Here is a 115,343-nt window from a genome sequence, read left to right as displayed (position 1 = left end):
AATAAGGTATACATCGTTATTCTCCTCGCTTCTTCTTGCGTCATAAGGAAGGGTTAATATCGTTTCGGCGAATTGGCCCTGAATACTATTGATTTGTAATGGATAATTCTCACCGTAGAATAATTTCAATCGTTCATTAATATTGCCTAGACCGATGCTTTCTCGGTCTTTGTTACCTTTGGTGATATAAACGGAAGTGCGGAATTGTTCGTTGATTTCTTCCAGCCGAGCTGCTTCTATGCCACTGCCATTATCTTTTACAGATAAACGGATGGATAAGTCACTCTCTTGGCTCGCATAAATATCAATATCCAGTGTGTCCTGCTTAGCGAAACCATGCTTCACGCTATTCTCGACAATGGGCTGTAGGATGAATTTTAATACCTGAATGCTTAGAAGCTCGTTGGGAACATGAACGCGGAAATGAATGCTGTCTCCGTATTTCACCTTCTGAAGCGTCATATACTGCCCTAGATAACGAATCTCATCTTGAAGCGTTGCGAATTTAGCGTGACCGTCCATATTATAGCGCATCATTTTGCCGAAATCGGCCATGGCATCTGACACATCATACTGGCCAGCGATTTCCATTTTGGAACTAAATATATCCAGCGTGTTATAGATAAAATGCGGATTAATCTGCGATTGAAGTGCAATGAGCTGTGCATCCTTGTGCAGGGTCTCTTTTTTAATCATATCGGCTAACAGCAGAGTAATTTTATTCAGCAGAATGTTGAATTTTTCGGTGATGACACCGAACTCGTCCTTCCGTACAATAGGAATCGGCTGAAACCCAGTTTCAATAGCAAGATCCATCTGTTTAATGCTCGTTTTCATTTTACTTAGCGTCATCTTGAGCACGAAGTAGAAAGCGAACAATAGAACAATCAGGGTAATAATAAAAGCGAGGTTAGCCACAACCTGCAAGGAACTGAGTAGAGGTGGGAGCGGAATCGCCATGACGATGACGTGCTGGACATCTTTTAACGTGTCATCGACGTATAAAAAGCCGGGTTCCTTGGTGTAGCCTTGATTTTCAGCCACGATATAAACGGGTTGATTGACAACATTCGGGCCCTCAGCGGGTTCAAGTAGATCAACTGAGCGGACGTCAACTATCGTAATTCCTAGATAATACCCTTCAATAGAGATCATTTTCTGCATATAGCGAAAAATATCACTACCGTCTTCCTGCTTCGTATCCAGCACCCAAAGAGATTTCTGATCTGAAGACATAAAGGCATCGTACCACGCCTCTTTTTTAATTTTCAGATCGGAGAAAAAGGAACCAAAACCTTCTGGAATCGAAGCATTGGTTGTATAGATGGAAATTTTCTGAATGTTGATTTTCTGGAATAGCATGGCATAGTTAACAAGTGGAGCAGCGAAGTTGAAATACGTATCTAAAGAATTGGAGTCGGACGAATACGGTTCTCCAAGAAATTGTTGCAATCGGTAGTTAAACGTAATGTTATTGCTAACGCTTTCAATAAGATCAATTTTATTCTCGATTGTATATTTAATCTGTTTGACGGTGGTCTGTGAATTGGCAAGTAATTGGTCTTGCATGTAGCGCTGTGATTGATTGTACGTGTAGAGTCCAAGCACACTGAAAGGGATTAGTATGAAAAAAATAAAAGCTAGCGTCACTTTAGTTTTGATACTCATGGCATTAAAGGTACGTTGCAACGTCACTCCTTCTTTCTCCAAAGATGTTTGTAGGGACGTATTCGACAAAAGGCATCCTATACCTTTCGCTAATGAAGCATAGCCCAAATGAAGGTATCAAAACTAAAATAGTGATATTTTTATAAGCGCTTTCAAAATGTATAGTGAGAATATGCTTCCGGAGTTGCTTTGCTATAGCAGAAGTAGAGTTAGCATAATAGAGAACGCTGTCATGGGGTTATTACGACTTGGGGGCAGTAAATCGGGGAGGTCAGTTAAGTGGATGGAGCCGTAAATGCAAAACAACGTGTTCGGTCGCCACGATTATCAGTGATGGGCAGATGGCTGCGTTTCAAGAGTCAGTTCGCGCTGCAAAGCATGGTATGGCCGGGGATTTTGTTTCTGCTTGTGTTCTCGTACATTCCGATGTATGGCATTCTGATTGCATTTAAGGAGTACGATCTTTTCTTGGGTGTGATGAATTCGCCGTGGATAGGGTTTTCACATTTTCAAGAATTTCTAAATGATCCTAATTTCTTGAATGTTCTACGCAACACGCTAGCGATGAATCTTATGGGATTGGCTCTTGGGTTTCCTGCACCCATCGTGTTTGCACTCTTTCTTAATGAGTTGAATAAGAAGCGTTTCAAGAGCTTTGTACAAACGATTTCATATCTGCCTCATTTCGTTTCGTGGGTCATTTTTGGAGGATTAGTTCTGACGGTATTATCGCCTTCGAACGGGATTCTCAATCTCTTGCTTACGAGTATGGGTATCATCGATGAACCGATTAATTTCATTGCTAAGCCGCATCTTTTCTGGATCATTATGGTTTGCGCTGAAATATTAAAAGGGATTGGCTGGGGAGCGATTATCTATATCGCTGCGATAGCCGGTGTGGACCAGGAAATGTATGATGCAGCAAAAATTGATGGAGCTGGCCGATTTCAGCGCATGTGGTACGTGACGCTGCCTGCTATTATGGGGACTGTTGTGATTATGCTTATATTTGCGATAAGCTCTATCTTGAACACAGGTTTCGAGCAAATTATGGTCATGCAGAATCCGCTGAATTTGGATGTGAGTGAAACGATCGATACGTATGTCTATAAGGTAGGCCTTAGGCAAATGAGGTATTCCTATTCGACTGCGGTAGGCTTAGCGAAATCAGTCGTAGCCCTAATCCTGTTATTTGCTGCTAATTATGTATCTCGTAAAGTGACAGACAATAGCTTGTTCTAAGCGTATGCCTGCGTGTAAGGAGGAACACACAAATGAATATCCGTTCCACTAGGGACAAATGGTTTGACATCGGTAACATCATCTTTATGTCGACAGTTGTATTCGTAACGTTGGCGCCATTCTGGTTTGCTTTGGTTGGTTCTTTTAATGACGGGTTGGATTACTTGCGAGGAAACGTGTATCTATGGCCAAGGGAGTTTACGATTGCGAATTATAAGGCTGTATTCTCAGATACGACCATTTATCATGCATTTTTCATTACCATTAGTAGAACGCTGCTCGGTATGTCCACGCATATCGCTTTTACAGCTCTCGTTGCCTACGGCATGTCTCGCAAGGGACTAAGTGGACGCAACATTTATCTCGTAATCATGCTCACGACCATGTTCTTCTATGGTGGACTGATTCCAACTTACTTGCTTTACAAAGAAATTGGCCTGTTAAACAATTTTATGGTGTATATTATTCCCTCTTTGTTCAGTGTTTGGGATATGATTATTATTATGTCCTTCTTTCGAACGATTCCTGAACAAATCATCGAATCGGCGAAGATGGATGGGGCGGGGGAATATCGGATCCTGCTGCAATTGGTGTTGCCGTTGACGAAGCCCGTCTTAGCCGCTATTGCTTTGTTTAATGGGGTATATCATTGGAACTCTTATATGGATGCGTTGATGTTTACGACGAAATCATCCTTAGAGCCTGTTCAACTCGTACTCATGCGGATGGTGACAGATGCTTCGTATGGAGAATCATTTAGCCAGCAAGCCATGAGCTTTATGCCAGAAGAAGCGAAGCGTGTGAGTTCAGCTACGTTGAAGCTAGCCATGATGGTCGCAACTACAGCGCCAATCATCGCGATCTATCCATTCTTGCAGAAATATTTTGTAAAAGGTGTGCTTATTGGTTCTGTGAAAGGTTAGTTCACGCATATCAAAGGGGGCAAAGCAAATGAAAAAAAGTTTAGTTAGTATAGGGCTTGTCACAACGTTAGTTGGAACTTTACTTGTTGGGTGTTCTACGGATAAGGGAGCTGAGGTGACGGCTTTGCCTAAGTCATCCGAAGCAGCAGCGTCAGCTTCAGCAAAACCTGATGATAAATCTCCAATCAAGATTACTTGGTTCGTCGATCAAGAATCCTACAAGAAGAACTGGGATCCAGTGAATAACTTGCTCGATAAGAAGATTACAGAGGAAACGGGCGTTTCGATCGAATTTACATCAGGCAATGATGATAAATTAAGCGCACTTATCGCATCTGGAGACATTCCAGATATGATTACCGTGGATAAAAGTGTACCCCAGCGCGGTGTGCTTGAGAAATCAGGCTTGGTCGCTCCGCTGGATGAGTTGATCAAGAAGTATGATCCATCGTTTAATGTGGCAAAATCAATGCAGGACTGGTTCCGTAATGCGGATGGCCATTTCTACGGGTATGCCAACTATTTCTGGGCCAAGGAAACCTTTAAACCAGGGGATACCATTTACAGCAATCAAGGCTTATATGCACGTAAAGATATTATGGATCAGCTTGGTATCAAGCCTGAGGACTTCAGTACGAAGGAAGGCTTAGTTACTGCTCTAAAGAAAGTAAAAGATTCGAAGACGAAATATAATGGTTTCGATGTAACTCCCGCTTACTTCGAGAGCTGGGTCATCTCAAGTTTCTTCGGCGCTCCACGTGAAGATGCGCAAGGCAATCTTCTTGATCGTGAAAGAACCCCAGAGTCATTGGAAGCGTATCAATTCCTCAACCGTTTATATCGGGAAGGTTTATTGCCGGAAGATAGTCAAACGTTGAACACGTCACAGCTTACCGAGAAAGTGAATAACGGTGCTGTGTTCGCACTTACCAACAAAGCTATTAAATGGGATGCCTTATATGCCAAGGACCCGAAGGCGATCTTCGTTTCAGTCGGCCCCGTACTCGGAGATAAAGGTAAACAGCCAGTGATTGATCCAGTCGCTGCGTCTGGATGGACACTGACGATGGTTAGCAGCAAAGCAAAGAATCAGGATCGCATTATTAAGCTTATGCATTATCTCTCCTCCGATGAAATGAGCTTGAACGTGACTTATGGTCCTAAAGGCATTACCTGGGATTATGATGCGAATGGTAAGGTTAAATTATCTGATGAGTTTATTAAGGCTAGAAGCGAAGATGCAGCAAAAACGAAATTGAAATACGGAAATGGCACGTTAGATTGGCTGATTAACTATGTCCCTGTTCAACGCACATTGCCAGTGAACGGTGTACAAGAAACAGAAAGAACCAAATCGAATATTTATTTTAGTAAATACACCTATGATGCGCTTGCTTTCGAATCCATCTCACCGCTTGGCGGCACAGAAGAAGCGGGCATCAATGCGAAACGTGAAGAAGTACGTGTTAAAACAAGAGCGAAGATGATTTTGGCTAAAGCACCAGAGGATGTAGAGAAACTCTACAAAGAAGGCATTGAACAAGAAGAAAAGCTTGGCTCACAAAAGTTGGTAGACTATCAAAACAAAAAATTCCAAGAAGCCAAGAAAGCCTTAGGTGTACAATTCGTTTGGCCGACGAATATCAAGAAATAAACTTTGATGTTATAAGCTAGCACAATGGCATATGCAACGTTCGTGAGTGGATAGCTGTCTTCACACGCTTGCATATGCCTTTTTGTGGACTTTAATGGGAGGGGGGATATGGAAGTTTAATCTGAAATAAAGCACAGACGACTTAACGTCAGTACTGTGCCAGCGGATATCTGGAGAGATCAACTGAATCGGAAACAAAGGAGCAGAATGATAATGTACACATGGATCCGTAAACGAATAACCACTTTGCTTGTTTTTACCATGGTGCTCTCTGTTATTGGCAGCACTGGTATATTAGGCAATGCACCGATAGCTCAGGGGGCTGATGTATGGAAGCCTATGGATACAGAGCCGATGACGGTTCCTGGCAGCGCCGTGGATTTATCTGGATTGAATGATGCGCCGGCGGGTAAATATGGTTTCATCCAACAAGGCATTGACGGCGACTATACGTTTGAGCAAGCACCGCAAAAAAAGGTGAAGCTATACGGAGCCAATATAACATGGAATATGTTCTATGGCTCGCATGATGATGCGGATCAAACTGTGAATCGCCTGGCACGTTTAGGCTATAACGCAGTTAGAATACATGCACAGGATGCAATGGCCGATTGGGTACAAGGCATTTTCATCCAGAATGGATCAACAACGCCACAACTAAATGTGGATCGATTGGATCGATTAGAGTACTTTATTGCCAAGTTGAAGTCGAAGGGGATTTACGTAACAATTGACATTTTTCACCTGTATGATTTCAAAAATATACCGGGGCTTGGCGAATACGCAGATGGGACGAAATCCCCTTATTTGCTTCCCCTTCTCCCCCAAGCACTCGATATGTGGAAAGCGATTGCAGATATGTGGCTATCCCATGTTAACCCATATACGGGTCTCCCTTTGAAGCATGATCCTGTTCTAATCGGGGTTAGCCCATGGAATGAGTCCTTGCTCCTTAATATGAGTCTAAGTGGAATGACGGTGCCATTGCGCAATTATATGCTTCAGGATTTCAATCAGTATTTAGCCACGTTAGGTAAGCCGGCCATCGCTAGTTTCCCGAACAGCTATTGGGATGCAGCTGGGGAAATCAAAGATCAGCTTAGTGCTTATTATTCGAATAAAACAATTCAAGTTTCGAATGCCATGCGAACTTATTTAAAAGAGAATCTTGGCGTAAAAGCGCCCATTGGCGGATTAAATTACATTTATAGCCCGAATGTGAACTATTGGCGCGATCAAGCGTCGGATGTGTTTGAAACACATGCCTATTACCAATTTTCAAACAATAGATTTACGGACAGTAATGGAAGTGGCTATAAGTACAATCCGCTCAAGGAGCCTCGCCTAAGTATGGCGTTCAATAGCACTACAATTGCCAATTATCCGAAGGATTGGCCGACGGATACGAATTTTGGATCTTACTATCCTGCACTGGCATTAAGGCAGCCATATGCCAAACCATTTGTGCTTACGGAGTTTCAGGATACGCAACCCGTTAAAGGACGTGAAGACATCGGTATCTTCAATGGCGCTGTTGGGGCTTACCAAGGCTGGGACATGATGAACCGCTACTCCTTCGGGGTCAATATAGGGGATGCTTATAAAAATATAAAGTTAGGTGCTCCTGAAGAGTTTTCTATCGTAGGCGATCCGCTTGCTATTATGTCGGAAATAGAAGCTACTCTCTTGTTCCGTAATGAGGCAATTAAGGCAGCAAGTCCGAAATTCGTATTCGTATGGGATCGCACATGGACGCGTGATAAGGCAGGAGCCTCTGAAGGCGATGCGTATCTGACGAACATGATGTACATGCCACACTTGTTTAAGACTGTGTCTGTGTATGCGGATAAACCGAATGTGCCATTAACTGTGTACAAAATAACGTCTGATATCACTCCTGAACAGATTGCTAGCGGCAATCTGCCAGAAGCGAACAAACTTCCGATTTCATCTTCGATGTCGAACAGGCAGATGGCCGAATTGTTCATTCAATCGTTGGATGATGCGAGCAAGAAGGCCGAAATGTTAGCTGCATTGAATCAGAATAAGCTGCTATCAGATACCGGTGAGCTAACGTTTGATCTCAATCTGGATACCTATTTCGTAAATACGCCGAAAGTCATTGCGGCAGCGGGAACAATGAATAATCATACCTTCGCACTGGGGCAAGCGACAGTGACTGGCGATGTCGACAAAGGTACTTTCTTCGCATCCTCCTTGGACGGAAATGCGCTGAAGGATAGCGACCGCTTGTTGCTTGTCTATACAACGGATGTAGCAGCTACAGGGGAACAATATGTTACACAGCCTTCAGGTGAAATCAAGTATTATAAAGGCACATTGCCTACACTGGTGAAGCAGCAAACGGCCCAGTTCACGTTATCAACGAATAAACCTGCTGGCGGATTTAAAGCGTATAAACTTGCGCTGAACGGTGCGCGTCTTCAGGAGATACCTGTGACCGTGAACGGTCAAGTGCTGTCTGTAGCGCTGAATACCGATAAAGGATTTGCCTTTGAGCTCGTGTACGATACCTTGTACGGCACAGATTTCGAGTCGGGTGCAGCGGATTGGACCGCGATTCGAGGGAACTTTGCAATTCAAACGGAGAGCAATGGCAATCATGTGTATCAGGCTTCAACGCCATCGACATCAGTCGTTGCGCAAACGTATGGAACGGACTATTTCGTTGAATCTGATGTTCGCTTGACAAGTTTTAAGGACACAGTCGGACTCCTTGCGAGATACGTGAATCCAGGCAAGTATTACAGCTTCACTTACGATGCACTTCTCGGCAAGGCATCCATCGAGAGAAAGAACAATGATCAAACGATCGTTCTCCAAACAACATCGGGATTGGCAATGCCGCTTAATGTCATGAACAAACTAAGGTTTGAAGTGTCGGGGAACAGCCTATATGGCTATATCAACGGTCAATTGGCAGTGACAGCAACGGACAGCTCTATTGCAAGTGGTTCAGCAGGTATACTTACCAAGGATCTCGCGCTGCCCGCTGGATTCCCTCTGGGTACGGCTAGTCAACAATGGATAGCAGCGCTAGGAAGCGGGATTAAGGGAGTTATTAATGAAGGGATCTCAAATTCAAACGGCACTTTTATAACAAAATTACTAGAAGTTTTAAAGCGGGTTATGGGACCGGTTTCTTACGATAATTTCCTCGTTGCATACAGGGATGTAACGGCACCTTCTGTGCCTTCTAATGTGACGGCGATCCCACTCTCTTCCTATGAAGTATCCCTATCTTGGACACCGTCCACAGATAATGACTCTGTAGCTGGCTACATCATTGATCGGGATGGGCAAGAAATTGCAACAGTGAGTGGAGCGAGCACGAGTTATACAGATACTGGATTAAGTCTTGGTACTACCTACGCATACACAGTAAAGGCATTTGACCCAGCTAATCATCATTCTGCCCTAAGTAGTCCTGCGATTGTGACGACGAAGAGCTCACTGCTGGAAGATAATTTCGAGTCAGGTAGCGCGAGTGGGTGGTCTGTCGTATCTTCATGGGGAACGTTCGCCGTGGTGACTGATGGCAGTACGAAAGCCTACTTATCCGACAATTCGGATAAAGGGGCTACGAAATCTGTTGCAGGTCAATCCTCGTGGACCGACTATCACATAGAAGCCAAGGGTAAAATGGATCAGACCAAAGGCAGAATAGGGCTTGTCGCGAGATACGTTGATTATAACAATTATTACAGCATGTCATATGACAACTTCACCAAGAAAGTCTACATTAGTAAGTTGCAAAACGGCGTTCAAACAGACCTGGTTATTTCAGCAGCAATAACGCCGCTTATAGCAGGCACTTACTATACGCTACGATTTACCGTGAACGGGAATCAGTTGGATGCCTATGTGAATGGGCAACATGTTTCAGCGACAGACAGCACATTTTCAGCGGGGAAGATTGGCGTATACACACATTTACTCAAAGCTTATTTTGATGATATTGTGGTAAACATAGCTCCCTAAATAGGTATATCCAAATAAAATGGCGGTAACGCAGGTCATGCGTTCCGCCGTTTCTTAATATTGTTATTACAGCCGAACTTCTCGGCCTGTTTCCGCTGATTCATAGATGGCGGACAAGATTTTAATCATTTCCACGCCATGTTCAGGGCGAATGATGGGCTCTGCTCGGCCAGATAGGCAATCAATAAAGTGATTAATATTGGCATGATGCATTTTAGCTGTTTTTGCATGAGATCGAGAAGGTTTGCTGTCGACTAATTGACCATTGACTTCGGAGAATAGACCTAACTCGTAATTGCGGTAAGTTGCGCCTGCTTTGGTTCCTCGAAGTTCCACAAAATAAGTCTCTTCTTCAATATTGGAAGCCCAACTGAACTCGATTTGCAGCGTAGCGCCATTGTCAAAACGAATAAAGCCGACAGCCAAATCTTCCACATCGAACGTGCCGTCATCATGCTTTTCTCCGAAGGCGCTGTGTTGGGAGTCCGATAGTTCGTTATTGGCGAATTTACAATACGTGGCACCGCTGACCGCGACGGGCTTAGGATTGCCCATGACCCACACCGCAATATCGATGAAATGAACGCCTAAATCAATTAAAGGACCACCGCCAGATAATTCTTTCGTTGTAAACCAACCACCCTTGCCGGGGATGCCTCTGCGTCGAATCCAGCCACAGCGTCCAGTATAGATCTCGCCAAGACCTCCGTCTTTGGCAAATTGCTGTAGGAATTGCGCATTGGGATGAAATCGGTTATTGCGGATGGTCATGAGCAGCTTGCCGCTTTGAGCCGCTGCATCAGCCATCTTCTGCGCTTCGAGGGGAGAGACCGCATCCGGCTTCTCGCAGATAACATGGATCCCTGCTTCTAAAGCCGCAATTGCAATTTCCGAATGGAACAAGTTCGGTGTGCAAATATCAATCGCATCCAAATTCGCTTCAGCAATCATTTGCTTATAATCCGTGTATACGAGTTCTGCACCTGACAGCTCGGCCATTTCGCGCGCACGCGTTGCATTCACATCACAGATGGCGACAATCGTGCACGCTTGATTTTCTAACCATGCGGATACATGCGATTCTTTGAAAATACCACCTGCTCCAGCAATCCCAATTCGATAAGTTGATCTCATCATTCGTTCCTCCTTCATATAGGTCATACATGACGTACCATTCCATTATGTTGCTAATCGGTTCGTGCAATTTTAGTATAAGAAATGAGTTGATTAGGCGGAATATCCGATCTTGTAGCTCTTGACTTATTTTGCATTTTTTATTGGGAAAGAAGGAGGGGAGACCATGGAAAAAAACGGATTTCGATATATGGATGTGGGTTATTCCCACCACCGCGTACCTCACCGCAACCAGTTGGAACGCAGAAAGGATGGCGTACTGATCAGGCTGCAAGTGAATGGAACTTGCCGTATTGATCTCAATGGTGTTTCACACGATATTCGTTCCGGGGATGTGATTGTTTCCAGGCCTGGAAGCACCTATCAGTTGTTCATAGGCGAAGAGAGTGACGTGCATGGAGAGCACGTTGTCGATAGTGCGGATTACTATGTAGTCTGTGGAGGGGAATGGGTCGATCAATGGCTTTCCAATCAAACCTTAATCGATGTGGCTCGCATAGAGATCAATGAAGAGTTGCTTAGTCTGTGGCGGAGGCTAATTTATGAGAAACGGAACTTGCACGAGAACAACTCAGAAATCATTGCCTGCTACGCCAAATTACTTTGTTTGACCCTTGAGCGGTCGATCATTGCATTGTTGGCTGGCGTCGGCCGCAAGGAACATTTCATTGCTAGTAAGCTGAAGCAATATATTGAGAAGCATGCGACAGAAGCGCTCACCCTGGAGGAACTGGCAACGCGCAATGGCGTCAGTTCGTCAACCGCTTCACATATGTTCAAGCTGGCTTTTGGCTTGCCGCCTATGCGCTATGCGGTTGAAGTTCGTCTAGCTATTGCCAGCGACCGTATCCTGTACACCGACATGCGGCTTGAAGATGCTGCGGAAGCGTCTGGTTTCCGCAGCTATCCGTACTTCTGCCGCGCGTTTCGCGCCAAATACGGGCATAGTCCTAGTGCATATCGGACGCAGCACCGAGAGGCTCAAGATCATGTGTAACATACGCGACTGACGCTGTTGGTACTTGCAAAGAACCAGTAACCTTAAACAAAGGTCTACTGGTTCTTTTTTATTCTCATATTCCAACTAAAACAAAATAAAACAACACAAAAACATAATCTTAACATGTGTTTAACCGTCAGATGACAAATGACTTGTAACATAAGAAGCAAGAACAACCAAATCCAACTGGTGAATGGCATGTTGTCAGTAATCAGACCAATCAACGTATAGAAAGAGGAGAACGTCTATGAGTAGAAACGTAAACATCAACGTGAATCAGCTTCCAGACAATCCATACCTACTATTAACCCCAGGCCCATTATCCACGAGTAAAAAAGTAAAAGCAGCGATGCTCCGTGACTGGTGCACATGGGATCAAGACTACAACCAGCTCGTCCAGTCGATTCGCAGCCGTCTGGTTCAGATGGCAACAAGCCAGCCGGAAGCTTACACGACCGTTCTGATGCAGGGCAGCGGAACGTTTTGTGTGGAATCCGTTATTGGCTCCGTCATTCCCCCCGCTGGCCGATTGCTTGTCCTTACGAATGGCGCCTATGGCAAACGGATTGCACAAATGGCGGAAGTGCTTGGTATTCATGTGATTGTTGTGGATGCAGGAGAAACAAATCCAGTCAATGTGAAGCAGTTGGAAGAGGTACTCCAAGTCGATCATTCGATTACACATGTAGCAGTCGTTCATGTGGAAACAACGACAGGTATGATCAATCCGATTGCTGATGTGACAAGACTGGCTAAGCAATACGGCAAAACCGTCATCGTTGATGCGATGAGCAGTTTTGGCGGAGTACCAATAGACGCGGCGGAGCTTGACATCGATTTTCTGATCAGCAGTGCAAACAAATGCATCCAAGGGGTACCAGGGTTTGGATTTATAATAGCCAAGAAAGAAACACTCTCCAGCTGCAAGGGACTTGCGCGTTCGCTTTCCCTAGACTTGTACGACCAGTGGGAAACGATGGAGAATGGCGACGGCAAATGGCGTTTTACTTCGCCGACGCATACGGTGCGGGCTTTTGATCAAGCGATGCAAGAGCTAGAAGAGGAAGGCGGTGTTATGCGCAGGTTTGAACGATTTACACAGAATCAGCAAACACTGGTGGAAGGTATGCATGGTCTTGGCTTCCAAACCTTGCTGCCCAAAGAGCAGCAATCGCCGATAATCACGTCCTTTCTGTACCCTGATTCCCCTATGTTTTCTTTTGATGAGTTTTATGCGAGGATGAAGCAAGAGGGATTCGTTATCTACCCAGGCAAAATCACAGCAGCGCCAACATTTCGAATTGGTAATATCGGAGATGTTCATGTAGAAGACATCCATCGTCTACTTCAAGGCGTAGAAAATCAATTGTTTTGGAAAACAACATATTAACAGCTACTAGTCACATTGGGGGTTGCATGACATGTCATTGATTGGCGAAGAGCGAAAGGATTATATCCTGAACCAACTGAATCTGGAAGGCAAAGTCAAGACGAATGAGTTGGTCGAAAGTCTGGGTGTATCTTCGGAATCGATTCGTAGATATTTGGAGGAGTTGGAGGAAGAGAATAAGCTAAAGCGGGTGTATGGCGGTGCAGTGAAAATCAACCTATCCCGTGAAGAACCTTCACAATTAAAGCGCGAAGTGCTGTACGCAGAAGAGAAACGGAGAATCGGTAGAGCTGCAGCCACGTTAGTGGAGGATAATGAAGTTATCTTTATCGATGATGGCACGACGACGCTTCATATGATTGATTATTTATTGAATAAGAAAAATATCACGGTTTTGACGAATTCGGTTCCTGCCCTTTATATATTAATCGATTACAAAAATAAAGAGTTATTCTCAGGCGATATTTTCTTTATCGGAGGTAAAGTAAGTTCCGTACAATCCCGTGTAACAGGATCATTAGCCGAAAAAATGTTGGAAAATTTCTACGCAGATAAAGCTTTCATCTCGATCGATGGGATTATGATGAACAAAGGCATTACAAGCTTTGATGAAGAGCGTGGTCAATTTGCCAAGAAACTGATGGAGCAAGCCAAGCACTGTATCGTCGTCACGGACCACTCCAAATTCGGGCTTGTTCAATTTTATAAAATCGCGGATTTGAAAGATGTTGATATTATCGTTAGCGATGTTCCAGCACCGAAGGAATGGGAACAGTATGTATTGGACAAAAACGTGACATGGGTCGAGGCAACGTAATTCATAGCAAGCTTCGAAATGGGTACCAGACTGTTTAGCTTCTTAAGCTAAGCAGTCTGTTTGTCGTTGCCTGTAATCTTCATAGAATTACACGGTAAGAGTTATGAATTTCCCTGAAATGATGATATTCAAACCTATTTGGACAGCTTATGATGAAGAGGGCAGCCTGCAAGTTGTTGCGATGGAAAGCATTCGGGCAAACTGTTGCTAGTGGCATTATTAACCGGACGGGGGAGCAGCATGAAAGGCATCACCTACATCATCCACTCCATTAGAGGAAAGCTGATTATTACGTTTGTTATTCTCATTGTTGTGCCCATTTTACTCATATTTCTCTCGTATACGTATTCTTCCAAGAACTTGCTTGAGAAAGAGGTATATGCGACCAATCAAGAGCTGGTTGAAAGCAAGGCGAGAGGGATCGACGATTTGGTTGGTAAAATGGTTAAAGCAACAGCCTTCGTTGAATCTGATGTGAATCAAAGCGATATCTCCAAGCTATCGGATTGGAAGAATGACTATCAAGCCTATTCGGTCATTAAACGGGTACAAACGTCGATGGGGACCATTCGAGATCTACTCCTCGACAGCAGAGCGTATCTTATTTATTTGGATAATAATCAACTGGCGATTAGTACGCTATATGATTTTAATATGGACAAAAGCTATTCAAATCTCATCAAGGAGCCCTGGTATATCGCTGCCAATAAGCAGCTGGGGTATCCAATCTGGTCCTTCTTGTATAAGTTAAACCGAGAGTTTGGCTATACGGACGCAGGTACTTCGAGCAGTTTTGTGACGATATCCAGAACGGTTCGAGATGCTACGGGCTCGCGAAGTGCAGGCGTAATCAGTGTAGGCGTACCATGGGAAGTTTTCTTCGGTAAACGGGAGTCTTCCTCAGAGGGTTTGCCTGATATGATGATGAGAGACAATGAAGGGCGATTCATGGATCCGCAAGGAAATGCCTTTACAGGTTTCACAGAAGAACAATTATCTGAGTTAAATCGTGCCTCTGCTCAGGTTATGCGTTTCAATCATGAAGGCAATACTTACTTAGTAAATGAAGCGAAAGTCTCACTTCTTGGTGTGAGTTTACTTACGTTTATCCCTAATCATCAATTTACGGCTCAGCTCAATAAGTCACAGACGAAATCTATTCTTATTATTTTGCTGTTTTTTGCAGCAGCGATTCTATTATTTATCTACTTCATGCTTCGTTATACGAAGCCGATCTATTCGCTCTTGCGCTCTATGGGCTTAGTGGGTGCAGGGGATTTTAAGGCAGTTGTCAATGTAAAAGGACGAGATGAAATAGCGCTATTAGGCAATAGCTTCAATCGCATGACATTTAAACTTCAGGAACTTATGGACCATGTGGTTGAAGAACAACGGAAGAAAGAAGAAGCCCATTTTCAAGCGTTGCAAGCTCAGATTAATCCGCATTTTCTATTTAATACACTGAATTCCATTAAGCTGATGGCGATGTTGTCCAATACGAATCGCAATGTGAGTGACATGATTACAGCTCTCGGCAAACTGCTGGAATTTTCGATGAAACTACAGCATCATTATGTCACGCTGCGGCAAGAGTTAGAATATTTGGAACTCTATATGTATTTGCAGAAAATTAGATATAACGACAATATCAGCATTGCTATGGATGTGCCTGAGGATCTTTTGGATAGTTATGTTTTGAAATTTAGCCTTCAGCCGCTAGTCGAGAATAGTCTTATTCACGGCGGACGATTGCCTCTTCATATTCAAATAAGCGCACAATGGCAGCTTGATCGACTGGGCTATGTGATCTCCATCCAAGATAATGGCAAAGGTGTTTCTGCGGAGCAATTACTGCGTATTCAAGAAGGCCTGACCCCTTCGCATGCCAAATATAGCGGAATTGGGATCGGGAATGTAGACCAGCGAATTAAGCTCTATTTTGGTGCTTCCTATGGGATTACCTTACATCAAGTGGAAGAAGGCGGGCTTGAGGCTCGTATTCAGTTACCCTACCTACAGAAGGAGCCGACACTATGATACGGATATTAATTGTTGATGATGAGATATTAGTTCGGTTATCGCTGAAAACGTTGATCCCTTGGCAGGAACACGGATTTGAAGTCATCGGCGAAGCCGAGAACGGGGTAGAAGCGCTAGCCATGCTAGAGAGGTCTCCTTGCGATATTGTGCTGACGGATATTCGTATGCCTGAGATGGATGGCATTGCGTTCATGTCGACGATAACGAAGCAGTGGCCCCATATACGGTGTTTGATTTTGTCCAACTATAATGATTTTGATTATGTGCAAAAGGCTTTGCAATTAGGCGCTGTGGATTACATATTGAAGCTCGCCTGGGTGCCCGAAGAACTGCTTGAGAAATGCCAGCGCATTGGTGAAGAGATAGCAAATTCCCGTCTGCAGCAATCGGAGAAAGATCAACTCGTCTCGCAGGTGGTTCAGCTGAAGAGCGGCGCGAAGCGGGTCCAGCTGCAGGATTTATTTATGAAGCATAGCTCCAAACTGGAGACGGATGCGTTGATGAATGAGTTGGATTTGCAATGCGGTGAGCCACCTTACCGCGTTATTTGCATCTCGATCGACGAGTATCGGCGGGTCAATGAGGAGAATAGGTTCAAAAGCGAGCAATTACTGAGCTATACCGTGGGGAATATTTTAGAAGAAATCATGAAAAAAAATGGCGGTGGCGAACTAGTAGAAATGTTCAAAGGCAAATTCGCCTTAATTCTATCGGACTTCTCTGAAATCACTTTAGAGGAAATGCGTGCTGCTTCGGCGACGTATGCCCGCGTATCGCTTAGCTTCGGTATTTCGCAACCCTGCACGGTGTATGAGTTGTATCTCGCTTATGCAGCAGCAGAGGAGAGCCTGGACCGCAAGTTTCATGATCTCGATAAACATACCTTCTATTCTGATAAACTGAATGTAGCGGTTGGGAAATATCGGCCAGAAATTCAAGAAGTTATTGACATTATTCATAAGGAATTCAAGAATTCCATTAAAGTGTCGGAACTAGCCAAACGAATCGGGTTCGTTGAGAATTACCTAAGTGTACTGTTTAAAAAAGAAACAGGAGATAAGATTGTCGATTATATCACCAAAGTGAGGATGAAGCGCGCGCGTGAACTCTTGGCGGATCCCACCTATAAAATATATGAAATCAGTGAAATGGTCGGCTATGGCGATTCGAACCATTTTAGTAAGTATTTCAAGAAAACAGAAGGGGTATTCCCGCTAGAGTATCGCAAAATGATTTTGGGCAAATCCTAGGATTCTGAGAAAAACACTTGAAGTCTATAGAATCTCCCATTCGAAGTTGGTACGACATTTGGTATAACTGAAATGTGGTAAAAATAAGTTGAGGGGGAATACCAGATGAAAAGGCTTTCTGTTATTGGCTTGTCAGTCGCGATGCTATCATCGTTAGCTTTGGGGGCATGTGGTAAAGCAGAAACGAACAATGGAGGGACTAGCGCAACGTCCGCTACAACAACAGCTGCTTCAACAGCTCCAGCGAAAACCGTGAATTTGAAATTCTGGGGTGGGGTACCAGAGGAAAGTGGTCCTAAAGCTGTCGTTGATAAATGGAATGCAGCTCATAAAGATATACAAGTTGAATATGTTAGATTCGTGAATGATGACCCAGGTAATACGAAGCTGGAAACAGCGCTGCTCTCTACGAATGATGCTCCGGATCTATTCGTTTCTTACAATGATGCTTTCTTGGACAGACGAATCAAATCGGGCATGGTGGAACCATTAGATGAGCTGATGAAAAAAGTTAATTTCGATGTAGATGGGGTCATTGGCTCCGATAATATTATCAAAAAAGATAATAAAATCTATTATCTGCCTGGAGCTAAAAGCTTGCAAATGATGTTCTTCAATAAAGCGATGCTCGATGCCGCAGGGGAGAAAGTTCCGACCGATTGGACATGGGATGAGTATGTGGCACTTGGGAAAAAGCTGACAAAACCAGGGCAAGTCGGGGCTTACTTGAACCCAACATGGGAGCCGATCGCGATAGATGTGCTGATTTCATCGCAGCCCACGAATTCCTATTTCGCAGCGGATGGCAGTTCCAACTTGAATAACCCGGCCTTAAAGAAAGGGTTAGAAGTCCAAAAACAATTGCTAGACGCAAAAGCGATGGTTCCTTATGCGGAAGGAATTGCCAATAAAATTCAACCGCAAGACGAACTGCTCAAAGGAAGAACCGCTATGGTATATGCGGGTACTTATTTATTCAGATATATCAAGGATGATAAGGCGTATCCGGATCGCAAGTTTAGCGTAGCTTTTGCCCCTGTACCACAGATGGAAAAAGGCAAGAATGTAAATGGCGGCGGCATGAGTGATTACATTTCCATTAATGCAAAAAGTGCAAACAAAGAAGCAGCGATGAAGTTCCTTGACTGGTACTTGAAAGAGGGCAACTTAGACATGGTTGCTGGTGGTCGTATTCCGAGTAATGCGAAGTCCGACATTAACAAAGTTGCCGATATTATTATTGCGGATAAAGGCCAATACTTCGATAAAGAGTCGTTCATGAATGTGCTTAAAGCGAATTATACGTACAAGGTAACCACGAATACAACGGCATTAGCTGAGCAACGCAAAGCCTTAATGGAAGAATCGGAGAAATACTTAATGAACGCTCAATCACTTGATAAAACGATCGAGACGATGAAGAAAAAAGCAGATGATGCCATTAAAGCCGCAACGAAATAAGCCAGGCCATACAGGAGCAGCAAGATAGTCGCTCTATATAGACCGCACCCTCAAGTTTAAGGAGGTGTGGTCTTTTTTTTATCATAGGATATCACGGTTTATGCTTACTTTATCCCATGTAGCTTGGGCAGGGGTTATTTTATACTAAATAATAAGAAGGGAGCTGCGAGCAATGAGATGGAAAGAAAAAACAAGAGAAAACGTAGCTGGTTATTTATTCATACTTCCAAATTTACTTGGATTCTGTGCGTTTATTTTACTCCCATTGGTATTTAGCCTGATATTAATATTTACGGATTGGAATTATTTGAAGGGATTGCAGGGACTCACCTATACCGGCTTGGATAATGTAATCAAATTATTTCATGATGCCATGGTGTTCAAGGCACTAACGAATAATGTTATTTTCTCAGTAGTTACCGTACCAGCGGCGATGTTGGGGGGATTGCTGTTAGCAACTATGCTGAATAAACATGTCTTTATGAAAGAAACGCTTCGTACGTTAGTATTCCTTCCCTACATGAGCAGTTTGATTGCAATCGCGGTGGTGTGGAGAGTCATGTACAACTCGTCCGAGGGCCCGATTAATAGTGTCTTAAGGTCGCTTGGCGTTAGTAATCCTCCTGGATGGTTGGCAAGTCCGGATTGGTCACTCATTGGGATTATTATTATGACTGTATGGATCTACGTCGGCTATGCGATGGTACTTTACATGGCAGGGCTGCAAGGCATCTCAAAGGATTACTATGAGGCATCCGAAATTGACGGCGCCAACGCATTGAAGCGATTCTGGCATATTACAGTGCCCTTACTTAAACCTACCAGTTTTATGATCGCCATAACACTTGTTATTGCTTCGTTTCAAGTATTTGCGTCCGTTCAAATTATGACCAATGGCGGGCCGCTCAACTCTACGTTAGTGTTAGCCCTATACATTTATACACAAGCTTTTGAGCTTAAACAGATGAGTTATGCATCAACGGTTTCGTGGCTGCTATTTATCGTCATTTTCATCGTTACGATGGTTCAATGGAAAGGCCAGAAGAAGTGGCAGGATTATTACTAGGGAGTTCTAGGAGGTGTACAGGGTGAATAGGCAAGTTCTCAATAAGCAATTGGTATTCAAAAGTGTGATGACGCTGGTATTTGCGGTCATAGCGATTGGTATGATTCTTCCATTTATTTGGATGTTATCGGGATCCTTCAAGAATAGCTCAGATTTATTCGAATATCCCATTCGTTGGATTCCGAAGACGTGGAACCTCGATAATTATAAAAGTGTATGGTCAGGTTCAGTCCCGTTCTCGATCTTCTATATCAATTCGATTAAGATTACTTTCTTGCAGGTTCTGGGTTCTATTGTAACCAGCGCGTTAGCAGGATTCGCTTTTGCCAAATTAAATTTTAAATGGAAAGAGGGGATCTTCTTAATTTATATATGCACGATGATCATTCCAGCTCAAGTGCTGTTCGTACCCAGATTCATTCTGTTCGATCAATTGAATTTAGTGAATACACATGCTGCCATTATTTTGCCAGGGATGTTTACGGTTCTGGGAACGTTTCTCATGCGTCAGTTTTTCATGACATTGCCGAACGAGCTGCTCGAGGCAAGTAAAGTCGATGGGGCAGGGTATTGGCGGATGTTCTGGCAACTCTCATTGCCTCTAACCAAGCCTGCGTTAGTGACGTTGTTGATTTTAACGTTTACGTGGCATTGGAATGAGTACGAGAATCCATTGATTTTGCTTAGAAGCAGAGATTTGTTCACGATTCCGATTGGCTTATCGAGTTTCTCGGATGAGACAGGAACGGATTACCCGCGGATCATGGCTGCTTCGGTATCCGCACTTGCTCCCCTAATTATTATCGTGGCGATCTGTCAACGATGGTTTGTTGAGGGGATTGCGAATACAGGACTCAAAGGATAAAAAAAGAAGAGGCAGTTTCAAAAGTCGATGTAGACTTATTGAAACGCCTCTTTTCGTTATTGTGCGATGTGCAAACCAGTGTTCCGCAATTTAACTGGATTTTCTCCATTTATTTGAAACGGATTTGGCAAATTCGGATGATTAACTGTATTTCCTGTAGTTAAATTTCTTCGATTGTATCGATTTTTCAATTTTCGTGGAAATTACCTGTAGTTTTTCCATCTATTCACGAAAATACCTCAAATTCGAGCACATTAGCTGTAGTTTTTACATCTAAATGCGATGCGCTAACGGAACAGCCCCTTGCTTTATAAGGATTATGATTTCAGATCATAGCGATCCGCATTCATGACCTTGACCCAGCCAGCTATGAAGTCGCGCACGAACTTTTCTTGGTTATCATCTTGGGCATACACTTCGGCAATCGCGCGAAGAATGGAGTTGGAACCGAAGACGAGGTCAACCGTCGTGGCGGATCGAACCACTTTGCCTGTCTTGCGATCGCGTCCTTCGAATATATCTTCACCAATAGGGTTCCAGTGAATGCCCATATCGAGTAAGTTCACGAAGAAGTCATTCGTGAGCAGACCGACACGGTCTGTGAATACACCATGTTTGGTGCCGCCGAAGTTCGTACCTAGAACACGCATACCGCCTACTAGAGCCGTCATTTCCGGTGCAGTCAGGTTAAGCAGGTGTGCTTTATCGACTAGGAGCTCGGCTGAGCTTACGCGATATTGTTTCTTCTGATAGTTGCGGAAACCATCAGCGACGGGCTCCAGCACAGCGAAGCTTTCTGCATCGGTTTCTTCTTCTTTTGCATCACCGCGTCCTGGTGTAAAAGGTACAGATACTTGGTAGCCTGCATCGCGTGCTGCTTTTTCCACCGCGGCACTGCCGCCAAGTACGATCAAATCCGCGAGACTAACTTCGACAGCTAGATCTTCTTGTATGCCTTCCAGAATCGTAAGCACTCTGGTCAATTGAGGTGGTTGATTCGCTTCCCATTCATTCTGTGGGGCAAGCCGAATGCGAGCGCCGTTGGCACCGCCACGCATGTCTGTACCACGGAAAGTACTAGCTGAAGCCCAAGCTGTAGTTACAAGTTCACTGACGGTAAGGCCAGAGTTTAGAATCTTAGCTTTGATATCTTCAACATCCGCGTCTGTTAATGTGTAGGCCACAGTTGGCACAGCATCTTGCCAGATCAGAACTTCTTCAGGAACTTCTGGTCCTAGATATCGGGCAAGCGGCCCCATATCCCGGTGCGTGAGTTTAAACCAAGCACGAGCGAAGGCATCTGCGAATTCGTCAGGATTCTCATAATAACGACGAGAGATTTGCTCATAAGCTGGATCCATCCGCAAGGCCATATCGGCGGTTGTCATGATCGTCTTCACGCGAATGGAAGGATCTTCAGCATCGGGTGCGAGATGCTCGTCAGCCGGATTGACGGGTGTCCATTGATGTGCGCCTGCGGGGCTCTTCGTGAGTGTCCATTCATATCCGAACAGAAGTTCAAAGAAACCATTATCCCACTGTGTCGGATTGGCTGTCCAAGCACCTTCGATACCGCTTGTAATTGTATCGCGGCCTTTGCCTGAACCGTGCGTGCTGATCCAACCTAAGCCAAGCGCTTCAACGGCAGCTCCTTCCGGTTCTGCACCTACATGCGCTGCATCGCCTGCACCATGTGCTTTACCGAAGGTATGTCCGCCAGCAACGAGCGCAACGGTTTCTTCATCGTTCATGCCCATCCGTTTGAAAGTATCGCGAATGTCGCGTGCACTGGCAAGCGGATCTGGCTTACCGTTGGGACCTTCTGGATTCACATAGATAAGTCCCATCTGAACGGCGGCTAGCGGATTCTCTAGCTCGCGATCGCCAGTGTAGCGCTTATCTCCAAGCCACTCGGTTTCTAGACCCCAGTAGATATCTTCTTCGGGGTGCCATACGTCGGCACGGCCTCCGCCGAAGCCGAATGTGCGGCCGCCCATCGATTCAATGGCTACATTGCCGGTCAGAATGAACAAGTCTGCCCAAGAGATTTTGTTGCCGTATTTCTGCTTGATCGGCCATAGGAGTCGACGCGCTTTATCTAGATTGCCGTTATCTGGCCAGCTATTCAGTGGGGCAAAACGCTGTGTGCCAGTTCCGGCGCCACCGCGTCCGTCGCCCGTACGATAGGTTCCTGCGGAGTGCCAAGCCATGCGAATAAAGAAGGGGCCGTAGTGTCCGTAATCGGCAGGCCACCAATCTTGGCTGTTCGTCATGAGATCACGAAGATCTTGTTTAAGCGCGGGGTAATCTAATTTCGCGAATTCCGTGGCATAATCAAAATCATCGCCAAGAGGGTTTGATTTGCGGTCATGCTGATGAAGAATGTTCAGATTCAGTTGATTGGGCCACCAGTTTTTATTCGTCGTACCACTAGACTTATGACTTGTAGCACTTCCATTTCCATGAGAGAACGGGCATTTTCCAGAGCTAGGAGTATCCATTGGGTTCATTTTTACCTCTCCAATTCCATTAAATTGTTTCCTAAATTATAATTATTATAATTTAATATATAATACAATCCAAGGAGAAATCAATGACTTTTTGTACATACCAAATTCATCGCTCTCTTCCTACTGGTTGTCTCTCTTATTTATATTGCTATAGATGAAAATGAATGCCATAATATTCAACTATTCGAACTAAAGTTGCCGCGGTGCCTGTAATCCTAATTTATAACCCGTTGGCGTAACGCCTACATGCTTTTCGAACTTCCCGCTGAAATAAGCAGGGTCGTTGTAACCAACTTTTTTGGCTAACTCAGCAATTTTCAAATCCGTTCGGCGCAGCAAGCGTTTTGCCTCCTCGATGCGAACTTGATGAAGATATTCATTGAAATGAATTTCTTTCTTTCTACGGAAGAGCTGTCCTAAATAAGCATGATTCATATAAAATTTGGCGGCAACATCTTTCAGAGTCATATTTTCGTGATAATGACTATTCACATAGAGCTCAATTTGATCGATAATTCCGAAATTCTGTTGGACCCGGAGGAAAGCGATCTCCGTGCCAATCTGCTGGCATGTGTCCAGAAATGTCTCGCGCTGAATACGGATCGGCGTGGTCGTACAGGTGAGATCAATGTGATTAGCCGCTTTGATAATCGGCTGAATATCGCCGTTCATTTCGGCGACATACTTCTCAATCTCAAGCAAGAAACGATATAAGTGCACCTTGATCGTATCGGGAGAAATATACTGTTCCACGAAATAAACAAAAATCGCTGTAACGATGCTTTCCATATCTTGCGGACTATTATTTTCAATAGACTCTTTCAGTCGTTGAAAGGAAGCGAGATATTCATATTGGCTTTTAAAAGGTGGAAGGAGCTTAATATCTTCATAGGCTAGAACCGTTGGGCGATTCATATACAAGGCATACACAGACGCCGCGCATGCTGCTCCGAAAGCATCGGCTAGCTGCTCTGGTGAGTGAGCAAGTGGACCGACGGAAAGAAACGCTTCTTGATCCAGGTTGTCGTGAATCGCATGAAGCAAGGCGTAGGCAAGCTGTTTTTCCTCTGTTTTACTGAGATGCGCCGACTCAGGCTGGATAAGTACCGCGATGAACCCGTCTGCGTCTATGTAAATGCGAAGGGAGGCTTCAGACAATCGGAAGGCTTCCCTCGCCGGCAGCAGAAGCTGGTGGATAGAGATGAATGAAGGTTGAATATGTTTCTGCAGCATGATCACCATGAGTAACACGGGATAGTGAGATTTTAAGGATTGGCAAAGTTCTATTCTCGTATCATGGCTAGTCGTGCTGCGAAGTAATAATTGAATGGCATTCCCAGCTTGGCTATCGACGGGTAAAGCCTGATCGATATTGAGGCTGGAGCGTATGCGCGATAGTGCAGTAATTAGCTCCTCTTTGTCCACTGGCTTAAGTAAATAATCCCGAACTTGATAGCGGATCGCTTGACGGGCATAGTCAAACTCATTAAAGCCGGTCAATACGATAACAGGTGTCTGCAAATGGTGTTCATCTCTCAAGGCTTGGATCAATTGGAGGCCATCCATTCGCGGCATGCGGATGTCGGTAATGATGACATCTGGCGTCTCCGCCAGAATGAGCTGCAAAGCCTGCTCGCCGTTTTTGGCTTTGGCGACAATGGTATAACCGTATTTCTCCCAAGGAATAAGTTGGGCTAAGCCCGCACGAATAACGGGTTCATCGTCTACGAGGAGAACTTTCAACATGTTCGTACAGCTCCTTTATTTGTCATCATAACCAAGGGTCGGATGCTTTCGGCAGAGAGGGATTTTGAGTTCTATCGCCGTAAATTCATGTTCTCTGCTATTGATGTTGAACTCAAATTGATCCTGGAAGAAAAAGGTGATTCGACGAAATACATTTTGCATGCCGATCCGATTAAGATGAGGTTCTTTGGCTCGAACGTTCTCCAATAATTGATCTAGCTTCTCTGGCTTCATTCCGATGCCATTATCTTCAATATAGAAAACCAGATAATTCCCTTCCTCATACACACGAATGGACACAAGTCCCTTCTCATCTAATCCCTGTATCCCGTGCTTAAACGCATTCTCCACAAAGGGTTGAAATACCATGGAGGGGATATAGAAGGGAAGCGTGCTCTTCTCAACTTCAAGCGAATAGTCGATTTCATCTTCAAACCGGTATTTCTGTATAGACAGAAATTCCTGGATCATGGCCAATTCTTCCTCTACGGTTACCCATTCTCGGTTGGACGTAAGGAACCTTCTGTAGGACTTCGACATGTAGCTCAAAATATCTGCTGTTTCTAGTTCCCCTTTGATAACAGATTTCATCCGAATGGTCTCCAGTACGTTGAATAAATAATGGGGATTGACTTGACTTTGCAAGGCTGTCAGCTCTGCTTGTCTACTCTCCAGTTCATAGTTCTTCTGCCGAAGTTCCGCTTCGTACACATCGTTAATCAATTGTTTGACCTTGCGGATCATCCGATTAAAGCTGTGGAACAAGAGACCAATCTCATCTTTACCGACATGCGGATACTCGATTAACGTGAAATGCTGGTTATCGACCTTATCCATATGACGGGAAAGCAATCGCGTTCGGAAGTACAATGATCTGGAAATCAGACTAATGAGAATAGTTGCAAACAACAGCATAGCTAATGCGATAAGCAAGACGTATTTCTTAGGCTGCTCTAGCGCCTTCTGGAAGACGGATTCCTCGAATACCCCGATAATGCGAAAGCCTGCCATGGAATCAAACGTCGCGAGCTCCTTACTCATTGTAAATTGTTTATCAGGAACAGAATCAGGTTGGTAAGGGGCTAAGTATTGTTGCTGCGGCAAACTCGAGTAAATCACTCTGTTCATGTCGTCGACAAGGGAGAACTTGCCCAAGGTACCTTCACTATTAAATATGTCAGCGAGGACATGATATCGAATATCAATTTTTAGTATTTTTTGATACTGTGAATACGATGTGAAATAGTTCAAATTCCGGATGACGCTGAATAGCCGCTCCCCTTCGCCAGTGACCTCCTGTCCAAAATAGAAAATATCACGTTGCGAGGCAGTAGTGTTGAAGTATTGTGTGTACCAAGGGCTGCTACGTATTGATGGTGTAATTCTGAGAACGCTTCCAGCATTGAGAACTGTCGGATTATCTGTGTAGAAGTTAATGGCGAAATGATATTGGAAATATGGGGTGACGCCCATAAGGGGAGTTCGAAAGTAGCTGCCGTAATTCAATGTATAGTCTAAATTGTCCTGATAGGTAGTATCCAGACCTTCATAGAAGCTTCGTGAAAAATAAATATTGTTGCTAAGCGCTGCGGCCTCCTTGAAGGAACGAGTCAATTGATTATCTAAACGCTCCAAAGAAAGCTCGATATTGCGGTGCTCTTCTTTTTTTACGCTTTGGGTTATTTTGGCGTAGAACAGATAGTTACTTAGCGTGATGGGCAGGAATACACAGAAAATGTAAATGAGCAGCAGCTTTTTATGGATTTTCATGTTGTTTAACCTAGTCAAACCAACGAATGCGGGCATTAGTAAACCTCCATCATGATGGGATTCCTTCATTATAAGGAGGGAACCTTTCCAATGGAAGATCTCCATCGGTATTCCAATGAAATGCTATATTATTTCGACCGATTTCTATATTCTGTCATATAGGAATGCTAAGATAATCCTACTTATAATAGGTTTAGGTTAATAACCTGCACGATACAACCATAAGGAGTGAGTCCGAATGAAGGTTTTCAGGAAAGCGGCTTCAATATCGCTAGTCGCTGCATTAGCCCTGACTGCTGCAGCATGCAGCGCTGGGGAATCGAAACCAAGCAGTACTGATTCAGGGGGCAACACAAATACGAATACGAATACGAAAGCGGAACCAAAAGAATTTAGTGTATTTATTAATCGTTCCTTACCCGACTACCCAGGGTCCACTCGCGTAGGTGACATGATTGACAAAGAGACCAATGTCAAGTTAAAGCGGGAATACCTTGTCGGTGATTTGGATACCAAGATCGGTGTCATGATCGCGTCTGGGCATTATCCAGATCTGATGGACGGAGGGCCGTCTACATCCAAGCTGCTTAGTGCAGGCGCTTACATTCCGCTCGATGAGTTAGTGGATAAATACGCTCCGAATTTGAAAAAGTTATACAATGCGCGCTGGAATAAGCTGAAACAACCGGATGGTAAGGTCTATTTCCTCCCAGGATGGGTCCCATACGAAGAGGGCGATAAAGCGCCTTTGCTCGGAACTCCCCAAACGGGATTTTGGATTCAGAAAGCCGTACTGAAGGAGTTTAATTATCCGAAGATTAAGACGCTTGATGAATACTTTGATCTAATCGAAAAGTATGCCAAGAAGTATCCAGAAATTGAAGGCGGCAAAACGATTGGTTTTGAAGGCATTATGGAAGGCTCGCGTAAACATGATTTGGTTAACCCGTCGTTCTTCCTCGCTGGTTATCCGAATGACGGTGCTGGGATTGCCAACAAGGTGGATGGCGGCTTCAAGGTAGATACTTTCCAGGATAAAGATATGTCGAAGCGTTACTATAAGAAATTAAATGAAATCAACGCCAAGAAGTTGTTGGATCAAGAAATGTTCATCATGAACTACGATCAATACATTGCAAAGCTTACTTCAGGCAGAGTACTTGGTTTACACGACCAGCGTTTCCAGATAGGCAAAGCCATTGATATTCTGGATAAGGAGAAACCGGAGCGTTCTTACGTGCCGTTGCCACTCGTTTACGATACCAGCATCAAAGAGCAGTATACGCCGCCACTTGGGATGTCAACATCGGCCGGTATGGGCATTTCCAAGAATGCCAAAGATCCTGTTGCCATTATTAAATACCTGGATTATCTTGCTAAACAAGACACACAGAATTTAATTTCCTGGGGCGTGAAGGATGTTGATTATAAAGTTAACGAGAAGGGCCGGTTCTATAGGACTCCTGAAATGATTGCTAACTTTAAGAATCCGGAGTACAAGAAGCAGTGGGGCGGAGATTACTTCCTAGGGCTGCCAATTTCGGTCGGATACTGGGCAGATGGGAATGCAGCACGCGCTGACAATCAGGCAGAACTGCTAACGGCTACGTACAATGACATCGATAAAGAAATCATTAAGGCATACGGAATTTCATCGTACAATGATCTTTTTGCAAAACCCGAAGTACGCAAGTATTTCCCGCTGTATGATATCGTTCTAGAAAAAGGCGGTAAAGGTGAGTTAACGAAACAGAAGATCGATGATTTATTGACCTCTTACATTCCTAAACTGATCATGTCGAATCCAGCTGACTACGACAAAGTATGGGAAGAATATACAGGGAAATTCAAGGCTTTGGATACCAAATCGTATATCGATGAACTTCAGAAATCAGTTGATTTCCGCATGAAGAATTGGTAATTATTGGGATTTAGAGGGATTTGACGCCAGTAGAGTTCCTCTCTCCTCCATGCCAGATAGGCGCCCTACAGATAAAGAGAACGACACGAACAAGCGGATAGGAGAGGTTCAACATGCTGCAAAAAACATTTACTCAGCGTCTATGGCGGCAAAAAGTCCTGGTGCTTATGTCGGTCCCGCTTTTGATTCATCTACTGATATTTAAGTATATGCCCTTATGGGGTTGGTCAATGGCCTTCCAGGAATATGTGCCAGGTAAAAGCTTTTTCCAACAAAAGTGGGTCGGATTGGAGCAATTCAAGCGCATTTTCACAGATGAGTTGTTCTATCAGGTTCTTCGCAATACGTTGGCTATGAGCGCCATCAATATAACATTCAGCTTCGTTACGGCGATCGGGTTGGCGGTTTTATTAAATGAGGTAAGAGTGACATGGTTTAAAAGAACGGTGCAGACGATCTCCTATTTGCCTTATTTTATCTCATGGGTAGTTGCTGCCAATATCATTATGGTTATGCTCTCGTCTGACAACGGGATCGTTAATATGCTGTTACTGAAGCTGGGTGTGATCGATTCTTCTCAGATGTGGTTGGGGAAACCGGAGCTGTTCTGGTGGATCATTGGGTTTGCTAATGTGTGGAAAAATGTAGGGTGGAACGCCATCATCTATCTGGCGGCAATCTCTGCGATTGAACCACATCTCTATGAATCTGCCGAAATCGATGGAGCCAATCGCTTACAGAAGATTCGTTATATCACGCTGCCGGGGATAAAGCCAACCATCGTGATCCTGCTTATTATGAGCATTGGTCACGTGATGCAAGCTGGTTTTGAACAGCAGTATCTGCTCGGCAACAGTCTGGTTAAGGATAAGTCGATGGTCTTCGATATCTTTGTATTGGAGTACGGCATACGCTTATCGCGTTATTCTTTTGCAGCAGCAGCAGGTATTTTCAATAGTGTCGTCAGTATATGCATGCTCTTAATGGCCAACTACATTGCAGGTAAAATGGGCGAAGAACGAATTATATAAGGTGGGAATGAGGATGCACCGTACAAAAAACCTGTTAACAGGCAGTAATCTGTTTGACATTACCAATACGATTATTTTGAGCTTATTGTTAGTTCTTACGTTATACCCGTTTCTAAACGTTATCGCACTATCGCTTAATGATGCAACGGACAGTATGAAGGGCGGCATCTATTTGTTGCCCAGAAAGTTTACGTTATTTAATTATAAGGATCTGATTGGAGATTCCCATATTTGGCATGCAGGCATGATCTCCCTCCTGCGGACGGTGATTGCTGTCGTATCGGGTGTCTTTCTAACCGCGATGGTTGCGTATACGATCAGCCGGAAGGATTATATTCTGCGCAAATTCATTACGATGGCCTATGTCTTCACCATGTATATCGATGGTGGACTTATTCCTACCTACTTCCTCATTCGGGATGTTGGTTTGGTTAATAACTTTGCCGTGTATGTACTTCCAGGTATCGTAACCGCCTTTAATCTCTTGGTAATCAGGACGTATATTCATTCCTTGCCGGAGAGTTTAAATGAATCAGCCAAAATAGACGGAGCGGGTGACTTTCGCATTTTTGTGCAAATCATATTTCCGCTGTGTATGCCTGTACTTGCTACAATCGCGCTTTTCATTGCTGTTGCACAGTGGAACGCATGGTTCGATACGTTTCTATACGCATCCAACAATCCCAATCTAAGTACGCTGCAGTATGAGCTCATGAAGATTTTGCAGTCAGCGAATCAACAAGTGACGGGAACAATGGAGCAATCTTTACAAGATGCTTCAGCGGGCCAAACCGAGCATGCGGTTACACCAGGATCTATTCGAGCGACAATGACCGTTGTGTCCAGTTTGCCAATCATTCTCGTGTATCCTTTCTTGCAGCGCTATTTCGTCAAAGGCCTTACCCTTGGCGGTGTGAAAGGATAGATGTCTCAATAACATGAATAGGAATATAGGAGGAGTAATGATGTTTTCAGGTAAAATGAAAGGTCTCCAACTCATCTTGTTTATTACCTTCATAATGGTTTTGTCGCTCCTACATCCGTTAATAGGAAATGCGGCTATAGATCCAACAGTGCCCTCAGGGCAAATTGCGTCAAACCTGTTTACGAACCCTGACTTCGAGTCTGGAGCAGTGAATGGATGGACAGCGCGTGGAAATTCAACGCTTACAGCCAGCAATGATGCTCACACCGGAAATTACAGCATGAAGGTAGTACGTACAGCTGCGTTTCGCGGTGTGCAGCAATCCGTATACGGCAAGATGAACGTAGGCAGTGAATATGACATTAGTATTTGGGTCAAAGTAGATGGGGCTGGTGCCGGGAAGGAGATCCGGCTTACGCTGGATAAGAGCATTGATGGGGGCACGAAGCCCAGTGTGTTCAAGGGAGTTGGATCTGCCAAGAATTTGGTAGCCGGTCAATGGACGCAAATTCAAGCAACCTACAAGGTATTGGAGGAAGCTTCAGGAGCGATTACGAACTTAACGCTGTATTTGGAATCCGCAACCGATGCCTTCGATATCTATGTAGATGATGCGGTTCTTTTGGAAAAGCCTAATGAATTGATCTCTAATCCGGGTATGGAGGTCGGGGTCAGCCCTTGGCAAATACGGGGCAGCGGGGTCGTTCTCCAAGCAGTCTATGCACCACAACCTGTCTATAATGGTACGAAAAGTCTCTTGGTTTCAGGTCGCAGTGCGAACTGGAAAGGCGTCATGCAGCCGATGATAAGTAAGTTAGTCAAGGGGAAGACCTACCTGGTGTCAGCTTGGGTAAGACTTCCGGAGGGGAAGGAAGAGAAGATTAGTTTAAGTCTCCAGAAGGTCATTACGGGCGTAACTTCCTACCAAGGTGTTGCTTCTGTAACGGCAAAAGGTGGGGAGTGGAAGCAAATCTCTGGTGCATTCACGTTGGATTATAGCGGTACATTGACGTCGCTGGATCTTTATTTCGAGTCGGCGAGTACGGGGACTGATTTCTACTTGGATGATGTCAGCGTCCTGGAGAAAGTGCTTCCTCCTAAGGTTGTCGAAACCAATATCCCTTCGTTGAAGGATGTTTTTGCGGCTGACTTCCCTATTGGCGTTGCTTTACCACCAGATTATTTGAATGGTGATGTACACAGTGATTTGGTTAAGAAGCATTTCAATAGCATCACTGCTGAGAATTCCATGAAACCATCTTATCTGCAGCCTACAGAAGGGGTATTTACTTTTGATACGGCCGATAAATATGTGAATTTCGCACAAGCGAACGGGATGAAAGTACGCGGGCATACCTTAGTCTGGCATCAAGGGGTAGGCAATTGGATGTTTGTCGATGCATTAGGCCAACCTGCAACCAAAGAATTGCTATATGCGCGATTAGAAAACCACATTAAAACGATCGTTGAGCGGTATAAAGGCAAGATTTATGCCTGGGATGTAGTAAATGAAGCTATCGACGCCAGTCAGCCAGATGGATTCCGCAGAACGAATTGGTACAATATCGCGGGGCCGGAGTTTATTGAGAAAGCGTTTCAATATGCGCATGAAGCTGATCCAGATGCCAAGTTATTCTATAATGAATTCGGCATATTTGAATCAACAGCTAAGCTTGATTTCACCATCAGCATGATTCAGAACCTGCAAGCTAAAGGCATCCATATTGATGGAATCGGCGTGCAAACGCATAATACGATTTATATTCCGGATAAAGATACGGTAGATCGTACATTGGCGAAGCTAGCCGCACTTGGCATTGATATTCAGATTACCGAGATGGATATGTCCATCTACAAAAATGCTACTGAAAAGTATGATGCTGTCACCGATAAGCAGATCGTGGACGCATTGCTCATTCAGCAAGCGTATCAATACAAAGACATGTTCGAAGTATTCAATAAGTATAAAGCGAATATTACAGGAATTACGTTTTGGGGATTGGCTGATGATCGTACTTGGTTAGACAGCACGCCAGGTAATCGTAAGGATCTTCCCTTGCTTTTCGATGAATCGTTAAGAGCGAAGTCAGCTTATTGGGCGTTGGTAGATCCAAGTAAGCTGCCAGTACGCATTCAAGCGATTCATGCTGAGCAAAGTGAGGCGTTAACGATTGATGCTGCAGGACTAACTAATCCAGTGTGGGATTATATGACACCTGTAAGCGTTACAGGCAGCGCGTATACACAAGCTTCTTTCAAAACGCTATGGCATGACAATGCCTTGTATGTCAAAGTAGAAGTAGAGGATAGTACCGTAAGTGCAACGGATGCAGTGAAGTTATTCGTAGATGGAAATAACGGCAGAAAGCCGATATATGATCAGGACGATCATGCGTATACGTATAGCAGGCTGCAAGCTCAAGGGACTGACAGCTATTTGCAGGAGGCAGCAAGCGGTTATCAAGGGATCTTCCGATTGCCATTAGATAGCTCCTTACCTGCTGTAGGTAAAAACATAGGGTTTGATGTTAGCGTAACCAATGGAACAGACGCGATTCATTGGAATGACACATCGGGAGGGCAAGCGGTCACGATGGCTAACGTGGGGTTGTTGAAGTTTACCACGGCCTCTTTATATGCAGAATCCAGAAAAGGTACACCAATTATTGACGGAGAGATTGACTCAAGCTGGAATGAGAGCAGTATTCAGACGACCGAGCGGTACTCGACCTCTTCAACCGCACAAGGGGCTAAAGGAAAATTCCGTACCCAGTGGGACGATCAGTATTTATACGTGTTGGTTGAAGTGGATGACCCGGTGTTAAGCGCAACGAATGCTCAGACTCACTTACAAGATTCTGTCGAATTATTCATTGATGAGAATAATCACAAAAGCAGCCTGTACGAGAATGATGATGCACAAATTCGCTTCAATTACTTGAATCAAATCAGTTCACGAGGGACATTCCTCAGAGATCAGCTGCAATCGGTTACCAAGACGGTATACGGAACAGACAATAGTATCCTTGGGTACCGGCTAGAAGCTGCAATCCGTTGGAATAAAATTACTCCGGTGAAAGGTCATGTTATGGGCTTCGATGTTCAGGTTAATGATGATCCTGGCATTGGAACAAGAAATAGCGTGGCTATGTGGAACAATTCGACTGACTCGGGTTGGGTGGACACATCTGGCTTTGGCGTTATCCGATTAGTAGAAGGAGCAGTCACTGTTGAGACACCGGTTGCCGTGTTGACGGGCGGCGCTCAGGTGCAAACAGGTGAAACCTACACGCTTGACTACGAATTAAAGGGAGCACGCAATGTGTCAGCGCAGGATGTAACGCTAACTTATGATAATCAGGTATTTACATTGATTGACGCACAGCCACTTGCAGCAAACACGGTTATCTTGAACCAGACTTCGAGCACTCCAGCGGGTATCGAGAGGTTCCTCTTGGCGACAACCGACGCTAACCACGCATTAAATGGCGATGTGTCCGTATTGCGCTTTACTTTCACAACGAATACCACGGCGAGCGGGGCTACAATTGGGATTGGTCCCATCCTACTAGCAGACGGAGCCGGGAATGAAAGGCAAGTTGCTCCGATCGCACAAACAGTCAACGTTACGGCAATACTGAATAAAACAATTCTCGAGGCTGCGCTGCACAATGCCCAAGATTTGATTGCCGGAGCAGTGGAGGGCTATTCGAATGGCCAGTATATCACGGGGGCGAAATCAGCGTTGCAAGCGGTCATTGCCGCTGCGGAAGTTACTTTGGGTAAACCAGATGTTACGCAAGCCGAATTGGATCAGGCAGTCGTACAAATTAGCCAAGCTGTTGCCTTGTTCACAAGTAAACTCATCACGGCTAGTACAGGGGACATTGCTGGCATAGGTGGACTTCCGGATGGCAAAATCAGCGTAGCTGACTTAGGATTCGTCGCTTATCACTTTGGAGCTTCTTCGACAAGTGCTAACTGGGCGGAGGTAAGTAAAGCTGATATTGATAAGAACGGCGTGATTGATGTTTATGATCTTACTTTTGTGGCTAAGAGAGTAGTGTAATGGGATTGGTTTTAAGCCTTACGAGAAATCGTAGGGCTTTTTCCTGTATCCGAATGAAAGCCAGATTTATGAGATTTTAAATTTGTACCCATAATTAAAAACAGCTAGAATGAAAAATATGATCTGAACGTAACAGAAACAGAAAAAGACCGGAGGAATAGCAAAATGACCCCAAACAAGCGATTAAATGAACGATTGACGCCACTTCTAAGCCGAATTCTAGAAAAGGGACCAGTAGGCTGTGCCTGTACGGTTGTGCAGCGGGGAGAAGTCATCTACAACGAAACCCTAGGTTATGCGGATTTGGAGCGGAAGAAGGAGATCACGCCAGATACGATCTACCGGATCTATTCCATGACGAAGGTTATTACTTGTGTAGCGGCTCTGATGCTGTATGAGAAAGGTCTGTATCTGCTTAACGATCCATTGGAATCATATTTGCCTGCATTTAAAAATTTACAGACATTCCGTGATAACGGGAATGGTACGAAGTCATTATCGTCTGTGAGCAGTCCGATTCTAATTAAGGATCTCTTCACGATGACCTCCGGGCTTACCTATCCTGGGGATGGGACGGAAACCGAAAGACAAACCCGTTCCCTGCTGGAGAAGGTGAAAAGAGAGGAGCTAGACATGCAGACGTTAGCAGGCGGATTGGCGTCCATTCCGCTGGAATTCGACCCCGGCACGCGCTGGAAATATGGTTTCAGTCATGATGTGCTGACGGCATTCATCGAAGTGTTGACAGGGCAAACCATTGGAGAGTTTCTCCAAAAGGAAATTTTGGGTCCGTTAGGGATGATTGATACCTCATTCCGGATACCGGAAGATAAGCGGGATCGTCTATGCACCATCTACGATCGTCCAGAAGACGGGGCGCTTGCACCTAATACGAAGACGGACGCCAGCTATCAACCTGGAAGTCGCTACGAGAGCGGTGGAGGCGGATTACTCTCGACCATCGGGGATTACAGCCGGTTTGCCCAGCTGCTCGCGAGTGGCGGGGAGCATGAAGGGGTGCGGCTTCTAAGTTCGAAAACGATTCAATTGATGGCGACCAATCATCTAAATTCGCAGCAACTGAAGGATTTCAACTGGCCGCAAATGCGTGGGTATGGCTACGGTTTAGGCGTTCGCGTCATGATGGATCCCGCTGCAGGCGGCATCAACAGCTCCATTGGTGAATTCGGTTGGACTGGTCTAGCTGGATCGTACATGCTGGTCGATCCAAAGGAAGAGCTGTCCGTCGTGTACATGCAGCAGTTGCTGCCGAGCCAGGAGCCCTTTATACATCCGCGACTGCGAGCTGTGATTTATGGGGCGTTAGCGTAGGTGCGACTGGATTAAAATGCAGAGCTAGCCTTGATGGCCGTCCGCTAGCGCACAAATCTTGTGCGCAAGTTGAGCGCCCAGGCCGCCCAGCGCCCGCTTGTCTATGCTCCCGGCAAATAGATGGATTTTATGCAGTTAAATCACTCGATTCTCTGAGAAAACACAAGATAGATGGAAAAACTGCAGTTAATTTCAACCATATTATTCTATTTAAACCAAATGGGAGGAATTAACTGCATATTTTCCATCTAAATCGAATTTTCGCAGATAATTGTAGTAAATAGATGTACTTTTTCCATTTCATGCACTACTCCGTTCACCTACAGCTTCTTCATAACCTCGAAAATGCGCAAATCGTTAATCGTTTGAATCACCATCGCGGAATCGGCCATTTGAAATTTCTTGAGAATGGAGTTGATCTGCTTCTTGATTGTTTCATACTCGACGCAGCGTTCCTCGGCAATTTGCTTCCTTTTCTTTCCTTCGCACAGCAGCCTCAAGACCTGTAATTCGCTCGGCGTAAGCTCCGAAATAATTTGAATAATATTCAGCAGGGAGCTCTCCACTCGCTTCACGCGTGCAAATTCTTCGCGTATCTTCTCGGCGATCATAGGGCGGATTGGCGATGCATTCATATAGGCGGAGCGCACGGCTTCCATGATTTCAATGTCAGCAGCATTTTTGAGCAAATAGTCCGTAATGCCTGTCTGGAAGGCGGCAAAAATAAAATTCTCATCCTTGTGCACAGTGAGTACAATAACTTTCATGCTTGGGTATTTCTCGTTAATTACTTTGGCTGCTTGAATACCTGCAAATTGAGATTCCATCTCGATGTCCATGAGAATCACGTCCGGTTGGTGAAGGGCTGCTTGAATAACGGCATCATGTCCCGATGAAGCTCGCGCCACACAGGCGAAATCATCATGTTTGGCGAAAGTCCTTTCCAGCCTTCTGATGTGGGCTTCCATGTCATCAGCAATGAGAATACGGATAGGTTGTTGTGTCATAATGAGGGATCCCCTTTCGTCAGCTGTCCGGCTATTTAGATCATGGGCAGGAACACCGTAAAGGTCGTTCCAACGTCTTTCTTGCTTTCGACGACAATTTTGCCATCGTGGCCTAGGATGATTTTGTGGCAGTAGGACAAGCCGATCCCCCAGTTATTTACAGAAGCTTTCGTGGTGAAAAAAGGATCGAAAATGGCCTCCAGATGCTCCTCGGGAACGCCAGGTCCGTTATCGGCAATACGAATGAGCGCCCAGCCATTTTGCTGGCTCCGCTCGATAACAATCCGCCCATCATTGCGGAACTGCAGGGATTCACTGGCATTGAGGAGCAAGTTATAGATGGCTTCGGTCAAATGACCGGAATCAATATAGCTTGTAGCGGGTAGTGCACCAGGCGAATAGTCGACTATGCAGCTGCTCGTTTGTTCATTTAACCGAGCAATAGCTTGTTCTACTGGAGAATCAATGGACATCGGCTGGAGATTCAGGTTCATATTTTTTAATTTATCGGCAGCATCGTTAATACTAGTGAGCGCCGACTGCGACGATTGCAAGATGAGATCAAGACTGTAGACCGACTCGCTGTCCGCTTCATGACGCTCTTTGAGATAGGCCGCTTCGGACTGTATGCCGATCAAATGATTTTTGAGAGCATGCGTAAAAGCGCGCGTTCCGAGCGTGGCCGTGTCGATGCTTTTATTAATTTGAATATCGCGGTTCTTGCGGTAATTCTCAATGGCGTTAAATTTGTATACCAAATAAATCATCAAGACGAGTGTTAAATAAATGGCAAATGGAAACACAGGAAGTAAGATGGACTGATAGCCAAGAGGTGGCTGCAGATAGTTGAAATAGCCTTTCAAATACGTTTCCTTGACCAATACTTTCGGGGCCCATGAGAAAATAAATATATGGATGACGACGAGCGGAATAAAAAGCAGAACATGATACAAGGTTAAATTTTTGATAAATCTAATTTTCGGATAATTCAAATAATAGTTGATGAGCACGCCAAAAGCAACAATAAGTATGAGGTAGCGCAGGCTCATTAAGATAATTTCGATCGTATGTAAGAACAGCAGACTGTCGATCCAATGACTGAGTGCAATATGAAAGGCAGGATCATAATACGCTGTCTCGATGATAAAGAAGAGGGAAATGCCACCATAAACAAACCGCTGCTTGGATAGGCTGAGACTACGGGTGAAGGCAATAGCAAAGCCAAGAAGTGAGCAGTAAAACAGCCCGACGCCAACGTTCAACATGCGAATGAGCCAATTAGGGTTAAACTTGGTTAGAACCAAGTAGTTCCATGTGCCAGGGCTGAAATCAAAGAAGCTGTGTATGACATTGAAGTAGTAATTGAACTTACTCAAGTACAAGGTGAAGGCTACGAATGAAAGCACCCAGCCGATGATAATGCCGTACATGAAGCGGGTGGACGCATGGTTTAACTTTTTATACGTGAACAAAATGGTGAAAATTAATAGGACGAGCGTAACGAATAGCATCGGATCACTTCCTTCTCTTCCGCCAAAAAGGGGGAATAAAACATTCATCTGTCAGGCGACGTGGCATCTACGTATAATTCAAATTAAGAAAACGCAAACAAATCATATCAAAAAAAGGGTGAGTGTCCAATGAAAAAAAGTTTGAAGCTGAGTGTGACTGGCACATTGCTGATGGGATTGCTGGCAGGATGCGGTTCCGCTGGGACAACGTCGGGAGATAAAAGTACCACTTCCCCAGAGGCCAAAGCGACACAAGTCAATTTGAAAGCAACTGTACTGCCGGATGATTTGGAAACGTTTAAAACGGCTTATGCCGAATTTAGCAAAGAGAACCCGAATATTGCGGTGCAATTCGAAACCATTCCTCAAGCACAGTATTACGAGAAGCTTCGCATGCAGCTGTCCTCGGGTGAGAATATGGATTTGTTCGGCGGTACGATGGACGTGTTCTTGGATACTGGTATTCTAGAGCCGTTAGATGATTATGTCAAAAAGGCGAACGTGGATGTATCCGGATTTGGCCCGTTATACGATGCGTTAAAAGTCAACGACAAAGTATACGGACTTCCGTATCGGAAATCCAACTGGATGTTGTTCTATAACAAAACCTTGTTCGACCAAGCAGGCGTTGCTTATCCGAAAGCGGATATGACCTGGAACGATTTCCGTGACTTGGCGAAGAAGATGACGAAAGGCGAAGGCACGAATAAAGTGTATGGCGCATTCGTACATCCATGGGCACAAACGTGGTATATGCAAGGTGTTCAAACAGGCGCTTCCATTATCGATAAAGATTTGTCCGTGTTCAAGAAGGGTCTTCAATTCCGCATGGATATGGAAAAAGACGGCTCGATCATGGGCTGGGCTGAACAAATTACAACGTCCGCTCATTACAACGCAGCTTTCCAAAAAGGAAACATCGCGATGAACCTTATTGGGGATTGGCATGTGGCACAGCTTAGACAAGCAGAAACAGAGAAGAAAATCAGCTTCGATTGGGACGTAGTGCCGGTTCCACACCCAGAAGGCGTAGCTGCTAATACAAGCTTAGCAACACCAGTGTCTTTGATGGTTAGTAAAAATTCCAAGCACAAAGAAGAAGCGTTCAAAGTGGTGCAATTCATGACGGGTGTGAAAGGCGCGAAGCAATTTGCGGCAAAAGGCTTCCTTACAGGGTATATCAACGATGATATTCGTAAGACTTACATCGGCGACGGCAGCTTGAAACCTAAGAACATCCATTATTTCGTGGAACAAAAAGAATATCCGGAATATCCGCTGCTGCCTGGTGTGAAAAACATTCTAGTGAACAGTGTCTACAAGCAAGAAGGCGAAATGGCATTAACAGGTGCTCAAACGGTTGATCAAGCGATTCAAAAAATCGGTCAGCGTGTTGCTTCGGAATGGGCGGATAAATATGCCAAGGAATACAAAGCAGGCAAGTAATAAGTCATAGAACAGAAACAGTCGGGCTTCACCGAATGAAGGTGGGGCTCGATTGCTTCAATAGGGGTGGGGTATATGAAGGTTACAAGCAAAGCATTACGACGTAATCGGTTGACAGGGTATACATTTTTGCTTCCCAATATACTTGGATTTTTAATTTTCATTTGCTTGCCAGTGTGTGCTTCCTTCCTCATGAGCTTCACAGAATGGAATGGATTTGGCGAAATTAAATGGGCTGGACTATCGAATTATATCAACTTATGGGGCGATGAAACGTTCCGTATTTCCCTGCTTAACAGTTTAATTATGACAGCTGTTTCCGTACCAGTGACATTGTTCCTAGCGATTTTGGCAGCAGTCGCCCTCAACAAAGGCTTGAGAGGCGTTAAAATATTCCGAACGGCGATTTTCCTGCCGCACATTACAGCAACGATTGCTGTAGCGGTCGTGTGGCAATTGCTTTATAACCCGACCATGGGGCCCATTAATGGAATCCTCAGAAGTATTGGGATAGATAATCCACCAATGTGGCTCGCTTCGACGCAGTGGGCGCTGGTTTCCGTCATTATCGTTAGTATCTGGCATTCGATTGGTTACTACATGGTACTTTACTTAGCAGGTTTACAAGGGATTCCTAAAGATCTGTATGAAGCAGCTGAAATTGACGGTGCAGGTAAAGTCGCACAATTCCGTAAAATTACGATACCGATGCTGTCTCCTGTCATTTTCTTTACGATAATAATGGGCATCATCAATTCCTTCAAAGTATTCGATCTCGTGTTCGTCCTGACCAAAGGAGGACCTGGTCGTTCAACGCATATGTTGGTTTACGACATCTATTACACAGCATTTCAACGCTTTGAATACGGTTACGCATCGGCGATGGCTTATGTATTATTCACGATTATTCTCATTATTACGTTGATTCAATTTAGAGGACAAAAACGTTGGGTGAACTATTCCTAACAAGCTAATTGGGTTAGAGACAGGAGGAACCAGCATGAGTATGCAGTTAGAATCAAGCCAAATAACCATGAGATTGTCTAAGGGCCCGCAGCTTGGCGCATTAGTTAGAAAGACGGTGTTATATCTCGTCGTTACGGTGGTTGCCTTGTCCATGGTTGTTCCTTTCCTTTGGATGCTTTCCGCATCTGTGAAATCCGAGGCAGAAATATTCAGCTTCCCGATTCAGTGGATACCAAGCCACTTCTACTGGTCGAATTATAGCAAGGTATGGACAGAACTTCCCTTTTTCACCTATTACTTGAATACGATTAAAATCGCTGTGCTGACCACGCTGCTGCAAATTATTACATGTTCCACGGCGGCGTATGCGTTTGCTAAAGTGAAATTTCCTGAACGCGATAAATTGTTCTTCTTATATGTGGCGACGATGATGGTCCCTTATCAAGTCATGATGATTCCACAGTTTATGCTAATGAAGAAAATTGGGCTGATGGATTCACACTGGGCGCTGATTCTTCTTGGAGCATTTAGTCCATTCGGCGTGTTCTTGTTCAGACAGTTCTTTATGGCCATTCCGGAAGAACTTTCAGAAGCAGCGAGAATTGACGGACTGAGCGAGTTCGGTATTTATTCGCGGGTTATTCTTCCCTTGATGCGCCCGGCGATTGCCAGTTTAACGATTTTTACCTTCATGCATGCGTGGAATGATTTCCTCGGGCCTTTAATCTACTTGAATTCAGATAGTTTGTTCACACTCCAGCTCGGCATGCAGCATTTCCAATCCGAGCATGCAACGGAGTACGGCCCGTTAATGGCAGCAGCGGTGTGCGCCATTATTCCAACGATTCTGATTTACTTTATGGCGCAAGACCATTTCGTTGAAGGGATTTCCGCAGGAGCGGTTAAAGGGTGAGTCCCAGATGAAGCCTAATATCATTTATATTTTTGCGGATCAATGGCGTAAGCAGGCTGTCGGGTTTACGGGCGAAGATTCCGTTATCACACCGAATATCGATAAGTTCGCGGAGGAGAGTCTAGTATTTAACCATGCGCTCTCTTGTACGCCTCTATGCTCGCCGCACCGGGCTGCGCTGATGACAGGTAAATATCCGCAATCAACCGGTGTCTATACGAACTGTAAAATCGGTGCAGACATTATGCTGAGCCCCGAAGAGGTAGGTATCGGAGATGCGTTGAAGGCATCGGGGTATCAAACGGGGTATATCGGCAAATGGCATTTGGACTTACCTGAGCAGAATACGTGTCCTGAGCCTGAATCTGGCGCCCGCGAATGGGATGCGTATACACCGCCAGGGCCGAAACGGCACGGCTTTGATTTCTGGTATTCGTACGGTGCCTATGATCATCATCTTAAGCCGCATTATTGGAAAGACACGCCGGAGATGATTCAGGTTGACCAATGGTCATTGGAGCATGAGACGGATGTGGCGCTGGATTTTATTCGGACACGAGGGAGAGAACAGAAGGATCCATTTGCGTTATTTGTCTCATGGAATCCGCCGCACAGCCCCTTTGAGCTGGTACCTGAACGCTACAAGGAACTCTATCGTGGTCGGGAGTTGAGCTTGCGTCCCAATGTGAACTCGGAGCAGCTGGCTGCGCATACGGGGGAACCTTTTGAAAGCGGAGATGAGGCGCTGCTTCGGTACACACAGGATTATTTCGCAGCGATATCGGGCATGGATGAGCAGTTTGGGCGGATTTGGCGTGAAGTGCAAGAGCTTGGACTTGCAGAAAATACGCTGATTGTGCTCACATCGGATCATGGAGAGCTTATGGGCTCACACGGCCTCATGGCGAAGCATTCTTGGCATGAGGAATCCATCGCGATTCCTTGCTTGATGAATTGGAAAGGAACAATTGAAGAGGGCAGCACGGATTTGCTGTTTAATAGTGTCGATATTATGCCTACACTGCTTGGGCTGATCGGAGTCGCCGTTCCTGCGACAGTAGAAGGACTTGATCTTTCTGGGGATCTTCTCGGAATAAGCCATACGGACGTTACTTCTGCATTCATTTCTGCCTTCCCAGGAAGGAAGGATGCGATGGAGCTTTTCGCTGCTGCTGGATTAGACAATATGATGTTTGGTTGGCGGGGAATTCGCACAAAACAATATACCTATGTCGTGCATAAAGGGTATGCGCCAGGCGCGGACGTGCAGCGTTTATTTTATGAGCATGAGAAGGATCCCTATCAACTGAATCCTATTGTGTTTAGCGAGCGGCCACATACGGATCTTCTGATGTCATTAGAGGAAGAGCTGCAAGGCTGGTTAGATCGTACAAAAGATAAGTTTGAATTGGCCTGAGGGTTGACATAATGAATATGAAACGGGCAAATAGGGAGGATGACAGCGATGTGGCGTGGGGCAATTGAAGATGCAATCGGCAAAATTCGCAGAAACTTGGAGGTGCATCGGGGTACTTTTCCACATATCACTAATGAGAAGCGGTATGCTTGGTCTGCGAACGAAGATTGGATTGAAGGGTTTCATACAGGACTTACTTGGTTGAGCTATGAGTACAGTCAAGAGTCATTCTTTCGAGAACAAGCAGAGGGGCAGATCGCAAATTTTAAACAGCGGTTGGAAGCGAAAGTATGCTTAGAGCACCATGATATCGGCTTCCTGTATGGACTATCCGCATTAGCGGGATGGATTATAGAGAAGAACGAGAGTGCTCGTGAGCTTGCGCTGCAAGCGGCGGATCATTTGTTAGGCAGATGGCGGGAGCAAGGTGGCTACTTACAAGCGTGGGGTCCGGAAAACGATGAGAAGAATGGCGGTCGGATCATTATTGACTGCTTGCTGAATTTGCCCTTGCTATATTGGGCTTCGGAAATAACAGGACTATCGAAATATGCTGAAGTCGCCTACAAGCAAGCTGAATTGTCCCGAAGGTATCTGGTACGCGGGGATGATTCTTCGTATCATACGTTCTATTTCAATACGGAGACAGGCGAGCCGCTCGGTGGCGGTACCCACCAAGGCTACACGGATGGCTCGACGTGGACACGTGGTCAGGCGTGGGGCATCTACGGCTTCGCCCTATCTTACCGGTACACGAAGGACCCGGTATTCCTACAAACGGCTAAGCGTTTGTTACGTTATTTCCTTGATCATCTCCCAGAAGATCATATTGCCTATTGGGATTTCAACGTGCCGATTGAAGCGAATACAAGTCGCGACAGCTCGGCATCGGCTATCACCGCCTGCGGAATGCTGGAGCTGCTGGATCTTCTGCCAGAAGAGGATGGGGATCGAGGTTGGATCCAGCAGGGATTGAATCACACGATGCATTCCCTAGTAAACAACTATGCAACCATTGGCGAAGAGGCGGAAGGCTTGCTGAAACACGGTTCCTATCATGTGAGAGGCAACAACGGCTTGGATGACTACATGATTTGGGGCGATTATTACTATCTGGAAGCACTAATGCGTTTGGAACGTGGCATCCCAGGGTACTGGTATGAGCGGAAGGCAGAGTCAGATAGTTAAAATATGTGAAGATTTGGATGGTAGAAGTGTTGGTAGAGTAGAAGTTTTGGTAGAGTAGAAGTAGAGGTGGAAGTAGTGCTCAATGGAGTAGCTAGCTTTCAAATAGATGTAAAAAGTACAGTTAATCTAGCGGTTTAGACGGGCATTTAGCAATTAAATGGAAAAAGTACATCTAATTTGAGTTAGAATGGCGAATTGGTGGTTTATAGAGGGAATTAACTGTAGAAAATCCATCTAATGCTCCGAAATGGCGAAAATCAGCAGAAATAACTACATAAAATCCATCTAATTAGTTTTTGGCGGTGGAGGAAGATTTATGTGTAGAAGTAGAAGTAGAGGTAAGAGGTAGAGTAGAAGTAGAAGTAGAAGTAGAAAGCAATGGGATATACTATCCCCGCACTAAACAGTGAGCATCCGCATAATCGGATACTCACTGTTTTTTATCCGTGGCGTCATATAGGATATCGTTCATCATGTATAGGGGTATAAAACATTCACCTATTGGAATTTCGTGAAACTAGGCATAATGAGAAACATAAGTTCATGTCACAGCCCAAAGGATGGACGTAAACAATGATACTGAAGTTAACGAGATATAGACGCAAGGTGATGACGGTGTTTAACCGATATTTGTTTTCTTTTACATTGCTGCTATTGCTGCCTATGCTTTTTCTAGGAATTACAGGGTACCTTCAATTATCTACGATTGTAGGGGACGAAGTGGAGCGAAACAATCAATCGCTTCTGAACAGCCTGCAGCGGGAAGTGGATAACAAACTCATCCTGATGAATAAAATTGCTAATCAGATAACGGAAGCCCCAGAGCTGTCACCGTATCTGCTTGCACAAGAGGATATGTTTAGCAGCTATCAAGGGAAGAAGATACTGGAGAGTAAAGTTCTCGATGACAGTATTCGTGAAATTGTGCTGCATATCCGCGGGTCCGAGATGTTATATACATCGTTAAGCACGTATCAGGTTAATGATTTTGCCAGCAAATTTTACCACTTTGCCGAGTGGAACGCAGAACAATTTAAGGATGATTTAAACCATGTGAACACCACCACGCTTCGACCAGCAGAGGACGTTAAGATGGAGGGGTTACCCACACAACGGCTGATTTCATACATCGTGCCCATTCCGATAAGGAACCAAAAACCGTATGGTACGGTGTTGTTTGAGTTAAAAGAGGATACGTTGCTCAAAGGACTCAATCCTGATCAGGTGCTGCCGAATGGCAATGCGATCGTTTTCGATCCGTCAGGCAGGGTAATCTCTGCCTATAAACAAGAAGATTACTTGAAATTCCCCGACCTCTATAACCACCTTGTAAAAGGGGGGGACAAACGGCATATGCCAAAATTTCACGATGAGAAGTATGTGATTTCAACCCAGAAATCCACGCAAAGTGGCTTAACCTATGCGATCATGCTGCCTTATGCTTCTGTCGTTGCCCCTGTCAATCAAGCCATTGTGAAATGGATGAGTTATTTGCTATTTATTTTCGTAGTTGGAAGCGCATTCTTATACCTTGTAATGATTTTCAATTACAACCCAGTAAAAAAACTAGCAGCTTTGGTAGAAACATTTCGAGGTCAATCCATCCACAAATCAAACGTATTCGAAGCAATTGGTTCTATGATCAATGATTTTGCCGACTCAAACCGATCCTTAGGACGCAAGTTGGAAGAAAATCGTTCAGCGATAAGAGATCATTTTCTAGGTAGTTTACTGAGAGGAGAATATCAAACACTCGACGATGTGAACGAACGGGGAGAAGAGGTGGGAGTTATGTTTCCTTTTCCAGACATAATGGTGATGATCTTAGAGCTCCCCGTTTCCCAATTGTTCTATAGAGAGCCGTTGATTGCAGAAGTAGAGCGGCAGTTCGGTGGAGAAGCGGTCGGACATGTAAAGAGCAGCTTAGAAGAACGAAGAGCGATTTTTATTGTGTCTTGGGGAGGCAATCCCTTGGATCGCAAGATGTGGTTGAATGAGTTGCATGAACATCTGAGTAAAACGTTTGATATCCCGATTACGCTAGGGATTGGTAATGGCTATCGGGAGCTGACGCAAGTGGGGCGTTCCTACTTGGAAGCATCAACGGCGATTGATTATAAAATGATCAAAGGCAATCAGCGAGTGATCTTCTTCGATGACCTCATGGCACATGATCATGCGAATTTATTGAATCCTAGACGTGTACTAGATGAATTAGAAATCGTACTGCAGCGTGGGGAAGTCACTCAGATTACTAGCTGCGTCGAACACATCGCGATGACAATGAAACAAAGCGGGATGACACTGTTTATCGCCAAAGAGCTGTGTTATGACATGATTCATAAGTTCAGTACATGCTTAGAGAAAAGAAGAGCAGGAAGCACAATCGATAGTTTGCCAGACATTTTAACATTGAGCGATTATACAACATTAGATGAAATTGCGGATGTACTCACGACCGCTTGCACCACATTATGTCTTTCCCTTGATGAGCCCAAATCGGCATCCCCTGCCGTAATAATCGATCAAATCAACCAGTACATGCTCCAACACTATAGTGATAATGATTTTTCTGTGCAAAAGATTGCCGAGTACTTCACGCTCTCCCTGTCCTATTTGAGCCGCTATTATAAAGAACAAACAGGCCGCACAGTCATGGAATATCTGAAAGAGATCAGAATTGAACAGGCCAAACGGTTGCTTCAAAATCCTAACCTGTCTGTCAAGGAGATTGTCCAACAGATTGGCTATTATGATGTGTCTAGCTTTATCCGTACGTTCAAAGGGCAAGTGGGTCTAACGCCTGGCGAATATCGAAAGCAATTAAAATAGGTTGCATAGGCTGAAAACAGCATATATGTGGTTCAAATTTGGCATATCAGGCTGGCGATTGTGCTCCCAATAAATTTAGCATACGTGAATTGGCGATTTCACTTATTTACCGACGGTCGTGGGGATGGTTAGATACAACCATGAAGAAACAGCGGAGGTGATAAAAAAATGTCATTCACGATCAAACGAATCATTCGTAACTATGATTTATACTTGCTTCTACTGCCTACACTTGCTTACTTTATTATTTTTCATTATGTCCCGATGTATGGTGTGCAGATCGCATTTAAAAATTTCAATCCGATTAAAGGAATCATGGGTAGTCCTTGGGTGGGGTTCGATAATTTTGAACGGTTCTTTCAATCGTATCAACTGGGAACGATTATCAAAAATACGCTGGGCATCAGTATCTTTGAGCTTCTCGTGGCATTCCCTGCTCCAGTCCTCTTAGCGCTTATGATTAATCAATTGACTAACGAGCGATTCAAACGTCTTGTGCAAACGATTACATATGCGCCGCATTTTATCTCGACCGTTGTTGTCGTCGGGATTGTGTATTTGCTTCTGTCTCCCAAAACAGGTGCAGTAAACAGTCTGCTAGGTGTATTCAACATCGAGCCTATCTTTTTTATGGGCAGTGCAGACTGGTTCAAGACGGTGTTCGTCTTCTCCGGCATTTGGCAAAATATTGGCTGGGGAACGATCATTTATCTAGCAGCGCTGACGTCAGTGAATCCAGAATATCATGAGGCAGCGGTTGTCGACGGAGCAACGAAATTACAACGTGTTTTCCACATCGATATCCCGGCGATTCTGCCGACTGTCATCATTATGCTGATCATGAATATGGGTCATATGATGAGCGTTGGCTTCGAGAAGGTGTATTTGATGCAAAATCAACTCAACATTGATTCATCCGAGACGATTCAAACTTATGTGTATAAAGCAGGACTTGTACAAGCACAGTACAGCTATTCTTCTGCGATTGGGTTGTTTAATACCGTTATTAACTTCATTTTATTAATTAGCGTGAACCAAATTGCCAAATCGTTAAAACAAACGAGCTTATGGTAAAAGGGTGGAGGGAAATGTATGAAGCTGGCTAAAAATAGGACGGACATGACCTTCGATGTTATCAATTATTCGTTGATTGTCATGCTGCTCCTACTTGTTCTCTATCCGCTTTATTTTGTTGTTACCGCTTCTGTAACAAATCCAGATTTGGTTTACTCGGGAAAGCTGTTATTTTTTCCTCAAGAATTGACATGGGATGGGTATAAAAGGTTGTTTGCCGATGCGACCATTTGGATTGGTTTTAAAAATTCATTATGGTACACGGTTACCGGCACAACACTAAATGTGGTGCTGACGGTTATGGCCGGTTACGCTCTATCTAGAACAGATCTTGTCGGAAGAAATGCCTTCATGTTCCTGCTTGTATTCACGATGTTCTTCGGTGGTGGGCTGATTCCAACTTACCTGCTAGTGAAAGATCTCGGTATTCTGAATACAACATGGGCCATGATTCTACCGAATGCGGTTTCAGTCTTTAATGTCATCATTGTTCGCACATTCTTCCAATCGAACGTGCCAACGGAGGTACTCGAATCGGCCATGATTGATGGCTGCTCGAACATTAAGTTTTTTGTGAAAATTGCAATTCCGTTGGCGATGCCGATTGTCGCGGTGATGGTACTCTTCTATGCCGTAGGACATTGGAATTCCTATTTCCAAGCGTTGATTTATTTGAAAAGCAACGGTTTGCAGCCGCTGCAAATTATTTTGCGGAACATCCTTATTATGAACGAAGGTTCTGACCTGCAGAATTTAATGGACGGCTCTCAGGAGCAGCAAAAAAAGCTCGAGTTGATGAAGTACGCCATTATTATCGTTTCCAGTCTACCTATGATGATCTTGTACCCGTTTCTTCAGAGATATTTTGTGAAAGGCGCGTTAGTTGGTTCATTAAAAGGATAGTCACAGAACTTTAGGTTTGATCAAGTAAACTATTATCGAATTGGAAGGTATGGTGCTGGGATATGAATCATAAATGGGGATTAAGTACAGTTGCACTCACATTAAGTATGGCTGTTGGACTTGCAGGATGTGGAGAGAAGGAGGCAGCAACGGTAGACGGTCAGCAAGCAAAGGCAGCGCAAGTACCGAGTAATCTTAACGTAACTGACTTTCCAATTGCCAAAGAGAAGTTAACCTTAAACATTGCTGCGTTTAAACCACCATCAGGCAAAGACTTGAATGATTATAAGTTCTTCCAGAATATCGAAGCCAAAACGAACATCCATATCAATTGGAACCTGACACCGGGAAGCAGTTGGCAGGAGAAGAAAAATCTGCTGTTTGCCGGCGGCGAGCTGCCGGACGCTTTCTATGCGCATGGTATTTTGAGCGAGGATACGGATGTTGTTAAATATGGTTCTCAAGGCATTCTCATTCCATTGGAAGGCTATATCGATACGTACGCGCCCAATGTAAAGAAGCTGCTGCAAGATAATCCCGTGTACAAAAAGCAGTTAACAGCGCCGGATGGACATATCTATTCACTGCCGACCATTGATGAAACATATTCCAGAACGAAATCAACGATGTTCATCAACAAGAAATGGTTAGATGAGCTGAAGCTGCCTATGCCGACGACAACCGATGAATTGTATCAAACCTTGAAAGCTTTCAAAGAGAACGATGTTGGAGGCAACAACAAGAAGGATCAGATTCCTATGTCCTTTCTGCAAAATTGGAATAATGATGTGAACTCCTTGTTCGGGGCCTTCGGTCGCATCGATCGTGATGTTCACAAAGCAGGTAACAATCACTTGTCCGTAGAGAATAACAAAGTGATCTATACGGCAGTTCAACCGGAATATAAAGCAGCCATCCAATATGTGAACAAATTGATTTCCGAGGGTTTGGTTGATCAGGAAAGCTTTACGCAGGATGCCAAAGTGTTCAATGCCAAAACCGCTAAAGGGATCGTAGGCGTCGCATTCGACTGGAATCCGGCTAACCAAGATTACGTTTCCCTTCCACCACTGAAAGGGCCAGCGGGACAGAAACCCGTGTGGGCGGAGTACCCTGCTGGAATTCTACTGAGAGGTTCATTCGCGATTACGAATGTGAATAAGAATCCCGAAGCAACCATTCGTTGGATTGATAACATGTATGACGCCAAAAATTCTATGCAGCTTAGCAGAGGTGTAATTGGCGGCGAGAGTTTGAAAGAGCGCTCTGATGGCAAGTACGACGTTGTGAATCTTCCAACAGGGGCGAATGAGGATGATTTCAAACAAGTACCTCCAACCGCATATTCCGTATGGGCTACCACGAAGGCGACAAGTGACATGGCTGTAGCTGCTGCTTCAGGCAAACGGACTAAGATCGATATAGACAACGTTTACGCGCCATTTCTTGTCAATGATTCATTCCCGAAAGCCTATTTCACTGCCGAAGAAAACGATCAAATCTCACGTTATTTGACGGATGTGGATGCCTATGTGAGCAAAATGTATGCCAAATGGATGATGTCAGGCGGCATTGATAAAGAATGGGACGACTACGTGAAGAAATTGAATGATATGGGTCTGGATAAAATGATGAAAATTTACCAAACGGTATATGACCGCTATCAGGCTACCAAATAACGACGGTTAGGTGGATTGAGCATGAAGATATTAGCTTTCGATAATGAAATCCCACCGCAATTGGTCTGTGATAGGAGCTCACACTTAGCTATAAGTGAGCTCTATTACAAATACGGCAAGCATAGTCTGCAATGGAGATACAGCTCGAACTCCTATCTGCAAGTGAATGAACCCTTGCTTTACCATCCGTATCAAGAGGGATCGATCAGTCAGGAACGGGATTCGTTCGTTGCATGGATATATAACGAGGAGCCAATTGCAGATGTCGTTACTTTTCAATTTGGACGGAAGGATGGGGTGGATTGTCAGTTCCACTTCCACCTGAATTTCCGCGGGTGGCGTACGGCTTGGATAGCGTATGAGAGAGACATGCAAGGAGATCCTCATCCCGAAATGGACACGTTGACGATTCGTGCACCGAAGTCAATCGGAACGGGGACGTTGTATATCAATCAGCTCATACTGAACACGCGCATCGATCCTCGTTTTCATACGCGAGATAAGCAAGTTCCGTTCGTTAATCTAGAGGCAGATCAGAAAGCGAATGCCCATTGGCTCAGTTTGCTTGCATTTGAGGAACTGGCGCCTAGGCACGCGATGCCTGATTCTGTATCCGCTGAGCATCAAAGGGCGCATGAGGTCACTCACGAACGATTCGAAAAGCTGATCCTAGAGGAACGCTTAGTGGCTCATGTTGACATGCTGAGAATTCAAGAGATGTTTGCTAATCTTGAAATTTCTCGAAATGGGAATGTAATATCAGGAAGGCCGATAGACCTTCCGTTCTTCGACCATGTGCCGAAGGAAGAGAGGGAACGATGGAAAGAACTCGTGAACGGTGTACAACTATCCGCGTACACGGATTTTATGATGGACATTGCCGTCTGTTATCGTTCTACCAATCAAGCGAGTTGGAAACAAGAGCTGCAAGACATGTTTATGGATATGCTTGATCATTTGGATGAGCAAGGATGGACGTATGGCAGCGCCCAAGGGACTGTTCATCATTTCGGTTACAATTATCGGAATTACTATCCAGCTGTATACTTGATGCGAAATGAGCTAGCGCAAGCGGGTCGGCTCGAGCGAACGCAGCAAACGATGTACTGGTATAGTGGGGCTGGGCGCATTCACGCACCGCTGGAAGAGATAGAAGGGAATATTGATATTTTCAACACGACCCTTCATGGCATCTTGGCAAGTCTGTTAATCATGCCTGATTCGCCAACGAAAGTCAGTGAGTTGACTGCATTCAGTGCGTGGCTCAGTCAATCTTTATTACCCGCCCCAGGCTTAAGGTCCGCCTACAAATCAGACGGTTCTGCCTATCATCATGTTAATCATTATCCCGCATATGCCATAGGTGGCTTCCTCGGCGTTACGCCTGTCATCTACCTGCTAAGTGGTACTGCGTACCGAGTCGATGAACGCGCACACGTCTCTGTTCGCAAAGCACTGCTCGCCATGCGATTGTATACGAATAAATACGAATGGCTGGTAAGTCTGTCTGCACGCCATCCTACGGGGAAAGGGCAATTGGAAGTCGTCCCATTCCGGTATATGGCGTTAGCTGGAACACCGGATGGGTCACAGTCGGTTGACGAAGAGGTGGCAGCTGCCTATTTGCGGCTGCACGATGACGAGGAGAAATCGGAAGCCTATGACCATTTTCTAAGAATGGGAATTGCGCGAGAAGAAGATCCGAATGGTCATTGGACGATGAATTTCGCAGCGTTAGCAATTCATCGCCGAGGCTCTTGGCTCGTAGGTGCACGAGGTCATAGTCGTTATTTGTGGGCGAACGAATCCTATGTCAGCGCCAACCTCTATGGCCGGTATATTTCGCATGGTCATGTGCAAATTATGAGCCAAGGCGAGCCTATTAATAATGAGGCTAGCGGCTACCGTCATGATGGCTGGGATTGGAACCGGTGGCCTGGAACAACAACTGTGCATAAGCCAATACCAGAACTTCGGTCCAATGTCCGAAACGTAGATACGTTTAGTGGGTTCGAAGAAATGCTGCTATCCGATGAAACGTATGCGGGCGGATTGAACTTGGAGGGGCGCAACGGCATGTTCGCGATGAAGCTGCACGAGCATCCCAAATATGAAGGGAGTCACCGGGCTCGCAAATCTGTCTTCTTCTTCGATAATCGCATTATTTGTCTAGGTTCCGATATCGAGAACACGAATACGGTCTATCCAACCGAAACGACTCTGTTTCAGAGTCATCTCGCTGATCAGAGTAGTCCAATTTGGGTGAATGGTCATAGCCCGATTCGTGAGTTTCCCTATATGAATGAGCATGTTTTGGACGAATCTATCTGGCTTCTAGATCATTTGGAGAATGGTTATTATATTCCTGCAGGACAGAGGTTGTCGGTATCGAGAACCGTTCAGCATTCCAAGCATCAGGCTACCGATGTGGATACACAAGGAAGTTTTGCTGCCGCTTGGTTGGGGCATGGCTGCGCACCGCAACAAGGGAGCTACGAATATACGATACTTGTGAAAACGGATCGAGACGATATCGAGACATTCTGCAAGAACATGCAACATGTGGAATCAGCGCCCTATACCGTGATGCGCAAAGATCGCAGCGCACATATTGTGAAAGACCATGCGAACCAAACAACGGCCTATGCTTTATTTGAAGCAATTGCAGGTATTAACGAGGGATGGCTTCGCGATACAGACACACCTGCAATGGTCATGATCCGAGAAGCAGGTGATGAACTCATCATAAGCGCTGTCGATCCCGATTTACACTTATATGAAGGCAAGGAATGGGATCAATATGATGAGGATGGAAACCATGTAGAAGTTAGCGTGTATTCTCGCAAGTGGGTTCATGCGGAAAGCATTCCGTCCACGATGAGACTCATCTTGAGAGGGAACTGGGTCTTGAAAGATGATTATTCGGGATGTCGATTCGCTGCAGACAATGGAGATGATGATACGACAGTCATAGAGATTGCGTGTAAGGACGCAATGCCACGGGAGTTTGTAGTGGGGAGGAACATGTAAAAAGGGGGCGTAGTATGAAATTTCATGGTAAAAAATGGGTGGCTTGTACACTGGTTCTTGTGATCTTCTTCTCATTGTGGATAAGTCCTGGTCTAAGTGGGTTACCACCCGCCGAAGCGGCAACAACGGTTCATGTTAGCGTGAATTATGATGAAAGTGCAACACCCAAGAACACGAAGATTTACAATGGAACGACCTACACCGGTACGATTGGAGGCGCTTGGGGGACTTATAATTCTGCCGCAAATACAGATTATGTGATGATGACGCAAGCCCCCTTGCGTGAGGATTACAGTCTCAAAATGATTTCCAACACGGCGAACCTAAACACCGGTAGAAACAATTTGGGCGGAACTGTAGCCGGAAATAGTGGGATTGCAGGCCAACTTGTGTTTGAAGCGTCAGTCTATATGAATAGCACTCAGCATCGCAGAGATATTCAATTCCGGAGCTTAAATGCACCTGTTCCAGCTACAGCAACAACGAATGTTTCTGTCCTTTCATTTGATAACACGGGGAAAATAAAGGATGCGAATAATGTCACGCTAACCAATTATGAGGCAAATACGTGGTATCGTTTGAAACTGTTCGTAGATAACACAGCGAGGAAAGTAACCTATTTTGCCAATGATCAATTGCTAGGAGAAGCTTCCCTTCCAGGGGCATGGTTGAATATCAGGCACATTTATTTGTATCAATATTTTAAAAGTGGCGTACAAGGTGAGTTCTATGTCGATGATCTTAAACTCGCGGATTATGTTCCGGTGTCAGGTCTCAACACTTCACTCGATTCGCTTGAACTATCAGAGACGACCAGCTCCACCATAACGGCTACTACCTTACCAGCAGATGCGTCTGATCAACGTTTCATATGGCACGTGGACGATCCAACGGTCGCTTCTGTCACGTATGGTTTGATTAGCGCACATAAGGAAGGACATACAAGCGTTACGGTGAGCACTTATGAAGGCGCATTCAAGAAAATAATTCCGATAACCGTCGTCAAACCTGTGGTTTTAGAAGCGATTACCTTACCTAGTCAAGCCTCTCTAGTTGCAGGAAAAACGCTTCCCTTACAAGCGGTATTCCAACCGGATAATGCGACGAACAAGAAGCTGACCTGGCAGTCATCCGATTCGAATGTTGCCACGGTTAATACGAATGGGGTAGTTACCGGAATTGCTGCAGGCAATACAACGATTACAGCTACATCGGAATTAAACGGAGCTCTTACTAGCCATACTTCGGTAACTGTAACGCCATTTATTCCCCTTGTAAGTGTAAGCTTTACGAATGCGCCGGTACAAATGACCAATTATACGACTTTCCAGTTGAATGCTGCCGTAGAGCCAGCCAACGCGACAGATAGCGTGTTGACATGGCAATCCAATAATCCCAGTCGTATTCGCGTTGATGAGAATGGGCAAATCAGGGCATTGAAAGTAGGCACGGCCACCATAACGGCCACCTCATCCAATGGGAAGCAAGACTCTGCGACGATTGAAGTTAAGGCTCCTGTGCTGGAGGATCCACAAGAATACGATACCCTTAGAATTCGCTGGAAGGAAACAATAACTGGCAAGGACACATTAGACATTACAAACAGTGAAATTAAGAGCAGAATTGATGACAATGCCGCGAAAGCCCAATTGTATTGGGATAGCCTGCAAGTAAACGGGGCGGGTCCAACACTTTGGACGGATTTAGTGACTTCTGCATCGGATTCAACTTTCGTCATTGATCACTATTCACGCTTGAAAACGATGGCACAGGCATATGCAACGAGGGGAACGCTTCTCTCTAACAATCCTGCGTTAAAGGCTGACATTATTCAAGCTATGGATTGGATGTTAGACCATTTATATACGAATACAGGGGTGGAATTCGGGAATTGGTGGAACTGGGATATCGGGATACCCACACGATTAGCAGATATCCTCGTCCTCATGTACGACGATTTGACGCAGGAACAAATTGCCCGAAATACAGCGAGTATCGATCATTACATTGGCGATGTTAGTTCACCTACATTTACACAGGTAGGGGCGAATCGTTCGGATATTATGCTAATTGAAACGAGAATGGGGCTAGTTGAGAAAAATTATGATCGTCTTATTCAGGCGCGTGATGGATTGACACCTCTCTTTGATTATGTGACTACTGGCGATGGTTTCTATGAGGATGGTTCGTTTATTCAGCATAGTAAGGTCGCTTATACGGGTAGTTATGGCGAAGTGCTCATTAGTGGCATGGGGAATTTGCTGCTGTTATTGAATGGGAGCACGTGGCAGCCTGTTGTTCCTGAATTAGAGCATGTGTATCGATGGATTCAAGAAGGATATGCGCCAGTCATGTACCAAGGACAGATCTTGGATATGACGCGTGGGCGTGCGATCGTTCGGGAAGGTTTAGATGCGTATGGATCGGCTAAAAACATACTAATTGGTATGTCCCGTATCGCGCAAACGGCTTCAGTGGAGAGGGCTGCGTATTTAAAAAGTTTCATTAAATATCACTTCCAGTTTCTTCTGGCTCGAGGGCTGACATATAGCCAACTTCCTCTCGATTTGGCAGATGGGATTAAAGCATGGATGGAAGACGCATCGATTCAACCCCTAGCCCAGCTTCCAGAACACTTCGAGATGAATGCGATGGCTCGGAGCATACATGTCGGTGATGATTATTTATTTGGCGTAAGCAAGAGTTCTAAACGAATCGTAACCTATGAGTTGACAAATGGTGAAAATGCGAAAGGCTGGTATACCGGCGATGGTATGACTTATCTGTACAATCATGACCTATCGCAATACACGGATAACTATTGGGCAACCCTCAATTGGTATCGCTTGCCAGGTACAACTGTCGTTGTAAGACCTAGAACTTCCGATCAGTACCAATATGGCGATGGAGAATCCGCTCCTGCCAATGCTTGGGCCGGTGGCGCAGTGCTAGGGAAATATGGGGTTACTGGCATGAATTTAATCCAAAACGGCACACAGTTGAAAGCGAATAAGTCGTGGTTTGCATTTGACAATGAGATTATTGCCTTAGGTTCAGATATTACTAGTACAGATAATAAAACCGTAGAGACAATTGTAGACCAGCGCAAGCTGTCTACGACCAATACGAATGAACTCATGGTAAATGGGGAGCCCAAGAATAGTTATTTCGGAGAAGAAACGCTGGAACATCCGGAATGGGTTCATTTGCAAGGCAATGTGGATGGTGCAGATATCGGTTACGTCTTTCCAGGTATACAATCACTTAAACTGATGCGTGCGGAACAAGAAGGGAGATATTCGGATACGAGCTTAAGTAATCCGCCTGAAGCAACGGTACCGACGGAGCTCTTAAAAAATAATTATTTGACCATGTGGTTTGATCACGGCTCGAATCCTACCCAAGATAGCTATCAATATGCCATCCTGCCGAATGCGAGCAAGACCGAAACTTCTGCGTATGCTTCTTCTCCGGATTATACGGTTCTGGCTAATTCACAGGACGCTCAAGCGGTTCGCGAAAACAAGCTAGGGGTGACGGGCTTCAATTTTTGGAAGGATAAAGTAACGACTGTCGACGGTTTGACCTCCAATCGTCAAGCATCCGTCATGTTGAAAGGGAACAAAGCTACGGGTGTATATGAGATCGCAGTTGCTGATCCTACGCTGGAGAACAATGGGTTCATCGAGATCGCGTTAGACAAGCCTGTTCAGCAAGTGATTAGCAAGGATAGTCGGATCGAAATTGTATCGCTCAACCCTACTTTGAAATTCAGAGTGAATGTACAGGATACGATGGGCAAATCGCAGCAGGTCTCCTTACAATTGATTCCTGAAGAAGAAACGGGATCAGGCACAACAGATCCTGAATCAACGAATCCTGAACCAATAGATTCAGAATCAACACAACCTGAACCATCGGAAAAGCCGACAATCATCACCATCAAAGATGATAAAGCTACGGTAGAAATGGAACATGACAAGGATACCGTCTCCGTGCCATTGAAGCAGATTCCGGGTGTTCCGCTAGAAGTTAACGGCGTGACAGCTCAGATCATCATTCAGCCTGAACTGATGAAGGCACTGAAGGAGCGAGTAGTAGTTGGCGATGGCAGCCAAGCTTCGCTCGAGATTACGGCGCGGCCTATAACAGAGCCAACTATTGTACATGCAGGTACATTGGATCCTACTGTTCGCATGCGTGTAGCAAGTCAGGCGATTGAATTTACACTCCGCATTCGTTCTGAGGATGGTGAAACGTGGTCGGCAAATGACTTCCAATCTGGCGTAGACGTCGTTCTGCCGTTCGATCCTGCAGGTGCAGATCCGGAACTGCTTGGTGTGTATAAGTTTAATAAAGCCAATGGGAACTGGGAATATGTTGGTGGTACCCTAGATACAGCAGCTAATAAAGCCACATTCACGCCAGATCAACCAGGCATTTACGCTGTACTGGCGTATAATAAGAAGTTTGATGATATGCCTGACACACACTGGGCTGCTCGAGCTGTGCAAGTATTGTCTGCGAAGCATATCATTGAAGGCATGACCTTGGGGGAATTTAATCCCAACGGGATAACGACGCGAGCACAATTTACTGCGTTATTAGTTCGCTCCTTACATTTGAAGAAACAGGCAGCATGGACTCCGAAATTCGAAGATGTCCAGGAAAATGCTTGGTATGCCCAAGATGTTGCTGCAGCAAGTGGAGCTGATCTGATCTCAGGTGTTACGGAACAGTCCTTCGACCCGAATGGGGAAATGACACGTGAACAGATGGCGATCTTGCTAGTCAGAGCTTACGAATATATCAACGGCAGTTACAAGGCAATCGATCGTAAACTGGATGACTATACGGATCATAGTGACATTTCTACCTGGGCCGTAGAAGATGTGAATAAGGCAATTGAGCTAGGAATTCTTTCAGGTGTATCGAACGAGCGCTTCTCTCCGTCTTCCACAGCTTTGCGAATGGAAACGGCGGAAGCATTATACAAATTTCTTATAAAGAAATAGAAACCAAGACAGAGGTAGCCGTGAGAGCGGCTGCCTTTTCGTGTTGGCTGGAAAACCTTCAAAATAAAGTACATACAATAGAGGATTTTACCAATAGGAGAAGAATTCAAAACTAGAGCACTCATTTAAATTAGGGGACGTTTACTCATGAGACTAAAAGAATATGTAATAGATTCCTTAATGAACTTAACTTCTGACGGTATCGTAATCGTTGATGTAAATGGAACGGTGCTAGAGGTGAATACGAAATTTGAAGAGTTACATGGGTGGACGAGGGAAGAGGCTATTGGGCAAGTCTTGCCGATGACGCCTGACGAATTCAAAGAAGATGCACTTAGACTATATCAATCCTTAATTAACGGCGAAGAAATTAAGAATTTCGAATCGCTTAAACTTAGAAAAGACGGATCTACATTTTATGCGAATGTCACGGTTTCCCCTGTGAAAAATGCAGAAGGTTTAGTCATCGGATTTGTAGGTGTGGAAAGGGATATTAGTGAGAAGAAAAAGGCGGAAGAGGAGCTACTAGAAAGAGAAAATCAGTATAGAAAATTGCTCAAACTCAATCCTGAACCCATCGCGCTGCATATGGATGGCATCCTCCAGTTTGTTAATGATGCGTGCTGTAAACTTTTTGGCGGTGGTTCTTCAGAGGAGTTCAAAGGAAAATCCATTTATGATTTTTTTTGCCCAAAGGATAAACATCTCATTGTAGCGCGTCTTCAGCAGGTCATGCACTCAGAAGTGGACAGCTACAGTGAATTCATTGAGCATAAGATGCGAAAGTTAGATGGAACACTCTTGGACGTAGAAATTTCTTCCATTTATGTGTATAAAAATGTAGGATTTCCAGTAGTACAGAGTGTGATTCGTGATCTCACTGAACGCAAAAAGTCCGAAGAAACGATGATTCGGTCTGAGAAATTGGCGCTCATTGGTCAATTAGCTGCTGGAATCGCTCATGATATACGTAATCCATTGACTTCCTTGAAAGGGTTTGTCCAGTTACTTAAATATAAACATACAGACTATGTTGATATCATGATGGAAGAACTTGAACATATCAATTATGTTGTCAATGAATTTATGACGCTTGCCAAACCGCATCTAAGCTATCACATAGCATGCAGACCCATAGAACTTGTTCAGAGTGTCATTAGTTTCTTACAACCGCATGCACTTCTTCATAACGTTCAAATACAAGTGGAGATGGACCAAGAAATTCCTGTCATTACTTGCATACCCGACCAAATCAAACAAGTATTAATTAATGTGTTGAAGAATGCGATAGAGTCTATGGACGGTGGAGGGTTAATCCAAATATCGTGCAGAAATCAATCCAATCGTAGCTTGATTATTTCTGTTAAAGATCATGGTGTAGGTATTTCGGAAGAAAGGTTAGCTCAGTTAGGTGAGCCATTTTACACAACGAAGGCGAATGGAACCGGTTTGGGTATCATGGTTTGCAAGCGGATTGTGGAAGGACATGGTGGTACATTTTCTATTCAGAGCCAACTTCATCAGGGGACTACCGTTGAAATAGCGTTACCTATCGTTTCCTATTGACAATCAAACAAAACAATGATATTTTAAAACTTATAAAACACATTGAATTAATCGGAATTAAGAAGCTGACTGGTCATCCGGAAGCATGGATTATTGAATCCATGCTTTTTCGTATTTTAAAATGAGGAGTGGATATGGAATGGGCGTATTATTGGAATCTTTGCAACTTACAAGCTTAAATAAAGTGGATCGCTGGGCTGAAATTAATAAAACGAATATTCAATTCAATCAAGAAACAGTGAACGTGAATTTAATCGGTACGGATCATAAACAGATCCCTTCTTTACTCCATGCATTAAAGACGAATAAACTGACGCTTGGGCATATTCAATCATCTCTTAAACAAGTTGATTTGTATAATTCGGAGGCTATTCTCTACTCAGAAGAGGGGGATAAATATAGGGTGCCGTTGTTTTGATCCTTCTGTAGAGAAAGGAATGTAGGCCTTGAAATTTGCCCTATTTAGCTTAATGATGAATATACCTAATGCAGTAAGCGGAGAAACCCTAACAACTAATCAGAAATTCGAGAACGTGCTGAAACAGGCCGCTCTTGCTGAAGAACTGGGCTTTGATGCTTATGGTGTGGGGGAACGGCATGGTGCACCGTTTATCTCATCTTCCCCACCAGTCGTTCTAACCGCAATTGCTGCTAGAACTTCACGTATTCGATTGTTAACAACGGTAACCGTACTTAGTGTACTTGATCCGATACGCGTTGCTGAGGACTATGCGACACTCGATCATCTCTCAGGTGGAAGAATTGAGATGATCATTGGGAAAGGGAATGACCCACGCCACTATCCGCTTTTCGGTATTACGGAAGAGGAACAGTGGGAATCCCTTGCGGAGAGGTATGCACTCCTGAAACGATTATGGAAGGAAGACAATGTTACATGGCAGGGACGGTATCGTTCACCTTTGGATAATGTGACGACACAGCCGAGACCCTTCCAGCCAGATATCCCCGTATGGCATGGCAGTGCGTCAAGCACATTGTCAACGGAGTTGGCAGCGAAATATGGTGAACCGATTTTCTCCTCGAATACGTTTCATCCACAGGCCAAATACAAAGCGCTAATTGATCATTATCGTGAACGATTAGCCTATTATGGCCATGATCCGCAACAAGCTATTGTTGGCTCTGGATTTGGCAGCTTGTATTTGGCGAACACTACGGAAGAAGCCATTGAGCGCTTTCGTCCGTATTACGATGCGTTCCATGCAACAGCAGCCTCTCAGGTCAACAATTCGCCTTTCAAAGATCTGGAGGACAACGTGAAGAATGGGCCAGTCCTGATTGGTAGTCCAGATCAAGTAATCGAGAAGATCCTGAACTATTATGAAGCCTACGGGCATCAAGTGGTCAGTATCAGTGTAGATGGGTTGAGCGAAACTGAGCAGCGCGAACAGATTGAGCGATTTGCCACCGAAGTTGCGCCTGTATTGCGACGAGAGATTCCAAGTACTGTATGGAACCATTCACCGGTGGGCTTAACGGTATGAATATCATGCCAATCATCCGTTCCATACTAGGTTAGTGAATGAATCTTTACTACCAGATCCCTTACAGCATGCGCTGTAAGGTTCTTTTCATGCTTAGAGGTTTACATAAGGGGTGACAAATGGAACGCTATTGGAAACGCAATTTGCATATACTATGGCTGGGATTATTTATTAGTCATATCGCATATACCTTATCTGTACCTTTTTTTCCAATCTTCTTGCAAGATGATTTAGGGATTCATAATAGGCTAGAAATGTGGTCAGGTATATCGATTTCCATTAGTTTTCTAATCAGTGGGTTGTGTGCGCCATTCTGGGGATCCTTAGCCGATAAGTTTGGGAAGAAACCTATGTTAATTCGTTCAGGTATTGGCTTGGCATTGGCTCATTTTGCCAATTACTTTGTCGTTGATTTGTTCTCTTTCATCCTGGTTCGGGTATTTCAAGGACTCATGGCAGGGTTTGGTCCTGCTTCCATCGCGTTGGTTGGCACGAATACACCGGAGAAACACGTCGGATACGCGCTCGGTGTGATTTCAACATCAACGGCAGCGGGAGGGATTATCGGACCTCTCGTCGGAGGCGTACTAAGTCATTGGATGGGACTGCGAGCATGCTTCATTGCCTCGGGAATTATTACGTTAATGTCTGCGCTTATCGTACTTGTCGGTGTGAAAGAAGTTCATAAGCGACAAGATGAAGCACGTATAAGTGTTTTTCAGGATCTCAAACATGCGGCTCGCAACTCCAAATTGATGGGGATATTCGGGTTAACTTTACTCGTCTCTACTTCAGTTATGATTATGGAGCCCCTGCTGACACTCTATGTCGTGCAAATCGGTGGAAGTGTAGATAAAGCAACGCTGAGCTCCGGAATTGTCTTCTCAGCAGTAGGAGTAGCTACGGTCATTATGGGACCTCGGTGGGGGATTATCGGCGGGCGAATCGGTTATGAGAAGGTATTGTTCATTGGCTTGCTGGGCGGTGGTATTGGCAATCTGCTGCAGCTCGGCGTTCATCATCTGATTGGCTTTGGTATTCTTCGTTTCAGTTATGGTTTGTTTTTTGCTGCTGTGTTTCCAGCGCTGAATGTGCTTATCGTCAAATACACGGAAGCTGATTTCCGTGGAAGGGCCGTGAGTCTAAACCAATCATCCAGTCAATTCGGTATTGTTGTCGGGCCTTTACTAGGTGGGTTCATGGGGGGCTGGTTTGGTATTCAATTCATATTCCTATTGACAGGTGTAACGCTGCTTGGAGCTGCTTGGCAGAGGAAGATCGTCAATGCGAAGCGCATGGATCAGCAGTTGCATGGTTGAGGGACATTACATAACAAAAAGATTGAAATTTATGAAGTCGACCGTTGACAAATGGTTGTCTGACTTACTATAATTTAAATACAAGTAAATTAATCGGAATTATCGGAATCAACCAGATAACTGGAGATGCTTCATCCTAACCGGGATGTTTGCGTCTCTTTTTTTTAAAACTTAGCTTTGAGGAGGAGTTCTTATGAGAATAGACTGGACATTTACGTTGGATCAACCTTGGACGCTAGATCGTGTATTGAATTTTGTGACCATGGCCAATCAATATACGAGTCAGATTTATTTGGGAACACACGGAGAGAAGGTGAATGCGAAAGGCCTATTAGGAATCGTATCTTGGAGTATGTCTCTGCGAGAACACGCCACCATTGCGTTACAACTTGACGGCATTGATGCACAGGAAGCGTTCGAAGGTGTATCTACCTATCTGCATAATCAGGACGATGCTTTACATACAACATACTCTCGTAGTTCTTGATGATGGGTAAGTGGGAGAGGAAGTCATAATCATATGAATATTGAAAATATCGAAGCTTTCGTTTATGTCATTCATTATAACAGTTTCAACAAGGCAGCGGATGCGTTGTTCTTATCTCAGCCTTCCGTAACCGCTCGCATTCAATCGTTGGAACGTGATTTGAACACCCTGCTCTTCGAGAGAGAAGGTAGAAATTTCACATTGACTGATAAAGGAAAGCAGTTTCTTCCCTTTGCCCAGCAAATTCTCCAATCGTATAAGAAGGGCAAGCAACAGCTCCAACATGTGAATAAAGACTACAATGAGCTCAGAGTCGGTTGTACCGTTTCTGTTTCCAATTATATGATCCCCGAAATTCTTCCAAGAATTAAAAGCCAACACGCTCACCTTCAGATTAAAGTAACGACTGCCCCAACAGAGGTTATTCTGGAGATGCTTCTGAATAAAGAAATTGATATCGGTTTTGTTCGAAATGTAACGCATCCCCACGTAGATATTCTAGGTTTTTACGAGGATCCAATTCGTCTTTTTGTTCACCCTAGCCATCCTTTTGTGAAAAATAAACCTCTGACAATTAAAGACGTAGGCCGCGAATCGCTTGTCTTCTTTGAGTGCGGATCACTCGATTGGGTGAAGATCCATCGGCTTTTTGCAACTATGGATCACCCTCCGCAGATCGAGTACCAAATCGATAACCTGGAAACAGCGAAAAAGCTGGTTGCCAAAGGTTTGGGAATCTCCTTCCTGCCTGAACTGTGTGTGCGCCAAGAAGTAAAAGAAGGGTTGCTTGTCCCCATTGATATTCAGGCATTAGGCGGTCTCTCTTTACGTACCATTCTTATTACATTGAAAGAATCCAGCCTTGATTTCTCGCACTTAGTACTGAATGCATTGCAGGAATTCGATTGGAAAAAAACGGCTATATAGAACAATTCTATTCATCAATAGAACATCTTTATCTACGATTGACCGTCCCATTTGGCGGTGATACAGTAAGTACAAAGTTAAATACCAATTAAACCAATAGGAATTATTGTTAATTGAATGGGAGGAATTAGAATGTCGAAACGGAAACAATTAAAACTTGGAGCAATTATTCATGGTGTAGGTGGCAACATGTCATCTTGGAAACATCCAGATGCGATTGTGGATGCCAGCGTTAATTTCAAGTATTACAAAGAACAAGCACAGAAAGCAGAAGCGGGTAAATTTGATTTGCTGTTTATCGCTGACGGATTGTTCATCAATGAGAAATCGATTCCCCATTTCTTAAATCGGTTTGAACCGATTACTATTCTTTCCGCACTCGCATCTGTCACTTCCAAGATTGGGCTTGTTGGAACGCTTTCGACGTCATACAGTGAACCTTTCACGGTGTCGAGACAATTCTCGTCACTCGATCATATCAGCGGTGGCAGAGCAGGTTGGAATGTCGTCACATCACCGCTGGAAGGCTCGGCGCTGAACTACAATAAGAAGCTGGAAGAACATCCGGATCACCCTAAGCGTTACCGAATTGCTTCGGAATATCTGCAGGTATCCAAGGGATTATGGGATTCATGGGAAGACGATGCCTTCACAAGAGATAAACAATCAGGAGAATTCTTCGATCCTGAGAAGCTGCATCGTTTAGACCACAAGGGTGAATTCTTCTCTGTACAGGGGCCGCTTAATATCGGTAGATCGAAGCAAGGTCGACCGGTTATTTTCCAAGCGGGATCATCAGAGGATGGCAAAAATTTAGCCGCCAAAGAGGCGGATGCCATCTTTACGGGCCACCCGACGGTGGAGGATGCGCAGCGTTTTTATCAGGATGTGAAAAATAGAGCCACTGGCTTCGGTAGAAATCCCGACGAGATTGTTGTTATGCCTGGTATCGGTCCCATCATAGGCGTTACAGAGGAAGAGGCAGAGCGTAAATACCAAGAAGTAGCGAGCTTGGTGACAATTGGGGAAGCACTAGCGTATCTTGGCCGGTTCTTCGAACATCATGATTTTACGCAATATGATCTCGATGCCCCTTTCCCAGAACTAGGTGATCTGGGTAAAAACAGCTTCCAAAGCACGACGGATCGCATTAAGCAGCAAGCGCAAGAAGAAGGATTAACGCTTCGACAAGTCGCTCTGCAATCCGCAACACCAAGACCTTTGTTTATCGGTACGCCAACTCAAGTTGCAGATCGCATACAAGAATGGTACGAAAGCGGCGCAGCAGACGGATTTATAGTTGGATCAGGAGTTCCGAATGGTTTGAGCGATTTTGTAGATTTAGTGATTCCAATTCTACAGGAACGTGGCATTTATCGAACTGAATATGAGTCGGATACGCTCAGAGGGAATTTGGGGCTGCCTTTTCCAACAAATCGCTATGTGAAAGAGACTGTAAGTAACTAATTGGATGAACCAATGAAGGGGGAGCGTTAGATATGAATAGATCAAAAGGTTGGATCAAATGGAGTGCGTTATCGTTAGCTATTGCCCTTGTGTTAACAGGGTGCGGTTCCAAAGACAATAGAAGTTCGGATGCCTCGCAATCAGCGAGTCCTAAGCAAGAGGGCAAACAAGCGGCGGTGGTGGGTGGAGAGTTTACTTATGCGCTGGCAACTTCCCCGGATTCGCTAGATCCGCATCGCAGTGGGCTTGCGGTAGCCGTGAGAGTGCTTCGCACGATCTACGATAGTCTGGTTGTACAATTACCGGACGGTTCGATTAAACCGTGGCTGGCCACGGAATGGACAGTGTCTCCTGATGGTCTTAGTTACACATTCAAATTACGCAAAGATGTCAAGTTCCAAGATGGAACACCTTTTAACGCGGAAGCGGTGAAATTCAATTACGATCGGATTCTCGATCCAGCAACGAAAGCGGCGAATTCAGTAGCGTTGATTAAACCCTATAAATCTGCGGAAGTCATCGACGAGTTCACGGTCAAGATCAATCTTGAGACACCTTCCAGAGCATTTCTAGGTAACCTAAGTCAAGCTTTGCTCGGCATTGTATCACCAACAGCAGCCAAGAAATATGGGGATCAATTTGGTAAAAATCCAGTTGGATCAGGTCCGTTCTCCTTCGTGAAATGGGAAGAGAATGCTTCCATTCAAGTGAAGCGCAGCTCTGATTATAACTGGGCGCCAGAGATTGTTGAGAACAAAGGGAAATCGTATCTAGATCAAATTACCTTCAGCATTGTTCCGGAAGAAGCGACTCGGATCGGTTCTGTTCAAAGTAAGCAAGTTCTGGCTGGCGAGACAATTCCCCCGCAGAATATTGTTTCATTGAAGTCTGATTCCAGCGTCCAAGTTCACCAGGTCAATACGAATGGATTGCCTTACACGTTATTCATTAATCAACGCAAAGCGCCTTGGGGTGAGGTAAAAGCTAGGCAAGCGCTGCAATCAGCCATTGATGTAGATGCGATTGTCAAAACACTTTACCTGGGGACGTACCCACGTGCTTGGTCGCCGTTATCGCCTGGTGTTTTCGGTTATGATGCATCGCTAGAAAATGGGGTTAAGCCTGATCTTGCGAAAGCGAACAAATTATTGGATGAACTTGGTTGGCTCAAAGGCGCGGATGGTATTCGCGTGAAAGACGGCAAGAAACTGACGCTGCATTATGTCGACGGATCGCCTAACCGTGAGAAACGAAATGATATTGCTGTCATTATTCAACAACAGTTAAAACAAGTGGGTATTGTAGTTGAAGTAGAAATTACGAAGGATACCGCCAATGTTGTGTATACCAAAGGTGATTATGATATCTATGGAAATAGTCAAGTAAACTCAGACCCCAATGCGCTCTACGCCTTCTATCATACAAGTGATCCAAAAGCACGACCAAGTCTTCCCGGCCTTGCAGATCCACAAGTAGATAAGTGGCTGGAACAAGGGGCCATCGAACCCGATGATAAGAAGCGTGCGGAACTGTATAAACAAGTGCAGAAATCAATTATCGATAATGCGGTCATCATTCCTATTTATGTGTTCCCTTATACGGTAGCTGCTTCGAAGACCGTGAAAGGTTTGAAATTTGACTCGTTAGGGTACCCGCTCTTTAATGATACGTTTATCCAAAAATAATGCTATAGGGAGCTAACTGATATGAGCAGGATATTAACGGAACGGCTGCTAGTTTCATTGCTGGTCATTCTTGGTTCCTTAATCCTTGTATTTTGCATCCTGTATGTGCTGCCAGGAGATCCTGTGCTTTCCATGATTGATCCTTCGTCCATGTCACCGGAGGCGATTGCCAATTTAAGGAGTCAGCTCGGACTAAATGAACCTTTCTATGTTCAATTTGGACATTATTTCATGTCAATGATCCATGGCGATTTCGGTAAATCATTATTGAATAGTGAACCTGTGTTGCCCAAAATTCTGAAACATCTCCCAGCAACTTTGGCACTCACGTTAGCTAGTACGCTTATATCCACGATTATTGGTGTAGGGCTGGGAGTTCTTTCAGCCATACACCGCAATCGGTGGATTGATGTAGTAGCTCGTATTGTCGGATTGTTCGGCATATCCATGCCGACGTTCTGGTCCGGCATTCTGCTGATCCTCATTTTTTCCGTGTCTCTAGGCTGGTTTCCTGCTATGGGCTCAAAAGGATTCATTACACTTGTTCTTCCTTCACTCACGCTTGGCTTCGTAGGAGCGGGTTTCATCGTTCGGATGGTGCGTAACTCTATGCTCGAAGTCATTAATGAACATTTCATTGTGACTCTGCGTGCCAAAGGATTATCGGAACGATTGGTCATGTATCGACATGCGCTACGCAACGCGTTAATTCCTGCTATCACGATTATTGGCATTCATATCGGAGATTTAATGGCAGGTACAGTAGTGATTGAAACGGTCTTCTCCAGGCAAGGGATTGGCCGTATTCTCGCAGATGCCATCATGTCCAAAGACTTGCCAGTCGTGCAAGGCGTCGTATTCTTCTCAGCAATCATCTACGTCATTGTCAATTTGCTAGTAGACATTTCTTATGTATTTATTGATCCACGAGTGCGCCGAACACAATAATTCGAATAGAAGCGCTTATGCGGAGAGGAGAATGGTGACGATGAAAGATGTTCTTTCTACAAGAACGATGTGGCCGAAACCGAAGTGGCATCTTCGTTTCACAAAGCTATCCAGAACTTGGAATGCATCAGAGATTCTGGTGTATCTAGCAGCGATCATGGCGTTGTTTATTATCGGATGTGCGCTTTTCCCACAATGGATTGCGCCTTATGCACCTACAGCGATGCTCACCGATCAAATTATGCATGCCCCAAGTAAGGCGCATTTATTTGGAACAGATTACTTTGGTAGAGATGTATTCAGTCTTGTCGTGTATGGCAGTCGTGATTCTCTCATTATTGGTTTCTCCTCTGTGCTCGCTGGAGGCATTATTGGAGGAAGCATTGGTGCGCTTTCTGGATATATCGGCGGCGTTATTGACACGATCTTCATGCGGATTATCGATGTGTTAATGACGATTCCGGGCATTCTATTAGCACTAGCCATTGCTGCAGCTCTTGGCCCTCATTTATTTAATCTCATCTTTGCAGTTGCGGCAGCCTCTGTCCCACAGTATGCAAGGGTCATGCGGGGCCAGATTCTGAGCATAAAAAATCGATCCTTCATTACCGCCTCCAGATCCATAGGCGCTTCTTCTTTACGTATATTTGTCCGTCATGTTCTAACGAATGCCTGGTCGCCACTCTTGGTTATGTCCACAATCGGTTTAGGAGCTTCGATTCTGGTTAGTGCAGGGCTAAGTTTCCTAGGATTAGGTGTGCTCAAAGAGATTCCGGACTGGGGATCGCTTCTCTCACAAGGACGAGGTTATCTGACAGTAGCATGGTGGATATGTACGTTTCCAGGTCTCGCAATCACGCTATTCGTCATATCTGTTAATTTAATCGGAGATAAGCTACGTGACTCCCTGGATCCAAAGCAGAGAAGGGCATAACTAGGAGGCGGCGCAAGTTGAAGCAACTGCTTGAAATTGACAACTTAAGTGTACAATTCAGAACGAATAAAGGGTCGATTACGGCCATTCAAGACGTTTCTTTGACAATAGGCGTAGGCGAAACGATCTGTCTTGTCGGAGAATCGGGCAGTGGTAAATCGGTGACTTCCAAATCTGTCATGCGTTTAATCGATTATGAAAATGGTCATATTTCCGGAGGCCACATTGTTCTCGATGGTGAAGATCTAACGACGTTGTCACAGAAGGATCTTCGGGGGTTACGAGGGAAGAAGATGGCTATGGTGTTTCAAGAACCCATGGCCGCTTTCGATCCGGTTTTTACCATAGGCAGTCAAATTACCGAAGTCATTACTGGGCATAAACAAGGGAATCGGGAACAAGCGTGGGAACGTGGCGTGTATTTATTAAAGCGTGTAGGCATTCCTGAGCCGGAAATCCGAATGAACCAGTACCCTGGCGAGCTTTCTGGCGGAATGCTGCAGCGGGCGATGATTGCAATGGCGCTTACATGCAGTCCGCAATTGCTTATTGCAGATGAACCAACGACTGCGCTTGATGTCACGATTCAAGCGCAAATTCTTCACCTGCTGCAGGAGCTGAAGGAAGAATTCAATATGTCGATCCTGCTTATCACACATGATTTGGGGATTGCGGCTGAGATGGCCGACAAAATTATCGTGATGTATGCGGGGCAGATCGTTGAGCAAGCAAGTGTAGGGCAATTGTTCGCTAAGCCCCATCATCCCTATACGAGAGGATTGCTTCGATCCATTACGACGATGGACAGCAATCGGTCGTCCCGATTATTCTCTATTGAAGGGACGATTCCCCATCTCTCGGATTTGCCGTCGGGGTGCCGTTTTCATCCAAGATGCCCTTTTGCGACGGAACGCTGTGTGAAAGATAGTCCACCCCTACGCTTCGTAAATGAACGTCTTACGGCATGTTGGTACGCGGAAGAATTAGTGGAGCGTGCGGATTGGCAGCAATATGCTGGAGTTGTAGATACGACAGGAAATACAAAGCTCGATACGATAAACGAGGCGAAGGCAGATCAACGACTCGACGATGTCGCAGAGAGAGAGATTTCAACTAACGATACACTCTTCGAGGTGAAAGGGTTAAGTAAATTTTACCCTGTAGGGAAAGGAACATTCAATCGTTCGAAATCCTATATTCACGCGGTGGAGGATGTATCCTTTTCGATTAAGAAGGGAGAGACCTTTGGTTTAGTTGGTGAATCGGGTAGCGGTAAGTCTACCTTAGGCCGGGTATTGCTGCAATTGGAGAAGGCAACGGAGGGAGAGGTTCTATTCGAAGGAGAAGATTTATCTAAACTTTCGAGCAAAGGACTACAGGACGTACGCCGAGACATGCAGGTCATTTTCCAAGACCCGTACGGTTCTGTGAACCCGCGTTGGCGGGTTGGCGATATTATTGGGGAACCTTTCGATATCCATGAATCGTTAAGCAAGTCAGAGAAACGGGCCAAAGTTGAAGACCTGTTGGAGTTAGTAGGACTGAATCGTTCCGTATATGATCGGTTCCCTCATGAGTTCTCGGGAGGTCAACGACAACGCATTGGTATTGCGCGAGCTATTGCGCTCAACCCCAAGTTTATCCTCGCGGATGAGGCCGTATCGGCGCTGGACGTATCCGTACAGGCACAAATCGTTAATTTAATGCAGGACCTGCAGAAAAAACTGGGATTAACCTATTTATTTATCGCCCATGGCTTAAATATTGTTCGCCATCTGTCTGATCGTATCGGTGTTATGTACTTGGGGAAACTGGTAGAAATCGCACCAAGTGAGGAGCTGTTTCTCCATCCTGCCCATCCCTATACGAAGGGCTTACTTTCTTCCATACCATCGACGGATCCCTCGCACAAAAGAGCATGGATTGAGATCGAAGGGGAAATCCCTTCTCCTGCGAATCCACCGTCTGGCTGCAGATTTCACACGCGTTGCCCAGCGGCAACTGCAAAGTGTAAAGAAGAGCAGCCTGCGTTAGTGCCAATCAGGGAAGGGCACTGGACTGCTTGTCATTACCCTTTGTAAAGTAAAGCATAGGAGAAGGAGACATGATGACTCAGAAATCAGATAAGATAGATGCGGGATGGAACTTAGACAACAGCTACTCGCGGTTGCCTTCAATCTTCTATACGAAGATTCATCCAACTCCCGTGAGCTCTCCGAATCTCATTATATTGAATAGGCCCTTGGCGTCATCCTTGGGGTTGGATGATGACGAGTTGCGAAGTAATGATAGCTTAGCTATATTTGCTGGAAATCGGATCCCTGATGGAGGGCTGCCGATTGCGCAAGCCTATGCTGGGCATCAATTTGGACAATTGAACAAGTTAGGGGATGGAAGAGCGCATCTCCTTGGTGAGCAATTAACACCTCATGGAGGGCGGGTGGATATTCAGCTGAAGGGATCAGGCAAGACGCCGTACTCTCGCTATTTGGATGGGAGAGCGGGACTTGGACCGATGCTGCGCGAGTATATCATAAGTGAAGCCATGTTTGCCCTAGGAATTCCAACGACTCGAAGTTTAGCGGTAGTCTCAACAGGTGAAACCTTCCTTCGTGAGACGGAACAATCTGGCGCCATTCTAACCCGTGTCGCCGCCAGTCATATTCGCTTTGCAACTTTCCAATATGCATCGGTATATGGCACAGTGGATGAGCTCAGAGCGCTAGCGGATTACACCATACGAAGACACTTTCCTGAGGCTATGGGTGCTGAGAACCGTTACCTAGCACTGCTGCAAGAAGTGATTAAGCGCCAAGCGCACTTAATTGCTCAATGGCAGCTTGTTGGCTTTGTTCACGGTGTGATGAACACGGATAACATAGCGGTCTCTGGAGAAACGATTGATTATGGTCCTTGTGCTTTCTTGGACGTATATGATCAGGGGACCGTATTCAGTTCTAGAGATACCGAAGGCCGTTATGCGTATGGCAAACAACCGGAAATAGCTGCATGGAATCTCACCCGATTTGCTGAATCGCTCTTACCCCTGCTGCATGACAATGAGAAGCAAGGTGCCCAACTGATTGCGGATGAGATTGCGCATTTTTGTGAGCAGTATCACGCTAATTGGCTTGGGGGCATGAGGTGTAAACTGGGGTTGTTTAATGAAGAATCAGAGGATGAATCTCTTATTGACGCATTGCTCCATTTGATGCAAGAGAATCGCGCAGATTACACGAATACATTTCGTGCGTTAACGTTGGGAGAGCCTGAGGCCACGTCCATGTATGACAACATTGATTTCAAGCAGTGGTATGTACGATGGCAAGCTAGATTACATAGCCAGCATGGAACCAAAGCGGACTCGCAACAATTGATGAGGAAGCATAATCCAGCGATTATTCCACGTAACCATCGCGTAGAAGAAGCTTTAGCATCCGCTGTCAACCAAGCAGATTACTCTGTAATGGAGCGGTTGCTATCCGTTCTTTCTACCCCCTTCGCATATTCTCCTGAACAGATAGATTATGTCAATCCAGCTGATCCAACTGCCTGTTCATACCGCACCTTTTGCGGAACTTAATAGTGAAATAGCGGCTGTCTCAGAAGTCATAATAGACTTGTTGAAACGGCTTTTTTTTCGTTGATAACCAGCTTCCCGCAAACTAACTGGATTTCCTGTAGTTAAATTCTGTCAATTGTATCGATTTTTCAAATTTCATAGAATTTACCTGTATGTTTTCCATCTATTCACGAAGATACCTCAAATTCGAGCACATTAGCTGTAGTTTTTACATCTATATCAAAAATCCCCAGTGGAAATTGGTCCTGACAATTTAAATCTTAAGTTTAAGCCAAGACCTGATCCTTATCGTCATTGTAAATGCAAATGCAAATGCAAAGATCACTAAAGATACCATGTTCGGTCAAACAGGATTGCGAGAGCGCCTAAGAGGGTGGACCTTTTTTCGTACTCGTTGGTGAAGGGGCTTGTATGGATAGATTCCCTAATTTGCACGTTCATTCTAGATATTGATCAGTGTAATTTCAGATTTTGATGATGAGTTTGGGTTTTGACGATTTCCTAATTGTAAGGGTTTCCATATGATGAGTGTAATTGCTTGTACGCTAATCAGCACCATGCCGAAGAGCGCAATCATAACGAAGAGGTGATGTTGAATTGAAGAAAGGATCAAGTGGATATGCGAAACGGATCATCAGCTTGCTGCTTGCAAGCGCTTTAACTTTAGCAGGTTTACCTGCCGGTTTCTATAAAGCGCATGCGGATAGTGCTGTGGCAGGAACGCCGGGCGGCGTAGCTGAGAGCTTGCTGAAATTATGGCTCAAAGCGGATCCGGCTAGTATGACCGTGAATGGGAGTGGAGAAGTTACTTCTTGGAAGGACAGTGGTCCGCAAGAGAATAACTTTATTAATGATGGGACAGTGGGAGCTTCTAGTCCCCGGACGAAGCCGAAATATGTAGCATCCAATCCGTCACTGAATTTCCAACCTTCCGTGCAATTTATCCGCGCAGGCACTGGTAGTATTTTAGTAGATGGGGACGGGTTGTTCGCCCAAGATGAAGCCGTAGATCGTGCAAGCGTTTATGTGACGGCGGGTGGTTTAACGGAAACGAATAAGTCTTCGCAAATATTTTATGAAACGTTACAGGGGAAAGGGAAATTGGGGGCGTATCTTCCTTTCTACTCTAATCCGAATACGCAAGTTTTGTGGGATTCAGGCGATCTCGCCTCAGGTAGCAATCCACGTCTTACAACGGGATATAGCGTACCCCTTCGTCAATATAACAGTTGGGGTTTCCAATTTGACTCTCAGCCCGTGACAGGAAACGTTTACCAATCCGTTACGCTTGACGGTCAGCCGTATGCGACGTCAACAGCTTCACGCCTTCCGATGAAAGGTGTCCGGAGCAATCCGATGACGATTGGCTCTGCACTCAGCGGCGGTTCCGGTTATGACGGACAATTAGGCGAGTTGATTGTGTTTAACGGTGCGCTTACTGCGATGCAGCACAATCAAGTGCAAACGTATATGGCGCTCAAATTCGGAACGCCGCTGAAAGGAAAGGATTACGTCTCAGCGGGGGTGTCTCCGCAAGTAGTATGGCCGTCCACGCTTAATGCGGCATTTAACAATAATGTAGCAGGTATAGCTAAGGATGACGAAGGTGCGTTGGCGCTAGACACGAGCCGAAGCAGTGAAGACCCAGTAGCATCTCAGATCATCATCAGCGCCAAACAAGCGCTAACGGATAAACAGTATCTGCTATGGGGAGATAATGAAAGCACTGCGCCTTCTATTCCTTATGGCACGGGCTTCAAGCGGTCGACACGTACGTGGAAGGCTCAGAACACCGGTCATGTCGGTGCTGTGCAGGTTGCATTTCCGCAAGGGCTGCTTCCGTCTGGCGGACTCCTGCTAACGAGCAGCAGCGGAGATTTCAGCGATGCGGTGTCTCTCCCTTTAACCCAGGTTAACCTGCATGGGGAAACTTACTATGCGGCGGATGCGACGCTTGTCGATGGTTTGTATTTTACCTTTGCAGAGAAATTGCCGGATATTCAATTATCCGCTTTGGACGCTTGGGCGGGTAGTCAGCATCTGAGCATGACGCCAACGTTCTCACCGGCTAAGTTAGACGGCTATGAAGTAACGGTTCCTGAAAATGCCAGCTCAATTCGCTTGGATTGGCAGGCGGATGCAGGGATTTCAGCGGATGCGACGTTGACGAACAACACAGTGACGAACCAGCCAGTAAGCGATATGAATCAGATTGCGATGACGCCTGGGATTAACAAAATGAAGGTGAACGCAACCAGCGGCAGCTCGATGAATACATATGCCTTGCAAGCGTATCGGTTGTCGGCCAAAGGAACGAACGGCCGCATTCCGATGAACGCGACCACGGTGACCGCGAGTTCTTATCAACCGAACACAACCAATATCCCGGCCAATGTGGTAGACGGCATCTGGGATAACGATGTGCGTTGGTCGGCTTCGGGGCAAGGGGAGTGGCTGCAATTTGATCTCGGGCAGCCGGAGACAGTAACGTATCTGAACATCGCTTTTCTGAATGCGATCGACAGGGTATCTAGTTTTGAAATATTAGGCTCGAATCAATCGGATTTCCAACAATCGACGGTTCTGCTGACCAAACGAAGCTCCAGAGCTCTTCGTGTAGGCGATAGTATTTTGCAGCCTTATGTAATGGGTCAGCCTGGATCCTACCGTTATGTACGGTTGGTGGGGTATGGGAATAGTGCTTCAGGAAGTTCAAGCAGTTGGAATAGTATTACCGAAGTTGAGCTATACACCGGAACACCACCAGAAGTGACTGAGCCGACAGGACCAACGGGCCCGCCGCAAGCGGGGGATAAGCCGGTAGAGCCGCTGCCACCAGTTCAAGTTGTCCGTGTCCATACGGCAAGCGAGCTGCAGACAGCGCTCGATCAAGCTGCGCCAGGCACGACAATCGAGTTGCAGAATGGCACTTACGAGCAGCAAGGGCCTTTCATCATTAAGGATAAGCAAGGAACGGCTGCGCAACCGATTCGGGTGGTGGCCGTGGAGCAAGGAAAGGCGATTATCGCTGGGGACAGCTACATGTATATCCACAATGCCAGCTACGTCAGCGTGGAAGGGTTAACGTTCCATTCTGGCGGCGGGTCGGAGAATAGCGAAGATTCCTTGGAGAGCCGAGGCGTTTCCATCGAAATCAGAGATTCACTGAAAGGGTTACACCCTGGTGTAGAACTGTATGACACCAACAATGTCTCCATTTTGCGCAACACATTTGCCTTAGATGAAACAGGACAGAAATACAGGTTTACAAAAGGTGGACAGATCATCTGGTGCGTGATCGGCGTGGAGAACAGTTGCCGTTATGGCAGTGAATATAACGCTAACAACGCTGTCTATACAGGCGAAACATCACATACCCCAGAATCAACTCTGCTCACAGATGGCGGAACGGATCGGCACTATATCCGGGTAGAGGGTAACGGCAGTCACAACCGAATCGCCTACAACGATATTGGGCCGAAGACCGGCTTTGGCGCTGCAATTACGTACGATGGCCGAGATATGGTTTCGCAATACGACGTGATTGAGTACAATTATTTCCACGATATGGGTCCAAGGGTCACCAATGGGATGGAAGCGATTCGTCTCGGACTTTCTGGCCTGTCTCTGGTGCCCGGACATGTGACTGTACAGTACAACCTGTTCGACTCCTTAAATGGCGAAGATGAGATCGTGTCGGTGAAAAGCAGCGACAATACGATTCGGTACAACACAATTATAAATTCCTTCGGAGGCATGGTGGCTCGTCATGGTCATCGTAATAGCTTCTATGGAAACTTTATTATTGCAGACGGGAAAAAAGAAGGTACCAGCGGCTTCCGTATTTATGGGAATGATCATCAAATTTATAACAATTACATGGAAGGCTTGACCGACGATGCCATTACAGTGGATGGCGGCACGGAAGATGCCGGACCAGATGGTTCTGCGAATCCGATGATCCGTTGGGGGCTCGGTATGAATGATGTTGCACCTCTCCGTAGCTTGGAACCGGCAAGGCAGACTGAGCTGCTGCGTGGCCATTGGCGGCAATATAATGTTCAAATTTTTAACAATACGATTGTTAATCTAGCTAGTAAAGCCTCGGCACTCAAAATGGCGAAACGGACGTTTGAGCCAACAGGTACACAGGTTTATAACAATGTGATTTTTAGTAATGCGGGAACGATATTTAACGAGAAGGATATCACCGATGGCAGACCTAATTATGTCGGCAACATGACCGACGGTCTTGCCGCTGTGTCAGCAACAGCAACGGTTGTCAACGCGACGTACAAAGGTGATCTGAAGTTGGTTCGCAGCATGGACGGACTCATTCGGTTATCGCCATTAAGCCCAGCGGTCGATGCAGCACAAGGCCCGTACCTGCCGGGAGATGATATGGACGGCCAAAGACGGACGAATACAGTTGACGTTGGAGCGGATGAATATGTAACTGCGAGTGTGGTGACGCAACGTCCTCTTACATCGGCAGATGTAGGACCAAATGCTGGACAGAACATACCGGGTGAAGAGGAGAAGCCTGCGTTAAGCAGCCTTCAAATTAGTCCCAATTTGTCAATTACACCTGCATTTAGTTCAGAGATTACTTATTATACAGTGATAGTGCCGACAGGTACCAACAGTTTGACCGTGACGCCGGCTTCCGTCACTAAGGGTGCTGCCATTCAAGTGAGCGTAGACGGTGCTACTCCACAATCTGTTCTCAGCGGCAGCGAGAGCAGACCGCTCGCCATTGCGGCTAGCGGCAGTGTTATTCTGCTGGATGTGACGATGCCTTCAGGTGTACACAAAACATACACGCTACGGGCACAGCGTCCAGCGTCAAGTGGTTCGTCTTCATCGGGCTCTTCATCAGGTTCCTCATCGGGTTCTACGCCGGTGCCTGTACCAACGCCAACGCCGATACCGGAACCGAGTAAACCGTCTGTAGAACCCAAAGATCCGTCCACAACAGCGCCTGTGCAGGAATCTTTTGGCGATATGCCGAATCATTGGGCATCCGATGTTATCTCTCGCGCTGCTGCCAAAGGTATCGTGAACGGTTATGGGGATGGCAGTTTTAAACCTGATGAGCCTATGACAAGAATCCAATTTGCTGCTATGTTGGTTCGCGCGCTTGGTTTAAAGGTCGAAAAAGCAACGACTTCATTTGCCGATGGGGCAGATATTCCTGCCTGGGCAGTAGGCGAATTGGGGGCTGCGCTGAAAGCTGGCATTCTTCAAGGGTATGAGGACGACTCCTTGCGACCGAATAAAGCGATCAACCGAACAGAAATGGTTGCTATGCTAATCAGGGCTTATGCGCAACAAGGAAGCACGCCATCTCCTGTCTCATTTAGCGATAGCTCGCAAATCCCAGCTTGGGCTTTACCGCTCATTTCACAAGCCGTATCATTAGGACTTGTGACCGGACGTGAGCATAATTCGTTCGAGCCGTTGGCTGAGGCAACGCGAGCGGAAGCAGTAACGATTATTATGAGGTTATTAGAGCGCTAACGTTTTAGAGAACTCATCTTCTATACAACTACACATAAATGCAAGATGATATGCAGTAGGCCTAACATCCCGTTTTTTAAGGGATTTGGCCTGCTGCTTTTAGTGCTTTGTTAACATATTTGAAGGGAGCCATTAACATATGGAACATTTTGCACAATTAAATAGAGAGAATTGGAGTTCTTATTTTGACTTGACTGCGATCATCCAAGGGGGGGACCTCTACCTAAAGACTGTTCCTGTTCAAATAACGGATGAAATAGCCCCACATAGCCCCGGAACCGCGCATGACTACTATTCGAATGGAGATTACTGGTGGCCAAATCCCAATACACCGAATGGATTGCCCTATGTGCGCCGTGATGGCGAGAGTAATCCAGGCAACTTCCATGCACATCGGATTCTGCTTCGTCGGATGCGTTCTCGAGTCGCGTGTCTAACTGCCGCCTATCGGATAACAAATAATCAACGCTACGCTTCCCATGCGATTCGGCTGCTCGACGCTTTCTTCGTCAATGAGCACACACGAATGAACCCGCATCTGCTTTATGCGCAAGCAGTACCTGGCATATGCGATGGGCGAGGGATCGGTGTGATCGATACCTTGCATTTGATTGATGTAGCGGCTGCCGTTCAGTTGCTGCAACGCAGTCACTTGTCTCAAGAAGATTCTCACGTTCTTCAGCATGTTTCCGCATGGTTCGGGGATTACTTGCAATGGATGAACGAGCATCCACAAGGGGTGGAAGAGAGAAACGAACCGAATAATCATGGATTATGCTGGTATGTGCAGGCAGCGGCATTCGCGCGGTTGACAGGTCAACATGCCATGCTGGATTGGTGCAGAGAACAATTCAAAACCAAACTACTGGTAGAACAGATGGACCTAGATGGGAGTTTCCCGCGGGAGCTGTCCCGTACGAAGCCCTATGCATACTCCCTTTTTACACTGGATAATTTCATCACCCTTACGCACCTTCTTACTACGCCTAAGGATAACTTGTGGAAATTGCAACTGTCAGATGGAAGAGGCATAGAGAAAGGAATCGCTTTCTTACTTCCTTATATTGAAAATAAGCAATCTTGGCCTTATGGCCGAGATGTCGAATATGATGCGCAGTGGCCAGTAGCCATGTCATTTTTACTTTTTGCAGGGTTGGCATATGATTCTGAAAGGCTTCTTGCCTTATGGCGCAAATTAGAACACAAGCCGAAAGAAGCGGAATTGCGGAGGAATATGGCTATTCGGCAGCCGCTGCTTTGGGTATGAGGACTGAAATCCGAGACGGTAACCTCAATTTTGGATATAATATATGCAAGCAGTTACAAACAGCGATAAGGGGTTAGTGCTAATGAAGTTTAATCGGATCCGGTTTAATAAACGCAGCGTCATGTTTACTTGGTTTACTTCTTATATTTCCGTGCTGCTCGTCCCGATCATCATTAGTGGCATTCTATATGCGGCTTCTTGGCATGTGGTTGAATCGGAAGTCAATCGTGCGAATACGAATGCATTGAAACAGATGGAATTGGCGATAGATAACAGTTTAGGGGGCATTGAGCGGTTAAGTTTGGAAATTTCCCTCAATAAAGAGGTGAATGCGTTTATTAATACCGCACAGCCCCTTACAGATAACGATTATTACGATTTAGTCAACATTTCGAATGATTTGCGCGTGTATCAGACGGCGAATGAGTTCATCGAACAAATCTATCTTTACTACAAGAATAGCGATACGGTCATATCCACACGCAACCGGACAGACAGCCGCCAATTATTTCAGATGCTGGATGGACAAACCCTGAAAGGGTACGATGCTTGGAAGTCGTTTCTGGATAATCGCTATGTCCATTCTTATATGCCAGTGACGATGCAAGAGGGTGAGAATGGCTACAAGGCTGTTTTATTTGCCAAATCTGTTTCATTGGCGAATCGTGATCAACCAGGAGCAGTGCTCCTGTTTGTAATGAGAGATACGAAATTGCTGGCAAATCTTCCGCCATCTGAAGCGACATCTGTTGCGTTGCTAGATAAAGAAAATCGACTAGTCGCGACGAGTGGTCTTGAGCAAAGACCAGAATTTCTTTCGTATGACAAGTTCACTGGTGAAAACGGTCTCTTCTATGGGGATGTAGCTGGGGAACAAGTCGCGGTTTCCTATACCACGTCAGCAAGGACAGGCTGGAAATACATGTCGATGATACCTGCTGAGCGCTTTGATGATAAAATGAAATATATGAAAAGGCTCGTCTATGCAAGCATTGGGCTGAGTCTTCTGCTAGGTGGGGTAGTCACGTTCCTGTTCCTACGGAAAAATTACAATCCGATCAATCTCCTCATTCGCAGCTTCTCGATGAAAGCAGGGATATCATTTGCCGAAGGAACGAATGAGTATGGTTTCTTGCAAGATGCGTTGAATAACACGTTTGCAGAGAAAGAGCAGGTAGATCGTCGTTTGCATCAGCACCGCGATGCCATTCGTTCTCATTTTCTGCAGGGGCTGCTGAAGGGGAATCTCGAGGAGGACATTCCTGTCCATGAATCGCTCTCAGCGCACGATATACAATTATCTTCCCCTCATTTTGCCGTTCTCTTGTTCCATATTGATCATTTCGGCAAATTTCAGGATGATGTGACAGTAGATCCACAGAAAGTAAAATTGATGCAGTTCATACTAATGAATGTAGTGGAAGAAGTGATCGGTGGCCAGCATCGAGGCTTTGTAACTGAAATGGATGATATGCAGGCATGTATTTTCAATTTCAGCACGGGACAGGATCCAGAAGAGCTGCAACAAGTTGCCGATCAGGTGAAATCGTTCTTGCTAGACCATTTTCATGTCCATTTAACTGTTTCTATTAGCGGCATTCATACGGAATTGTTCGGGATTGCCGGAGCTTATCAAGAAGCGCTGTCGGCAATGGCTTATCGTCTTGTCGTAGGCGGTGGGGCGATCATTCGATACGATGAATTACCTAGTTCCGAAGCGGCCCATCAGGCTGGTAACTATTATTACCCTTTGCATGTAGAGCAGCAATTGATCAATTTTGTTAAGACAGGTGACTATGAGAAGTCAAGCGCTATCATTGAGCAAATTATCGAAACGAATGCATCCAATGCGGTGCTATCTGTGCCGCTGGGCAAGTGTCTCATGTTCGATCTTGCCAGTACGATGTTGAAAACGATGAACGAAATCGGCTCGCAAGGCAATAAAACGTCCTTTATCGAGCAATTCCATCCTGTAGAGCGACTATTTGCTTGTGAAACGATGAAAGAAATGAAAGGGGAAATTCTCTCCATTCTTGGGCAGGTGTGCCAATCCATCCAAGCTGAGCGTAAACAGGAGCACAGTCCGCTTGGTGAACTAGTCATTTCATTTGTGAAAGCGAACTATGCAGAAGATAATTTGAACATTTCCATGATTGGAGAGAAGTTCGGAATTACTCCTTCCTATTTATCCAAACAATTTAAGGCACAAACCGGCGATGCATTGCTTGATTTCATAAGTCGAACACGGTTGGAGGAAGCCAAGAAGCTGCTATCCGAACAATCGCTCTCCATTATGGAGATTGCGCGTAAGGTTGGGTATGCGGATATCAATACATTTAACCGAACTTTTAAGAAGTTTGAAGGCATTACGCCTGGGAAATATAAGGAATTAAAGTGATACAGCACCGGTTGATGAGAGTCGTACAAGCTTGCTTGCGCGACTTTTCATGTTTTGCACAGTGACTTTGGATTCTGATGATTGCATGCTATGGATTTTAAATAGGCATTTGCAGTTTTGACGATATTCAAAATGATGCTTAACCATCCATACTGAAGCTACAGTGCTGCAACGAAATCAATCGCACTAGAAGTTTATGAGGGGGATTCACATGAGCAGTCGTTCAAAAAGAAAATCCATTAGCCTGGCACTAAGCGTTGTCGTAGCTTCCAGTATGTTCGCCGCATGTTCCAATGAGTCAGCGAAGTCTTCAAGTGAAACGGGAAGTGCTACAACGAAGGCAACACCTACCGCTTCAGTAGGTCAATATCCCATTGCTACACAAGAGACGTTAACATCGTGGGAGCAAATTAACCCCAACTTGACTACCGTGTTTCCCAATATAGGGGATTCCCCATTTGGTAAGCAATTGGAGAGCGATACTGGCGTTAAGGTCAAGTATACGCATCCTGCTGACGGTCAATCCAAGGAGCAATTCAACTTGCTGATCGCTTCGAACAATTTGCCAGATGTCATTGAATACAATTGGGGCGGTGGCGGAACGGCTGCGTATCCAGGTGGACCGGAGAAGGCAATTGCAGACAAGGTGATCCTTCCTCTCAACGACTTGATTAACAAAAGTGCGCCTAATTTAAAGAAGCTGCTTCAAAATGACAAAGAGCTAGACAAAATGATTAAGACAGACAACGGCACATACTACGCGTTTCCAATGATTCGTCCGGACAATGGACTGGTATTCCGTGGACCGATGCTCCGCAAAGATTGGTTGGATGAACTAAACCTTCCAGTGCCTACAACCATTGATGAATGGTACACCGTATTGAAAGCGTTCAAGGAGAAAAAAGGGGCTTCCGCAGCTTTGACAGCTCAATATAGCAATGAATTGAATATTCAAGATGCTTTCATTGGCGCTTATCAAACAGCGAACCGTTTCTATATCGATAATCAAGGTAAAGTAAAATACGGGCCAATTGACCCGCAATTCAAAGATGCATTGACGTTGCTTCACAAATGGTATGCGGAAGGTTTGCTAGATAAGGATTTCGCACTGAATACGGATTCCAAATCGCAGGATACGAGATTGCTGAGCGATGAATCCGGCGCGACAGTCGGCTTGCTTAGCGCAGTAGGCAAATGGATGGATACGGGCAAGAAGAAAAACCCGAAATTCCAGCTTGTACCGGCACCATACCCAACGTTGAAGAAAGGCGAACGCGCTTTCATCGGCCAACGTGACTTTAAATACAACCCGGCTGTAAGTAAAGCGGTTGCAGGGGATTCCAAACACGCAGAGCTTGCTGTCAAATGGATGGATTATGCGTTTGGCGAGAAAGGCAGTATGCTCTTCAACTTCGGTATTGTTGGTGAAAGCTATACACTAGACAACGGCGTACCTAAGTTTACGGACAAGATTACCAAAGATCCGAAATTAAGCTTGCAGCAAATGATTTCTCAATATACCAAACCGAACGGTCCGTTCTTAGGGGACAGCCGTAAGAGCTTCAACACGTACAAAGAGCAGGATGATGCTGTTGGCATTTGGGAGCAAACAGACGCTGTTAAGCACGTTATGCCGCCTTTCTTGACTCCGACAACAGAGGAAAGCAAAGAGTTGGCTAAATTGAGTACAGCGATTACGAGTTATAAAGAAGAAATGTTCGTTAAATTCGTGATGGGCAAAGAGCCAATTGACAAATTCGATGACTATGTAAAACGGATCAATGATATGGGAATTGACAAGGTAACACAAATTTATCAAAAAGCGTTGGATCGCTACAATAAGCGATAATTAGTTTACGGCAAATCTTGCGGGGGCGGAAGGAGTCGTTCCGACCACCCGCAGGAATTGACCGTGGCAGAAGAAGGTGATGCGATGAACACTATGATTTCCAAAACGAAGCCTGTTACAACCGTAGAAAACAAACGGAAATTATTCCGTTTCGGGCTATTGCTGGATATACGTAAGAACAAACTGCTTTATGTCATGTTGGTGCCTGTTCTCCTGTATTATGTTGTCTTTCATTATGCACCTATGTATGGCGCACTCATTGCTTTCAAGGATTATTCTCCAAGAATTGGTATTTGGGGAAGCGACTGGGTTGGATTCGAGCATTTTGTTAATTTCTTCAATGGCGCGTATTTCTGGAGAACGATTAAGAATACGGTTCTGATTAGCTTCTACCAGTTGTTGTTCGGGTTTCCGGCACCTATTATTTTGGCCCTTTTACTGAACGAATTAAGACATGCTATGTTTAAAAGAATGGTTCAGACCGTGACGTACATGCCGCATTTTATTTCTTTGATTGTCATTTGCGGGATTTTAAAAGATTTTACAACGAGCGAAGGCGTTATTAACGATATTATTGCTTTCTTCGGCGGGGAACGCACGACGTTCTTGCTTGAACCAAGTCTGTTCCGATCTGTCTATGTGACTTCCGGGATCTGGCAAAATATCGGATGGGGAACGATCATTTTCTTGGCGGCATTAACCGGGATTGATCAAGAGCAGTACGAAGCAGCTAGAATCGATGGCGCTGGACGCTGGAAACAAATGACACATGTCACCTTGCCAGGGATTATGCCTATCATCATCATTTTGCTTATTCTTGATATTGGTAAGATGATGAATGTCGGTTTCGAGAAAATCATATTGCTGTACAATCCGGGCACGTATGAAACGGCCGATGTCATTTCGTCTTATGTGTACCGCGTTGGTCTTCAAGACTTCAATTATAGTTATAGTTCAGCGGTGGGCTTGTTTAACTCGGTCATCAACTTTGCCTTGCTCATTTCCTCCAACTGGTTGAGCCGCAAATTCAACGATACAAGCTTGTGGTAAAGGAGCGTGCAAGAGGATGGTAAACAAGAGAAGCTTTTCAGAGATATGTTTTGATACGATCAATGTTTTGCTGTTGGTTTTAATGATGCTGCTTACCGTGTATCCGCTTATTTATGTATTATTCGCTTCTATTAGTGACGCAGGAAGCCTGATGGGTTACAAAGGCATGTTATGGCGTCCGCTCGGTTTCTCCCTTGATGCTTATACGAATGTATTCCGCAATCCCATGATATTGAAAGGCTATGGCAATACACTATTTGTCGTACTCATGGGTCTCGTGCTGAACATTACGCTCACTGCGTTCGGGGCATACGCTCTATCACGCAAGAGCTTGCAGTATCGCAAGCCGCTTATGCTCTTTATTATTTTCACCATGTTCTTTAGCGGTGGGTTGATTCCCCTTTACTTGACGGTCAAAGGTGTGGGATTAATCGATTCCTTATGGTCGCTTATTATTCCGACTGCCATCAATACGTTTAACTTAATTCTGATGAAAACGGCATTCGAGGCGATTCCAGATGCGCTGGAGGAATCAGCCAAAATTGATGGAGCGAACGACTTCGTCATCCTATTCCGAATTGTGCTTCCGCTCTCGATGCCCGTTGTCGCAGTAATGTTGTTATACTACGGCGTAGGCCATTGGAATTCTTGGTTTAATGCGATGATTTTCCTGCAGGAGCGTTCACTTTATCCATTGCAACTCGTGTTGCGGGGAATTTTGCTCCAAGGGGAGGCAAGTGCCAATTCAGGTGCTTCCGACGACGATGCTGCTATGCTGGCAGCAACTTTGAAATATGCGACGATTATCGTAGCTACAGTGCCTATATTGTTCGTGTACCCGTTCTTGCAGAAATATTTCGTAAAAGGCGCACTGATCGGAGCCGTCAAAGGCTAAAGGAGGAAGTTAGCCGTGAAAGCAAGCAACAATTCGGCTGTGCATATGGATATGGATTGGGAAACGTTCATGGCCGCTAATGATATGGAGTGGGTCGTCAAGCCAGTTAGCTGGGATGAAGGAGCCTTCCTCGGCAATGGCTTGCTGGGCACGATGGTCTACGGTGAAGAACATGCGAGTAAGCGGCATGTACTCCGCATGGTGACTGGGCGTACAGATGTGACGGCAGTCCCAATGGATAAGCCAGGCTTCCCGCCTCGTGTTCAGCTCGGCGAACTGGATCTGGAATTAGTGGGAAAGATCTATCATCCTACACAGATGCGGATCAATTTGTGGAACGCTGAATTACTGGCTACGCTGACGACAACGAGCGGTGAAGTCAAGCTTCGCTCACTTGTTCACAGTTTGGATCCAGTAATCGCCATAGAGATGGAGACTACAGAGGGGGAACATGGCGCACGCTTTGCATGGTACCCCTTCCCGGACGTCGATCCCGTACTGAAGAACGCAGACGTTGTAAATTTAAACCAATATGTACCTCAGACGGAAGTCGTCTATTCGGAAGATGGGGATGGCATTCGGGTATGTACGCAGCGATATTCGGGCGGGGATGGCTGTGTAACCGCATGGAAGGAAGTGCAGGTTTCACCGAATCGCCGGATTTGCTGGGTGTCCATTGCCAGTGGACATTCAGAAGCGACCCAAGCGGAAGCTGTGGAGGCGGTGGCCCAGGCTTCGGTTGTGAATTTCGAAGAATGGGTGGAAGCTCACAGGAATTGGTGGCACCACTATTACCAGCAAAGCTTCATTTCGCTGCCGGATGGACGTTTGGAAAGCTTCTACTGGATACAAATGTACAAGTTAGCTTCAGCTACGCGAGTAGACAAACCCTTGATTGATAATCAAGGTCCTTGGCTTACATCTTCGCCCTGGCCAGGTGTCTGGTTCAATATGAATGTACAGATGAGTTACTCGCCTGTATATACAGCTAATCGTTTGGAGATGGGGGAATCACTTGTTCGTTCGCTGTATGCGAATAGGGAACAGTTAATTCGCAATGTGCCTGAACCGTTCCAACACGATTCAGCTGGTTTAGGTCGAAGCTGCTCTTATGACTTACAGGCAATTGTAGACGACGAGGTTGGCAATTTAACGTGGATTTGTCATAACGTATGGCGACACTATCGATATACGATGGATGACGGGATGCTAGAGGAAGTGTTATTTCCTATTCTCAAGCGGAGTGTGAATTATTATATCCATCTGCTGGAAGAGGGAGAGGATGGATGCTTGCATCTGCCTCCAACGATATCTCCCGAATATGGCTCATTCATGCGTACTACAGTGGCGGACTGCCACTATGATCTTGCCTTGCTTCGCTGGGGGTGCGAGACATTGCTTGCGATAAGCAAGCGGTTGAACATAAGCGATTCACTCAGTACGAAGTGGGAGGAAATTCTGATAAGATTAGTTCCACTGCCAGTTGATGAGACTGGCTTTATGGTCGGTCGTGATATGCCGCTCGCCTATGGACACCGTCACTTTAGTCACTTGCTGGCGATCTTCCCGTTGCATCTGATCACTGGTGAAACAGAGGAAGAACGAGCTTTAATTGCAACTTCGCTGCGTCATTGGCTCGCCAAAGAAGGCGACCTGCGCGGATTCAGCATGACGGGTGCCGCATCGATTGCCACTGTTCTTGGGCAGGGGGATGACGCGCTGCGGTTATTGCAATCGCTGCTGCATATCATCAAACCGAATACGATGTACAAGGAAGCGGGACCGGTAATCGAAACGCCGCTGGCTGGTGCAGAATCCATTCAGGATATGCTGCTTCAGAGCTGGGGCGGCAAGCTGCGGGTATTCCCAGCTGTGCCAGAAGCATGGACAGAGCTAGCTTTCCATAACTTGCGAGGGGAAGGGGCCTTCTTGGTGAGTGCAGTCCGCAAGGATGCCGTCACACAATGGATTCGAGTGAAGAGCTTGGCAGGCGAACCTTGTCTAATTAAGACAGGCTGGAATAGCAAGATCCGTTGGGACATCATCGGTGTGGATGGTGCAGTACGCGTATCTGGAGTAACGGTTACGGAGGATGAACTGTCACTGGCGCTGGAGAAAGGTGAAGAGGCTGTCCTCTATGCGAGCGAAGAGGTTCCTGATTTCCGCGTGCGTCCGGTCAGAGGAAAGAACAAAGTTGTTCGCTACTTTGGCGGACATAAACCTTGGCGGTTGTATGGGTTTCATGGCGGTGAATAAAGAGATATATAATGTTAGATAGCAAGACGAAGACCCTCAAGGATAGAGATGTGGGCCTACGTCTTTTCATCATGTTGAAATGTGTAAAAATATGGAAATTAAAGACTTGCGCTAACAGAAACATCGTCTAGTTGAATGGGCTGGCGCACGTATTCACCCACATGGAGCAGATTTCGCCAAAAATAAGTGTACTTTCGCATCTTTGACGACTGGACGGGAACGAAGCGAGTACCTTTAATTCCTCCTGCGATACGCAGCAGGTGTTACACCGGTTTTCTCTTTGAACAAACGATAGAACCTTTTGGGGTCATGAATCCCGACGGCTGCGGCGATATCTGCAATGGACAACTCGCGGTTGAGGGGATCGGCCAATAGATGGCAGCTGTGATAGATGCGTTCATGAGACAGCAGTTCCGAGAAGGATTCACCAGTATGTGTCGTAATCATACGTTGTAATTGTCTTGTCCCAACCCCGACCTCTTCAGCTAAGCTAGCTAAAGTAATTTTGTCTCCTATACGGCTTTGAATTGACCGTAAGACAGCTTCCATTCTGTCTTGATTGGGAAAGGTCGGGGCTTCTTTGCGTTCAATGGCACGTTCCATGACGATGAGCAACTGGAGGAGCAGTCCACACATCATGGTTTCGTAACCAGTTCGTTTCTGTTTGAATTCCACCAATAGCGTTGACATTACATGTTCGAACTCCCCCGATTGTTCTCTCATTTGCAGCCATTGACCATCATGCGAAACCAGATCGTTGAACCTGTACATGTGGTATTGATCGGGCAGTATGGAGGTAAGGAAATGAAATAGTGATGCGTCGAAGATGCAGTTGCCTATCCGCAACGGCTTAGTAGAATGGGGTGATGAGGGACGGAAAATATGGGAAATACCAATGGGAATGAAAAATAAATCCCCTTTGCTCACACGAATCGTCTGATCTCCGATATAGTGAAAACCGCTTCCCTCCCACACATAGCTAATTTCATAGAAATCATGCGCATGCTCGGGAAGAAAGAAATGTTCGTAAACCTTATTGACGTATATGGCAAATCCGTTCTCAAAAAACTCTTCGCCTTTCTCAACGTGCATATGGGGTCTGCGCATAGGAACTCCCTTAATTGGTGTAGGATAATGTCATCATATACCTAGTGAATGTCGTAATCAACCAATAACTTCAAGGGATTCTTTTTTTATAATGAAAGAAGAGATAGGAATGCTAAGTAGGAGGCTAACGCGATGACAATGAGCAATTGGCAAGCCCAATGGATATGGGGAGAAGGGGAAGAAAGTCCGCGGAATGCGTGGAGATGTTTCCGCAAATCGTTCGAAGTTCCGCACAGCGAGGGGGGAAATAAACCTACTGCTTCGCTGAGAATTACAGCGGATTCGAGGTATGTTCTCACTGTTAATGGCACACAGGTAGGGAGAGGACCCGTTCGGTCTTGGCCCTTTGAATTAGCCTACGATACGTATGAAATCGGTCATCTGCTTAAGCCAGGTGAAATGAACACGGTAGCTGTGCTCGTCATGCATTTCGGGGTATCCACCTTCTACTATGTAAGGGGACGCGGCGGTTTGTTAGCGGAAGTAAACGATTCCGAGGGACATGTGCTCGCAGCAACGGATGCAACGTGGTTAACGTCCGTGCATGAGGGCCATCATCGACGCGCTTCGAGAGCGTCATGTCAGCATTCTTTTGCCGAATATATAGATGCGAGTCTCTGGGATTCGTCATGGATGCAGAGGGAGTATGATCCAGTGAACTGGCTGCAAGCGGTTGTCCTTGGACCTGTTGGCATTGCACCATGGACGGTTGTCAAACCGCGCGATATCCCACTTCTGACAGAAGAAATCATTACACCAGTTCGCGTTGAATCGCTCGCTAAGATTAAGACATTCCAAATCACAGCAACGTTAGACATCCGCAACGGATGGATCGACGGAAGTGAGGTTCACGCGAATCGGATTCACTTCATCGGCTATGCAGTGACATCGCTTGTAACCAGTAAAGCCGGGAAAGTGACGATTGGATTCTTTCAAGACAGGGAGTGTTTGCAAGCCCTATCCGTAAATGGCGAGTGGATCGAGAAGCATCGGATATACGGTTCAGCACCAGAGCGGTATGTGGATGTTGATCTCCAGGCTGGAGAGAATTTGCTCCTGCTTGATGTGTCGAGTCATATACATACAGGCAAGTTGCAGATTGGCGTATATGCAGAGGAAGATCTCGTTGTTTCCTTTCAGGCGCCAGCACATGACCGAGAAGATGCGGAATCAGCGTGGTTAAGAATTGGACCTTTCGATGCTGTTGAGTTAATCGATCACCAACGTGTTCGTGCCTTGGAGTCGGAACATCCGGATTACCTATCTTTGTACGACAATGTAAGAACTGTAGATGATTTAGCTGCGTACAAAGATTGGATTCAGCCCGTAAATCCGAAGTATGTATCAGAGGTAGATGTATTTGCCCTAAGTGTGTGGAGAAAAGAAAACATTCGCTACGCAGTTCCTCCCCAACTGCAAAATGCGATTATTCCAAACGCGGAAGGAGCTAGTGTACCTGTATTCGAAGGATATGATACAGAGGTACTGTTTGATCTAGGGAAAGAGTACTCTGGTTACTTGGCCTTCGAGGTGGAAGCTAATGAGGGCGATATCCTGGACTGGTATGGCTTCGAGTATATGTCAGGCGAGTATAGACAAGACATGTTTGGACTTGACCATACACTCCGTTATGTGTGCAAGGCGGGCCGTCAGCGCTATGAAACACCGATCCGGCGAGGTTTTCGCTATGTTACCATGACTGTACGTGGAGCTAAGCAGCCAATCAAACTCTACAACGTCACTATGATTCAGAGTAATTATCCTGTTGCAGAAGTCGGGCAGTTCACGTGTTCGGACGAACTCTTGAATGACATTTGGGAAATATCCCGGCACACAACGAAGGTGTGCATGGAGGATACATTCGTAGATTGTCCTGCTTTTGAGCAGGTATTTTGGGTGGGGGACAGCCGGAATGAAGCGCTGGTAAGCAACTATGTATATGGCGTTCAAGATATAATCAAGCGCTGCTTAAGGCTGGTTCCGGGTTCTAAGCATCAAACCCCGTTGTTCGCAGACCAAGTGCCTAGCGGCTGGAGCAGTGTGATCCCTAATTGGACGTTCTTCTGGGCGATTGCCTGTGCAGAGTACTACGATCAGACGGCAGATGAAGCATTTGCTACGGAGATGTACGAGCATATCCGATTTACGCTCGAACATTATTTGATGAACATTAATGAGCAGGGTCTCTTTGCTATCAAAGGTTGGAATTTACTCGACTGGTCGCCGATTGATCAGCCGAATGACGGCATCGTAACGCACCAAAATATGTTTCTAGCGCATACATTAAGAGTTGGCGCACGCATGGCGCTCATCGCGGGCGATCAGCAGGGAGTTGCCCTATTCGAAGATGCGGCGCTGCAACTAGAAAAAGCCATCAATGATCATTTGTGGAATCCAGATGCACTCGCGTATATCGATTGCATCCATGCGGATGGCAGACGTTCGAACGTGCTGAGTATGCAAACGCAGGTAGTTTCCTCCTTAACTGGCGTGGCGAAAGGTGAGCGGAAAGCGCAGATTGACAGTTACCTTGTGAATCCACCAGCACATTTTGTGCAAATTGGCAGCCCATTCATGTCGTTCTTCTATTATGAAGCACTTGCGAAATTGGGGAAAGTTGATCATGTGTTAGCGGATATTCGCCATAATTATGGGATGATGATTCGCAATGGGGCAACAACTTGTTGGGAACAGTATCCCAACTTCTTCGAGAATCGTGCGAATCCTAATATGCTGACACGTAGTCATTGCCATGCTTGGTCATCCGCTCCGGCTTATTTCTTAGGCAGGGAAGTACTGGGTGTGAGAAGTCTTGAACCAGGATGGACAGAGGTCGAAGTTGCGCCAGTTCCGAGTGGCGTGTCATGGGCGAGAGGCAGCGTTCCGCATCCTGCTGGGGGACGAATCGACGTGTCTTGGACGGTGAACGAAGAGAGTAAAACGATGGATATTTCCGTCAGTTATCCGACAAGTGTATCTGTTCATGTACGTATCCCAGAAGGATACACAGGCAACGTGAAAGAACTGAAACTGCAGCTTTTAGAATAGGAAAAAGGTTTGCTTGCTATGTGTAAGGACATAGTGGGCAAACCTTTTGTGCGCATAGGCGTGTTCATTTTTGAACCTTGGAAAATGAAAATTCAGTGAGCTTCCAACTGTTTGGATGCGGATCGTTTACGATTCATAAATATCAAATATATAGCAATCACTGTGAGGATTATCCCAAGTATTCGCAAACCACCTGTGTTGAACGTATCTCCCATAACAATGCTAATTAATAAGGAAGAGAGAATGGTGCCCAGATATCTGGAAGTATTAAACAAACCGGAGGCTACCCCAATGATGTCTTTGGGTGAGTGTTGGAACAGAGCGGCTTGCATGCCAACATTGTTCAACCCATTGCTAACCCCGAACGCGGCTAAAGCCAAACAGACACTTATCATCGGAGAAGTTGGCTGCCAAGTTACTATCCATATAGAGCCAAGTGTCATTAGTATTGCAGATAGCAACAAGGCTGGACGAGGTCCTGATTTATCAATCCAGCGGCCTGCGAAGGGAGAAACGATAAGTGAACATAAGCCTAGACATAACATAAGCAGCCCTGTATGGAACTCACTAAGCTGGCGGACCATCTGCAAGTAAGTCGGTAGTCCAAAAAAGAGTGAGTAGTAGAGGACATTAACAAGCATGTACTCCATGTTAACCTTAGTCATAGCGGGATATTTGGTAAATGTACGCAACGGAATGAACGGCGTCTGTGTTCTTAACTCGTGCCTGATGAAAGCTCCCAGTGAGACAAGTCCAATCAGTCCTACGATAACAATCTGAATGGAGACATGCAGCGCAGATTTCGCTGATAGCAATCCAATGAGCAGTCCGACCAGTCCCACGGTGAAAAGCAGAATCCCTGGCGCATCGATTAACGTTAACCATTTTCGAAGGGATAATTGGTGCGTATGAGATGTTGGCTGTTGTTCATTGGGGATGAATTTCCAAGCTAATACATAGCTTGCCACGACGAAAGGAATGTTGACGAAGAAGATCGCCTGCCAATCCCACCAGTGAATTAAGATCCCACCAATGAAAGGGCCAATGGCGGCAGCTCCGGATAGGAAGATCGACATAACAGATAGTGCAGTCGCTTGCTTCTCCGTAATATGAATTCGCACGATGGCCATGCCTACCGCAACCAGCATACTTGTTCCTATCGCTTGCATAATGCGAAACAGGAGGAGTACCCCGAAGTATGGCGATAGCGGAGCTAATAAGGAAGCAATGAAGGCGATAATTAGCCCAGCAAGGAATATTTTCTTGCGACCGAATAAATCACTAGCCTTTCCCATGACAGGTTGTGCAACGGCACTCGCCAAGTAGAAGACGAAAATGATCCAAGACACCTCTGTGTAGGCAAGGTGGTACACATGTTGCATTCTTGCGATTGCAACAGCAATCATCGAAGAATTTAGTGGATTCAGCAGTACGCCTAAGCCAACTGAAATTAATAACCATTTGTTACGAAAACTCATGTCGGACACCCCCTAGTTACTGATGTCATCGTACTTGAATATCGTCATTTATTCCAATGACTTTTATGGTATGATTTCATTGATTAGAAGGAATGAGTTGAAGGGCTGGCGGTGTACAAATGGAACTGCTTCAATTGCAATATTTCATCACGGTTGCTCGCATGGAGCATATGACCGAAGCTGCAGCAAGCTTATATGTTACCCAATCCTCACTAAGTAAAACGATTCAACGCTTGGAGGCTGACCTAGGGGTTCCGCTTTTCGATCGAATCGGAAGGAAGCTGCGATTGAATGAATTCGGCAGTAGATTCCTACGACGTGCTGAGAAGGCTTTGTTCGAATTGGAACAAGGCAAGCAGGAGCTTAGCGACTTAGCGAGTCCGGAACATGGCGCGCTCGAATTGGCGGTAACGGCCGCAAGTGCCCTGCCAAACATTCTTCGAGCGTTCAGGTTGAAGCGCCCGCATCTCCAATTTCATGTACAAATGCTGTCGACGCAAGAGATGGTGGCGCTTCTCCAACGAGGGGAGGTCGATTTCTGCTTGTCCTCACCACCTGTCGAAGGCGAAGACATTGTTTGTGAAATTGTGTGTAGGGACCCGATTCTCATAGCCGTTCCAATCGGTCATCGACTGGCAGGCAGAAGCCGTGTTTCCTTAAACGAACTTCGGAATGAATGGTTTGTTGGGGTTAAGAAAGGCTACGGTACCCGCGATTTAATAGACACCTTGTGCCATTCGGTTGGGTTTGAACCCCAGTATGTATATGAAGGAAATGAACCAGCAAGATTAAGCGCACTTGTGGAAGCTGAGATTGGCATTGCCTTCTTACCAAGCTCTGCAAGAAACTCGCGAGAACAGATTGCCTATCTCCACATCGAAGATCATGAATTGGTGCGGGAAATTGCTTTAGTATGGCACAAGAGTCGGTACATTTCCCGGGGTGCACAGGAGTTTCGTGAAGTCGTGGTCTCCTATTTTCAGGAAAAGTCTTTACAAACGAACGTGTATTCGTTACTGTGAATATGGGTGCAATTCCCAATGAATGGATATGTAATTGGTTTCGGTTCGGGGAATAAATTGAATAGGGGAGCGGAATAATTATGTCTTTTTTTAAGAAAATGATGGCTAAAGTAGGGATAGGGAATCTGGATATTGATACGCAATTCCATACAGAGAAATTCATCCCAGGCGAGTTGGTAGAGGGCGTTATTATTGCCAAAGGCGGCAGTGTAGAGCAAAAAGTAGACAAAATTTATTTTCAAATTATGACCGAGTACCGCAAGCCCTCGCCTACTCAGAGTGATCCGAATTTTACGGTGAGAGAAACCGTTGTGATAGCCAACATCCTGTTGGGGGAGAGTTTCGTTTTTGAACCAGGCGAATCCATTGAAATTCCTTTTGAGTTTGTGCTGCCGCATGAGACGCCGATTTCGATTGGTGTAAGCAAGATCTGGATTCGTACCGGCATGGATATTGACAACGCGGTTGATCCATCAGATCGCGATAATATTGACGTATTGGCACATCCGCACACCGCTGTTATTTTCGAAGCATTGGTGGAGTTGGGCTTTCATTTACATGAAGCAGACAATGAATACTATCCGCAGCGCAATTATTACTTGCCATTTATTCAAAACTTTGAGTTTGTTCCCTATCAAAATAGCGAATACCGCAGTTCCGTGGATGAGATAGAGCTTGTGTTCTACCCGAATGAGAACGGCGTTGAGGTTCTCCTGGAATTTGATCGCAAAGCGCGTGGGTTTAGCGGACTTCTAGCAGAAATGCTGGATAGGGATGAATCTCATCACCGTTACTTTTTCAGCCGCGAAGAGCTGGAGGAAGGTATTGAAGCAGTTGCAGATCAATTCCGAGGTATTTTTGACGATTTACTGGATAGGTAAGGTGTCGCAAGAGACAAGGAAATGGATATTTCAAAGTCGCGCCTTTTGCGGCTTTTTTTGCATAGAAATAGAGAATGACTTTATAATTGAAGTGTAATGACATACAGAACGAAATCAAGACAGGAGTGAAGAGTTGAATTCCAACAAAAAGCTAATGCGTGTAGCGAAGATTTGTTTATTCATGTTCACTTTTCTGCTTATCAGTGCATGTAGTCAAGCCGAGAAATATGAAACCATTGAGGTTTATGCATTGGAAACACTTCAAGATATTCAGAATGACCAAGGACTCTATGTAAAGACGGGTTACAAGATCGTGAATGCCATAACCACGGTTGAGGAAAGCAAAACCCATTTGAAATCGGATATGAAATCTGTTGAAGACTTTTATGATAGGAATGGTACGTATACAAACGGAAATAATCCATACCTATGCCAACAAATCTAAGTTGTTGCTCACTGAAGAGGGAAATACCCAGAAAGCAAAACTTCAAGAACCTTCCACAATCCTTATTTCCCCTAATCCTGCTAACAATTTTAAATTAAACCATATGTCACAGGAAGAAAAAAATCAGGTGAAAGAACATGTGTTAACTTTGATGGAAAAGCTGTAATGTCAAAGTGGTGGCCTGTAGATGAGCACATCGTGTATAATTGGTTCGAAAAGAAGATAACTATTTATTTTGGTGTAAGGCTGATTTTAATGAATAAAGGGGATATCTATGAACGAAGAGGATGTTAAACAACGGATTAAAGATTATCAGCAAGCAGAAGGAGTGCATCCTCTTACATGCGTTAACAACAGTAAACATGAGAAACTATACCCCAAGGTGCTTGAACAAGGTTTAGTACTTCTGTGCCCTAATTGCAATTACAAGCAGACATACATTCCTGATCTCTTCTATGATGAAGGTTTTTATGATTGGCTGAGGGGCATGAAGAGCTTAATGTAAGGAGGTTTTAATGAAGGATTTAAACTATAAGAGTCTATTCCTCTTTCTAATCATACTTACCGTAGTAGATGTTGTTGTTTATATGATTTGTAGAAATAAAACCTATTTTGATTTCTTGGTTTGGAATTTATTTCTGGCATGGATTCCACTTGTACTGTCTAGTTTGCTTGTTTTCATTTACAAATATAGTAAAGCGAAATTAATTGTTCTAGTTGTACTAGGGGTGCCATGGTTACTTTTCTTTCCGAATTCTCCGTACGTGATCACGGACCTCATCCATCTCACGATAAAGAAAGATTTGTATGTGAATAATGGCAACTTTACTTTTTCGTACTGGGTTGATTTTATAGTAATTAACTTATTTTCTTGGACTAGCTTGTTGCTTGGAGCGATATCTACCTATCACATGCAATACACTATCATGCGTTTATATAACAAAATTATCTCATGGTGTTTCGTAAGTATAGCATCATTGGCAGCTGGATATGGTATTTTGTTAGGGAGAGAATATCGATTGAACAGCTGGGAAGCCATAACGGATTGGGAGAAAGTAACTGGCATCATCAAAGGAAGCTTAACCAGTCAGTCGATTTTCTTTTGTTTGTTGTTCGGGTTATTTATCGGAACTGTGTATGGGACGGTTTATTTCTTAATTAACGGCGTAAGTAGAACAGTACAAGGTAGCAAGAGTTAAAGCGGAGCGATCGTACGCGAAGATCAACTTACAAATTTGGAGGGATATAAGAATGAGTCAGGATGTTACAGCTTTCATAGAAAATCTACCGAAATGGCAAGCAGATATCAGCTCGACCCTACGGAACATGGTACAAGAGACAATTACGGGAGTCGAAGAACGCATTCAGTACAAGAAACCACACTTTTTGAAAAATGGACATTATGCTGCAGTAATTTCGCCCTCCAAAGATGCGATTGCGTTTATGATTATGAATGCAAACGGTATTGACTTTCCGAAAGAATTCGATGGGCCAGCTGAGCGAAAGTGGATTAAATTAAAGGAGGGGCATTCTCCGGATCTCCATGTTCTTTCCGAGCTTTTGAAGCAAGCCTCTGCCACATTATAAATGGATATGAGTAAAATCGCGGCAGCCAGCACATGTAAGGTTGTCGTTTTTCAATTTAAATGGGGACGTTGGAGGATAATATGAAAGTAAATAAATCCCCGAAGTTAGCATTAGACGATCATGAACGAAAAGAACTCAGAAAAAATAAAATACGTTTAAGTGAGATTCACCTTAAATCTGTGAATGATCTATGTGTAACCTTACAAGTACCTGAAGTGCGAGCCAAAGAATTAAAGGCATTGTCCGAATTTCAAAGTGTGCCTTCAATTGGACCTGCATTTGCTAAAGATCTAATATTATTAGGCTACTATGGATTGGATGAGTTAAAAGCCAAAGATGGGGCAAGCTTATTTGATAAATTGGAAGAATTAACTATGGAGAGAATAGATCCGTGTGTGGAGGATCAATGTAGATTCATCGTGTTTTATGCGAATCATCAGGATTGTGACAAGCAGTGGTGGGATTTTACAGAGGAACGGAAAAAATATAGACAAACTCACGGATATCCGAATAGGCCATTATAAAAGCGAAACTATTGATGAAACAAATATAGATTTCCCTCTTGAACCTTACGTTACGTAATGATTTATAGTGTACATATCAGCAAGATTAAACACAAGCCAATACGGACGTAAAAAACGAACAAGATAAATTCGAAACAAGAGGAGAATTGACATGAGAAAACTTGTATTGTTCATGCATGTGTCGATGGATGGGTATGCATCAGATTCGAACGGAGGTCTAGGTTGGATTCCCTACAACGAGGAATTCGAGAAATACGCCGAAGAGGTCGTAGCCGAAGTCGGCTCTCCTGTTTATGGACGTACGACGTATCAAATGATGGAGGGCTATTGGCCCACGGTGCTCGATGACCCGAATGCGTCGGAGCATGGAATCGCGCATGCGAAATGGGTACAGGATGTTAAGAAGATTGTCATTTCTAGCACGATGGACAAAGCGGAATGGAACAATACGATGCTGATCAAGGATCAAATCGCAGAGCAAATCAAGGCGCTCAAAGAGCAGCCTGGCAAAGATCTCGTTATCTTCGGCAGCCCCGGAGCCGCGAAGACGCTGCTTGAGCTGGGCCTGATCGACGAATTCCTATTGACGATTTGTCCAGTCTTCCTGGGCAGCGGGAAATCGGCTTTCGACGGCGTCGAGAAGCTCAAGCTCAAGCTGTTGTCCAGCCGAACGTTTGAGTCGGGCATTATTGCGACGCGCTATGCCTTGGAGAAATAGTCGTGTTTTATAACATCCAATATATAAACTTAGATCCGCGGCCTTTTGCTGTGGGTCTTTTTGTGTTAAAAGAAATAGTGCACTCAGGTCAAAAAAATGAAGGAATAGGTAAAATTAGTTCGTTGAATTTCCAAAATATAGGATATAGAATTTAGGTTATAACATTTACTTTATAAGGGTGGAGGTTTGAGTTTGAAAATTAACAAAAGAGCATATTATATGATTAATATTATTTCTGGTTTGTTGGCTGTTCTAGGGATAACGGTTTTTATTATCTCATACAAGGTTACTTCTTGGGCTAAGAATATAGCGCAAATAGAGCTAGGGTATTTAGAGATATTCAAGATACATACACTTACAATAAATATCTTCGCAGTATGTTCCATTATTCTTTTTATACTTACAACTCTTTTGTTAGTGAAAACATTTCGAAGAAATTCAACAAAAGTAATAACAGTACTATCCTCATTTTTATCTATAGTAATTGGCACCTACGCAATTCTTTTTTTCTTTTTATATCAAAATCTAGACGAACTCATTAAAAACAATCATCTTATTTACCAGCCTAAACAGATTGATCAATCTACTGCCGAAAAGATCAAGTTACTTTACAGTGATGTTGAAGAAATTAAAATCAGCACACCTGACAATATAAACTTGTACGGATGGCTAATAAAGAATTCGAGTGTTAAAGAAGCACCGTTACTTATATATTTTGGCGGTTCTAGTGAAGAAGTGTCTGATATGATATCGATTGCAGAGGGATTAGATGGATGGTCTGTAGCACTTATTAATTATAGATCGTATGGACTGAGTGAAGGACAACCAAGTATGAGAAGTCTATACAATGATGCCAATTCAATTTATGATTATTTTTCAAAAAGAAGTGATATTGATAATAAGAAAATTGTCTCGATGGGATACAGTCTAGGAACGGGAGTCGCTGTAAATTTATCCAGTGAACGTTCAACAGTAGGCACAATCCTAGTTTCTCCGTATGATAATTACTCCAAGATCAAGGGCAAAACAATGTCAAAGGCTTTACAGCTGCATAATATGTTTCCGCTGTCTTATTTTATTGGAGAATCTTATCCTTCCATCCAAAAGGCTTCTTCCATTAAAACACCGTTGCTATGCTTAGCTGGGGACTTAGATAGAAATATACCTCTAGCAAATTCTAAAAACCTTGTTGCTAAATGGAGAGGAGAGAAGACAATGAAGACAATTTATCGTGGTGATCACGACTTCCTATTTAGAAGCGGAGAAGCATGGAATGAAATAAAGAACTTCCTTAAGGTAATATAATGTAATATACATGGCAGGAGGGAGAAGCCTTCCTTTTTTAGTCAAGGTGTTAAAAGTAAATAAAGGAGTAGACCAGGAAATAAAGTTGTGGACTGAGAAATATAGTATTGGATTGGGGTGTCATTGAGCTAACGGGCAGATTAGTGCAACCCTTTACGATAAATACGGTATAATTTTGTCAAGTGTGTTTGCAGTGAAAATAGAAAAAATTGATAGTGGTCATTTATAACGATACCTAAAGAGAGTATGAAAAAAAATACCCGAATTTGATTAAACCATAACTAAATCCCACGCTTCACCTTGTAAGAATGCATACGTTATCCTTGGAAGTCAAATTTGAAATTTCCAAGGAGGGTAATTCTATGGCGACAAAAATCAAGCAAGTCCAAAAGACGGTTTCCGGAGAAATTGATGTTTTCGTCTCAGGAACCGATTTCACATCAGAAGTAGTTCTTAATACAGAATGTGGCGGTGCCATTGAAAATAATTTGAGTATAATTCCAGACGGTGCCGTTATTACGCTGCGTCGCGGAACAATAGCTCGCAAGGTGACGGTTACACAAGAAGGTTCAAGTGAATGTACTGCTAACTTTATGATTGTAGGTAAGACTTTAGCAAAAACATTTCACTTCAAACCTGACACACGCTTCATAGGGATATACAATCCTGCAAATAAAACATTAACCTTGCGTCGAAAACCAGTTACGGTCCGTAACATATTGGTGAATTCCAGTTCGAAGGCAAGGATAGGAAGCGTCGTTATTGGAAACGGACTGGCGAATTCGATGGGTATCTACTTACCTTTACCTGGGGGAGGACGACTTCTAACTTTGAAGCACAATACAACGCAGTTACGGCTTCGCTATGTTCGTATTCCGGACATTTCTAATGACGATTTCCGCCTCAACCCACTTAACATTCGTAGGCTGGGACTTAATGCTGGGAAGACGTATAAAGTCGGCTATAATCAATGTACAAGAGAGATAACTTTCTTAAAATAAACGCTGATTTTGAAGAAGTCCTTAGTCGTATCCGGTGGCGATTAAGCTCTAACGGGGAGTTTACTATGGATGTTTAGTTGGAGAATAATAAATAATTTTTTCCGAAATTGCTATTATTCCCCTTCGGTCATCGCGGAATATCCTCTTTATTCTCTGATTATGCTGTTTTTCCCGCATTTATGTTCCTAGGATACTTGCTTGCCGCTTGCTTGCCGTTGCGCTTGTTTATTTTCCGGATCTATCGTGACCTACTCAAATATACTAGAGGTGATAGATCTACTCAGAAAATGGGCTTATTGGTTAGGCGAAAACCATTATCTCGCTGCTTAACATTGAATATCATGTTGTTGGGCATACATCTGACATATGTGAGGTGCTTAACATGATACACTCTTTTGCAAGAGTAATCTCTAATACTAGGATTCAGAAACCCAGCGCAATCGTTATCAACGATAGAACAAATCGCATTTACGTATCTTCATTAACTAATCAAGTTGTTGTTATTAATGGTGTAACCAATAGAGTTTTTGCGAAAAGTCGAGTAGGAAAAACTCCTCAATCATTAGGAATAAACCTAAACACAAATCGGATTTATGTTGCGAACTTCAATAGTAACTCTCTTTCTGTCTTGTCTGGAATAAAAAACCAAATAATCTCAACCATAAAAGTGGGCGATGGTCCCTCAAGCCTGGCAGTAAATCCAACAACGAACCGCATTTATGTAGCCAATACGAGATCAAACACTATTTCTGTAATAAGCGGACAGAGCAATCAGGTGATAAAGACAATTAGAATTCCCGGGGATTTTCTTAAAACTGTAGCCGTTAATCCGAGAACCAATCGTATTTATGCACTTAGTGCTTCAGAGCCAATAGGGCTTGCTGTGATTGATGGTCGAAGCAATAAAATCATATCCACCATTCGAAATTTAGACATTCCCGAACAAATTGCAATTAATCCCCGTACTAATAAAATCTATATCACAGATTCCAGTCGATTTTTCTTCGCGATTGACGGTAGAACGAATAGAGTCGTCAAGAAATTATCATTTCAAGCCCCTTATTCCATCGCTGTTAACACTCGAACCAACCGAGTTTATGTTTGTGTTCAAGAAATTATTGGTGAAGACGAGAGTGAAATTAGAAATGGAATGTTAGCCGTAATTAGCGGCCGCAACAATAGTGTATTAAAATTAATTCCAATCTTCAAAAACCAGCAAGCTGTTGATGTGGTGGTTAATCAAAAAATAAACCATATTTTTGTCACAAGTGACCGTAATCGCGTAACTGTAATAGACGGTAGAAATAATAAGATTTTCTCAAGAATAAGTACACCTAAACCAATTCAACGAGCAGCTAATCTATCAGTTAACGAAAAAACAAATCGTGCTTATATAGGTTTTAGCAATTCAGTTTTAGTCATTCAGAGTGGAAGAAGGAAGTAAAATAAACTAAGATATTGCGTGAAATGGTTATCAGCAGAAGAAGAAGTTTTACCAATAATATTTGTGATTACGCCACCCACATTTGTTTACAAATGCGAAAAGCGCGAACAAACTTTATTTTCCAGATTTATCATCACTAACGCTCAAGTTTGTCCTTCAGTAACAAACTTGCCCTGGGTATTTTCACTTATAAAAAAAGGCTTGGCCCTGACTTTCTCCTTTTGCAATATCCAGTCCAATTACTGGATTCATACTTCAATCCCTCCTAATACTGAATTTGCCGGCAGCCCCTAGTCCTTCTTGCAGTGTTATAGCTTCGCTTGTTATTCGAGATCGTTGTCTCAACCAGCCTCAAACATGTTTCTACAAGTAGGGGGTGAACAGTTTAGCTGACGGGATTACGGTCCCACGGGCAGTGACGTTCGACCCCGGCTACCGTTACTAAACCTCTTAAATGCAAAGAGGTCAACCAGTAATAACTGGCTGACTTCATAATACGAAAGGGCAGTATAGCACAGAGTTAGTGCATAATTTGAGGAGCAATTAATAAAATTTGAACGTTCCATAGGTATAAGCCGTGCCTCCAAATGGATGGTTATGCATAAAGTGACAGGGCAAGCAACCATCCAAGAGGGGAAGCGAATAACATGGTTTGTAAAAAGTTTTGTGTTCCTGTGACCACTAATCTAACACTTCGACAACGTCTTAGAAATTTTATTGGAAGACCAGGTGTGGAGGTAGTCCACAAGACCAGAGGAAAATTTCTTGGTGTCATTAGGTCAGTGGGAAATACATTCTTGGTAATGACGCTTGGTGAAACTACAAGGCGCGTTAGACTGAGAATTTCAAATATTATTGATTATAATTTGCAGGAACTTGATGTTGCCATTGCGCAAAAAGTTATAAACCGACTCGCAATTGTATTCGCTAGCGTTGCAATCAGAACAGCTGTATTCGTTAGTGTAGGTAAAGATTTCGTTGAAATAATACGGATAGATTCGGAGGACGAACCACAATTTACCGCCTATATAAGGGAAATTATCCCGTGCAATCAAGTGAACGGGATTGAGTGTATATTTAATAAATGCGTTGTCAACAAAAAACGCTCAACCAAGTGTAATTGCAAATAAATACATTTACTTCGCTCAACTAACGGGACACGTTAGTTCAATTACAACAGCGGAAGTCAAAGACTTTATTTTCAAGTCTTGGTCAGCCGCTGTTTCTTTTTATGGGATAGTCTAAAACTTTATTTTCAACGGACACCAAGGTAACTTTAAATATCAAAACCAAGGTTGAAGTCAATAGTTTTGCCCAAGCGCAATTGGACTCTTGCTCATATTATGAAGATACACAGAAGAGAATTGATTTTACACAGATCTCTGCGATCTCAGCATTGTCCTTCTTCACAAGAATGTCTTTTCGAGAGCGCTTATACAGATAAAAAATAGAAGGTGAACGAATTTGTCTGAAATTTTGATAGCTGCTGTCGGAGACCTTATGGTAAAACGATACATCATTTCCGATGCTAAACTGGCTAATGGGACTTACTCTTTCGACCCACTTTTAGAAAAGGTAGCTCCAATTCTGAAAAAAGCGGACTTAACGATAGGAAATCTTGAAACCACTTTCGCTGGAACTAAAGGGGGAATAAGACGGAAATCACGTGGTCTTTGTTCAAATGTCCTGATGAACTGGCTCCAGCCCTAAAAAGAGCCGGTTTTGATGTTTTAATAACAGCAAACAATCATTGTATGGATTTCGGCGCCATAGGTTTACTTCGAACGTTACGGATTTTGAAACAAAATGGGATTGATCATACCGGTACATTTGAATCTGAAAACAAGGCGAAAGAATATCTTATCAAAAACATCAAAGGTGTAAAGATCGGAATCCTATCCTTTACTTCGGGACTCAACGGTATTTCAATACCAACAAATAAATCTTGGATGGTTAACTTAATCCAAACGAAAAAAATAATTGAGGATATTCATCATTTGAAAAAACACGTCGATCTTGTGATCATTTATCTGCATTTCGGAAATGAATACAGTCATACTCCAAACCTGAAACAAAAGCAATTGGTAAGACTTTTATTTAAACACGGAGCCAATATAATTATAGGGTCACACCCACATGTTCTTCAGCCTTTATGTACGAAGGGAGAGCAACAATTTGTTGCGTATTCCTTAGGTAATTTTATTTCTACAAAATTAATGAAAAACTCCCATACTCAAAGCAGTATCATTCTTAATATAAAAGTCAAAAAAAATGAAGAAGGGATAGTAATCATATCGGAGACTAATTATATTCCGACTTTAGTGCATCGAAAATTTGAAACCGGTCGTAATAAAACAGAGGTTATCTCCATACAAGAAGCCTTAAATGAAAACAATCCGAAATTAAGTGCAAAGCAGCGTGAACGATTTCAAAACATGTTAAACCAAACGAAAAAAATAATAAAAAGTAAGGTTGAATAACTACAATATGAGGCTGCCGCGAAATTGAACGGTAGCCTCATTAAGCTAAAGGGCAGGATAGTTGAAATGAAAATTCTAAAAAAACCGCACATAAAGCTGAAAAACACTCATTTATTTGTTTTCAATTCTATGATATTTTTTAGAAAACGAATAAGGTGTGGATAAGATGAAGATGCCGTTTGAAGTGCCAGAAAAGAAACAAGTTCGTGTTATCATTAATTCGGATGCTAAATGCGAAGCTGATGATCAATATGCAATCGTACATGCAATTTTATCTCCTCGTCTGCAAATAAAAGGAATCATCGGTGCTCATTTCGGTACACGCAGCACAACAGGTGCAGATGACTCCTATCAGGAAATTCTGCATGTGCTAGATTTAATGGGATTGAGAGAGAAGTATAAAGTTGTCAAAGGGGCTAACCATAAAATACCGAATATACAAACGCCAGTATCTTCTGAGGGAGCAAACTTGATCATTCAAGAAGCGATGAAGGACGATCCACTTCCGCTATTTGTAACATTCCAGGGGCCATTAACCGATTTGGCATCTGCTTATTTGCAGGAACCACGAATCGCGGAACGCCTAACAGCCGTTTGGATCGGCGGTGGGATGTATCCGGATGGAGATACGGAATTTAACTTATCTAATGACATCGAAGCGGCCAAAGTCGTATTCAACTCGCTGATACCGTTATGGCAGGTCCCGAAAAATGTTTACGATATGGTTCGTGTTGGTTTGGCAGAGTTGGCAGTTAAGGTTAGACCACATGGAGAAATAGGCCGTTACTTATATGAATATCTTATCCAGCACAATATAAAAAACGGCAATCGGCCTCAGTGGCCAAAAGGGGAAATGTGGGTACTTGGTGATTCTCCTACAGTCTCATTACTGCTTGACGATCAAGTATTCGACTATGATCTCATTGAGGCGCCAGAAATCACTTCAGAAATGGGATATAAACACAAACCAGGAAATCGCAAAATACGGGTATACCGGAGTGTTGATTCACGGTTTCTATTGGAGGACTTCTACGCAAAATTAGAATTATTCGCTAATTTTATTCAGGGTGAAGTTGTTCCTAACTAAATTCTAATACAGAACTTTAGTTCAAAAACTGGAGCAGGTCGTCACGGCAGCTGCTCTTTTTTGTCATTAAACTAACGGGACACGATAGCTCATTAAAAAAAACGACACAATTTAGGTGTCGCTTTTTTAAATTCAACCCTTACGATAAGTCTCTACAGCAGGCTGGCGCGAGCTGTATCCAGTTCATCCTTAGTGTATTGGTCAGAACGAGTTAAGTTTTGATACACTAGAGGGGTGGACAAAAAGATAGTTCGATCCTAAAGCTACACGAAAAGAAATATCAAATAATTGTAAAGAAGATACCAGACTTGAATGTATACCTTGTAACCAAGGAGGAGGAAAATAGGAGATAGTATGAATAAATATACTGATTTTTTAGAAAAGCATATGGGAGAAATTCAATATGGTTGGACTAGTGATGAGAGAAATCAAAAACTTCCGTTCCAAATTGTAAAGTATGCAGGGGGACCTTTTTCAGGGACCGTTTCATATTCAACATTAGGTCTAAGCAATGAAGAATTAACATCTTCTGTATCCGGAAAACAAATACGACAAGAACTAATATTTACTTCGTATGCAACCTTCGGCATTATATGTCACATTGCCAGTTTATTTTCCAAATACATTTCAAACATATACTGGAAATAAGGCATCAATTGTACAATCATGGATAGTACCAATAACCTCTAAAGAAGCACAATAGATTAATCGATATGGATGGGATAAGTTCGAAGACATGCTGGTAGAAAAAGATCCTGATTTAGTTGATTTTAATAGAACAAGTATTATCTAACGAGATGCATGCGATTCGCAAAGCTAATAATTTATTGTTATCCTTGATAAGATAGGAAGATGTTTAATAAATTTAAATAGATGAGGGTACATCTTATGCCAAAAAACGATAATATGCTAGCAATTCTTTGGATGCTGAATTCGGGCATAAAAATGACTGCAAAACAAATATCCGAAAAGTTAGAAATAAATATAAGGACAGTTTATCGGTATATTGATGCACTATGTGCCAGTGGAGTGCCTATAGTATCCGACACAGGTCATAATGGCGGGTATAGCTTACTGAATACTTTTATCAAAGCCCCCCTGCTATTTGATATTGAAGAAAAAAAGGCACTCCTTCATGCTGCTGTTTTTGCAAAAGAAGCTGGACATCCTTTGAGTGAGGCATTAGGCAATGCGACATCAAAATTAAAAATGTACTCGAATCAGGATCAGGAAAGTATACTTAGCCGTCATTTAGCCGGATTTGAAGTTATTACCCGCAGGGGAGACCGTTCAGTTCAGCCGGTATTGGCGGAATTGGAGCAGGCTGTAGCAAATGAATTCTCTGTAGAAATTGATTATCGCACAAGCCATGAAGAACAACCCAAGAATAGGGTGATAGACCCCTATGGAGTGGTTTACTGGAACAATAAATGGTATACTGTTGCATTTTGCCACCTAAGAAATGAAATTCGCAGCTTTCGGGCAGATCGAATTCTACAAATCAAGCGTACTCAAATCATATTTAAGCGTTCCGAAGCTTTTTCGGCTCGTGAATTTTTTATGCAAAATCTGTTACCTGATTTGGTGGGCAAGGACGGGTTACTTTCTTTAATTATCCGAGGCAGGTCAGAGGCATTGAATGACTTATGCTTGCATTGGTTTTTGGGGCATCATCTGAAAGAGCAGACATCAAATCAAGCAATATTTTTACTTGAGGAAAAATCAATTCATTTATATGTCCCTTATTTTCTCCTATCCTACGGGAAATCCATCCAAGTAATCGAACCACAGAGTTTGAAGGAAAAACTTGTTGCTGTTGCGTCGGAGTTAATGGAATATTATCAACAAAAATAGCTTCACTGACAGCAGATGTCAGTGAAGCTATTTTATAATGATGATAATCATTGATTACCGACGGATGGTTAGTATCACTTGATGAATTGTAAAATAAGGAGAACATGCAAATGAATAATACGGTTTATCTTTATGTGTTTGACACAATGGCAGACTGGGAAATAGGTTACTTAACTGCAGAACTGAACTCGGGAAGATATTATAAAAAGGGGCTGACCCCATCAAAAATAGTTACCGTAGGAATTGAAAAGACTCCAGTAACTACAATGGGCGGATTGAAAATACTGCCTGACATCAAACTGGATGAGTGCAGCATTGAAAGCACAGATACCTTGATTTTACCCGGTGGAAATACATGGACAGAAACAATTCACCAACCCATCTTAAAAATAGCCCAGAGGTGTTTAAAGGAAGATATATTGGTTGCAGCGATTTGTGGTGCTACAATGGGACTTGCCCAGTCAGGATTGCTGAATTCACGTTGGCACACAAGCAATGATCTGGAATACCTTAAAATGATCAGTCCCACTTACACGGGCGAAAAGTATTACAAAATGGAGGCAGCTGTAACTGATGGAAAACTGATCACTGCATCTGGAACAACTCCGTTGGAATTTTCTGTACACGTCTTGAAAGCTCTAGATGTGTTTTCTTCAAAAACTTTAGATGCCTGGTATAGTCTTAATAAGACACATGAATCCAAATATTATTATGAGTTGATGAATTCAATCCAATGAAGGAATTTTTATTTACTACTGCGCTGTCCGCTCTAGCTCATCCGAAATCGTTAATAGTTTAATAGAGAGGAACAGCTGTTGAATGGAAACAACTAAAAATGATAAGATAGTAACTTAAAATGAATCTGTTTGACAGCAAAGCGATTAATATAATTCCGAAAAGAGTGGTAAGCTTGAAGTCATATATCAATTGGAGATATACGATCACCATCTACAAAAAATGTGTGAAAGGAGCGTGATAAATAAATTAAAAAGAAAAAGGAGCAGAACCAATGATACAAAACAGAGAAGCAACTGTTAATGATTATGAGATGATTATAAATCTTTGGGAAAGATCGGTAATAGCCACTCATCATTTTTTGAGCTTTAAGGATAAAGAGGAAATAAAAAAAGAATTACCTATGTATTTTCCTCATCTTGATGTACGTCTCTGGTATATCGAAGACTCTATCATTGGTTTTACCGCCATCAATGAAAATCACTTGGAAGCATTGTTTCTCGATCCCGATAAAATTGGCATAGGGTATGGGAAACAAATTATGCAAACATGCATCAATGGTTTTGGGATCACGTCCGTTGATGTGAATAAACAAAATGAGAAGGCGACAAGGTTTTACTTAAAAAGCGGTTTTGGAATAACCGGTGAAGATTTGACGGATGGAGCAGGCCGCCCTTATCCCATTTTACATTTGAAATACAATGAACAGCAGAAGTAATTCTTCTGTCCAGGCTGTCGAGAAATCGACAGCCTTTTAAATAACTATTGAATATCTTTTTTGACAACACAATGGGAGGCTGCTGGCACGATCGGCAGCCTTTCGCTCACCTAAGGATACTTTTAAAAGGAGTTAAATTAGGATATGAGCATTGGAAATGACTTCTCGGGGAGATGGTTTAAGTGAATGAATTTATAATTACAAAAGTGCATCATCTAGATACCCATAAGCTTAATATGTTGGTTGATGAGAGCACGAGTGAAGGATTTCGTCACCTCAAATGATTGGTAACCGATTATGAAGCTGGAACAAATAAATTCGATTTAAACGGGGAAGCACTCTTTCTCGCCATTAGAAACGGCGATATTGTAGGAATTTGCGGATTAAATCAAGACCCGCATTCAGAAAACATAGAAATTGGTCGTGTTCGTCAAATGTACGTCTCGCCAAGTGTACGCCGATTTGGGATAGGGCGAATGCTATTGGACTCAGTTATTGCAGAAGCTAGAAATTACTTTCAAATGCTTGTGTTAAAGACTGATAATCCTGTTGCTGATTTGTTCTATCGCTCAATCGGGTTTTCGGTAAAAAATGATTCTGAAAATGACACCCACCATTTACTTCAGTTAGCGTGAAGCTAACGGCGAACTATAGTTCAGTATTATAAGGGCTGCCCAATGGCAGCCCTTTGCTCACCTAACGGGCAGAATTCATCAGTTACAATTAAAGGGATTGGACCAATGTGTATGGAAGAAATTCAATCATAAAGATAAAGATGTACAAGGAGATGTTTGCTAAATGGAAATTGATTTGTTGCTGATTGACTTTCTATTGAAGAAATATATTTCAGAGAAGAAAGGGATGCTTCAAGTAATAAAACAATTATCAGACGAAGATATTATGTGGGCACCCACACCTGAAAGTAATAGCGTTGCCAACTTAGTTGCTCATATATGGGGTACAGTTCATCAACGAATAGAAACTGTATTCTTTAATATTCCAGATACAAGAGACAGAGATAAGGAATTTCAACGTGACATACAAATGACAAAAGGTCAGGCTTTAGAGCTAATAACCAAGTCTTTTGACCGTATCATTGAGGTATTGGAAACGGTAAAAGCTACGCCAACAATATTACTTGAACAACCTTATCTGAATTTGCCACCATTAACGAATAGCGGTGTTGACAACCAAGCTACTGTACTCGAGATGATTCTGCATCAATTTAGACATTTGCCAGGTCACACAGGACAAATAGTGTACATTGCTAAAATGAGAAAAGGTAGACTACAGTGGTAATTTTGTTATGCCTGAATTTCGCTTAAGCCAAATCTTTTTCATTATTATTTAACTTAAAGCGATTAAGTTAACGGATAACGATAGCGCGGCAGTGGAACCAATCCATCGCTTGTTTTGTTTCTGTAAGATCCAATCAACTAAAGGGCAGATTAGTTTCAATAATGGTAATATTAGCTATCTTTATATCATTTACAAAAGGTGTGGGCATTTTGTATAAGAGCTTCTTGGAGAAATTTCAAATTAATGGACCTATCATGAAAAGTGATATTGTTGAAGTAGAAACACAATTTCAACTAAAATTTCCTCCTGATTATGTTGAATTTATGTTGGAGGCAAATGGTGGAGAAGGTACGGTTGGTGAGAGAAATTACTTAAGGTTGTGGAAAATAGAAGAGCTTATTCAAGACAACGAGGAATATGCTGTCCATGATTTTGCGCCCGGCTTAATATTAATCGGTTCTGACGGTGGCGGTACTGCCTATGGATATGATTTTAGAAATGAAATACCCAAGTTGGTTGAGGTTGATTTTATATGCTTGGATTTGGATTCCCCGTTTTACAGCACTTATAAATTCTCCGAATTTATTGAGTACATCTACAACTATTAGGAGTCAATAGAAACAAAGGGCTGGTTCATTCAACTAACGAAGGAACTATAGCTCATTAAAACTGCTGGATGATGTTGTCTTTGTGAAAGGCAACTTCATTTATTTAACAGGCAGAAATTGTCGTTCAGTTGTAAGCATAATTAAAAGAAACGGGAAGTAAATATGATTGCTTGGTTAAATCTTGGCAGCCTCGTGCTCGGAGCAATCGCGTGGATTCTTCCGGCTATTAATATATCTAAAAATAATAAGTATTCTAGGAATTGGTTTACACTTTCTATTTTGAGTATTAGTGCTTGTTCTATTTCGTTATTTTTCCAGATTTGCAGTTTCTATGAACGTGTAAAGGCTGAGGATTGGTCTGCTCTTATGGATACAGTAAGTGTCATCGCATCTGTTCCAGCAATTCTTCTTATTGGTACAATTATATTGAATGCAATTACATTCTATATTTATCGTGACAAGGCAGACTCGGTAAGTCGTTGAGCTAAAGGGACACTATAGTACAACATTCAGGGAGTAGATCGCCGTGTCGAGCATCTGCCCCCTTTTGCATTATACTAAATGGTAGTTAAAGAGGGAGTTCTCATGAATGAGATATGTTAAATGGAGCGTAGTGTCTTTATTTTTCTATTCAATATTAACATTGTTAGCTTGGATTATTGACGATTTAGGATGGAAAAGAGGAGTAACGGAAGGCAGTTATCAAATAATTGCGAATTTAATTTCAAATATCCAATTCTTTTTCAAACAACTTCTTGGTATGGATGATGTGATTAACTACAACTTTAGATTAATTCCATTTATATTGGGTGCTATGTTTTGGGTGATTTTGGTTTTATTAATCTGTCGAAAACTAAAAAAAAGTCTTTAACAAGCACTATCATTCGTTGATGCTTTCTTGTGCCCTTTATTCTGTTACGCTATCGGGACACTATAACTCAACTAATGGGCAGTGTAGTTACAAAAAAAGGAAAGTATTAATATCCAACGAATATTATAAATATCTTTTAAAAAAATTATAAGTTAGTAAGGGGAGTAAGGGGTTACTATTATGGTAGAATTAATCAAAATTAGAGGTAGTGTGTTTATCGGCGGTATGCTTTATCTACCACCAATTCAAGATTCTTCAGGCATGATTTATGAATATCAAGGGGATGCAAGGGAATTCACTCCGTATGCAGTAAACACAGGGCGTTGCCGTGTAGAGCAGGAGGTAGTTATTGACTTCGTAAAGCAACGAATTAATTCTTTCTCTGATACTGGTGTCACTGTCCTCAAAATGACAGCCCCAGACGGCTTAGTAGAATACAAACAAGGAAAAGCAGCTACAGACGGGATTCGAATTGAAGATGAAGTGTGGAGCGGGGATACGGTATCATTAACAATGCGAGCGAGCGTAAGCAATCCGCTTCGGTCTGATGCACCGACGGTAGACTACTCTCTGCAGATTAATGCGCATAAAGATGGTACCGTGCAGGTGAAGGGAAGTCATGATGGGTTCCCTTGTTACGAGTTCTATAAACAAGTGGATTTTGGAGATTTTCAACTTCTGCACGCACATGACTTTCGAAAGACGGGCGATACGCCAGCGGCAATGGCTGGGGATATGGAGTATCATTTTGAAGCATGAGAATCAGAATAAAAACTGGGGAAAATAATATGTCAGTCCCATATCATTTTCATGCGTTATTGAGCTTTATTTAATACACATTAATGAGAGGCTGCCGTTACGATCGGCAACCTTTTGCTCGCCTAACGGCAGAAGAATTTAATTACAACGTTTTATAAATAGGGTATAGTTGGAAGAAAAGGATAAAAAATAGGGGTCTGTATGCACAAATTTCAGATGATATTTTGTACGTTTCTTATAGTTGTAACTTTTACGGGATGCACCCAAAATAAAAATGTTAATCCGACATCAACAAAGGTACCGAGTCCCTCAATAGCTTCTAAAAACGATGAAGTTTCCCTTGCTTCTCCGATAGTTACAATACCGACGCCATCAACAACAACAACGGCAACACCATCTCCAACTCTAACCTCAAGTTTGAGTGAGCAGTCGAAGCGTGAGCAATCAAAGGAACAATATAGCATCTCACCTTCCCCATCGATTTCACCTTTACCTGAGATTCCATCTGGAGGAAATAAGGAATATTCGGGATTAGAATCTTTCAAAGAAATTTTACAAAATAAGAATACTTTTGTTAGCACAGATGACAAGAAAACAGTATACTTGAGTGATTTGTTAACTCAATATGGAGCTGCTTTTAAAGTTTCTCACTTTACAATACTTGACATGGATGATGACAAAATACCTGAAGTGGTTTTGGAGTTAGCACCAGACGAATATCCAATGTTTTATGAAGTCCTTCATTATATGAAAGGTTCAGTCTATGGATACACTCAAGTTTACAGAGGTTTAAGGGAACTTAAAACAGATGGGACGTTTAGTTGGGTAAATAGTGCATCGAACAATGGGTATGGGAAACTACGATTCAATTCAGATACTTCTGAAACAGATATATTGGGGTATCGAGATACAAACTTTGATGGTAATAGAAAATATACCGATACATACTTTATAAAGAATAAACCAGTTACTAAAGAATCATATAATTCTTACAGTAATGTAGAAGATAGAAAAAAAGGTGTGGTATGGTATGATTTTTCTCAAAAGAACATTGAAACAGAACTTTACGCTAACGTCGAACTATAGCTTAATACCGACTATAACCAGGCAGCCAACATCAACCGGCTGCCTTTTCCCCGTAACTAGTAAAACAATAAATTATTAACATAAAACCATCAGGAGGCAAACGTTATATGAGTGAATTTAGTGAAAGTTATCATTTAAAGACTTTGGATCAATCAAAAGTAGTGACACTTTTACGAGACTCTGAAATGACAGGGTATATTTTCGGTGAAAAAAATGGATGGATTTCCTTTGTTGTTGATCATAGAGGGAGACACACCAATGATATATTAAGTGAAAGTAATCCAAGTATATTAATTCATTATGTTTATTTTGAAGACCATATGTGGTCATTAAAAATCTATAATAAAGCTGAGCTCGTATTTGATTATAAAGCAGACTGGGCAGGAGAAGGTCTGGTAATAGAAAAAGATTTATTTAATCTCGAGTATTTAGAAAACTTGATTTTAGAGCAGGGAAATTTCATAGGTGATTTGGAACAAATTTTTGAATTTAGAGATAGCAAGATAAACTATGAAAACCCACCTTCATATCTAATTGCACAAAGAATTGGGTTAACTAATTATGAATGGGTGTCTTCAGATAGTTTAAGCGGATATAACGACGATCAACTAGAAGAGATGGAAATAATAATAATTGAATGACTAAATGACGTAAGGTTAGTGATTTCTGAGTTAACCGTTAATGTTGAAGTATCGGAGTTTACTTCAATACGAAACATTGTAACAGGTAAGATGAGGTGTGTTTGATGGAAATTCATTACCGCCAACTACTAGATATTACTCATGATGGAATCAGCTATATTGATAGTAATGAGCAAACACAAACAATAAGTT

The 115,343-nt window shown here is 44.0% G+C and carries 84 protein-coding genes (3 of these 84 only partly in view); 74 read left to right on the top strand and 10 right to left on the bottom strand.

Annotated elements, in window-relative coordinates; translation table 11 throughout:
* Positions 1–14, bottom strand: partial view of a response regulator transcription factor gene (locus tag AC58PV_RS00800; RefSeq protein ID WP_497430392.1) — the beginning only. Its footprint begins 1,549 nt before the window's first position; the window shows 14 of its 1,563 coding nt (coding positions 1–14); it begins with the start codon at positions 12–14; its stop codon lies beyond the left edge, outside the window.
* A protein-coding gene (locus AC58PV_RS00795) for a sensor histidine kinase (RefSeq protein ID WP_497430391.1) crosses the window boundary here: on the bottom strand, positions 1–1,695 show its 5' portion. It extends 9 nt beyond the left edge of the window; 1,695 of the gene's 1,704 nt are visible here — the first part of the coding sequence; it begins with the start codon at positions 1,693–1,695; its stop codon lies beyond the left edge, outside the window. Before AC58PV_RS00795 ends, AC58PV_RS00800 begins: the two co-directional genes overlap by 23 nt.
* A gap of 252 nt (positions 1,696–1,947) precedes the next feature.
* Between AC58PV_RS00795 and AC58PV_RS00790 the strand changes: the two genes are divergently transcribed.
* From AC58PV_RS00790 to AC58PV_RS00775, 4 genes are all read left to right on the top strand, one after another.
* Positions 1,948–2,910, top strand: coding sequence for an ABC transporter permease (locus AC58PV_RS00790; protein ID WP_068661794.1), 963 nt, complete (start codon positions 1,948–1,950; stop codon positions 2,908–2,910).
* Positions 2,911–2,942: 32 nt separating this feature from the next.
* Positions 2,943–3,833 carry a carbohydrate ABC transporter permease gene (locus AC58PV_RS00785; RefSeq protein WP_497430390.1) on the top strand — a complete coding sequence of 297 codons (891 nt, stop codon included), beginning with the start codon at positions 2,943–2,945 and terminating at the stop codon, positions 3,831–3,833.
* 28 nt (positions 3,834–3,861) lie between these two features.
* Positions 3,862–5,487 (top strand): extracellular solute-binding protein, encoded by a 1,626-nt coding sequence (locus tag AC58PV_RS00780; protein ID WP_497430389.1) that lies wholly within the window; start codon positions 3,862–3,864, stop codon positions 5,485–5,487.
* 213 nt (positions 5,488–5,700) lie between these two features.
* Positions 5,701–9,489, top strand: coding sequence for a fibronectin type III domain-containing protein (locus AC58PV_RS00775; RefSeq protein WP_497430388.1), 3,789 nt, complete (start codon positions 5,701–5,703; stop codon positions 9,487–9,489).
* Positions 9,490–9,555: 66 nt separating this feature from the next.
* Here AC58PV_RS00775 and AC58PV_RS00770 read toward each other — a convergent pair whose 3' ends face one another.
* Positions 9,556–10,626 (bottom strand): Gfo/Idh/MocA family protein, encoded by a 1,071-nt coding sequence (locus AC58PV_RS00770; protein WP_497430387.1) that lies wholly within the window; start codon positions 10,624–10,626, stop codon positions 9,556–9,558.
* Between the two features lie 163 nt (positions 10,627–10,789).
* Between AC58PV_RS00770 and AC58PV_RS00765 the strand changes: the two genes are divergently transcribed.
* The 8 genes from AC58PV_RS00765 (at position 10,790) to AC58PV_RS00730 (ending at position 20,512) form a co-directional block, all read left to right on the top strand.
* Entirely contained in the window at positions 10,790–11,620 is an 831-nt protein-coding gene (locus AC58PV_RS00765; protein ID WP_497430386.1) for a helix-turn-helix domain-containing protein, read from the top strand.
* 250 nt (positions 11,621–11,870) lie between these two features.
* Positions 11,871–13,013 carry a 2-aminoethylphosphonate--pyruvate transaminase gene (gene phnW / locus AC58PV_RS00760; protein ID WP_497430385.1) on the top strand — a complete coding sequence of 381 codons (1,143 nt, stop codon included), beginning with the start codon at positions 11,871–11,873 and terminating at the stop codon, positions 13,011–13,013.
* A 31-nt stretch (positions 13,014–13,044) separates the two neighbouring features.
* Positions 13,045–13,830, top strand: coding sequence for a DeoR/GlpR family DNA-binding transcription regulator (locus AC58PV_RS00755; protein WP_497430384.1), 786 nt, complete (start codon positions 13,045–13,047; stop codon positions 13,828–13,830).
* A 240-nt stretch (positions 13,831–14,070) separates the two neighbouring features.
* A complete protein-coding gene (locus tag AC58PV_RS00750) occupies positions 14,071–15,867 on the top strand; it encodes a sensor histidine kinase (protein WP_497430383.1) in 1,797 nt (598 codons plus the stop codon).
* Positions 15,864–17,120: a response regulator transcription factor gene (locus tag AC58PV_RS00745; protein ID WP_497430382.1), complete on the top strand. Its 1,257-nt coding sequence runs from the start codon at positions 15,864–15,866 to the stop codon at positions 17,118–17,120. The genes AC58PV_RS00750 and AC58PV_RS00745 overlap by 4 nt, the downstream gene beginning before the upstream one ends.
* Positions 17,121–17,225: 105 nt before the next feature.
* Positions 17,226–18,581, top strand: a complete 1,356-nt coding sequence (locus AC58PV_RS00740; protein ID WP_497430381.1) for an ABC transporter substrate-binding protein — start codon at positions 17,226–17,228, stop codon at positions 18,579–18,581.
* Between the two features lie 172 nt (positions 18,582–18,753).
* A complete protein-coding gene (locus tag AC58PV_RS00735; protein ID WP_497430380.1) occupies positions 18,754–19,647 on the top strand; it encodes a carbohydrate ABC transporter permease in 894 nt (297 codons plus the stop codon).
* Positions 19,648–19,669: 22 nt separating this feature from the next.
* Positions 19,670–20,512, top strand: coding sequence for a carbohydrate ABC transporter permease (locus AC58PV_RS00730; protein ID WP_497430379.1), 843 nt, complete (start codon positions 19,670–19,672; stop codon positions 20,510–20,512).
* A 317-nt stretch (positions 20,513–20,829) separates the two neighbouring features.
* On the opposite strand, the gene katG is transcribed toward AC58PV_RS00730, so the two are convergent.
* The 3 genes from katG to AC58PV_RS00715 form a co-directional block, all read right to left on the bottom strand.
* Positions 20,830–23,013 carry a catalase/peroxidase HPI gene (gene katG / locus AC58PV_RS00725; RefSeq protein ID WP_497430924.1) on the bottom strand — a complete coding sequence of 728 codons (2,184 nt, stop codon included), beginning with the start codon at positions 23,011–23,013 and terminating at the stop codon, positions 20,830–20,832.
* Positions 23,014–23,211: 198 nt separating this feature from the next.
* Positions 23,212–24,768, bottom strand: coding sequence for a response regulator transcription factor (locus AC58PV_RS00720; protein ID WP_497430378.1), 1,557 nt, complete (start codon positions 24,766–24,768; stop codon positions 23,212–23,214).
* Positions 24,769–24,783: 15 nt separating this feature from the next.
* On the bottom strand, positions 24,784–26,574 hold the full coding sequence (locus AC58PV_RS00715; protein WP_497430377.1) for a sensor histidine kinase: 1,791 nt from the start codon (positions 26,572–26,574) through the stop codon (positions 24,784–24,786).
* A gap of 202 nt (positions 26,575–26,776) precedes the next feature.
* On the opposite strand from AC58PV_RS00715, the gene AC58PV_RS00710 reads away from it, so the two are divergent.
* The 5 genes from AC58PV_RS00710 (at position 26,777) to AC58PV_RS00690 (ending at position 35,816) form a co-directional block, all read left to right on the top strand.
* Positions 26,777–28,459 (top strand): type 2 periplasmic-binding domain-containing protein, encoded by a 1,683-nt coding sequence (locus AC58PV_RS00710; protein WP_497430376.1) that lies wholly within the window; start codon positions 26,777–26,779, stop codon positions 28,457–28,459.
* 113 nt (positions 28,460–28,572) lie between these two features.
* Complete coding sequence (locus AC58PV_RS00705) at positions 28,573–29,490, top strand: ABC transporter permease (protein ID WP_497430375.1); 918 nt, start codon at positions 28,573–28,575, stop codon at positions 29,488–29,490.
* Positions 29,491–29,497: 7 nt separating this feature from the next.
* Positions 29,498–30,415 (top strand): carbohydrate ABC transporter permease, encoded by a 918-nt coding sequence (locus tag AC58PV_RS00700; RefSeq protein ID WP_497430374.1) that lies wholly within the window; start codon positions 29,498–29,500, stop codon positions 30,413–30,415.
* 37 nt (positions 30,416–30,452) lie between these two features.
* Positions 30,453–34,484: an endo-1,4-beta-xylanase gene (locus tag AC58PV_RS00695; protein ID WP_497430373.1), complete on the top strand. Its 4,032-nt coding sequence runs from the start codon at positions 30,453–30,455 to the stop codon at positions 34,482–34,484.
* 165 nt (positions 34,485–34,649) lie between these two features.
* Positions 34,650–35,816, top strand: coding sequence for a serine hydrolase domain-containing protein (locus tag AC58PV_RS00690; protein WP_497430372.1), 1,167 nt, complete (start codon positions 34,650–34,652; stop codon positions 35,814–35,816).
* 320 nt (positions 35,817–36,136) lie between these two features.
* Here the strand turns inward: AC58PV_RS00690 and AC58PV_RS00685 are convergent, their stop codons facing one another.
* Both AC58PV_RS00685 and AC58PV_RS00680 read right to left on the bottom strand, forming a co-directional pair.
* Entirely contained in the window at positions 36,137–36,823 is a 687-nt protein-coding gene (locus AC58PV_RS00685) for a response regulator transcription factor (RefSeq protein ID WP_497430371.1), read from the bottom strand.
* A 35-nt stretch (positions 36,824–36,858) separates the two neighbouring features.
* On the bottom strand, positions 36,859–38,334 hold the full coding sequence (locus AC58PV_RS00680; RefSeq protein WP_497430370.1) for a sensor histidine kinase: 1,476 nt from the start codon (positions 38,332–38,334) through the stop codon (positions 36,859–36,861).
* Positions 38,335–38,463: 129 nt separating this feature from the next.
* Here AC58PV_RS00680 and AC58PV_RS00675 point away from each other — a divergent pair, with 129 nt between their 5' ends.
* The 30 genes from AC58PV_RS00675 (at position 38,464) to AC58PV_RS00530 (ending at position 88,453) form a co-directional block, all read left to right on the top strand.
* A complete protein-coding gene (locus tag AC58PV_RS00675) occupies positions 38,464–39,780 on the top strand; it encodes an ABC transporter substrate-binding protein (RefSeq protein WP_497430369.1) in 1,317 nt (438 codons plus the stop codon).
* A gap of 75 nt (positions 39,781–39,855) precedes the next feature.
* Complete coding sequence (locus tag AC58PV_RS00670) at positions 39,856–40,746, top strand: carbohydrate ABC transporter permease (protein ID WP_497430368.1); 891 nt, start codon at positions 39,856–39,858, stop codon at positions 40,744–40,746.
* A gap of 34 nt (positions 40,747–40,780) precedes the next feature.
* Entirely contained in the window at positions 40,781–41,659 is an 879-nt protein-coding gene (locus AC58PV_RS00665; RefSeq protein WP_497430367.1) for a carbohydrate ABC transporter permease, read from the top strand.
* Between the two features lie 7 nt (positions 41,660–41,666).
* Entirely contained in the window at positions 41,667–43,076 is a 1,410-nt protein-coding gene (locus tag AC58PV_RS00660; RefSeq protein WP_497430366.1) for a sulfatase family protein, read from the top strand.
* A 48-nt stretch (positions 43,077–43,124) separates the two neighbouring features.
* Positions 43,125–44,264, top strand: a complete 1,140-nt coding sequence (locus AC58PV_RS00655) for a glycoside hydrolase family 88 protein (protein ID WP_497430365.1) — start codon at positions 43,125–43,127, stop codon at positions 44,262–44,264.
* Between the two features lie 573 nt (positions 44,265–44,837).
* Entirely contained in the window at positions 44,838–47,096 is a 2,259-nt protein-coding gene (locus AC58PV_RS00650) for a helix-turn-helix domain-containing protein (RefSeq protein ID WP_497430364.1), read from the top strand.
* Positions 47,097–47,264: 168 nt separating this feature from the next.
* Positions 47,265–48,170, top strand: a complete 906-nt coding sequence (locus AC58PV_RS00645) for an ABC transporter permease (protein WP_497430363.1) — start codon at positions 47,265–47,267, stop codon at positions 48,168–48,170.
* Between the two features lie 18 nt (positions 48,171–48,188).
* Complete coding sequence (locus AC58PV_RS00640) at positions 48,189–49,073, top strand: carbohydrate ABC transporter permease (protein WP_497430362.1); 885 nt, start codon at positions 48,189–48,191, stop codon at positions 49,071–49,073.
* 62 nt (positions 49,074–49,135) lie between these two features.
* Complete coding sequence (locus AC58PV_RS00635) at positions 49,136–50,752, top strand: type 2 periplasmic-binding domain-containing protein (RefSeq protein WP_497430361.1); 1,617 nt, start codon at positions 49,136–49,138, stop codon at positions 50,750–50,752.
* Between the two features lie 21 nt (positions 50,753–50,773).
* Positions 50,774–53,782: a chondroitinase family polysaccharide lyase gene (locus tag AC58PV_RS00630; RefSeq protein WP_497430360.1), complete on the top strand. Its 3,009-nt coding sequence runs from the start codon at positions 50,774–50,776 to the stop codon at positions 53,780–53,782.
* 14 nt (positions 53,783–53,796) lie between these two features.
* On the top strand, positions 53,797–58,797 hold the full coding sequence (locus AC58PV_RS00625) for a polysaccharide lyase family 8 super-sandwich domain-containing protein (RefSeq protein WP_497430359.1): 5,001 nt from the start codon (positions 53,797–53,799) through the stop codon (positions 58,795–58,797).
* Between the two features lie 147 nt (positions 58,798–58,944).
* Positions 58,945–60,363 carry a PAS domain S-box protein gene (locus AC58PV_RS00620; RefSeq protein WP_497430358.1) on the top strand — a complete coding sequence of 473 codons (1,419 nt, stop codon included), beginning with the start codon at positions 58,945–58,947 and terminating at the stop codon, positions 60,361–60,363.
* Positions 60,364–60,502: 139 nt separating this feature from the next.
* Positions 60,503–60,781: a hypothetical protein gene (locus tag AC58PV_RS00615; RefSeq protein WP_497430357.1), complete on the top strand. Its 279-nt coding sequence runs from the start codon at positions 60,503–60,505 to the stop codon at positions 60,779–60,781.
* A 28-nt stretch (positions 60,782–60,809) separates the two neighbouring features.
* Complete coding sequence (locus AC58PV_RS00610; RefSeq protein WP_497430356.1) at positions 60,810–61,868, top strand: LLM class flavin-dependent oxidoreductase; 1,059 nt, start codon at positions 60,810–60,812, stop codon at positions 61,866–61,868.
* A 119-nt stretch (positions 61,869–61,987) separates the two neighbouring features.
* Positions 61,988–63,187, top strand: a complete 1,200-nt coding sequence (locus AC58PV_RS00605) for an MFS transporter (protein ID WP_497430355.1) — start codon at positions 61,988–61,990, stop codon at positions 63,185–63,187.
* Between the two features lie 193 nt (positions 63,188–63,380).
* Complete coding sequence (locus AC58PV_RS00600; RefSeq protein WP_497430354.1) at positions 63,381–63,674, top strand: HPr family phosphocarrier protein; 294 nt, start codon at positions 63,381–63,383, stop codon at positions 63,672–63,674.
* Positions 63,675–63,707: 33 nt separating this feature from the next.
* Positions 63,708–64,601, top strand: a complete 894-nt coding sequence (locus tag AC58PV_RS00595) for a LysR family transcriptional regulator (RefSeq protein ID WP_497430353.1) — start codon at positions 63,708–63,710, stop codon at positions 64,599–64,601.
* Between the two features lie 132 nt (positions 64,602–64,733).
* On the top strand, positions 64,734–66,068 hold the full coding sequence (locus tag AC58PV_RS00590) for an LLM class flavin-dependent oxidoreductase (RefSeq protein ID WP_497430352.1): 1,335 nt from the start codon (positions 64,734–64,736) through the stop codon (positions 66,066–66,068).
* Between the two features lie 32 nt (positions 66,069–66,100).
* A complete protein-coding gene (locus tag AC58PV_RS00585; protein ID WP_497430351.1) occupies positions 66,101–67,753 on the top strand; it encodes an ABC transporter substrate-binding protein in 1,653 nt (550 codons plus the stop codon).
* A 21-nt stretch (positions 67,754–67,774) separates the two neighbouring features.
* Positions 67,775–68,701 (top strand): ABC transporter permease, encoded by a 927-nt coding sequence (locus AC58PV_RS00580; protein ID WP_497430350.1) that lies wholly within the window; start codon positions 67,775–67,777, stop codon positions 68,699–68,701.
* A 40-nt stretch (positions 68,702–68,741) separates the two neighbouring features.
* On the top strand, positions 68,742–69,635 hold the full coding sequence (locus AC58PV_RS00575) for an ABC transporter permease (protein ID WP_497430349.1): 894 nt from the start codon (positions 68,742–68,744) through the stop codon (positions 69,633–69,635).
* A gap of 17 nt (positions 69,636–69,652) precedes the next feature.
* The gene (locus AC58PV_RS00570; protein WP_497430348.1) at positions 69,653–71,716 is read left to right on the top strand and encodes a dipeptide ABC transporter ATP-binding protein; all 2,064 of its coding nucleotides are present in this window, start codon (positions 69,653–69,655) and stop codon (positions 71,714–71,716) included.
* A 26-nt stretch (positions 71,717–71,742) separates the two neighbouring features.
* Entirely contained in the window at positions 71,743–73,218 is a 1,476-nt protein-coding gene (locus tag AC58PV_RS00565; RefSeq protein WP_497430923.1) for a protein adenylyltransferase SelO, read from the top strand.
* A 597-nt stretch (positions 73,219–73,815) separates the two neighbouring features.
* A complete protein-coding gene (locus AC58PV_RS00560) occupies positions 73,816–78,738 on the top strand; it encodes a chondroitinase-B domain-containing protein (RefSeq protein ID WP_497430347.1) in 4,923 nt (1,640 codons plus the stop codon).
* A 139-nt stretch (positions 78,739–78,877) separates the two neighbouring features.
* The gene (locus AC58PV_RS00555) at positions 78,878–80,005 is read left to right on the top strand and encodes an alginate lyase family protein (protein WP_497430346.1); all 1,128 of its coding nucleotides are present in this window, start codon (positions 78,878–78,880) and stop codon (positions 80,003–80,005) included.
* Positions 80,006–80,087: 82 nt separating this feature from the next.
* Positions 80,088–82,403, top strand: coding sequence for a helix-turn-helix domain-containing protein (locus AC58PV_RS00550; RefSeq protein WP_497430345.1), 2,316 nt, complete (start codon positions 80,088–80,090; stop codon positions 82,401–82,403).
* A gap of 211 nt (positions 82,404–82,614) precedes the next feature.
* Positions 82,615–84,252: an extracellular solute-binding protein gene (locus AC58PV_RS00545; RefSeq protein ID WP_497430344.1), complete on the top strand. Its 1,638-nt coding sequence runs from the start codon at positions 82,615–82,617 to the stop codon at positions 84,250–84,252.
* A gap of 84 nt (positions 84,253–84,336) precedes the next feature.
* A complete protein-coding gene (locus AC58PV_RS00540; protein WP_497430343.1) occupies positions 84,337–85,302 on the top strand; it encodes an ABC transporter permease in 966 nt (321 codons plus the stop codon).
* Positions 85,303–85,318: 16 nt separating this feature from the next.
* Positions 85,319–86,197, top strand: coding sequence for a carbohydrate ABC transporter permease (locus AC58PV_RS00535; protein ID WP_497430342.1), 879 nt, complete (start codon positions 85,319–85,321; stop codon positions 86,195–86,197).
* Positions 86,198–86,212: 15 nt separating this feature from the next.
* Positions 86,213–88,453, top strand: a complete 2,241-nt coding sequence (locus AC58PV_RS00530) for a glycosyl hydrolase family 95 catalytic domain-containing protein (RefSeq protein ID WP_497430341.1) — start codon at positions 86,213–86,215, stop codon at positions 88,451–88,453.
* 234 nt (positions 88,454–88,687) lie between these two features.
* On the opposite strand, the gene AC58PV_RS00525 is transcribed toward AC58PV_RS00530, so the two are convergent.
* Entirely contained in the window at positions 88,688–89,560 is an 873-nt protein-coding gene (locus AC58PV_RS00525; protein WP_497430340.1) for a helix-turn-helix domain-containing protein, read from the bottom strand.
* A gap of 132 nt (positions 89,561–89,692) precedes the next feature.
* Here AC58PV_RS00525 and AC58PV_RS00520 point away from each other — a divergent pair, with 132 nt between their 5' ends.
* The gene (locus AC58PV_RS00520) at positions 89,693–92,608 is read left to right on the top strand and encodes a family 78 glycoside hydrolase catalytic domain (RefSeq protein WP_497430339.1); all 2,916 of its coding nucleotides are present in this window, start codon (positions 89,693–89,695) and stop codon (positions 92,606–92,608) included.
* Between the two features lie 92 nt (positions 92,609–92,700).
* Here AC58PV_RS00520 and AC58PV_RS00515 read toward each other — a convergent pair whose 3' ends face one another.
* Positions 92,701–94,086: an MFS transporter gene (locus AC58PV_RS00515; protein WP_497430338.1), complete on the bottom strand. Its 1,386-nt coding sequence runs from the start codon at positions 94,084–94,086 to the stop codon at positions 92,701–92,703.
* Positions 94,087–94,205: 119 nt separating this feature from the next.
* On the opposite strand from AC58PV_RS00515, the gene AC58PV_RS00510 reads away from it, so the two are divergent.
* The 26 genes from AC58PV_RS00510 to AC58PV_RS00385 all read left to right on the top strand — a co-directional run.
* The gene (locus AC58PV_RS00510) at positions 94,206–95,108 is read left to right on the top strand and encodes a LysR family transcriptional regulator (RefSeq protein WP_497430337.1); all 903 of its coding nucleotides are present in this window, start codon (positions 94,206–94,208) and stop codon (positions 95,106–95,108) included.
* A gap of 80 nt (positions 95,109–95,188) precedes the next feature.
* Positions 95,189–95,989, top strand: coding sequence for a sporulation protein (locus AC58PV_RS00505; protein ID WP_497430336.1), 801 nt, complete (start codon positions 95,189–95,191; stop codon positions 95,987–95,989).
* A gap of 133 nt (positions 95,990–96,122) precedes the next feature.
* Positions 96,123–96,434, top strand: coding sequence for a hypothetical protein (locus AC58PV_RS00500; protein WP_497430335.1), 312 nt, complete (start codon positions 96,123–96,125; stop codon positions 96,432–96,434).
* A gap of 515 nt (positions 96,435–96,949) precedes the next feature.
* Positions 96,950–97,633 carry a DUF1361 domain-containing protein gene (locus tag AC58PV_RS00495; protein ID WP_497430334.1) on the top strand — a complete coding sequence of 228 codons (684 nt, stop codon included), beginning with the start codon at positions 96,950–96,952 and terminating at the stop codon, positions 97,631–97,633.
* Between the two features lie 52 nt (positions 97,634–97,685).
* Complete coding sequence (locus tag AC58PV_RS00490; protein WP_497430333.1) at positions 97,686–98,021, top strand: DUF1801 domain-containing protein; 336 nt, start codon at positions 97,686–97,688, stop codon at positions 98,019–98,021.
* Positions 98,022–98,101: 80 nt separating this feature from the next.
* Positions 98,102–98,545 (top strand): helix-hairpin-helix domain-containing protein, encoded by a 444-nt coding sequence (locus AC58PV_RS00485; RefSeq protein WP_497430332.1) that lies wholly within the window; start codon positions 98,102–98,104, stop codon positions 98,543–98,545.
* Positions 98,546–98,696: 151 nt separating this feature from the next.
* Positions 98,697–99,263 carry a dihydrofolate reductase family protein gene (locus AC58PV_RS00480; RefSeq protein ID WP_497430331.1) on the top strand — a complete coding sequence of 189 codons (567 nt, stop codon included), beginning with the start codon at positions 98,697–98,699 and terminating at the stop codon, positions 99,261–99,263.
* A 192-nt stretch (positions 99,264–99,455) separates the two neighbouring features.
* Complete coding sequence (locus AC58PV_RS00475; RefSeq protein ID WP_497430330.1) at positions 99,456–100,568, top strand: alpha/beta hydrolase; 1,113 nt, start codon at positions 99,456–99,458, stop codon at positions 100,566–100,568.
* Positions 100,569–100,930: 362 nt separating this feature from the next.
* Complete coding sequence (locus AC58PV_RS00470; RefSeq protein WP_497430329.1) at positions 100,931–101,569, top strand: hypothetical protein; 639 nt, start codon at positions 100,931–100,933, stop codon at positions 101,567–101,569.
* A 382-nt stretch (positions 101,570–101,951) separates the two neighbouring features.
* Positions 101,952–103,013 carry a YncE family protein gene (locus tag AC58PV_RS00465; protein ID WP_497430328.1) on the top strand — a complete coding sequence of 354 codons (1,062 nt, stop codon included), beginning with the start codon at positions 101,952–101,954 and terminating at the stop codon, positions 103,011–103,013.
* A gap of 1,464 nt (positions 103,014–104,477) precedes the next feature.
* A complete protein-coding gene (locus AC58PV_RS00460; RefSeq protein WP_497430327.1) occupies positions 104,478–104,723 on the top strand; it encodes a CapA family protein in 246 nt (81 codons plus the stop codon).
* Entirely contained in the window at positions 104,687–105,493 is an 807-nt protein-coding gene (locus AC58PV_RS00455) for a CapA family protein (protein WP_497430326.1), read from the top strand. The genes AC58PV_RS00460 and AC58PV_RS00455 overlap by 37 nt, the downstream gene beginning before the upstream one ends.
* 166 nt (positions 105,494–105,659) lie before the next feature.
* Positions 105,660–106,580 (top strand): nucleoside hydrolase, encoded by a 921-nt coding sequence (locus AC58PV_RS00450; protein ID WP_497430325.1) that lies wholly within the window; start codon positions 105,660–105,662, stop codon positions 106,578–106,580.
* 354 nt (positions 106,581–106,934) lie between these two features.
* Positions 106,935–107,228: a hypothetical protein gene (locus tag AC58PV_RS00445; RefSeq protein ID WP_497430324.1), complete on the top strand. Its 294-nt coding sequence runs from the start codon at positions 106,935–106,937 to the stop codon at positions 107,226–107,228.
* Between the two features lie 240 nt (positions 107,229–107,468).
* A complete protein-coding gene (locus AC58PV_RS00440) occupies positions 107,469–108,434 on the top strand; it encodes a helix-turn-helix transcriptional regulator (RefSeq protein ID WP_497430323.1) in 966 nt (321 codons plus the stop codon).
* A 110-nt stretch (positions 108,435–108,544) separates the two neighbouring features.
* Entirely contained in the window at positions 108,545–109,171 is a 627-nt protein-coding gene (locus AC58PV_RS00435) for a type 1 glutamine amidotransferase family protein (protein ID WP_497430322.1), read from the top strand.
* 272 nt (positions 109,172–109,443) lie between these two features.
* Positions 109,444–109,887 carry a GNAT family N-acetyltransferase gene (locus AC58PV_RS00430; RefSeq protein ID WP_497430321.1) on the top strand — a complete coding sequence of 148 codons (444 nt, stop codon included), beginning with the start codon at positions 109,444–109,446 and terminating at the stop codon, positions 109,885–109,887.
* A 284-nt stretch (positions 109,888–110,171) separates the two neighbouring features.
* Positions 110,172–110,522: a GNAT family N-acetyltransferase gene (locus AC58PV_RS00425; RefSeq protein ID WP_497430320.1), complete on the top strand. Its 351-nt coding sequence runs from the start codon at positions 110,172–110,174 to the stop codon at positions 110,520–110,522.
* Positions 110,523–110,685: 163 nt separating this feature from the next.
* Complete coding sequence (locus AC58PV_RS00420) at positions 110,686–111,186, top strand: DinB family protein (protein WP_497430319.1); 501 nt, start codon at positions 110,686–110,688, stop codon at positions 111,184–111,186.
* A 209-nt stretch (positions 111,187–111,395) separates the two neighbouring features.
* Positions 111,396–111,794 (top strand): SMI1/KNR4 family protein, encoded by a 399-nt coding sequence (locus AC58PV_RS00415; protein WP_497430318.1) that lies wholly within the window; start codon positions 111,396–111,398, stop codon positions 111,792–111,794.
* Between the two features lie 162 nt (positions 111,795–111,956).
* Complete coding sequence (locus AC58PV_RS00410) at positions 111,957–112,277, top strand: hypothetical protein (RefSeq protein ID WP_497430317.1); 321 nt, start codon at positions 111,957–111,959, stop codon at positions 112,275–112,277.
* A 106-nt stretch (positions 112,278–112,383) separates the two neighbouring features.
* Positions 112,384–112,665 carry a hypothetical protein gene (locus AC58PV_RS00405; RefSeq protein WP_497430316.1) on the top strand — a complete coding sequence of 94 codons (282 nt, stop codon included), beginning with the start codon at positions 112,384–112,386 and terminating at the stop codon, positions 112,663–112,665.
* A gap of 180 nt (positions 112,666–112,845) precedes the next feature.
* Positions 112,846–113,424 carry a DUF3238 domain-containing protein gene (locus AC58PV_RS00400; RefSeq protein WP_497430315.1) on the top strand — a complete coding sequence of 193 codons (579 nt, stop codon included), beginning with the start codon at positions 112,846–112,848 and terminating at the stop codon, positions 113,422–113,424.
* Positions 113,425–113,625: 201 nt separating this feature from the next.
* Positions 113,626–114,510, top strand: a complete 885-nt coding sequence (locus AC58PV_RS00395; RefSeq protein WP_497430314.1) for a hypothetical protein — start codon at positions 113,626–113,628, stop codon at positions 114,508–114,510.
* A 107-nt stretch (positions 114,511–114,617) separates the two neighbouring features.
* On the top strand, positions 114,618–115,151 hold the full coding sequence (locus AC58PV_RS00390; protein WP_497430313.1) for a hypothetical protein: 534 nt from the start codon (positions 114,618–114,620) through the stop codon (positions 115,149–115,151).
* A 104-nt stretch (positions 115,152–115,255) separates the two neighbouring features.
* Positions 115,256–115,343, top strand: the 5' end (the start) of a protein-coding gene (locus AC58PV_RS00385) for a hypothetical protein (RefSeq protein ID WP_497430312.1). It continues 95 nt past the right edge of the window; 88 of the gene's 183 nt are visible here — the first part of the coding sequence; the start codon lies at positions 115,256–115,258; its stop codon lies beyond the right edge, outside the window.

Source organism: Paenibacillus sp. J22FR83 (assembly GCF_059691955.1).
The sequence above is the reverse complement of the archived record's forward strand: the minus strand, read 5'-3'. Positions and strand labels throughout refer to the sequence as shown.

What these genes read in the sequence shown, in the direction of transcription:
- AC58PV_RS00780 (WP_497430389.1), top strand. Translation starts at nt 3,862, where the DNA reads ATGAAAAAAAGTTTAGTTAGTATAGGGCTTGTCACAACGTTAGTTGGA.
- AC58PV_RS00535 (WP_497430342.1), top strand. Translation starts at nt 85,319, where the DNA reads ATGGTAAACAAGAGAAGCTTTTCAGAGATATGTTTTGATACGATCAAT.
- AC58PV_RS00585 (WP_497430351.1), top strand. Translation starts at nt 66,101, where the DNA reads ATGAATAGATCAAAAGGTTGGATCAAATGGAGTGCGTTATCGTTAGCT.
- AC58PV_RS00575 (WP_497430349.1), top strand. Translation starts at nt 68,742, where the DNA reads ATGAAAGATGTTCTTTCTACAAGAACGATGTGGCCGAAACCGAAGTGG.
- AC58PV_RS00395 (WP_497430314.1), top strand. Translation starts at nt 113,626, where the DNA reads ATGCACAAATTTCAGATGATATTTTGTACGTTTCTTATAGTTGTAACT.
- AC58PV_RS00740 (WP_497430381.1), top strand. Translation starts at nt 17,226, where the DNA reads ATGAAAAGGCTTTCTGTTATTGGCTTGTCAGTCGCGATGCTATCATCG.
- AC58PV_RS00555 (WP_497430346.1), top strand. Translation starts at nt 78,878, where the DNA reads ATGGAACATTTTGCACAATTAAATAGAGAGAATTGGAGTTCTTATTTT.
- AC58PV_RS00540 (WP_497430343.1), top strand. Translation starts at nt 84,337, where the DNA reads ATGAACACTATGATTTCCAAAACGAAGCCTGTTACAACCGTAGAAAAC.
- AC58PV_RS00745 (WP_497430382.1), top strand. Translation starts at nt 15,864, where the DNA reads ATGATACGGATATTAATTGTTGATGATGAGATATTAGTTCGGTTATCG.
- AC58PV_RS00630 (WP_497430360.1), top strand. Translation starts at nt 50,774, where the DNA reads ATGAAGATATTAGCTTTCGATAATGAAATCCCACCGCAATTGGTCTGT.
- AC58PV_RS00550 (WP_497430345.1), top strand. Translation starts at nt 80,088, where the DNA reads ATGAAGTTTAATCGGATCCGGTTTAATAAACGCAGCGTCATGTTTACT.
- AC58PV_RS00510 (WP_497430337.1), top strand. Translation starts at nt 94,206, where the DNA reads ATGGAACTGCTTCAATTGCAATATTTCATCACGGTTGCTCGCATGGAG.
- AC58PV_RS00600 (WP_497430354.1), top strand. Translation starts at nt 63,381, where the DNA reads ATGAGAATAGACTGGACATTTACGTTGGATCAACCTTGGACGCTAGAT.
- AC58PV_RS00775 (WP_497430388.1), top strand. Translation starts at nt 5,701, where the DNA reads ATGTACACATGGATCCGTAAACGAATAACCACTTTGCTTGTTTTTACC.
- AC58PV_RS00440 (WP_497430323.1), top strand. Translation starts at nt 107,469, where the DNA reads ATGCCAAAAAACGATAATATGCTAGCAATTCTTTGGATGCTGAATTCG.
- AC58PV_RS00655 (WP_497430365.1), top strand. Translation starts at nt 43,125, where the DNA reads ATGTGGCGTGGGGCAATTGAAGATGCAATCGGCAAAATTCGCAGAAAC.
- AC58PV_RS00520 (WP_497430339.1), top strand. Translation starts at nt 89,693, where the DNA reads ATGACAATGAGCAATTGGCAAGCCCAATGGATATGGGGAGAAGGGGAA.
- AC58PV_RS00525 (WP_497430340.1), bottom strand. Translation starts at nt 89,560, where the DNA reads ATGCGCAGACCCCATATGCACGTTGAGAAAGGCGAAGAGTTTTTTGAG.
- AC58PV_RS00615 (WP_497430357.1), top strand. Translation starts at nt 60,503, where the DNA reads ATGGGCGTATTATTGGAATCTTTGCAACTTACAAGCTTAAATAAAGTG.
- AC58PV_RS00605 (WP_497430355.1), top strand. Translation starts at nt 61,988, where the DNA reads ATGGAACGCTATTGGAAACGCAATTTGCATATACTATGGCTGGGATTA.
- AC58PV_RS00720 (WP_497430378.1), bottom strand. Translation starts at nt 24,768, where the DNA reads ATGTTGAAAGTTCTCCTCGTAGACGATGAACCCGTTATTCGTGCGGGC.
- AC58PV_RS00435 (WP_497430322.1), top strand. Translation starts at nt 108,545, where the DNA reads ATGAATAATACGGTTTATCTTTATGTGTTTGACACAATGGCAGACTGG.
- phnW (WP_497430385.1), top strand. Translation starts at nt 11,871, where the DNA reads ATGAGTAGAAACGTAAACATCAACGTGAATCAGCTTCCAGACAATCCA.
- AC58PV_RS00590 (WP_497430352.1), top strand. Translation starts at nt 64,734, where the DNA reads ATGTCGAAACGGAAACAATTAAAACTTGGAGCAATTATTCATGGTGTA.
- AC58PV_RS00765 (WP_497430386.1), top strand. Translation starts at nt 10,790, where the DNA reads ATGGAAAAAAACGGATTTCGATATATGGATGTGGGTTATTCCCACCAC.
- AC58PV_RS00755 (WP_497430384.1), top strand. Translation starts at nt 13,045, where the DNA reads ATGTCATTGATTGGCGAAGAGCGAAAGGATTATATCCTGAACCAACTG.
- AC58PV_RS00595 (WP_497430353.1), top strand. Translation starts at nt 63,708, where the DNA reads ATGAATATTGAAAATATCGAAGCTTTCGTTTATGTCATTCATTATAAC.
- AC58PV_RS00490 (WP_497430333.1), top strand. Translation starts at nt 97,686, where the DNA reads ATGAGTCAGGATGTTACAGCTTTCATAGAAAATCTACCGAAATGGCAA.
- AC58PV_RS00400 (WP_497430315.1), top strand. Translation starts at nt 112,846, where the DNA reads ATGGTAGAATTAATCAAAATTAGAGGTAGTGTGTTTATCGGCGGTATG.
- AC58PV_RS00545 (WP_497430344.1), top strand. Translation starts at nt 82,615, where the DNA reads ATGAGCAGTCGTTCAAAAAGAAAATCCATTAGCCTGGCACTAAGCGTT.
- AC58PV_RS00445 (WP_497430324.1), top strand. Translation starts at nt 106,935, where the DNA reads ATGAATAAATATACTGATTTTTTAGAAAAGCATATGGGAGAAATTCAA.
- AC58PV_RS00580 (WP_497430350.1), top strand. Translation starts at nt 67,775, where the DNA reads ATGAGCAGGATATTAACGGAACGGCTGCTAGTTTCATTGCTGGTCATT.
- AC58PV_RS00750 (WP_497430383.1), top strand. Translation starts at nt 14,071, where the DNA reads ATGAAAGGCATCACCTACATCATCCACTCCATTAGAGGAAAGCTGATT.
- AC58PV_RS00690 (WP_497430372.1), top strand. Translation starts at nt 34,650, where the DNA reads ATGACCCCAAACAAGCGATTAAATGAACGATTGACGCCACTTCTAAGC.
- AC58PV_RS00785 (WP_497430390.1), top strand. Translation starts at nt 2,943, where the DNA reads ATGAATATCCGTTCCACTAGGGACAAATGGTTTGACATCGGTAACATC.
- AC58PV_RS00685 (WP_497430371.1), bottom strand. Translation starts at nt 36,823, where the DNA reads ATGACACAACAACCTATCCGTATTCTCATTGCTGATGACATGGAAGCC.
- AC58PV_RS00660 (WP_497430366.1), top strand. Translation starts at nt 41,667, where the DNA reads ATGAAGCCTAATATCATTTATATTTTTGCGGATCAATGGCGTAAGCAG.
- AC58PV_RS00705 (WP_497430375.1), top strand. Translation starts at nt 28,573, where the DNA reads ATGCTGCAAAAAACATTTACTCAGCGTCTATGGCGGCAAAAAGTCCTG.
- AC58PV_RS00650 (WP_497430364.1), top strand. Translation starts at nt 44,838, where the DNA reads ATGATACTGAAGTTAACGAGATATAGACGCAAGGTGATGACGGTGTTT.
- AC58PV_RS00715 (WP_497430377.1), bottom strand. Translation starts at nt 26,574, where the DNA reads ATGCCCGCATTCGTTGGTTTGACTAGGTTAAACAACATGAAAATCCAT.
- AC58PV_RS00695 (WP_497430373.1), top strand. Translation starts at nt 30,453, where the DNA reads ATGATGTTTTCAGGTAAAATGAAAGGTCTCCAACTCATCTTGTTTATT.
- AC58PV_RS00620 (WP_497430358.1), top strand. Translation starts at nt 58,945, where the DNA reads ATGAGACTAAAAGAATATGTAATAGATTCCTTAATGAACTTAACTTCT.
- AC58PV_RS00640 (WP_497430362.1), top strand. Translation starts at nt 48,189, where the DNA reads ATGAAGCTGGCTAAAAATAGGACGGACATGACCTTCGATGTTATCAAT.
- AC58PV_RS00700 (WP_497430374.1), top strand. Translation starts at nt 29,498, where the DNA reads ATGAGGATGCACCGTACAAAAAACCTGTTAACAGGCAGTAATCTGTTT.
- katG (WP_497430924.1), bottom strand. Translation starts at nt 23,013, where the DNA reads ATGGATACTCCTAGCTCTGGAAAATGCCCGTTCTCTCATGGAAATGGA.
- AC58PV_RS00675 (WP_497430369.1), top strand. Translation starts at nt 38,464, where the DNA reads ATGAAAAAAAGTTTGAAGCTGAGTGTGACTGGCACATTGCTGATGGGA.
- AC58PV_RS00710 (WP_497430376.1), top strand. Translation starts at nt 26,777, where the DNA reads ATGAAGGTTTTCAGGAAAGCGGCTTCAATATCGCTAGTCGCTGCATTA.
- AC58PV_RS00405 (WP_497430316.1), top strand. Translation starts at nt 112,384, where the DNA reads ATGAGATATGTTAAATGGAGCGTAGTGTCTTTATTTTTCTATTCAATA.
- AC58PV_RS00645 (WP_497430363.1), top strand. Translation starts at nt 47,265, where the DNA reads ATGTCATTCACGATCAAACGAATCATTCGTAACTATGATTTATACTTG.
- AC58PV_RS00565 (WP_497430923.1), top strand. Translation starts at nt 71,743, where the DNA reads ATGACTCAGAAATCAGATAAGATAGATGCGGGATGGAACTTAGACAAC.
- AC58PV_RS00410 (WP_497430317.1), top strand. Translation starts at nt 111,957, where the DNA reads ATGATTGCTTGGTTAAATCTTGGCAGCCTCGTGCTCGGAGCAATCGCG.
- AC58PV_RS00735 (WP_497430380.1), top strand. Translation starts at nt 18,754, where the DNA reads ATGAGATGGAAAGAAAAAACAAGAGAAAACGTAGCTGGTTATTTATTC.
- AC58PV_RS00665 (WP_497430367.1), top strand. Translation starts at nt 40,781, where the DNA reads ATGAGTATGCAGTTAGAATCAAGCCAAATAACCATGAGATTGTCTAAG.
- AC58PV_RS00625 (WP_497430359.1), top strand. Translation starts at nt 53,797, where the DNA reads ATGAAATTTCATGGTAAAAAATGGGTGGCTTGTACACTGGTTCTTGTG.
- AC58PV_RS00635 (WP_497430361.1), top strand. Translation starts at nt 49,136, where the DNA reads ATGAATCATAAATGGGGATTAAGTACAGTTGCACTCACATTAAGTATG.
- AC58PV_RS00680 (WP_497430370.1), bottom strand. Translation starts at nt 38,334, where the DNA reads ATGCTATTCGTTACGCTCGTCCTATTAATTTTCACCATTTTGTTCACG.
- AC58PV_RS00450 (WP_497430325.1), top strand. Translation starts at nt 105,660, where the DNA reads ATGAAGATGCCGTTTGAAGTGCCAGAAAAGAAACAAGTTCGTGTTATC.
- AC58PV_RS00515 (WP_497430338.1), bottom strand. Translation starts at nt 94,086, where the DNA reads ATGAGTTTTCGTAACAAATGGTTATTAATTTCAGTTGGCTTAGGCGTA.
- AC58PV_RS00420 (WP_497430319.1), top strand. Translation starts at nt 110,686, where the DNA reads ATGGAAATTGATTTGTTGCTGATTGACTTTCTATTGAAGAAATATATT.
- AC58PV_RS00495 (WP_497430334.1), top strand. Translation starts at nt 96,950, where the DNA reads ATGAAGGATTTAAACTATAAGAGTCTATTCCTCTTTCTAATCATACTT.
- AC58PV_RS00770 (WP_497430387.1), bottom strand. Translation starts at nt 10,626, where the DNA reads ATGATGAGATCAACTTATCGAATTGGGATTGCTGGAGCAGGTGGTATT.
- AC58PV_RS00485 (WP_497430332.1), top strand. Translation starts at nt 98,102, where the DNA reads ATGAAAGTAAATAAATCCCCGAAGTTAGCATTAGACGATCATGAACGA.
- AC58PV_RS00465 (WP_497430328.1), top strand. Translation starts at nt 101,952, where the DNA reads ATGATACACTCTTTTGCAAGAGTAATCTCTAATACTAGGATTCAGAAA.
- AC58PV_RS00480 (WP_497430331.1), top strand. Translation starts at nt 98,697, where the DNA reads ATGAGAAAACTTGTATTGTTCATGCATGTGTCGATGGATGGGTATGCA.
- AC58PV_RS00430 (WP_497430321.1), top strand. Translation starts at nt 109,444, where the DNA reads ATGATACAAAACAGAGAAGCAACTGTTAATGATTATGAGATGATTATA.
- AC58PV_RS00470 (WP_497430329.1), top strand. Translation starts at nt 100,931, where the DNA reads ATGGCGACAAAAATCAAGCAAGTCCAAAAGACGGTTTCCGGAGAAATT.
- AC58PV_RS00390 (WP_497430313.1), top strand. Translation starts at nt 114,618, where the DNA reads ATGAGTGAATTTAGTGAAAGTTATCATTTAAAGACTTTGGATCAATCA.
- AC58PV_RS00505 (WP_497430336.1), top strand. Translation starts at nt 95,189, where the DNA reads ATGTCTTTTTTTAAGAAAATGATGGCTAAAGTAGGGATAGGGAATCTG.
- AC58PV_RS00670 (WP_497430368.1), top strand. Translation starts at nt 39,856, where the DNA reads ATGAAGGTTACAAGCAAAGCATTACGACGTAATCGGTTGACAGGGTAT.